The 114,004-nt window shown below is 67.3% G+C and carries 110 protein-coding genes, 3 tRNA genes and 2 pseudogenes (1 of these 115 cut by a window edge); 58 read left to right on the top strand and 57 right to left on the bottom strand.

What is annotated here, in order from left to right:
• The 3 genes in view from ACJH6H_RS06120 to ACJH6H_RS06110 are tightly spaced (at most 1 nt apart) and all read right to left on the bottom strand, a layout consistent with a single transcriptional unit that may run on beyond the window.
• A protein-coding gene (locus tag ACJH6H_RS06120; protein WP_318985792.1) for an LLM class flavin-dependent oxidoreductase crosses the window boundary here: on the bottom strand, positions 1–798 show its 5' portion. The gene continues 240 nt to the left of window position 1, outside the view; only the first 798 of its 1,038 coding nucleotides appear in the window; it begins with the start codon at positions 796–798; its stop codon lies off the left edge, out of view.
• Positions 795–2,132 (bottom strand): glutamine synthetase family protein, encoded by a 1,338-nt coding sequence (locus ACJH6H_RS06115; protein WP_406774446.1) that lies wholly within the window; start codon positions 2,130–2,132, stop codon positions 795–797. Before ACJH6H_RS06115 ends, ACJH6H_RS06120 begins: the two co-directional genes overlap by 4 nt.
• Before the next feature lies 1 nt (position 2,133).
• Positions 2,134–3,585, bottom strand: coding sequence for an APC family permease (locus ACJH6H_RS06110; protein WP_318985793.1), 1,452 nt, complete (start codon positions 3,583–3,585; stop codon positions 2,134–2,136).
• Between the two features lie 200 nt (positions 3,586–3,785).
• On the opposite strand from ACJH6H_RS06110, the gene ACJH6H_RS06105 reads away from it, so the two are divergent.
• Complete coding sequence (locus ACJH6H_RS06105; RefSeq protein WP_318985794.1) at positions 3,786–4,532, top strand: MetQ/NlpA family ABC transporter substrate-binding protein; 747 nt, start codon at positions 3,786–3,788, stop codon at positions 4,530–4,532.
• Positions 4,533–4,535: 3 nt separating this feature from the next.
• Here the strand turns inward: ACJH6H_RS06105 and ACJH6H_RS06100 are convergent, their stop codons facing one another.
• Positions 4,536–5,042, bottom strand: a complete 507-nt coding sequence (locus ACJH6H_RS06100) for a winged helix-turn-helix domain-containing protein (RefSeq protein WP_318985795.1) — start codon at positions 5,040–5,042, stop codon at positions 4,536–4,538.
• Positions 5,043–5,235: 193 nt separating this feature from the next.
• Between ACJH6H_RS06100 and ACJH6H_RS06095 the strand changes: the two genes are divergently transcribed.
• Both ACJH6H_RS06095 and ACJH6H_RS06090 read left to right on the top strand, forming a co-directional pair.
• Positions 5,236–6,033, top strand: coding sequence for a DUF1906 domain-containing protein (locus tag ACJH6H_RS06095; RefSeq protein WP_318985796.1), 798 nt, complete (start codon positions 5,236–5,238; stop codon positions 6,031–6,033).
• 10 nt (positions 6,034–6,043) lie between these two features.
• On the top strand, positions 6,044–6,634 hold the full coding sequence (locus tag ACJH6H_RS06090; RefSeq protein WP_212807730.1) for a hypothetical protein: 591 nt from the start codon (positions 6,044–6,046) through the stop codon (positions 6,632–6,634).
• A gap of 7 nt (positions 6,635–6,641) precedes the next feature.
• Here the strand turns inward: ACJH6H_RS06090 and abc-f are convergent, their stop codons facing one another.
• A complete protein-coding gene (gene abc-f, locus ACJH6H_RS06085; protein ID WP_318985797.1) occupies positions 6,642–8,288 on the bottom strand; it encodes a ribosomal protection-like ABC-F family protein in 1,647 nt (548 codons plus the stop codon).
• 48 nt (positions 8,289–8,336) lie between these two features.
• Complete coding sequence (locus ACJH6H_RS06080) at positions 8,337–8,774, bottom strand: hypothetical protein (RefSeq protein ID WP_318985798.1); 438 nt, start codon at positions 8,772–8,774, stop codon at positions 8,337–8,339.
• A gap of 184 nt (positions 8,775–8,958) precedes the next feature.
• Between ACJH6H_RS06080 and ACJH6H_RS06075 the strand changes: the two genes are divergently transcribed.
• Positions 8,959–9,462: a hypothetical protein gene (locus ACJH6H_RS06075; protein WP_318985901.1), complete on the top strand. Its 504-nt coding sequence runs from the start codon at positions 8,959–8,961 to the stop codon at positions 9,460–9,462.
• A 13-nt stretch (positions 9,463–9,475) separates the two neighbouring features.
• Here the strand turns inward: ACJH6H_RS06075 and ACJH6H_RS06070 are convergent, their stop codons facing one another.
• The 3 genes from ACJH6H_RS06070 to ACJH6H_RS06060 are packed head-to-tail and all read right to left on the bottom strand — an operon-like array spanning position 9,476 to position 10,895.
• On the bottom strand, positions 9,476–10,063 hold the full coding sequence (locus tag ACJH6H_RS06070; protein ID WP_406774445.1) for a TIGR03086 family metal-binding protein: 588 nt from the start codon (positions 10,061–10,063) through the stop codon (positions 9,476–9,478).
• A 5-nt stretch (positions 10,064–10,068) separates the two neighbouring features.
• Positions 10,069–10,542 (bottom strand): SRPBCC family protein, encoded by a 474-nt coding sequence (locus ACJH6H_RS06065; protein WP_406774444.1) that lies wholly within the window; start codon positions 10,540–10,542, stop codon positions 10,069–10,071.
• Complete coding sequence (locus ACJH6H_RS06060; protein WP_406774443.1) at positions 10,539–10,895, bottom strand: ArsR/SmtB family transcription factor; 357 nt, start codon at positions 10,893–10,895, stop codon at positions 10,539–10,541. The genes ACJH6H_RS06065 and ACJH6H_RS06060 overlap by 4 nt, the downstream gene beginning before the upstream one ends.
• A gap of 238 nt (positions 10,896–11,133) precedes the next feature.
• Between ACJH6H_RS06060 and ACJH6H_RS06055 the strand changes: the two genes are divergently transcribed.
• Both ACJH6H_RS06055 and ACJH6H_RS06050 read left to right on the top strand, forming a co-directional pair.
• The gene (locus ACJH6H_RS06055; RefSeq protein ID WP_212807736.1) at positions 11,134–12,486 is read left to right on the top strand and encodes a hypothetical protein; all 1,353 of its coding nucleotides are present in this window, start codon (positions 11,134–11,136) and stop codon (positions 12,484–12,486) included.
• Complete coding sequence (locus tag ACJH6H_RS06050; RefSeq protein WP_406774442.1) at positions 12,483–13,454, top strand: Abi-alpha family protein; 972 nt, start codon at positions 12,483–12,485, stop codon at positions 13,452–13,454. The genes ACJH6H_RS06055 and ACJH6H_RS06050 overlap by 4 nt, the downstream gene beginning before the upstream one ends.
• Positions 13,455–13,469: 15 nt before the next feature.
• On the opposite strand, the gene ACJH6H_RS06045 is transcribed toward ACJH6H_RS06050, so the two are convergent.
• The gene (locus ACJH6H_RS06045; protein WP_406774441.1) at positions 13,470–14,435 is read right to left on the bottom strand and encodes an MBL fold metallo-hydrolase; all 966 of its coding nucleotides are present in this window, start codon (positions 14,433–14,435) and stop codon (positions 13,470–13,472) included.
• Positions 14,432–15,004: a carboxymuconolactone decarboxylase family protein gene (locus ACJH6H_RS06040; RefSeq protein WP_406774440.1), complete on the bottom strand. Its 573-nt coding sequence runs from the start codon at positions 15,002–15,004 to the stop codon at positions 14,432–14,434. Before ACJH6H_RS06040 ends, ACJH6H_RS06045 begins: the two co-directional genes overlap by 4 nt.
• Positions 15,005–15,168: 164 nt before the next feature.
• On the opposite strand from ACJH6H_RS06040, the gene ACJH6H_RS06035 reads away from it, so the two are divergent.
• Both ACJH6H_RS06035 and ACJH6H_RS06030 read left to right on the top strand, forming a co-directional pair.
• Complete coding sequence (locus tag ACJH6H_RS06035) at positions 15,169–15,720, top strand: TetR/AcrR family transcriptional regulator (RefSeq protein WP_406774517.1); 552 nt, start codon at positions 15,169–15,171, stop codon at positions 15,718–15,720.
• Positions 15,721–15,755: 35 nt separating this feature from the next.
• Entirely contained in the window at positions 15,756–16,622 is an 867-nt protein-coding gene (locus ACJH6H_RS06030; RefSeq protein ID WP_212807740.1) for an arylamine N-acetyltransferase, read from the top strand.
• On the opposite strand, the gene ACJH6H_RS06025 is transcribed toward ACJH6H_RS06030, so the two are convergent.
• The gene (locus ACJH6H_RS06025; RefSeq protein ID WP_212807741.1) at positions 16,619–17,149 is read right to left on the bottom strand and encodes a TetR/AcrR family transcriptional regulator; all 531 of its coding nucleotides are present in this window, start codon (positions 17,147–17,149) and stop codon (positions 16,619–16,621) included. The two genes, ACJH6H_RS06030 and ACJH6H_RS06025, sit on opposite strands and share 4 nt — an antisense overlap.
• A gap of 85 nt (positions 17,150–17,234) precedes the next feature.
• On the opposite strand from ACJH6H_RS06025, the gene ACJH6H_RS06020 reads away from it, so the two are divergent.
• Together ACJH6H_RS06020 and ACJH6H_RS06015 are read left to right on the top strand one after the other, a co-directional pair.
• The gene (locus ACJH6H_RS06020) at positions 17,235–18,260 is read left to right on the top strand and encodes an aldo/keto reductase (RefSeq protein WP_212814484.1); all 1,026 of its coding nucleotides are present in this window, start codon (positions 17,235–17,237) and stop codon (positions 18,258–18,260) included.
• An 8-nt stretch (positions 18,261–18,268) separates the two neighbouring features.
• Complete coding sequence (locus ACJH6H_RS06015; protein WP_212807742.1) at positions 18,269–19,402, top strand: ABC transporter substrate-binding protein; 1,134 nt, start codon at positions 18,269–18,271, stop codon at positions 19,400–19,402.
• Positions 19,403–19,436: 34 nt separating this feature from the next.
• Here ACJH6H_RS06015 and ACJH6H_RS06010 read toward each other — a convergent pair.
• Positions 19,437–19,697, bottom strand: a pseudogene (locus tag ACJH6H_RS06010) (GyrI-like domain-containing protein); the annotation flags it as partial.
• A 258-nt stretch (positions 19,698–19,955) separates the two neighbouring features.
• A pseudogene (locus tag ACJH6H_RS06005) lies at positions 19,956–20,312 on the bottom strand (helix-turn-helix domain-containing protein); the annotation flags it as partial.
• Between the two features lie 81 nt (positions 20,313–20,393).
• Here ACJH6H_RS06005 and ACJH6H_RS06000 point away from each other — a divergent pair.
• Positions 20,394–20,732: a nuclear transport factor 2 family protein gene (locus ACJH6H_RS06000; protein WP_212807743.1), complete on the top strand. Its 339-nt coding sequence runs from the start codon at positions 20,394–20,396 to the stop codon at positions 20,730–20,732.
• Positions 20,729–21,568, top strand: a complete 840-nt coding sequence (locus ACJH6H_RS05995; RefSeq protein ID WP_212807744.1) for an SDR family NAD(P)-dependent oxidoreductase — start codon at positions 20,729–20,731, stop codon at positions 21,566–21,568. Before ACJH6H_RS06000 ends, ACJH6H_RS05995 begins: the two co-directional genes overlap by 4 nt.
• A gap of 30 nt (positions 21,569–21,598) precedes the next feature.
• Here ACJH6H_RS05995 and ACJH6H_RS05990 read toward each other — a convergent pair whose 3' ends face one another.
• Complete coding sequence (locus ACJH6H_RS05990) at positions 21,599–22,114, bottom strand: helix-turn-helix domain-containing protein (RefSeq protein ID WP_212807745.1); 516 nt, start codon at positions 22,112–22,114, stop codon at positions 21,599–21,601.
• A gap of 56 nt (positions 22,115–22,170) precedes the next feature.
• Here ACJH6H_RS05990 and ACJH6H_RS05985 point away from each other — a divergent pair, with 56 nt between their 5' ends.
• Complete coding sequence (locus ACJH6H_RS05985; protein ID WP_212807746.1) at positions 22,171–23,403, top strand: benzoate/H(+) symporter BenE family transporter; 1,233 nt, start codon at positions 22,171–22,173, stop codon at positions 23,401–23,403.
• Here ACJH6H_RS05985 and ACJH6H_RS05980 read toward each other — a convergent pair.
• From ACJH6H_RS05980 to rpsF, 8 genes are all read right to left on the bottom strand, one after another.
• Positions 23,378–23,851: a hypothetical protein gene (locus tag ACJH6H_RS05980; protein WP_212807747.1), complete on the bottom strand. Its 474-nt coding sequence runs from the start codon at positions 23,849–23,851 to the stop codon at positions 23,378–23,380. The genes ACJH6H_RS05985 and ACJH6H_RS05980 overlap by 26 nt on opposite strands.
• Before the next feature lie 198 nt (positions 23,852–24,049).
• Positions 24,050–25,027, bottom strand: a complete 978-nt coding sequence (locus ACJH6H_RS05975) for a glycoside hydrolase (protein ID WP_346416648.1) — start codon at positions 25,025–25,027, stop codon at positions 24,050–24,052.
• Positions 25,028–25,208: 181 nt separating this feature from the next.
• Positions 25,209–26,450, bottom strand: a complete 1,242-nt coding sequence (locus ACJH6H_RS05970) for an MCE family protein (RefSeq protein ID WP_305798840.1) — start codon at positions 26,448–26,450, stop codon at positions 25,209–25,211.
• Positions 26,451–27,062: 612 nt separating this feature from the next.
• Positions 27,063–28,853 (bottom strand): replicative DNA helicase, encoded by a 1,791-nt coding sequence (gene dnaB, locus ACJH6H_RS05965; protein ID WP_029120101.1) that lies wholly within the window; start codon positions 28,851–28,853, stop codon positions 27,063–27,065.
• Between the two features lie 507 nt (positions 28,854–29,360).
• Positions 29,361–29,816, bottom strand: a complete 456-nt coding sequence (rplI, locus tag ACJH6H_RS05960; RefSeq protein WP_212807767.1) for a 50S ribosomal protein L9 — start codon at positions 29,814–29,816, stop codon at positions 29,361–29,363.
• Positions 29,817–29,831: 15 nt separating this feature from the next.
• Positions 29,832–30,086: a 30S ribosomal protein S18 gene (gene rpsR / locus ACJH6H_RS05955; protein ID WP_020099841.1), complete on the bottom strand. Its 255-nt coding sequence runs from the start codon at positions 30,084–30,086 to the stop codon at positions 29,832–29,834.
• 47 nt (positions 30,087–30,133) lie between these two features.
• Positions 30,134–30,640, bottom strand: coding sequence for a single-stranded DNA-binding protein (locus ACJH6H_RS05950; protein WP_020099842.1), 507 nt, complete (start codon positions 30,638–30,640; stop codon positions 30,134–30,136).
• An 81-nt stretch (positions 30,641–30,721) separates the two neighbouring features.
• On the bottom strand, positions 30,722–31,012 hold the full coding sequence (gene rpsF / locus ACJH6H_RS05945) for a 30S ribosomal protein S6 (RefSeq protein ID WP_020099843.1): 291 nt from the start codon (positions 31,010–31,012) through the stop codon (positions 30,722–30,724).
• Positions 31,013–31,205: 193 nt separating this feature from the next.
• Between rpsF and ACJH6H_RS05940 the strand changes: the two genes are divergently transcribed.
• The 3 genes from ACJH6H_RS05940 to ACJH6H_RS05930 are packed head-to-tail and all read left to right on the top strand — an operon-like array spanning position 31,206 to position 33,122.
• Entirely contained in the window at positions 31,206–31,853 is a 648-nt protein-coding gene (locus tag ACJH6H_RS05940; RefSeq protein WP_346416647.1) for a hypothetical protein, read from the top strand.
• 13 nt (positions 31,854–31,866) lie between these two features.
• On the top strand, positions 31,867–32,502 hold the full coding sequence (locus ACJH6H_RS05935) for a hypothetical protein (protein WP_346416646.1): 636 nt from the start codon (positions 31,867–31,869) through the stop codon (positions 32,500–32,502).
• A gap of 29 nt (positions 32,503–32,531) precedes the next feature.
• Positions 32,532–33,122, top strand: a complete 591-nt coding sequence (locus tag ACJH6H_RS05930; RefSeq protein WP_346416645.1) for a hypothetical protein — start codon at positions 32,532–32,534, stop codon at positions 33,120–33,122.
• Between the two features lie 136 nt (positions 33,123–33,258).
• On the opposite strand, the gene ACJH6H_RS05925 is transcribed toward ACJH6H_RS05930, so the two are convergent.
• Genes ACJH6H_RS05925 through ACJH6H_RS05910 form a run of 4 tightly spaced genes read right to left on the bottom strand, consistent with a single transcriptional unit; the run spans position 33,259 to position 38,314 of the window.
• A complete protein-coding gene (locus ACJH6H_RS05925; RefSeq protein WP_346416644.1) occupies positions 33,259–33,723 on the bottom strand; it encodes an SRPBCC family protein in 465 nt (154 codons plus the stop codon).
• 40 nt (positions 33,724–33,763) lie between these two features.
• Entirely contained in the window at positions 33,764–35,413 is a 1,650-nt protein-coding gene (locus tag ACJH6H_RS05920) for a glycosyltransferase family 87 protein (RefSeq protein WP_406774439.1), read from the bottom strand.
• Positions 35,410–37,878: a transglycosylase domain-containing protein gene (locus tag ACJH6H_RS05915; protein WP_406774438.1), complete on the bottom strand. Its 2,469-nt coding sequence runs from the start codon at positions 37,876–37,878 to the stop codon at positions 35,410–35,412. Before ACJH6H_RS05915 ends, ACJH6H_RS05920 begins: the two co-directional genes overlap by 4 nt.
• A 4-nt stretch (positions 37,879–37,882) precedes the next feature.
• On the bottom strand, positions 37,883–38,314 hold the full coding sequence (locus ACJH6H_RS05910; RefSeq protein WP_061006186.1) for a DUF5318 domain-containing protein: 432 nt from the start codon (positions 38,312–38,314) through the stop codon (positions 37,883–37,885).
• A gap of 131 nt (positions 38,315–38,445) precedes the next feature.
• Here ACJH6H_RS05910 and ACJH6H_RS05905 point away from each other — a divergent pair, with 131 nt between their 5' ends.
• The 10 genes from ACJH6H_RS05905 to ACJH6H_RS05860 all read left to right on the top strand — a co-directional run bounded on the left by ACJH6H_RS05905 (position 38,446) and on the right by ACJH6H_RS05860 (position 48,438).
• The gene (locus ACJH6H_RS05905) at positions 38,446–39,300 is read left to right on the top strand and encodes a DUF1707 domain-containing protein (RefSeq protein ID WP_061006187.1); all 855 of its coding nucleotides are present in this window, start codon (positions 38,446–38,448) and stop codon (positions 39,298–39,300) included.
• A gap of 166 nt (positions 39,301–39,466) precedes the next feature.
• Positions 39,467–40,039 carry a PadR family transcriptional regulator gene (locus ACJH6H_RS05900; protein WP_061006188.1) on the top strand — a complete coding sequence of 191 codons (573 nt, stop codon included), beginning with the start codon at positions 39,467–39,469 and terminating at the stop codon, positions 40,037–40,039.
• A gap of 54 nt (positions 40,040–40,093) precedes the next feature.
• Positions 40,094–41,182 (top strand): inositol-3-phosphate synthase, encoded by a 1,089-nt coding sequence (locus ACJH6H_RS05895; protein ID WP_061006189.1) that lies wholly within the window; start codon positions 40,094–40,096, stop codon positions 41,180–41,182.
• A gap of 185 nt (positions 41,183–41,367) precedes the next feature.
• A complete protein-coding gene (gene ahpC, locus ACJH6H_RS05890; RefSeq protein WP_061006190.1) occupies positions 41,368–41,931 on the top strand; it encodes an alkyl hydroperoxide reductase subunit C in 564 nt (187 codons plus the stop codon).
• Between the two features lie 129 nt (positions 41,932–42,060).
• Positions 42,061–43,632 carry an alkyl hydroperoxide reductase subunit F gene (ahpF, locus tag ACJH6H_RS05885; protein WP_406774437.1) on the top strand — a complete coding sequence of 524 codons (1,572 nt, stop codon included), beginning with the start codon at positions 42,061–42,063 and terminating at the stop codon, positions 43,630–43,632.
• 21 nt (positions 43,633–43,653) lie between these two features.
• The gene (locus ACJH6H_RS05880; protein WP_406774436.1) at positions 43,654–44,568 is read left to right on the top strand and encodes an alpha/beta fold hydrolase; all 915 of its coding nucleotides are present in this window, start codon (positions 43,654–43,656) and stop codon (positions 44,566–44,568) included.
• Between the two features lie 9 nt (positions 44,569–44,577).
• A complete protein-coding gene (locus ACJH6H_RS05875) occupies positions 44,578–45,360 on the top strand; it encodes an LLM class F420-dependent oxidoreductase (protein WP_406774435.1) in 783 nt (260 codons plus the stop codon).
• A 90-nt stretch (positions 45,361–45,450) separates the two neighbouring features.
• A complete protein-coding gene (locus ACJH6H_RS05870) occupies positions 45,451–47,199 on the top strand; it encodes an ABC transporter substrate-binding protein/permease (RefSeq protein WP_406774516.1) in 1,749 nt (582 codons plus the stop codon).
• Positions 47,196–47,933 carry an amino acid ABC transporter ATP-binding protein gene (locus ACJH6H_RS05865; RefSeq protein WP_406774434.1) on the top strand — a complete coding sequence of 246 codons (738 nt, stop codon included), beginning with the start codon at positions 47,196–47,198 and terminating at the stop codon, positions 47,931–47,933. Before ACJH6H_RS05870 ends, ACJH6H_RS05865 begins: the two co-directional genes overlap by 4 nt.
• A gap of 40 nt (positions 47,934–47,973) precedes the next feature.
• Positions 47,974–48,438 (top strand): MarR family transcriptional regulator, encoded by a 465-nt coding sequence (locus ACJH6H_RS05860; protein WP_346416636.1) that lies wholly within the window; start codon positions 47,974–47,976, stop codon positions 48,436–48,438.
• Positions 48,439–48,448: 10 nt separating this feature from the next.
• Here the strand turns inward: ACJH6H_RS05860 and ACJH6H_RS05855 are convergent, their stop codons facing one another.
• Complete coding sequence (locus tag ACJH6H_RS05855; RefSeq protein WP_061006195.1) at positions 48,449–49,789, bottom strand: amylo-alpha-1,6-glucosidase; 1,341 nt, start codon at positions 49,787–49,789, stop codon at positions 48,449–48,451.
• A 54-nt stretch (positions 49,790–49,843) separates the two neighbouring features.
• Here ACJH6H_RS05855 and ACJH6H_RS05850 point away from each other — a divergent pair, with 54 nt between their 5' ends.
• Positions 49,844–50,509, top strand: a complete 666-nt coding sequence (locus tag ACJH6H_RS05850) for an SDR family oxidoreductase (RefSeq protein ID WP_133428085.1) — start codon at positions 49,844–49,846, stop codon at positions 50,507–50,509.
• Between the two features lie 63 nt (positions 50,510–50,572).
• Here the strand turns inward: ACJH6H_RS05850 and leuS are convergent, their stop codons facing one another.
• Positions 50,573–53,455 (bottom strand): leucine--tRNA ligase, encoded by a 2,883-nt coding sequence (gene leuS / locus ACJH6H_RS05845; RefSeq protein WP_406774433.1) that lies wholly within the window; start codon positions 53,453–53,455, stop codon positions 50,573–50,575.
• A gap of 195 nt (positions 53,456–53,650) precedes the next feature.
• On the opposite strand from leuS, the gene ACJH6H_RS05840 reads away from it, so the two are divergent.
• Together ACJH6H_RS05840 and ACJH6H_RS05835 are read left to right on the top strand one after the other, a co-directional pair.
• The gene (locus tag ACJH6H_RS05840; RefSeq protein WP_212807784.1) at positions 53,651–54,670 is read left to right on the top strand and encodes an LpqN/LpqT family lipoprotein; all 1,020 of its coding nucleotides are present in this window, start codon (positions 53,651–53,653) and stop codon (positions 54,668–54,670) included.
• A 49-nt stretch (positions 54,671–54,719) separates the two neighbouring features.
• Entirely contained in the window at positions 54,720–55,076 is a 357-nt protein-coding gene (locus ACJH6H_RS05835; RefSeq protein WP_212807785.1) for a hypothetical protein, read from the top strand.
• Between the two features lie 8 nt (positions 55,077–55,084).
• Here the strand turns inward: ACJH6H_RS05835 and ACJH6H_RS05830 are convergent, their stop codons facing one another.
• Complete coding sequence (locus ACJH6H_RS05830) at positions 55,085–55,705, bottom strand: YqgE/AlgH family protein (RefSeq protein ID WP_371824590.1); 621 nt, start codon at positions 55,703–55,705, stop codon at positions 55,085–55,087.
• Positions 55,706–55,824: 119 nt separating this feature from the next.
• Here ACJH6H_RS05830 and ACJH6H_RS05825 point away from each other — a divergent pair, with 119 nt between their 5' ends.
• Positions 55,825–57,096: an MFS transporter gene (locus ACJH6H_RS05825; protein WP_212807787.1), complete on the top strand. Its 1,272-nt coding sequence runs from the start codon at positions 55,825–55,827 to the stop codon at positions 57,094–57,096.
• On the opposite strand, the gene ACJH6H_RS05820 is transcribed toward ACJH6H_RS05825, so the two are convergent.
• The gene (locus tag ACJH6H_RS05820) at positions 57,093–57,671 is read right to left on the bottom strand and encodes a hypothetical protein (RefSeq protein ID WP_212807788.1); all 579 of its coding nucleotides are present in this window, start codon (positions 57,669–57,671) and stop codon (positions 57,093–57,095) included. The two genes, ACJH6H_RS05825 and ACJH6H_RS05820, sit on opposite strands and share 4 nt — an antisense overlap.
• 113 nt (positions 57,672–57,784) lie before the next feature.
• Positions 57,785–58,066 (bottom strand): hypothetical protein, encoded by a 282-nt coding sequence (locus tag ACJH6H_RS05815; RefSeq protein ID WP_212807789.1) that lies wholly within the window; start codon positions 58,064–58,066, stop codon positions 57,785–57,787.
• A 213-nt stretch (positions 58,067–58,279) separates the two neighbouring features.
• Between ACJH6H_RS05815 and ACJH6H_RS05810 the strand changes: the two genes are divergently transcribed.
• A complete protein-coding gene (locus tag ACJH6H_RS05810; RefSeq protein ID WP_212807790.1) occupies positions 58,280–59,062 on the top strand; it encodes a TIGR03084 family metal-binding protein in 783 nt (260 codons plus the stop codon).
• 33 nt (positions 59,063–59,095) lie between these two features.
• On the opposite strand, the gene ACJH6H_RS05805 is transcribed toward ACJH6H_RS05810, so the two are convergent.
• Entirely contained in the window at positions 59,096–59,578 is a 483-nt protein-coding gene (locus tag ACJH6H_RS05805; RefSeq protein ID WP_212807791.1) for a pullulanase, read from the bottom strand.
• 18 nt (positions 59,579–59,596) lie between these two features.
• Positions 59,597–61,057 (bottom strand): CCA tRNA nucleotidyltransferase, encoded by a 1,461-nt coding sequence (locus ACJH6H_RS05800; protein ID WP_212807792.1) that lies wholly within the window; start codon positions 61,055–61,057, stop codon positions 59,597–59,599.
• Positions 61,058–61,180: 123 nt separating this feature from the next.
• On the opposite strand from ACJH6H_RS05800, the gene ACJH6H_RS05795 reads away from it, so the two are divergent.
• The 9 genes from ACJH6H_RS05795 to ACJH6H_RS05755 all read left to right on the top strand — a co-directional run bounded on the left by ACJH6H_RS05795 (position 61,181) and on the right by ACJH6H_RS05755 (position 72,604).
• A complete protein-coding gene (locus ACJH6H_RS05795; RefSeq protein ID WP_212807793.1) occupies positions 61,181–61,966 on the top strand; it encodes an NUDIX hydrolase in 786 nt (261 codons plus the stop codon).
• Complete coding sequence (locus tag ACJH6H_RS05790) at positions 61,963–64,359, top strand: hypothetical protein (RefSeq protein WP_212807794.1); 2,397 nt, start codon at positions 61,963–61,965, stop codon at positions 64,357–64,359. Before ACJH6H_RS05795 ends, ACJH6H_RS05790 begins: the two co-directional genes overlap by 4 nt.
• On the top strand, positions 64,356–67,778 hold the full coding sequence (gene murJ / locus ACJH6H_RS05785) for a murein biosynthesis integral membrane protein MurJ (protein WP_406774432.1): 3,423 nt from the start codon (positions 64,356–64,358) through the stop codon (positions 67,776–67,778). The genes ACJH6H_RS05790 and murJ overlap by 4 nt, the downstream gene beginning before the upstream one ends.
• A gap of 95 nt (positions 67,779–67,873) precedes the next feature.
• A complete protein-coding gene (gene sigM / locus ACJH6H_RS05780; RefSeq protein ID WP_212807796.1) occupies positions 67,874–68,425 on the top strand; it encodes an RNA polymerase sigma factor SigM in 552 nt (183 codons plus the stop codon).
• Positions 68,426–68,512: 87 nt separating this feature from the next.
• A complete protein-coding gene (locus tag ACJH6H_RS05775) occupies positions 68,513–69,274 on the top strand; it encodes a hypothetical protein (RefSeq protein ID WP_406774431.1) in 762 nt (253 codons plus the stop codon).
• Positions 69,275–69,395: 121 nt separating this feature from the next.
• Entirely contained in the window at positions 69,396–70,334 is a 939-nt protein-coding gene (gene trxB, locus ACJH6H_RS05770; RefSeq protein WP_212807798.1) for a thioredoxin-disulfide reductase, read from the top strand.
• A gap of 40 nt (positions 70,335–70,374) precedes the next feature.
• On the top strand, positions 70,375–70,707 hold the full coding sequence (gene trxA, locus ACJH6H_RS05765; protein WP_020099879.1) for a thioredoxin: 333 nt from the start codon (positions 70,375–70,377) through the stop codon (positions 70,705–70,707).
• 157 nt (positions 70,708–70,864) lie between these two features.
• Positions 70,865–72,058 (top strand): N-acetylmuramoyl-L-alanine amidase, encoded by a 1,194-nt coding sequence (locus ACJH6H_RS05760; protein ID WP_212807799.1) that lies wholly within the window; start codon positions 70,865–70,867, stop codon positions 72,056–72,058.
• Between the two features lie 72 nt (positions 72,059–72,130).
• Positions 72,131–72,604 carry an AAA family ATPase gene (locus ACJH6H_RS05755; RefSeq protein ID WP_406774430.1) on the top strand — a complete coding sequence of 158 codons (474 nt, stop codon included), beginning with the start codon at positions 72,131–72,133 and terminating at the stop codon, positions 72,602–72,604.
• Between the two features lie 284 nt (positions 72,605–72,888).
• Here ACJH6H_RS05755 and ACJH6H_RS05750 read toward each other — a convergent pair whose 3' ends face one another.
• Together ACJH6H_RS05750 and ACJH6H_RS05745 are read right to left on the bottom strand one after the other, a co-directional pair.
• Positions 72,889–73,998 carry an MFS transporter gene (locus ACJH6H_RS05750; protein ID WP_406774429.1) on the bottom strand — a complete coding sequence of 370 codons (1,110 nt, stop codon included), beginning with the start codon at positions 73,996–73,998 and terminating at the stop codon, positions 72,889–72,891.
• Between the two features lie 20 nt (positions 73,999–74,018).
• A complete protein-coding gene (locus tag ACJH6H_RS05745) occupies positions 74,019–74,801 on the bottom strand; it encodes an alpha/beta fold hydrolase (protein WP_406774428.1) in 783 nt (260 codons plus the stop codon).
• A 54-nt stretch (positions 74,802–74,855) separates the two neighbouring features.
• Here ACJH6H_RS05745 and ACJH6H_RS05740 point away from each other — a divergent pair, with 54 nt between their 5' ends.
• A complete protein-coding gene (locus ACJH6H_RS05740; protein ID WP_406774427.1) occupies positions 74,856–75,194 on the top strand; it encodes a MerR family transcriptional regulator in 339 nt (112 codons plus the stop codon).
• A 798-nt stretch (positions 75,195–75,992) separates the two neighbouring features.
• On the opposite strand, the gene pip is transcribed toward ACJH6H_RS05740, so the two are convergent.
• From pip to rpmH, 10 genes are all read right to left on the bottom strand, one after another.
• Positions 75,993–76,952 carry a prolyl aminopeptidase gene (gene pip, locus ACJH6H_RS05735; protein ID WP_406774426.1) on the bottom strand — a complete coding sequence of 320 codons (960 nt, stop codon included), beginning with the start codon at positions 76,950–76,952 and terminating at the stop codon, positions 75,993–75,995.
• Between the two features lie 26 nt (positions 76,953–76,978).
• A complete protein-coding gene (locus ACJH6H_RS05730) occupies positions 76,979–77,737 on the bottom strand; it encodes an acetyltransferase (RefSeq protein WP_406774425.1) in 759 nt (252 codons plus the stop codon).
• A 232-nt stretch (positions 77,738–77,969) separates the two neighbouring features.
• Entirely contained in the window at positions 77,970–78,995 is a 1,026-nt protein-coding gene (locus ACJH6H_RS05725; RefSeq protein ID WP_406774424.1) for a ParB/RepB/Spo0J family partition protein, read from the bottom strand.
• 2 nt (positions 78,996–78,997) lie between these two features.
• Complete coding sequence (locus tag ACJH6H_RS05720; protein WP_020099888.1) at positions 78,998–79,867, bottom strand: ParA family protein; 870 nt, start codon at positions 79,865–79,867, stop codon at positions 78,998–79,000.
• A gap of 149 nt (positions 79,868–80,016) precedes the next feature.
• Positions 80,017–80,700, bottom strand: coding sequence for a 16S rRNA (guanine(527)-N(7))-methyltransferase RsmG (rsmG, locus tag ACJH6H_RS05715; protein ID WP_406774423.1), 684 nt, complete (start codon positions 80,698–80,700; stop codon positions 80,017–80,019).
• Positions 80,701–80,766: 66 nt separating this feature from the next.
• Entirely contained in the window at positions 80,767–81,309 is a 543-nt protein-coding gene (locus ACJH6H_RS05710; RefSeq protein WP_406774422.1) for a protein jag, read from the bottom strand.
• A gap of 58 nt (positions 81,310–81,367) precedes the next feature.
• On the bottom strand, positions 81,368–82,378 hold the full coding sequence (gene yidC / locus ACJH6H_RS05705) for a membrane protein insertase YidC (protein WP_406774515.1): 1,011 nt from the start codon (positions 82,376–82,378) through the stop codon (positions 81,368–81,370).
• A gap of 43 nt (positions 82,379–82,421) precedes the next feature.
• Entirely contained in the window at positions 82,422–82,697 is a 276-nt protein-coding gene (gene yidD / locus ACJH6H_RS05700; RefSeq protein ID WP_020099892.1) for a membrane protein insertion efficiency factor YidD, read from the bottom strand.
• Positions 82,694–83,071: a ribonuclease P protein component gene (gene rnpA, locus ACJH6H_RS05695; RefSeq protein ID WP_406774421.1), complete on the bottom strand. Its 378-nt coding sequence runs from the start codon at positions 83,069–83,071 to the stop codon at positions 82,694–82,696. Before rnpA ends, yidD begins: the two co-directional genes overlap by 4 nt.
• Positions 83,072–83,093: 22 nt before the next feature.
• A complete protein-coding gene (rpmH, locus tag ACJH6H_RS05690; RefSeq protein WP_073695092.1) occupies positions 83,094–83,237 on the bottom strand; it encodes a 50S ribosomal protein L34 in 144 nt (47 codons plus the stop codon).
• A gap of 606 nt (positions 83,238–83,843) precedes the next feature.
• Here rpmH and dnaA point away from each other — a divergent pair.
• The 11 genes from dnaA to ACJH6H_RS05635 all read left to right on the top strand — a co-directional run bounded on the left by dnaA (position 83,844) and on the right by ACJH6H_RS05635 (position 96,489).
• Positions 83,844–85,319 (top strand): chromosomal replication initiator protein DnaA, encoded by a 1,476-nt coding sequence (gene dnaA, locus ACJH6H_RS05685; protein WP_406774420.1) that lies wholly within the window; start codon positions 83,844–83,846, stop codon positions 85,317–85,319.
• A 644-nt stretch (positions 85,320–85,963) separates the two neighbouring features.
• The gene (gene dnaN / locus ACJH6H_RS05680; RefSeq protein ID WP_406774419.1) at positions 85,964–87,154 is read left to right on the top strand and encodes a DNA polymerase III subunit beta; all 1,191 of its coding nucleotides are present in this window, start codon (positions 85,964–85,966) and stop codon (positions 87,152–87,154) included.
• Positions 87,155–87,182: 28 nt separating this feature from the next.
• Entirely contained in the window at positions 87,183–88,076 is an 894-nt protein-coding gene (gene gnd, locus ACJH6H_RS05675) for a phosphogluconate dehydrogenase (NAD(+)-dependent, decarboxylating) (protein ID WP_406774418.1), read from the top strand.
• Complete coding sequence (recF, locus tag ACJH6H_RS05670) at positions 88,077–89,240, top strand: DNA replication/repair protein RecF (RefSeq protein ID WP_064857434.1); 1,164 nt, start codon at positions 88,077–88,079, stop codon at positions 89,238–89,240.
• On the top strand, positions 89,237–89,812 hold the full coding sequence (locus ACJH6H_RS05665) for a DUF721 family protein (RefSeq protein WP_406774417.1): 576 nt from the start codon (positions 89,237–89,239) through the stop codon (positions 89,810–89,812). The genes recF and ACJH6H_RS05665 overlap by 4 nt, the downstream gene beginning before the upstream one ends.
• 219 nt (positions 89,813–90,031) lie before the next feature.
• Entirely contained in the window at positions 90,032–92,059 is a 2,028-nt protein-coding gene (gyrB, locus tag ACJH6H_RS05660; protein ID WP_020099899.1) for a DNA topoisomerase (ATP-hydrolyzing) subunit B, read from the top strand.
• A gap of 90 nt (positions 92,060–92,149) precedes the next feature.
• Complete coding sequence (gyrA, locus tag ACJH6H_RS05655) at positions 92,150–94,666, top strand: DNA gyrase subunit A (RefSeq protein ID WP_406774416.1); 2,517 nt, start codon at positions 92,150–92,152, stop codon at positions 94,664–94,666.
• Between the two features lie 43 nt (positions 94,667–94,709).
• A complete protein-coding gene (locus tag ACJH6H_RS05650; protein WP_406774415.1) occupies positions 94,710–95,639 on the top strand; it encodes a DUF3566 domain-containing protein in 930 nt (309 codons plus the stop codon).
• A 90-nt stretch (positions 95,640–95,729) separates the two neighbouring features.
• A tRNA-Ile gene (locus ACJH6H_RS05645) sits at positions 95,730–95,803 on the top strand.
• A 155-nt stretch (positions 95,804–95,958) separates the two neighbouring features.
• Positions 95,959–96,031, top strand: a tRNA-Ala gene (locus tag ACJH6H_RS05640).
• A 92-nt stretch (positions 96,032–96,123) separates the two neighbouring features.
• Complete coding sequence (locus ACJH6H_RS05635) at positions 96,124–96,489, top strand: hypothetical protein (RefSeq protein ID WP_406774414.1); 366 nt, start codon at positions 96,124–96,126, stop codon at positions 96,487–96,489.
• A 72-nt stretch (positions 96,490–96,561) separates the two neighbouring features.
• On the opposite strand, the gene cwsA is transcribed toward ACJH6H_RS05635, so the two are convergent.
• The gene (gene cwsA, locus ACJH6H_RS05630) at positions 96,562–96,933 is read right to left on the bottom strand and encodes a cell wall synthesis protein CwsA (protein ID WP_212807817.1); all 372 of its coding nucleotides are present in this window, start codon (positions 96,931–96,933) and stop codon (positions 96,562–96,564) included.
• Between the two features lie 131 nt (positions 96,934–97,064).
• Here cwsA and ACJH6H_RS05625 point away from each other — a divergent pair, with 131 nt between their 5' ends.
• Positions 97,065–97,592 (top strand): peptidylprolyl isomerase, encoded by a 528-nt coding sequence (locus ACJH6H_RS05625; RefSeq protein ID WP_166555253.1) that lies wholly within the window; start codon positions 97,065–97,067, stop codon positions 97,590–97,592.
• A gap of 65 nt (positions 97,593–97,657) precedes the next feature.
• Here the strand turns inward: ACJH6H_RS05625 and ACJH6H_RS05620 are convergent, their stop codons facing one another.
• A complete protein-coding gene (locus ACJH6H_RS05620) occupies positions 97,658–98,071 on the bottom strand; it encodes a PH domain-containing protein (protein ID WP_406774413.1) in 414 nt (137 codons plus the stop codon).
• A gap of 148 nt (positions 98,072–98,219) precedes the next feature.
• A complete protein-coding gene (crgA, locus tag ACJH6H_RS05615; protein ID WP_020099906.1) occupies positions 98,220–98,504 on the bottom strand; it encodes a cell division protein CrgA in 285 nt (94 codons plus the stop codon).
• Positions 98,505–98,584: 80 nt separating this feature from the next.
• Here crgA and ACJH6H_RS05610 point away from each other — a divergent pair, with 80 nt between their 5' ends.
• Together ACJH6H_RS05610 and ACJH6H_RS05605 are read left to right on the top strand one after the other, a co-directional pair.
• The gene (locus ACJH6H_RS05610; protein ID WP_406774412.1) at positions 98,585–99,403 is read left to right on the top strand and encodes a DUF881 domain-containing protein; all 819 of its coding nucleotides are present in this window, start codon (positions 98,585–98,587) and stop codon (positions 99,401–99,403) included.
• A gap of 37 nt (positions 99,404–99,440) precedes the next feature.
• Positions 99,441–100,109, top strand: a complete 669-nt coding sequence (locus ACJH6H_RS05605; RefSeq protein WP_318985855.1) for an aminodeoxychorismate/anthranilate synthase component II — start codon at positions 99,441–99,443, stop codon at positions 100,107–100,109.
• Positions 100,110–100,120: 11 nt separating this feature from the next.
• On the opposite strand, the gene pknB is transcribed toward ACJH6H_RS05605, so the two are convergent.
• From pknB to ACJH6H_RS05570, 7 genes are all read right to left on the bottom strand, one after another.
• Entirely contained in the window at positions 100,121–102,004 is a 1,884-nt protein-coding gene (pknB, locus tag ACJH6H_RS05600; RefSeq protein WP_346416616.1) for a Stk1 family PASTA domain-containing Ser/Thr kinase, read from the bottom strand.
• Entirely contained in the window at positions 102,001–103,230 is a 1,230-nt protein-coding gene (locus ACJH6H_RS05595) for a protein kinase domain-containing protein (RefSeq protein ID WP_346416615.1), read from the bottom strand. Before ACJH6H_RS05595 ends, pknB begins: the two co-directional genes overlap by 4 nt.
• Positions 103,227–104,705, bottom strand: a complete 1,479-nt coding sequence (pbpA, locus tag ACJH6H_RS05590) for a D,D-transpeptidase PbpA (protein WP_406774411.1) — start codon at positions 104,703–104,705, stop codon at positions 103,227–103,229. The genes ACJH6H_RS05595 and pbpA overlap by 4 nt, the downstream gene beginning before the upstream one ends.
• Positions 104,702–106,177, bottom strand: coding sequence for an FtsW/RodA/SpoVE family cell cycle protein (locus ACJH6H_RS05585; RefSeq protein WP_346416613.1), 1,476 nt, complete (start codon positions 106,175–106,177; stop codon positions 104,702–104,704). The genes pbpA and ACJH6H_RS05585 overlap by 4 nt, the downstream gene beginning before the upstream one ends.
• A 28-nt stretch (positions 106,178–106,205) precedes the next feature.
• Positions 106,206–107,744 carry a PP2C family protein-serine/threonine phosphatase gene (locus ACJH6H_RS05580; RefSeq protein ID WP_406774410.1) on the bottom strand — a complete coding sequence of 513 codons (1,539 nt, stop codon included), beginning with the start codon at positions 107,742–107,744 and terminating at the stop codon, positions 106,206–106,208.
• Positions 107,741–108,208, bottom strand: a complete 468-nt coding sequence (locus ACJH6H_RS05575) for an FHA domain-containing protein (RefSeq protein WP_064859211.1) — start codon at positions 108,206–108,208, stop codon at positions 107,741–107,743. Before ACJH6H_RS05575 ends, ACJH6H_RS05580 begins: the two co-directional genes overlap by 4 nt.
• 124 nt (positions 108,209–108,332) lie before the next feature.
• Entirely contained in the window at positions 108,333–109,847 is a 1,515-nt protein-coding gene (locus ACJH6H_RS05570) for a DUF3662 and FHA domain-containing protein (RefSeq protein WP_406774409.1), read from the bottom strand.
• A 276-nt stretch (positions 109,848–110,123) separates the two neighbouring features.
• Here ACJH6H_RS05570 and ACJH6H_RS05565 point away from each other — a divergent pair.
• A tRNA-Leu gene (locus ACJH6H_RS05565) sits at positions 110,124–110,206 on the top strand.
• Between the two features lie 417 nt (positions 110,207–110,623).
• On the opposite strand, the gene ACJH6H_RS05560 is transcribed toward ACJH6H_RS05565, so the two are convergent.
• Positions 110,624–110,764 carry a hypothetical protein gene (locus ACJH6H_RS05560; RefSeq protein WP_406774408.1) on the bottom strand — a complete coding sequence of 47 codons (141 nt, stop codon included), beginning with the start codon at positions 110,762–110,764 and terminating at the stop codon, positions 110,624–110,626.
• A 166-nt stretch (positions 110,765–110,930) separates the two neighbouring features.
• Here ACJH6H_RS05560 and ACJH6H_RS05555 point away from each other — a divergent pair, with 166 nt between their 5' ends.
• A complete protein-coding gene (locus ACJH6H_RS05555) occupies positions 110,931–113,132 on the top strand; it encodes a Hint domain-containing protein (protein ID WP_406774407.1) in 2,202 nt (733 codons plus the stop codon).
• Positions 113,133–113,372: 240 nt separating this feature from the next.
• Positions 113,373–113,762: a hypothetical protein gene (locus tag ACJH6H_RS05550; RefSeq protein ID WP_406774406.1), complete on the top strand. Its 390-nt coding sequence runs from the start codon at positions 113,373–113,375 to the stop codon at positions 113,760–113,762.
• Positions 113,763–114,004: the final 242 nt, after the last annotated feature.

Below are 114,004 nucleotides of genomic sequence, written 5' to 3'. Positions count from 1 at the left end.
TCCCGAACCGTCAACCAGGCCCTGCAGGTATTCGAATTCGTGCTGCGCCTCTTCCTCCGACTCACGGGCGATGACGAACGCCGACAGCCCGAACTGCAAGGGCTCCGGCTTATTCCGCTCACGACGCCGCATGTCGTCGATGATCTCGGCGGCATCCTGTGGCGGCCGCCCGTTGAGGAAGAACACGTCGGCCTGCGCTGCCGCCAGGGCGCGCGCCGCTTCGGACTCCCCGCCGAGGTAGACGCGCGGGGTCCGCTCGAGGGCCGGCCGCAACTGCGCGCCGGCCGCGACGGCCCCGTCCAGCCCGGATTCGATGGCATCGCCGCGCCACAGCCGACCGACGATGTCGAGCCACTCCCGGGAGTACTCGTATCGGTCACCGTGCATGACGTCGCCGAGGCCGATTGCCTCCAGCTCAGGGAGGAACCAGCCGCTGACGAGGTTGATCGCCACCCGGTCGGAGGCGATCTGTTCGATATTGGCAACGGTTTTCGCGAAGACCAGCGGATTGAACAGCAGCGGCTTGATCGCGCCGATCAACTCGACGCGGCTGGTGGCCTCGGCCAGCCCGGCCAGCGTCGACCAGGTTTCCAGTACGTCGTGTTCGGCACCACCCGGATGCAGGACGTGCTGGGCGATCAGCGTCGAGTCGAAGCCCAGCTCTTCGGCGCGCACGATGAGATCGCGCGTCCGGTGGTAGCTGGCATCGGGCACCTCGACGGGATGTGTTCTGGCACCCCAGGTTCCGTAGACGGGTGCCCACACCCCGAAGCGCGGCGCGGTCAATGTCGTGGTCATGAATTCTCCAGGTAACGCCGGAATTCCCAGTCGGTGACAGCACTGGAGTACTCGTCCCACTCGCTCTGGGCGATCTCGGCGAAGTCATGCACGGAGTCCGCGCCCAGGATGTCGACGATGGCGTCATCGCTGCGCGCCAGCGCGATCGCGACGCTGAGCGATTCCGGTAGCCGCACCCCGACGTCGTAGAGATTGCCGGTCTGCGGCTCTGACGGATTGCGTCGGGCTTCCAGGCCGGCCACGACGGCGGCCAGGGCAGATGCGATGAGCCAGTAAGGGTTTGCGTCGGATGCCCCGGTGCGCAGTTCGATTCGCGTCGCCTCGGGCGTCGACTCCAGCAGCGACCGGACGGCGGACGTCCGGTTGTCCCGGCTCCACGTCAAGGTCGCCGGGGCGAACGATCCGGGGACGTACCTGCGGTACGCGTTGACCGAGTGCGCGCCGAACAGCGTGATCGACGGCAGGTGTTCGAGCAGGCCGGCGATGGCGTGCAGACCGACCTGGCTCTCGGTCCCGTCGGCGCCGGCCAGAACCGGCTCACCGTCACGCCACAGCGAAATATGCAGGTGCGCAGAACTTCCGGAGTGCTCCGAGAACGGCTTGGGCATGAACGTCGCCAACTTGCCGTTGCGCCGGGCGATCTCCTTGACGGCGTACTTCAACCGGGCGCTGTTGTCCGCGGCGTCGAGCGCGTCGCTGTAGACCAGATTGGCCTCGACCTGTCCCGGACCGTATTCGGTCAGCAGGCCCTCCAGGGAAGTGAACTCGCGCAACACCGAATAGAGCGCGCTGAGCACCGGTTCGAGCGTGTTGGCATTCTGCAGCGAGTAGGCGTGTACGTCGTCCTGGAAGATCGATCCGTCGGCATTGAGCAGGTAGAACTCGAACTCGGCGCCGACCTTCGCGGTGTACCCCAGGTTCTCCAGCCGCTGGATGACGCGCCGCAAGACCGCACGGGGATCGAGCGGTGACGGCGTGCGGTCGTGACCGACGATGTCGGAGATGACGTGCCCCACCCCGGATCGCCACGGCAACTCACGGAAGGTGCTCAGGTCGGGTACGGCGAAAGCGTCGGGGTAGCCCGTGTTCCAGTTGGTCGACCGAAGGCTCTCGATCACCCGCGCGTTGGAGTTCCACGCGAGCGCTCCGTCGCAGAAGCCGAACCCGGAAGTTCCAGCGCGAGAGCGGAATTGCTCGACAGGCACCCGCTTGCCCAAGGCGTGGCCGAACTGGTCACTCCACGCCACCTCGACCTCCGTGATGACGCCGGAGTCCAGCAGGTCGACAACGCTCCGGTGCCGCTCGTCAATTGCTGCGTCCGCGGTCAACGCCATCTCAGCCCTCCTCTCCCGCCGGGGCGACCGACTCGGTTCGCGCGCGGCGGTAGCCCAGCACGGCACCGCCCACGAAACCCACTACGAGCACCAGGATTACGGCCAACGCCAACCCTGACGACCCGCCGACCAGGTCCTTGAGGTTCACCAGAATCAGGACCAGGAACGCCACCAGCCCGGCCAGGCCCAGCGCCGGCGCGACCCGGACGCGCAACACCGAGTAGTGCCGCCGGTCCCGGGCGAAGAACGTGAGCACAGCCGCGCTCGTCAGCACCATCAGGGCGAGCACACCGACCGTGGTGATCCCGGACAGCCAGGTGTAGAACTCTGTGCTCGGGTCCAGCTTCGCCACGATGGCGACACCGATGATCGCGAGGATCAGTGCCGACAGCGCCAACGACGCGACGTGCGGCGAGCCGTGACGGGTGTGGGGCCGGCCGAAAGCCGCGGGCAATACACCCCGGCCGGACAGCGCGAACAGGTAGCGGGACACCACGTTGTGGAAAGACAAGATGCAGGCGAAGAGGCTCGTGACGAAGAGGACCTGAATGACGTCCGCTCCCACCACGCCCAGGTAGCGCTGGGCGGTGTCGACCAGCATGGTGCCGCCCGAATTCGTCGCACGCTCAAGGGCTTCGCGATCGCCCCACGCCGAGATCAGTGCCCAGCTCGAGACCGTGTAGAAGACGCCGATCACCGCGAGCGCGAGGTACGTCGCGTACGGAATGGTGCGGTCCGGATCGCGTGCCTCGTCACGGAAGATGGCCGTCGCCTCGAAGCCGAGGAACGAGATGATCGCGAAGAGCAGCCCGATACCCGGTGCGCCCGAAGTGATCTGCGCGGGGTCGAGCAGTCCCGTCGACAATCCGTGGTCACCACCGCGAGCGACGATGACCGCGTCGAGGACGACGACGATCGCGATCTCGGCGACCAGCAAAACCGCGAGCACTCGACTGGACAGCTCGATGTTGCGGTACCCGAGGTAGGTGATCACCGCGAGCCCGGCCAACGCCCATACCGGCCACGGCAACTGGGGTACGCCGACGAGGGCCAACAGACCGCCGAGCTGCGGACCTAGCAGGCCGTAGACCGCGGCCTCCATCGAGGCGTACGTCAGGACCGCCACGAACGCGGCGCCGATGGCCGGGCTGGACCCGAATCCTTGCTGCACATAGGAAAAGAACGCCCCGGCCTCACGCACGAAGGGCGTCATCGCGGTGAAGCCGACGGCGAACAGCAGCAGCACGAAGGTGGCGATGACGAACGTCGCGGGGAACCCTGACCCATTGCCGGTGGCGATGCCCAAGGGCACCGGCCCGCCGATGACGCCCAGCGGCGCCGCTGCGGCCAACACCATGAAGACGATGGCCGGGATCCCCAAGTTGCCGCGAAGACGCTGCGCGCCGGCCGGAGGCCCACCATCGGTGCGCACCGCCGTATGTTCGACTGTCATGACGCCCCTTGCTGGTCGATGAATGTTGTTGGAGACAAAAGCTATTGGTCGGGGTGGACGCGCTCCAGCGGGCAGGACACCGGCGCTGACAATGCGTCACATGCCGTAACATTCGGCGGACTTCAGGGCCGCAGATTCGGCATCCGGTCGGTAGTCTTCATGGCATGGCGCCGCGGGTGCGTCAGTCAAAGGGGTTGGCAGTGGGGACCATTCGATCGCTTCATGGCACCGGCCACGTCCTGCGCGTAGGGGCGACACCGGTCCCGCACGCCGAGATCCTCGATCACGTCCGCCCGGTGCTCGCGCGCGACGGCATCGACCTCCACGTCGAGGTGTTCGACACCTTCGACGAACCGAACCACCATCTGGTCACCGGGACGATCGACGCCAACTTCTTTCAGTACCTGCCATTCCTCGACGAGTTCAATGCCGCCTCGGCCCAGCGACTGGTCCCCGTCGCACCGGTGCACATCGAGCCGTTCGCGCTGTACTCGGAATCGATATCCACTGTCGGCGACGTGCCGCAGTACGCACAGGTGGCGCTGCCCGGTGATCCGGCGAACGTCGGGCGCGCCCTGCACATCCTTCGCGACCTGGGTCTGCTCACCCTGCGTGAGGGTGAGGTGGCTGCCCCCGGCGTCGACTCGATCATCGCGAACCCAAAGCAGTTGCTGTTCAAGGAAATCGCCAGCGCGCGCCTGGCTGATGTCCTCGCCGACTTCGATCTGGTGTTCCTGTTCGGCAACTACGCCATGGACCGCCAGATCGACCTGCAGTGGGCGCTCTATTGTGACCACGCCAACCGCGACTACGCCGAGTACCTCGTCGCGCGCCCGGACAACCACGACAGCGAACCAATCAGGCTGTTGGCCAACGCTTTACAGTCAGATTCGGCGCGTTCGTTCATCGCCCGCTCGTACGCCGGCCTGGTGGTACCGGCGTTCTGACGGTCACGCCGACCGGATCGGCCGCTGGTCCCGGAACCGTGTCGAGGACTGCGGGTCGAAGCGATAACCCTTGCCACGGACGGTCGTCAGCGTCAGGGCGTGTGCACCCAGCTTCACCCGGAGCCGGCGCACATGGGTGTCGACAGTCCGCATCGAGGCGAAGCCCGCGTCCCAGACGTTCTCGATCAGCTCTTGTCGCGAGATGATCCGTCGCGGGTGCTGCGCCAGATAGGCCAGCAGCTCGAATTCTTTGTAGGCCATGGCGATCTGGTGACCATCGACGCTGACCTGCCGGGTGGTCCGGTCGATCATGAGTCCATTCACCGGCTGCGGAGCGCGGACCGGAGCGGTACCGGCCACCAACTTCTCCACCCTGGCGCCGGGCACGCGATACGCGAGAAATGCGCTGAACTCGTCCATCAGAGTCGTCACCTGAGCCAGTGCATCGCGGGTGGGAAGCTCCACCGTCAGCACCACCTGCGGTGCCCGCACGCTGCGGCCCTGATACATGCACACTCCCTCATCGATCCGAACTCCAGTGTTCGCGAGGACGACGGCGCTGGACATCGTTACCGTCACCTTGAATCGAACGAGCCTCCGCACTGGCCGACAAACGACGGCCGATGAAACAGTCTGGTCACGATCTGGAATCAGCACGTCACGGCCACAACTTTCACATCTGTCGCATTGTTAACATCTCGAAATGCAGGACTTCCCGGAGACCACCGGCCTTCGGCGCCCGTTCTCGCGTCGTGATGCGCTGCGCTATGCCGGCGCCGCGTCGGCACTGGCTGGGCTGAGTGCGGCCGGTCTCGGCCTGCCGACGGCCGCGGCCGCCGCGCCCACGCTGATCGACTTCGCCATGAAGCAGATTCCGGCGCAAGACATTCGGGCCGCCGGGCACGCCGGCGTCGTCAACTATGTCTCGACATCGCGCCCCGGCTCATCGATGGGCGCCAAGCCGATCACGCTGCCGTATGCCCGGTCACTGGCCGCGGCCGGACTCGCGATCGTGAGCAACTACCAGTACGGCAAGCCCGGCGGCACCGCGCCGTCCGATTTCACGCGCGGTTACGCAGGCGGCGTCGCCGATGCGCGCACCGCCTGGCAACTGCACACCGCGGCGGGCGGCGGTCAGAGCGCACCGATCTTCTTCTCCGTCGACGACGACATCAGTCGCGAAACCTGGAACAACGTTGCACTGCCGTGGTTTCGCGGCATCAACTCGGTCCTCGGCCCGCAGCGCACCGGCGTCTACGGCGGCATCAACACCTGCCAGTGGGCCGCAGCCGACGGTGTCATCGGCCGCTCGACCACGCCCGGCAAGGTGTGGGCGTGGCAGACCCGATCCTGGTCGGGCGGCAAGGTCTATCCGGCGGCGGTGATGTACCAACGGATCGTCAGTACCGCGTCGAATCCGGGTCCGGTGGTCGGTGGTCTCGAGGTTGACGTCAGCGACGCCCTGGCCGCCGACGTCGGGCAGTGGAACCTGCATCCGTGAGGACACGGTCGTGACCACAGCCATGGAGATCCATGGCTGGCGCGACCTCGGCTGGATCGTCGGCATCGCGCTGGTGATCATGATCGGCTCGCTGGTGATCACGCCGGTGTTGGTCCGACGTGGGCTCAAGACACCGGCCGGGCTCCGGCTGATCAACCGGATCAGCGTGCGGGCGGTCCAACTGGTGAAGCGGCCGATCACCATCATGGTGCTCGATGAGGTCATCGACGTCATCAAGACCGGTCACTACACCCGCAACATCTCCAACGCCATCGAAGAGAACTACACCGAGCTGAAAGCCCTTGCGGCCGACAAGATCCGCACCGATTCGGGCATACCCGTCATCAGCCGAATCCCCGGGTACGACAAGGTCGTCGGCCAGGCGAGCGAATCGGTGATGCACGTCCTCATCGCGATGCTCGCCGACCCCCGGATGGACGAGTTCGTCTCCGACCTGCTCCGCAACAATCTCGAACAAATCCAGGACGCGGTCCGCCGCCGCGAGCACGAGCGCGCCGCGTCGTTCCGACAGGCCGGCGCGCCCGCGACGGCAGCAGTCGCTGATGCCGCCACGTCGCGACCTCCGTCTGGTGACGTCTGATCGCCGGCTACAACTCGGTGACCCGTCCACCCCCGACCAGCCACGAGCGATCCAACCGGACGTTCTGCAACATGCGGCGGTCGTGCGTCACCAGAAGCAGTGCGCCGTTGTAGGTTTCGAGCGCCTGCTCGAGCTGCTCGATGGCCGGCAGGTCGAGATGGTTGGTGGGCTCATCGAGCACCAGCACATTCGTCCCGCGTGCCTGCAGCAGCGCCAGGCCCGCCCGTGTTCGCTCTCCGGGGGACAGCTCGTCGACGGTGCGTTCCACATGATCGGCACGCAGGCCGAACTTTGCGAGCAGCGTGCGCACGTCCGCGGTCGGCCATGACGGAACGAATTGCTCGAAGCGATCGACGAGGCGGCTGTCGCCGGTGAAATCGGCACGGGCCTGGTCGATCTCGCCGATGGCGACATTGGCGCCCAGACTCGCGCGGCCCTCGTCAGGCTGTTGCCGACCGAGCAGGAGCCGCAGCAGCGTCGACTTTCCCGCGCCGTTGGGGCCGGTGATACCGATCCGCTCGCCGGCATCGACCTGCAGCGACACCGGACCGAGGACGAAGTCCCCCTGTCGCACAACGGCATCGTCGAGCGTCGCGACAACCGAACTCGACCGCGGTGCCGCACCGATGGTGAACTGGAGCGTCCACTCCTTGCGGGGCTCCTCGACTTCCTCGAGGCGGGCGATCCGGCTCTCCATCTGGCGGACCTTCTGCGCCTGCTTCTCGCTGGACTCGGTCTGTGCGGCGCGCCGGTTCTTGTCATTGTCGGGTGCCTTGCGCATCGCATTGCGCACACCTTGACTCGACCACTCCCGCTGCGTGCGTGCACGCGCCACGAGATCGGCCTTCTTCTCGGCGAACTCGTCGTACTGTTCGCGGCGGTGCCGCCGCGCGACCTCACGTTCTTCCAGATAGCTCTCGTAACCGCCGCCGTAGACGGTGGTCCGGTTCTGCGCCAGATCGAGCTCGACAACGCGGGTTACGGTGCGGGCCAGGAACTCTCGATCATGGCTGACCAGCACCACACCGCCGCGGAGATTCCCCACGATCTCTTCCAGGCGCGCCAGTCCGTCGAGGTCGAGATCGTTGGTCGGCTCATCGAGGAGGACGATGTCGAAACGCGACAGCATCAACGCCGCCAACCCCACGCGCGCCGCCTGCCCGCCCGACAACGCCGTCATCAGCGTCGACTCCGGCCGCACCGCGTCGGAATCGAGCCCCAGGTCGGCCAACACCGCCGGCAGTCGTTCCTCCAGATCTGCCGCACCTGTCGCCAGCCAGTGATCCAGAGCAGCGGAGTAGGCATCGGCGTCCGCAGTCGAATCGGCCAGCGCCTCGGCTGCGGCGTCCATCGCCTTGGTCGCGGCCGCACATCCGGTGCGACGCGCGACGTACGCGGCGACCGTCTCCCCCGGCACCCGCTCGTGCTCCTGCGGCAGCCAGCCCACGAAAGCGTCGGCCGGCGCCAGACTCACCACGCCGTCAAGCGGTGCGAGTTCGCCCGCCAGGATCCGCAACAGCGTGCTCTTGCCGGCACCGTTGGAGCCGACGACGCCGATCACATCGCCGGGCGCCACCGTCACGTCGAGCCGCTCGAAGAGCGTGCGGTGGGCGAATCCGCCGGCGAGGTTGGTCGTGACGAGCGTCGCGGTCATGGGCCAATCGTCGCATCACCGCGGCAGCCCGATCCTGCGCGGAGCCGCCTACGCCGTGATGCGCATTTCCTGGCCCGGATGCGAGCTCAGGGTGACGACGACCGTGCCGCTCCCGGTCGCGAAGTTCTTGTTCGCGTAGCCGATGAAGCCGTAGTGCCCGTCGATCGTCGAGACCGCGGAGATGTCGCCTTGCCCGGCGGCGCCGGTGTCCAGATTGCGCCACGCGGCCGTCACCGTCAGGGAGCAGGAGCCGTCGTAGATGCCGGCGTCGTAGCGGATCGACACCCCGATGCCGTGCCCGACGTCATTGCCGATCTGAACCGGCGTCTGCTGCGCGTCGGCGCTCACGGTGCCACCGCATGTCGGGGACGCGACCACGGGAACGGCAGCCAGTTGTCCGAACGCATCGGCATGGGCCGTCACCAGCGACAACCACGGCGCGGCGACCGCGGCGACGAGCGCTCCGGCCGCGCGCAATGGGGTCATGTCAGTGCTATCGGCGCGGGCGGCGGCAGTGTTAGCGCCCGGCGGTGGGCATATTTCCCGTACCCCAGGCGTTATCAACGTTTGTCTCAATTGTCACATGGGTACCGTTGATAACAGCACCCCAGTGTGGGTGCTCCGCTCGACAGAGAGTCCATACGTAGAAAGAGCCGAATGGGTTATCGCTATGAACACAGTTCTGTACTTCAGCACCAACGGCGCCGTTTATGAGACCCGCGCCTACACACCAGCGGACATTACCGATCTGATTCAAGGCCAACGGCTGCAATGCCTGACCAGCACAGACCGACAGTTCGACTTCTGGTTCAGCCCGACGGCACGCCGGTGCCAGCGCCGCATCAATCGCAAGGCAACCGAACTGTTGCTGGCGACAACGACTTTCACGGCGAAGACCGTCCCTCTGCTGCGTGGGTCCATTGTCCTGGCCAGCCATGACGCCGACGGCGATCTCGACGGGCTGAGCTGGCTGCAGCTGGATCAGCTGTCTGGACTGAATCGCACGCTCACCGCCCGCGATGAGCGAATCCTGAATCGCCGCATCATGCGCGAAGAGCGCCGCCTGCGTGGCGAGACGGCCACCAAACCACGCGTCGCCGCCGCCTCCACTCCGTCGACCGCGAAAGCTCAAACCGGCTTGCGCTGGACGGGTTTCGCGGCCCCGGCACAGTAACGGCCGGGTCCTCTCACACTGCTTGACGCGTACCGGCCGACCAGGCCGGATCCCGGCCGATGAACCCCATCAGCCGGGCCACCGGGCCCGCGTCGTCCGCAACCACGACGGGTGGCCCGTACTGCCCCGATGAGCGCAGCAGGTCCTCGATCCCCGTCATCCCGGCGAGCATCTGCTCAGCGAACTCGGGGTCCAGGCCGGAGTCGCGCCCGATCGCGGCGGCCAGATCCCAGGTGTGCATGTACACGTCGGCGGTGTAGAACCGGTCGATGGCGTCGGCAAGCCGGTGTGAGCCCGCCATCGGATGGCTGAAGTCGCCGTCGGCCGCGTCGCCGTCGAGCAGACCCTGCACCGCCGCGGTGTGTGCGACCCACGCCGTGAGCGGGTCGTCGGCGACGGGCGGACCGACGGGCAACACCACACCGCCCGCACCGAGGAATTCGGTGAACCAGCCGACGAGGTGCCCGACGATGTCGCCTGCGGTCCAGTCCGCCACCGGCGTCGGAGCCGACCAATCCCGCACGGCTGCAGCATGTTCGGTGAATCCGGCGGCGATGCGGCGGTGCCGTTCGGCGGCCGTGAGTGCGTGCAGCGCAGCCATGGCGCTCAGAGCTCACCGAGCAGTGCGTCGAGTTTCGCGTAGCCCTGATCGACGCCCGTCTCCATCCCGGAGGCCAGCCAGGCGTCGCGTCCCTCGAAGCTGTCCACCAACGACTGGCCGTGGAGCCGGGTGCGGCCGTCGCCGAGATCCTCGAACCACAAGGTCTCGAGCGAGACGGCGTCGGGCATGCCCTCGAAGGTGAACGTCTGGACGATCTTGTCAGCGGCGACGGTGTGGAAGCAACCGCGGAAGCCGAACTCCTGACCGTCCCGGACCGCGACGTAGCGCCAGCTGCCGCCGTCTCGGGCGTCCCACTCCACGATGCGAGTGTCCATACCGTCGGGCCCCACCCAGCGGGCGAACACCTCCGGATCGGTGTGCGCCTTCAGCAATTGCGCTGGGGTGGCCTGGAAATCACGGGTGATGCGGATGAGTGGCACGTCCTTGTCGGCTTCGATGACGGCCTGCGCGGTGTTCATGATGCTCTGCCCTTTCGTCGCGGTTTCGATTCGTTGTCATTCATCTCTGCCAGCACCGCATCCAGGCGCTGGTAACGCTGTTCGGCCTGCTGTTGGTAGCGCTCGATCCACTTGGTCATCAGGTCGAACACCTGCGCTTCCAAGTGCACCGGCCGGGTCTGTGCGGCCCGGCCCCGGCTGACCAACCCGGCATCCTCGAGCACTTTGAGGTGCTTGGACACCGCCTGCATGCTGACGTCGTACGGTTCGGCGAGTTCGCTCACCGTTGCGTCAGCCGTCGTCAGCCGGGCCACGATGTCCCGTCGGATCGGATCGCTCAGCGCCGCAAATACTTTCGACAGCTGGTCGGTCATCTTCTTCCTCAACTATTTGGTTGAGTACGAGTGTGCGCGCCGGCGCGTGCGTTGTCAACCCATTGGTTTAATACAACGTCACCAGGTCGTCCGGCGAGTGCCGCTACTGCGACCGATATCGGGCTGAGGCGAAAGCGTGGCCTCAGTCGAGCACCTTGGCGTGGCAGCAACCGCTAATGTGCACACGCACAGGTGGCAAACCACACGTGGTGCGGATCAGCGTGCGCAGCGAAAGGCGGTGAGGTCGACGTTCAACGAACTGTGGGGTTGGTTGCTCGATCGCGACTGGACGTTGAGCCAGATCCACACCCCGATGGAGTGGTTCGCGTTCCTCAGCATTCCGTTGTTCACCGCGGTGATCGGCTGGCTCATCAACTGGACCGGCCTGATCATGCTGTTCTATCCCGTCAACTTCCACGGGTTCAGAATCCCGGGAATGGCCGAGCTGGCACGGCTGTTGCCGCACAAACTTCAGGAGATCCCCGGCATCCTGCAGGGCGGGGTCGGCTGGCAGGGCATCGTGCCCGCCCGTGCGGCCAAGATGGGCTCGATCGCATCCGACAAGGCCATCGCCAAGCTCGGTACGCCCGCGGAGTTCTACCAGCAGCTCGAGCCGGACATGATCGCCGAGCACATCGTCAAGCTCTTCGAAGCCGAGATCCCGCAGCTCGTCGACGAGGTGATGATCGCCAACGACCCCCAGTTCTGGCGCGACCTGCCGACCGTCGGCAAACGCGCGATCGTCGCGCGGGTCCAGTCGCAACTACCGGACGTGGTGCGGTCGATCACCACCGAGATCGGCATCCACATCGACCAGCTGCTCGACCCCAAGATCATGGTCATCGAGCACTTCCGGAAAAACCCTGACCTCGTCATCCGCGTCTTCAAGGACATCGGCCAGCGCGAGCTGAACCTGATGGTCAACTTCGGCTTCATCTTCGGGTTCCTGCTGGGCATCCCCGTCGCGTTCATCGACCACTGGTTCCACACCTGGTGGATGCTGCCGATGCTCGGCGTCATCGTCGGCTGGATCACCAACGCGCTCGGCATGTGGCTCATCTTCGAACCGACCGAGCCGACCCGCTATTTCGGCATCAAGTTCCAGGGCCTGTTCCTGCGGCGGCAAGAGCAGGCCGCCGAGGTGTACGCCGGGATCATCGCCGACGACGTCATCACGCTGGAACGCATCGGCGACTTCCTGATCGACGGTCCGAGCGGCGACCGCACCCGCCAGATGATGGCGGCCGCGCTCGGCCCGGCCATCGACCGCGCAGCCGGACCCATCCGGGGTGCGGCGCGGGTGGCACTCGGCGCCCAGGCCTACGACTCGATCAAGGCCGGCTTCGCCGCCGAGGCCGTCGGCCGGACGCTGACGCCCTTCAAGGACGAAGAGTTCTCGAAAGCGCAATCAGGGAAAATCCGCACACTGATCGCCCAGCGCACCAAAGAACTTCCGCCGACCGACTTCGTGGAGATGCTGCGTTCGGCAATCAGGGAAGATGAGTGGATGCTCTACGCTCACGGCGCGATCATGGGCGCCGCCGGTGGCTTCCTCCACTACGGCATCTTCTTGGGACTTGGTGTGGCATGAGTGACAACCGACGCCAGCCGCCCAGACGACGCCACGCCCAGTGGGGACCAGTCAGCGCCACATTCTCTCCCTCATCGGAACCGTCCGCGGCGCTCCTACCCGCGAGCGAGATCGGCGAAGCACTGCCCGGCCTCGTCCGCCTGGCCGCGACGGCCTGGGTACGCACGGCGGAATGGACCCTCGTTGCCGGGCTCAAAACGGGCCGGCGCGCACTCGAGATAGTCGCCGACCCGGCATCGGCGGCCGACACCGCACGCGAGCTGATCTCCGGCGTCGCGCAGGCCGGCACCGTTTTCGGCGAGGTGGCCAAGGCCGTGTCGAACGGTGTCTCGGTGTCGCAGGCCGTCGTCCAGGTCAGCGCCTCGCTCACCGACACCGCGACGACGACGCACACGGTGTCACACCAGCAGGAAGACGAAGAGCGCCAACGCCAAATGGAGCAGTCGTTGCGTGCTCAGGGGCAGGCGCTGCTGACCCGCTCGCGCGACGTGTGGAACACCGAACGCGGCCACCCCGCCTACGCCCGCATCCTCGAGGAGATGGCGCCCGACGAGGCCCGCATCCTGCTGCTTCTCCTGCGCGGCGGCCCACAGCCGGCGGTCGACGTCCGCACCGGCGGCCCCATCGGCATGGTGTCCTCGCGGCTGGTGGCTCCGGGCCTCAACATGATCGGCCCGCGGGCGGGCCTGCGCTATCTGGACAACGTGCCCGCCTACCTCAACAACCTGTTCCGGCTGGGCCTGATCTGGTTCTCGCAGGAGCAACTACGCGACCCGCTCGAATACCAGGTGGTCGAGGCCCAACCGGACGTGCTGGCCGCGATGCACTCGGTGCGCGCGCACAAGGTCGTCCGCCGTTCAATCCACCTCACCCCGTTCGGCGTCGACTTCTGCCGCGCCTGCCTGGTATCCGAGGACGAAGACGTCGCCGCCCTGCCCGAGCATCAGGCGCCACACGACATCGAGTGAAGGGTCGGGGCGCTCCTAACCGTGCGCGTCCGCGAGCTGCGCGGCGATGGACTCGATGGCCTGCGTCAGATCCAAGTACGGGATGTCCGGATCGCGTTCGTGGTAGATCGCGGTGACGATGATCGGAAGCGTCGCAGCGGCTTCCGGGTAGTTCTGGATGTCCATGCGAGCGACCGCCTCGGCCACCGGCACACCGTGGTCGTACAGGCGGGTGGCGTCGGTGTGCAGGGTGGACCAGAACCGGATGCCGCGGTCGATGGCCGCGTTGATCTCGGGTCCGATCAGGACGGGACCGTGCCCGGCGACGACTGTCCGGGCTCCGAAGGCGCGGATGCGCTCGAGCGCCCTGATCCAATTCGGGATCGAGCCCGACCAGGTGACCGCAACCGGGTTGTGCGTCAACAGATCTCCGGCGTACAGCACACCCAGCTCGGGGAGGTAGGCGATGGCGTCGCCCACGGTGTGCGCCGGCCCCAGTTCGTGGAGTTCGACGTCGAGTTTGCCGACTCTCAAGGCCTTTTCACCGTTGAAGGTGGTGTCGGCGGCACGAACCCGTACTTCGGAGAAGTCGAACGGCCGTCCGAGTGGTGCGAGCGCCTGCAGTGGACCGCCCGGCTGGGTATCGGTGTTGAGCAGTTTCGTGGTGAGGTCGGCATGTTCCTGAGTCATCAGCGCACTGGCGGCTTCGGTGGTGATGATTTCGGTATCAGCGGCGAATACCTGATTGCCGAAGAAGTGGTCACCATCGGTGTGGGTATTGAAGACGTACCGCACCGGCGCTGACTCGGTCAGTACGTCCATCTGTGCGCACATCGCTCGTGCGTGTTGCACGTCGTAGAGGGTGTCGATGACGAGCGCTTCGCCGGCACTCACCACCAGGCCGGCATTGGCCAAGCCGAGGGCTTCATTGCCGGACAGGAAAACATGGGCTCCCCCACCGAGGTCGAATAGGCCTTCCTCGAAAGGGATTTCGTCGGTCATCGTTCGTCCTTTGCTCGTTCGTCGTGCAGCTTGGCGGTGGCGTCCACCAAAATGTTCGCCGCGTCAATGCCGCCCTTTTCGGGGACGATGCCGAGGGTCTTGATGAACATCGCAGTCATCACGTAGTGGCCGGCCAGCAGGGTGATCTCGGCAATTTCGTTGTCGGAGAAGAACTCCTGCATCGCTTCCGTGCTCGCCCCGCCGTCCTTGATCTGCGCCAGCAGGTCATCGACGAACGCGATGAGCACATCGACGCGCCGGTCTCCGAACTCTGTGGCTCCTGACGCGACACCGTCGATCATCGACTCTGATACTCCGGCGGCCCGCGCCTCGGGCACGTGGTGATGGAGCTCGTACGGGGCGTTCGTCACCGCGCCGACACGCACGATCACCAACTCCCGCGTGTCGGCCGCAAGCGCGCCCGTCCGGAACGAAAGCCCTAGTGACAGATACGGCTTCGCACTGGACCTGGTCATGACCAAACCTCGCGACAGGTTGGCCGGAAACAGGTCATAGACCTCGCGTTGCGCGGGATCGAGGTCCTCCAGGCTTGGCAGTCGAACAGCCATGAATCCTCGCCTTCGCTTCAAAAGGGTGTTTGCCGGCGGTGCCCATAAGATACGGAGCGTTTCCTACTTTCACGGTAGCGCGGGCCGTTAAGATACGCAACGTGCCTAATCGAGAAGCGGCCGTACCGCCCGGGCCGGTGTCACGACGCCGGGACGACGCGCTGATGTCCGCCATCCGAGACGCCACGTGGGCTGAGCTGACCGAACACGGATACGCCGGCGTCACCTTCGAAGGCGTCGCGCGCCGCGCAAAGACGGGCAAGCCAGTTCTTTACCGCCGCTATCGTTCTCGCGCACAGATGGTCACCGACGCGCTTCCGACGCTGCGCACCCCGTCGCTCGAGGTGGCGTCGTCGAAGAACCTTCGTGACGACATCCTCGCCATGGTCGAATCCCTGGTCGATCAGTGGCAACAGATCGGGCTCGACACCTACCGCAACCTCATCGCCGAAGCCGACGAAGCCACCCTGGAGACTTTCCAAGCGAAGGTGGCCGCACACACCGACCACACGATTCGCCGCGCACTGGACGCCGCGCGCGATCGAGGCGAGATCGGACCGGCCAGGATTCCCGACCGCGTAGCCACCAGCATTCTGGCACTCATGCGCAACGAATTGTTGCTCGCACACAACACCATTGAGCGCAGCGCCCTTGCCGAGCTGGTGGACCTCATCTACCTGCCTGCGGTCGAGGCCGCCTCACGTAGACCCAGGTAAGCATGGGTCTGCAGACCGCTGACTATCGTGGGTTTGTGACCACGTGGCATGGCGACGAACTCGATCTTGACGCTTATTTCGCGCGCATCGGCTTCGAGGGCGAGCGACTCCCGTCCGCCGCGACCCTGGCCGCTCTGCACCGCGCCCACACCACCTCGATTCCGTTCGAGAATCTCGAGATCATGCTCGGCCGGCCGATCCTCCTCGATCTGAACACCCTGCAGCACAAGATGATTCAGTACCGCCGCGGCGGCTACTGCTACGAGCACGTGACGGTGTTCGCAGCGGCCCTGGAGCGGCTCGGTTTCCGGTTCACCGCGCTCGGCGGGCGCGTCACCCTGGGCGCGGAGGGGACCGCGCGCCCGCGCACCCACGCGCTGATCGTTGTCGAGTTCGACGACGGTCGGCGCCGGCTGTGTGATGTCGGATTCGGCCGCGGGCCACTCGAACCCATCGAGCTGATCGCGGGTAACGAGGTCGATCAAGACGGCTGGCAGTTACGCCTGTCCTCGGCTCCCCTCGGCGCCGACACCGAGGTGTTCCATCCCGACGAGTGGACGCTGTGGCAGCGGTCGAGCGTCGATGGCACGGTCGGATGGCTCGACCGGCACGTCTTCACGCTCGACCCGCAGTATCCGATCGACTACGCCGTCGGCAACCACTTCGTGTCGACCTCACCGCGCTCACCGTTCACCACCCGGCCGTTCGTTCAGCGATTCGCTGCCGACGTCCAGCACGTGCTCGACGGAACTACGTGGACCACAACGAATCCCGACGGAACCTGCTCCACACGCGACGTCGAGATCTCTGACGTACCAACCTTGTTGGCCGACACCTTCGGCGTCGAGTTGTCCGGTGAGGACGCTGCGGCTCTGGTCGACTGGATGCGGGTGCGCCTCTAGCTGGCCGGATGGAACCCGCGCAGGACGGTGTCGAGGTGTCGCCGCCAAATGTCGTCGCCACCGCCGGCCGCGGCGATGCCGCGGAGCGCCCAGATGGTTGCGGTCACGTCTGCGGTCGTCACGTCCCGCCGGATCGCGCCGGATCGCTGCCCGCGCGACAGCAAGGCTGCTGACTGCTGCCGGAGTTCCTCCACGAGGTGCTGTGGCGCGAGGTCGCCCCACAGAAAGGCGGACAACCCGCTCTTGCGGACGAGCTCGGCACCCACGGTGTGGAGGAAGACGCTCAGGCATTGCTCGTCGGGTGCCGCGTGCGCTTCCTCAGCAGCTGTCAGTAGGCGCCCGAAGAACTCGCTCAACACTTCGCGGACCAGCGCCTCCTTGTTGGGGAACCGTCGATAGAGCGTTGCCGGACCGATCCCGGCGGCCTGGGCGACGTCCTCCAAAGTCGCCTGCGGGCCGTGCTGCGCAAACACGTCCTCGGCAGCGACGACCAATCGGCTGCGGTTGGCTGCCGCATCTCGTCTCATCGTCGGCTCCATTTCCAGGCGTACTATCTGATAGTGAAACTATCACTTATTGCGAAGGGGTTCGACAGTGACGGCTGTTGATGGCATGGCACGGGTGCAGATCGGCCATTCGGACCTCCGTGTTCGGCCGGTCGGTCTCGGCTGCATGGGGATGTCGCAGAGCTATGGAGACGCCGACGATTCGACGTCGATGCGAACCATCCGTGCAGCGCTCGACTTGGGCGTGGACCACCTCGACACTTCGGACGTTTACGGCGCTTCCGATATCACCTGGGGCGTCCCGATCCGCGGGTTCGGCCACAACGAGGAGCTGATTGGCAAGGCCATTTCCGGACGTCGCGACGAGGTGGTGCTGGCCACCAAGTTCGCCGCCCGGATCAACGACACCAACGACGGGATCGCCATCGACGGGCGGCCCGAGTATGCGACCGCCGCTTGTGAAGCGAGTCTCCGGCGTCTCGGTACCGACGTGATCGACCTGTATTACTGTCACCGCCTCGATCCGCGCGTCCCTATCGAGGAAACGGTCGGGGCCATGGCCGAGTTGGTCGGTGCGGGCAAGGTCCGCGCGATCGGTCTCAGCGAGGTGGGGCCCGAGACCTTGCGCCGAGCACGGACGGTGCATCCGATAGCGGCGTTGCAGAGCGAGTATTCCCTGTGGGAACGCGGCGTCGAGGGCGGTATCGCGGAGACGTGTGCTGCGTTGGGGATAACGCTGGTCGCCTACAGCCCGCTGGGCCGCTCCGCACTCACCGGAGCGTTGGCTGCCGACGCAACCTTTGCGAAGGGCGATCTGCGCGCCACCAACCCGCGCTTCACCGCGGAGAACCTGGAGACGAACCTGGCTCCCGTGGCTGCACTGAACGAGCTGGCCGATCAAAAAGGTTGCCGCCCGGGCCAATTGGCGTTGGCCTGGCTGCTTTCGCGCCCCTTCCCGGTGGTGACGATTCCCGGGACCAAGCGCGCCGAGTATGTGGCCGAGAATCTTGCCGCCACCAACGTCGCCCTCAGCGCCGACGAATCTGCCTATCTCTCAGCGGCTTTCGCACCGGGAACCATCGTCGGCGACCGCTACGCGCCGGCGCACGCCCGCACTGTGGCGCCACGCTGAGCGCGCAGATGACGCCCACCCCTGCCGCCCGCCCCCTTGTGCTCGGTCAGATCGCATCACTGACCGGCTCCAATTACATGGGGTTGGAGAACTTGGCCGGCGCCGAGCTGGCGGTGCAACAACTGAACGACTCTGGCGGCGTGCTCGGACGCCGTATCGAGTTGCGCGTCGAAGACGACGGCAGCCTCCCGCAGGGCGCAGTCGATGCTTACGGTCGGCTCGCCGGTCTGCGAACAGTCGCGGTTATCGGCACTTCGTTCTCGAATGCCAGTCTCGCCGTCCTGCCACACACCGACGGACACCAATTGCTTTATGTCTCAACTGGTGCCGCGCACACGCAGGTCGATCCCGTGCGGCCGTACGCCTTCATGACGCCGCCGCCCGGGCATCTGGTGGCCGAGCAACTGCTGCGGTTCCTTCACGGCGCCGGCATCACCGAGATCGCGGTCGTCATCGATGCCGACAGCGCGTTCAACCGGGATGCCTGGGCGGCCCAGAAAGCCATGCTCAGTCGTCACGGCATCGCGGCCGTCGCCGTCGTGTCCGTCAACGTGGACACCGACGATTTCGGTCCGGTAGTCCGCCGGCTCGCCGAGAGCTCGGCACAGGCGTTGATGGCTTGGGTGACCGGCCCACCGGCAACGGGTTTGGCACTGGCTTTTCGAGCCGCCGGGCTCAGCATGCCGATGGTGATGGGGATCGGGGCAGCAAGCCCGGGATTTGTGGACTCGGTCGGACCCGCCGCCGAGGGCATCATCGTCGGAACGTCCTTGGCGAGCATCGGTTCAGACGTACCAGAGCCGACGATGCGACTCACGATCGAAGCCCTGACCGCACCCTTCGAACAGCGCCATGGCGCGCTCCCATCGCAGTTCGCCGTCGACGGTTACGTCGCCGCCAAACTCATCGCGGCGTCGATCGAAGCCGCGGGCACCGACGACCGTGGCGCCGTCCGGGACGCGATGGAAACGCTGACGTACGTAACGGCTGCCGGCCGATACGCCTTCTCGCCCACCGACCATTCGGGCTTGGACGTCGATGACGTCGCCGTCGCCGTCATTCGGGACGGCCGGTTCCGTCTCACGCCGTGGTCCGCAGGCAGGCTACGAGAGCACTTGTGCCGCACGGACACGAACCGCTGACGATCGACGGTGTCGGTCTGGTCGCGGGCTGCTGTCAGTCCGGCGGCGGCGTGGTGCTGAAGACCGGCCAGCAGATCTCCGTAGCGGTGAATGTTGTTGGAGCTGCGGGTGTTCCGCCGAGGTAGTGTTCACGGATCGGACCCTGGCCGCTGATCAGGTGCTCGTTCGCGTATTTGCCCAGTGCCCCGTAGCTGCGGTCGATGCTTTCGTCGTGACCACCGGAGTGGGTGAGCACCGCGTATTCGGCCTTGGGTAACACCTCCGCGCGGACACCGTCCGGAGGCTCCGCCGATTGCGGCGCGGGAACGAACAGGGTTGCGTGGCCGCGTGATTCGAGAAAGAGCGCCCGGTCGTAGAGGCCGCCAGGCACGACGAGGGACGGTGCGCCTACTGCGGCAACTGCGTCTCGCAGTGTCCTCAGCGTCGCCGCGAACCAGCTGTCGATCTCGGATACCTCGATGGTGGCGCCGATGGACCACACGGCCAGTGCCGGCTCATGGCGCACTGCCACGAAGGCGGGAGTCTGCACGGGCGAAAGCAACTCGCGCAGCGCGCCAACGGTGTCACGCGTCTGTTGCAGCTGGACCTCCATCTGTTCGAGATGAGCCGTGATGATCTGGGTGCGCGTCGCGGCGTCGTCTGTGGTCAGCAGCGCTTTGATGTCGGGAATGGACATGCCGAGGGATCGAAACCGGCGAATGATGTGTGCATGGTCGACCTGGCTGGTGTCATAGAAGCGGTAGCCGGTGTACGCGTCGACGTGTGCCGGTTCGAGGATCCCGATGTCGTGGTAGTGCCGTAGCGCTTTCCTACTCAGGCTGGTCATCACGGCGAAGTCACCGATCGAAACCTGTGCGCCCACGCCGTCCTCCTCATGCGATCCGCCGCCCGCGTTATCGGCTGAGGCCATCCTGCAGTCTCCCCCTAGGGCAAGGTCAACATCGCGGCCCCGACTTGACCCTCCCCCTACAGGAAGCTCCACCGTGAGGTCATGACCACAGATTGGGATGGCCTCCCGGACAACATAAAGACGTTCATGACCGCGCTCAGCACCCCGCAGGACGGCCGCGCGGTTGCCACCTTCACCGCCGATGCGGTCGTGACCGATGAGGGGCGCGACTACACAGGCCGTCACGAGATTGGAGCCTGGCTGACCGCCTCAGCCGGCGAGTACACCTATACCTCCGAGTTCACCGGGGCGACCACCACCGACACGACCATCGACGTCGGTCAGCATCTGGAGGGCGACTTCCCCGGCGGGGTCGTCGACCTCCGTTTCCGCTTCACCCTCGACGGCGAGTCGATCAGCCGGTTGGTGATCGAGCCATGAGCCGGAGATGGTTCATCACCGGCGGTACGCCCGGCGGCTTCGGGGTGGCCTTCGCCGAAGCGGCGCTCGAGACGGGAGACCGTGTGGTGCTGACGTCCCGGCGCCCGCAGGAGCTGGCGACCTGGGCCGAACAGTACGGTGACGCCGTTCTCGTCGTGCCGCTGGAACTCACCGATGCAGCGCAGGTACAGCGCGCGGTGCGCGCGGCCGAGGAGCACTTCGGCGGTATCGATGTGCTGGTCAACAATGCGGGTCGCGGTTGGTACGGATCGATCGAGGGAATGGACGAGACCTCGTTGCGGGCGATGTTCGAACTGAACTTCTTTGCGGTGCTGGCCGTGACGCGCGCCGTGCTGCCAGGCATGCGCGCCCGCGGAAGCGGGTGGATCGTCAACGTGTCCTCGGTGGCCGGGCTCGTGTCGGCCGTCGGATTCGGCTACTACAGCGCGACGAAGTTCGCCATCGAAGCCATCACCGATGCGCTACGCGACGAGGTCGCCGCACAGGGCATCTCCGTCTTGACGGTCGAACCCGGAGCGTTCCGCACGAATGCCTACGCCGGCTTCGCCAATGAGCCTGTCGCTGAGGCAATTCCGGAATATCACGACATGCTGGAGCAGGTCCGTGCCACCTTCGTCGGGATGGACGGTGCGCAGCCCGGCGACCCTCGCCGCGGAGCTCGTGCGGTACTCGCGGCGATGGCCCAGGACCCGCCGCCCCGCCGGCTGGTCCTGGGCAACAGCGGATACGACGCCGTGATCGATGCGCTGGAGCAGAACCTGGCCGACATCCGGGCGAACGAAAGACTCTCTCGCAGCGCGGATTTCCCTTCCTAGCCGGGCGGCCCGGCTTCCTTCCGCCGGCCCTCACCGCGGGGTGGTGATCACCACTACCGCTTCAGCAGCACCATCGGGAGCGGCGAACCGGTGGCGGCGATCGCTCAGCCAACTCAGCGTCGCCCCCTCCTCGACCAGACTCTCCTCACCGACCGGCCCGGCCAGCACCTTGCCATCGACAACCGTGAGGTGCTCGCGAACGCCGACCCCGTGCGACGGCGAGATGTGCTCGGCGCCATCGGGGAACTCCAGGCGGAACACCTCAACGGTCACCCGGGGCAGGTGCCGCACCGAAAGCAGCACCGTGCGCATCCCGCCGTCGGCGGCTGGGTGCACGCCCGGGGTCTCGCCGACCAGCGCGGTCAGCGGCACATCCAGGGGTTCACACAGGGCATAGAGGGTCTCGACCGTGGGATTGCGGCCGCCCGACTCGATCTCGGACAACGACCCCTTGCCCACCCCGGCTCGGCGGGCGAGCTCGGACAGGCTCAGACCCCGCTCCACCCGCAGCTCTCGCAACCGGCGACCGACCTCTCCCGCATACATCTCTTCATGGTACGTTCTGTTTACAGAACGTTCCGTATTCAGAACGGAGGGTGCGGATGGAACAGGACGTCTCGAAGGCAGTCCCGATCAGTGCCGGCGTGGTGTGCGCCCTGGTCGGCTTCACGTCGTCGTTCGCGGTGGTACTCGCGGGGCTGCGGGCAGCGGGCGCAAATCCGCAACAGGCGGCCTCGGGTCTGGTGGCGGTGAGTTTGGCGATGGGCGCGTCATCGATGCTGCTGTCGTGGCGGTTCCGGATGCCGATCACCAGTGCGTGGTCGACGCCCGGCGCGGCGCTGCTGGTCACGACCGGTGCGGTGGCCGGCGGGTGGCCCGCGGCCGTCGGCGCGTTCGCGCTCACGGCGGTGCTGCTGCTGGCGACGGGCCTCTGGCCGGCGCTCGCGCGCCTGGTCACCCGCATCCCCAATCCCGTCGCTCAGGCGATGCTCGCGGGGGTCCTCCTCCCGCTGTGCGTCGCTCCAGTTACCGCCTTGGCCCACGATCCGGGTGCGATCGCACCGGTGCTGGTGGTGTGGCTGATCATGATCGCGCTCCGGCCCCGCTGGGCCGTACCGGCCGCGTTCGGCGCCGCCCTGGTGGTGATCACGGTGACACTGGTCCGCAACCACGCCCTGCCCGCAGCCACTGCATGGATCCCCCACCTGCAGGTCACGGCTCCCACCTTCACCATGCAAGCGCTCACCGGCATCGCTGTGCCGCTGTACATCGTGACCATGGCAGCGCAGAACATCCCCGGCGTCGCTGTCATGTCGGGCTTCGGTTACCGCGTTCCCTGGCGTCCGGCGCTGACGGTGACCGGGATCGGTTCCTTGCTGGCGACTCCGTTCGGCGGACACGCCGTCAACTTGGCCGCGATCAGCGCCGCGTTGGCGGCCGCACCGGACGCCGATCCGAACCCCCGGCGCCGCTGGATCGCCGGGTTCACGACGGGGGCGGTGTACTGCGGGCTCGGCCTGGTCTCCACCGGACTGACAGCGGCTGTTCTCGCGGCCCCGGCGGGTGTCGTGCAGGCCGTTGCCGGTGTGGCACTACTCAGTGCTTTTGCCGGCGCCTGCGCGGGAGCAATGGCCGACGAATCGGCGCGACTCCCCGCAGCGGTGACGCTGATCGTTGCCGCCTCGGGAACGACGGTGGCCGGTGTCGGTGCGGCGTTCTGGGCGCTGGTGATCGGCGTGATCGCACACCGACTGCTCAGGCCTGCGGCCGCCGCCGCTCCAGAACCGTCGCGCCGAAGTGCGCCTGCTGCTACGACAACGCAGCCTCTCGGCTGAACGGCGGCGTCAGCACAGGCGCCATGGCAGGTTCCTCGCCCGCCTGCGGACGGCGGTGACTCCACAGGACCACGGCCGCGATGAGGGCCACCACTCCACCGGCGCCAACCGGCAGCGTCGTCGACTGACGGTCAGCCAGTATCGACTGGCACTGCTCGACATAGTTGCTCGGCGCGAACATGGGCCCGCGGTTGGTGTGCAGATCCAAATTGATCTGGTCTTGTACTCGGGCGACTTCGAAGTCCGGGCGAAAGCCGGTCCCGCAGGGAATCGGCGTTCCAAACCGGTCCACAGCTCCCAGCTGCACAGGGATTGCTGTAGATAGCAGCGCGCCGAGAACCGCAGCGGCACCGGCAAGGGCTAGTACACGGCTAAACATGTTGCTCCAGTTCCCCCTTCGAGATTGGTGAACGACTGCGCTGGCGGCAATCGTCGACTTGGCGTTCATCTCGTGAGCGGTTGCGGCCAGCAACCGCCGTATATGGGTTAGTCGTGACCGGTGGCTCAAGCCGAACGTGCGAATTACGTGATCCCGAGCACATAGCGGCAGCGCTACTCAAGCCGGCAGTTGAAGGCCTCCGGCCAGGCGGCCCGGCCCGATGTCACGGCCGACCAGTCCGAGGGGACCTTGCGAAATAACGGATCTTCAGGAGACGGTCACGTGGACGTGGTCGAAGTGGGCAGCCACCCGCCACATTGTGTAGGAGATGCCGAAGCGTCCCGCCTGACTCTCGAGATCGGCCTTTATCTCGTCCCCGAGACCCATGTCCGAGCCGATCATGATGTCCACCGCATGCCCGCTCGGGTGGTCGGGAAGCCGATCTGCGCGCACGCCACCAATCGACTTCACGCCGGGGTAGGTGGCCATGATGTAGTCCACGATCGCCCTCGCGTTGGGGACCAAACCGCTCATCCCGACCGTGGGGATCGGCGCGATCGGGCCCAACGCTGCCGTGACGGCTGCCGTCGGGAGGACCACTCCCGCCTGCTGGGCCGGGGGCAACGCGGCATAGCTCGCGCTGACAGCGGCCATCTGCTTACGCAGCCGAGCCCGCATGTTCTGCAAGTCCGCTCGGACCGCAGCAGCCGCGTCGACGGCCGCCTTCGCGTCAGCCGCGGACTTTGCCGAGGCCTCCTCGCTGGCCTGCGCGTCCTGGTAGGCCTGACGGAAGCCCCGCATCTGCGCGGAGATCTCGGTAGCCACCACCCGCTGGACGGCCAGGGCGGCGATCAGGTTCGCGGGCGACGACGCGGTCAGAATGGCGCTGACGCCGTCGGTTCGCCCACCCATGTAGGCCGCAGCGGCATATTGGTCCACGTCCTGCTGGTAGGCGTTCAGTTGGGCTTTGGTCGCCTCGAGGCCGGCGAGATCGTCGGAGTGCTTCTTGTCCGCCTGACTCAGCGACTGCAGCTTCGCGTCGAGATCCGGCTGCGCATTGCGGATGGTGTCGGACAGCTGTTCGACCTGGCGGGACAGCTCGTTGAGCTGTGCCAACCCATCCTGGGGCGGGTCGGCCTGCGCCACGCCAGCCCACACCACGCTCAGTGCGACCAGTCCCGCGATGGCACCGACCACCGGCTTGCGGGCGGCGTCATTCGCCACAAGCGGTGAGTGAACCTTCAAGACTGCGCATCCTTCGACGCTGTCGACGTCTGCTCCGTCGAGCCGACTGCCCATGTGCCTTAGTTGTCCAGGAGGCTACAAAAGTGGCGCCTGCGCTGTCCAACCATGGCCGTCAACCACGCGCGTGGTCATCAGCTAGCGGAAGAGCCGCGCCTACGGGAGCCGTCGGGCGACGCTTGGGTCAGGGGTTGATGGTGCTCGACCCGTCTTGACGTCCCCAGATGTACTCGGACGCGAACGGCGAGCCCAAGCCGAAGTGGTTGTACGGCGCGATCGACGCGCCGGTGTCCATCACCATGTAGGGCATCGGCCAGATGTCCTTGGTGACCGTCCAACAACCCGGGCGACCCATCGGACCGCCGGAGGCGTTGATCCGAGGCAGGTTGTCTGGGTAGACATAGGCGTTGGCGGTGCCGACCAGTTCCATGTGCATGGCCAGCGAGTAACCGTTACCGCCGAGGCCCTTGGCCGCGGCCGGCGCACCGGAGGCGAAGCCGCGGAACAGACAGTCCAACTCGGGGCTGTACTTGTCCAGCAACCGGGTCGTCGGCAGCAAGTCCTCGGCGCCCCGGGTCAGGTACGGACCACCTCGCTCCAAGATGTCGCCACCGGTGTTGCCGAACCCGACCGCAGCGACCAACGTCTGGTCCAGATTGCCGCGCTGATCATTGAGGGTGCGGGCCGTCGTGACCGCGTTCGCCAGGCCGTCCCACAGATCCGGGGATGCGTCGGCGTACAACTGCGATAGGTCGGCCAAGGCCTTGATGTCATGCCGCAATACGGGCATCCGCGCGTTGATGTCACCCAAGATGTCGTTGCCGTTGACCAAGGACTGTCCGAACTTGTCCCCCAGCCCGTCGAGAGCCTGAGCCGCGGCGGTCAGAATTTGGTTGAGCTTGACTGGGTCCACCTGCCCGGAGATCGCGGTGATGGTCTCGAACAGCGTATTGAACTCCGTGGTGACGCCACTGGCGTTGATCACGTCACCACTTTTGAGGCGCTGTGGCGACGGGTTGGCCGGCGAGGTGAACGCGATGTACTTGTTGCCGAACGCGGTGGTGGCCAACAGCTTGACGTCCACGTTGCTCGGCAACAGGTCCAAGTACTGCGGATCGACGCTGAGAACAAGTTTGGCTTGAGCCCGGCCATCATTCCCAGACTGGGCCTCAGCGGCCTGCAACCGGCCGATCGGCACCCCGTTGAAGGTGACCTTGGAACCAGGATCCATCGACAACCCGGACCGGTTGTACACCACGAACAGCTGGGCCTTGGTGTCGAAATAGCCTCGGAACTGGGACCAAGTCAGCGCCAGCACCAGCACGAAGAACAGCACCAGCCCAACCGCTGCCGCCTGGTACGGCGGGCTACGGTCGGGGTTCAACGGGGCATGGACCTGCCCCTCGGCGATTGGCGGCGGCGGCAATCCATCGAGGTCGCTCCCCGAGTCGGGACCCGCCACTGCACCACCCCCCTTTGCCGGCCCGCTAGGCCAAACGCCCTGTCATTAAACGCGGTATCGACGGCTTGTCGAAACCTGTTGGCCTGCATGGTGTTCGGGCTCACATGGGCGATCCGACGTGTCCGCCGTCACGCAGGCCATGGTCGGCAGGAACCGCAAGAACTGCACGAGAGCTGCCTGAGCCCCCCAACGATCGCCGCCGCCATGCGGAATCAATTTCCCGCACGACCATTTCCGTATCGGGACTCGGTTCAATCTCCGTCGAGACTTCGCGGGCGGGTTCACGCCACCCGTGGTAGTGGTCTGCCACGATTTGCCGAACGGTGTCCGATGCGCGGTTTCCCCGAAATGACCAGTCGGGCAAGACCTTTCCCTCACCGAAATCACCGGCTAGCGCCGGTGGGCGACCTGTTGGCTATCAATCCGCAACGGCCACCGCGCTTCCACCCCGAATTTGGGCGGGGTCATGATGGACTTGTCGAGAAGCGCCGAGGAAATGAGCCGACCTCGGCGATATCCCGCGAGGAAGCTGACGTTCCTCGACACTCCGGCATCACTGGTGAGAGCTGCCGAGAACTACCTCGCCATATTCGTGAACCGCGAGAAGTGAAGCTGGTGTGCCACAGTGATATTCGCGGTCGGGCCGTTACGGTGCTTGCCCAGGATGATGTCGGCTTCACCACCGCGCGGGTCGTCGCGGTCGATGGAGTCCGGGCGGTGCAGCAGCATGACCATGTCGGCGTCCTGCTCCAGCGATCCCGACTCACGAAGGTCCGACACCTGCGGGCGCTTGTCGGTGCGCTGTTCGGGACCACGGTTCAGCTGGCTGATGGCGACCACGGGAACCTCGAGTTCCTTGGCCATCAGCTTCAGCGACCGCGAGAACTCCGAGACTTCCTGCTGCCGGGACTCGAACTTCTTACCCGAGGTCATCAGCTGCATGTAGTCCACGACGATGAGCCGCAGGTTGGCTTTCTGGTGCAGACGGCGGGCCTTGGCCCGGATCTCCATCATGGTCAGGTTCGGCGAGTCGTCGATGTAGAGCGGCGCCTCGGAGATCTCGCTCATGCGGCGGGCCAGCTTGGTCCAGTCGTCGTCACTCATGCGACCCGAGCGCATGTCACCGAGCTTGATCTTGGCTTCGGCCGAGAGCAGTCGCATGACGATCTCGGTCTTGCTCATTTCCAGCGAGAAGATGACGCTGGCCTGCTGGTGCTTGATCGAGCAGGACCGCATGAAGTCCAGCCCGATCGTCGAATTGTGCGTCGGCACCATCGACCGCCCGGCCAGGTACAGGTGGGCCGGGTTGTCGACCTCGACACAGCGCACCGGCACCGATTCCACCCGGCGCACATCGGTGATCGTCACGGGCCGCGTGAGCACCGCCAGCCCGCCGGCGGTCAGTGCCGGCTCGAGGCGGTCAGCGCCGGGCCGCAGGGTCGCGGTGGTGACGATGCCGCGGCCGGTCGGCCACTGGTGCGACGCGTCGGCCACGATGGTGGTGCCGTCGGACAGGTCGATCTCGTAGCACGGGCGCTCCTCCATGACGGGAGTCGCGGCGACCACGCGGGTGGGTTGACCGTTGGCGTCGATCAGCTCGTCGCCCACCGAGACATCACCCATGGTGGTCCAGCCACCGGGCGTGGGCAGCGGGGTGTCGAGCGCCAGCGCCTTACCGACACCGGGGCGCGCGGCCACGATGATCATCTGGCCCGGGTGGAGACCGTTGGTGATCTCGTCGAGCTCGGTGAAACCGGTCGGGATACCGCGCGAGATACCGCCCTGGGACGCGATGGCGTCGATCTCGTCCATGGTGGGCTGCAGCAGCTCCTCCAGGACGGTGAAGTCCTCACTGCTGCGGGTCTGGGTGACGTCGTAGATCTCGGCCTGCGCGCGGTCCACGAGGTCGGCCACATCGGCACCCTCAGTGCCCGCGTAGCCGTACTGCACGACGCGCGTGCCGGCCTCGACGAGGCGGCGCAGCGTGGCCTTCTCCGCCACGATGCCGGCGTAGAAGCCGGCGTTGGCCGCGGTGGGCACCGTGGAGATCAGGGTGTGCAGATACGGCGCGCCGCCGATGCGCTTGAGCAGTCCGCGACGGTCGAGTTCGGCGGCGACCGTGACGGCGTCAGCGGGCTCACCCCGGCCGTACAGATCGAGGATGGCGTCGTAGATGTTCTGGTGCGCGGGGCGGTAGAAGTCGCCGGGACGCAGGCGCTCCAGGACGTCGGCGACCGCGTCCTTGGACAGCAACATGCCACCGAGGACCGACTGCTCGGCAGCCATGTCCTGCGGCGGTTGACGGCCGAAATCCTCGCTGGGCGGCTCCTCCATGTCGGAACGACCCAGGTCGTCAGCGACAGCCACGAAGCGCTCCTCCTCCCCGAAAATCGATGTCAAACAAACGTTCGAACGAGCTACCTGTGACCGTACTTCACCGCCCCGACAAGTCGGACCCGCAAGCCACTCACCTGTCGCGCGACGCATCACGCTAGACGTTGCTGGAGCCTCCCGAAACCACCCCTGTTGATAACCCTGGGGATGAAATGTGGAAAGACGTGGACAACGATGTTGACGGGTTGGGGAGAACTTGTGGAATACCAGCGGGTAAATTCCCAACCCTGCAGGTCAACAGCCTATATATCGCCTGTGAGCCTGTGTATGAGAATTGGTGCGGCGTGTCGTGCCGGGTAGCCATCTCGGGCGTGTTGTGTTGCGTACGCGTGGCAGAAAAGGGCCGCGTAGGTTAACAGCCGGCGTAGATCACTGTTTGCAGATTGGCGTAAAAAATTCGCCCACTGTCAACAGAAAACGCCCGGGCGAAGCCAAAGATTGACTCCACCCGGGCGTTCTGCTGTTTGAGCTACCGGGTGCCTATCCGGCGACGACAGCCAGCGACACCGGCACGTTGACCGACGGGTGCAGACGCACCGCGATCTTGTGGGTGCCGACCGACTTGATGTGCGCCTTGGGCAGCTCTACGGTGCGCTTGTCGAGGTTCGGGCCACCGGCCTTCTTGATCGCGGCGACGACGTCGCCCGCGGTCACCGAACCGAACAGCTTGCCGCTGTCGGCACCGGCCTTGACGGCCAGCGACACGGGGCCGAGGGCCTCGATCGCCTGCTTCAGCTCGTTGGCGTGGTCCAGGTCGCGAACCGTCTTGGCGTCACGCGCGCGACGGATCTCGTTGGCCTGACGCTCGGCACCGCGGGTGGCCACGATGGCCAGGCCGCGGGGCAGCAGGTAGTTACGGCCGTAGCCGTCGCGAACCTCAACGGTGTCGCCGGCCGAACCCAGGTGGTCGACCTCAGTGGTCAGAATGAGCTTCATTTTTCTCAGTCCTCCCTATCGAGTCGACGAGCTGAACGGGAGCAACGCAACCTCGCGGGCGTTCTTCACGGCAATGGCGATGTCGCGCTGGTGCTGCACGCAGTTACCGGTGACGCGACGCGCACGGATCTTGCCGCGCTCGCTGATGTAGGTCCGGAGCAGTCCGGTGTCCTTGTAATCGATGGTCTGCGCCTTCTTGGAGCAGAACACGCACTTGCGGGTCTTGACCGGCTTTTCCGGCGCCGGACGCCGCTTGGTGGCCTTGGCCATGTCTTTCTCTTTCTGGGTCTAGCTGGTTGCCCAGCCAATTACGTGGATCAGAAGGGCGGCTCGTCGTCGGCGCCGCCGAACGAACCCGAAGCCGGGGCGCTGCCCCACGGGTCGTCGGCCGGAGCGCCGCCACCAGCGGACTGACGGGAACCCCCGCCGCCGCCGAAGCCGCCACCGCCACCGCCACTGCGGTTGGCCTTGTTCACCTTCGCCGTCGCGTACCGCAGGGACGGGCCGATCTCGTCGACCTCGACCTCCATCACGGTGCGCTTCTCACCCTCGCGGGTCTCGAACGAGCGCTGCTTCAGCCGGCCGGTCACGATGACACGCGACCCCCGGGTCAGGCTCTCGGCGACGTTCTCGGCCGCCTCGCGCCAGATGTTGCAGCGGAGGAACAGCGCCTCCCCGTCCTTCCACTCGTTGCTCTGCCGGTCGAACATCCGCGGCGTCGAGGCCACGGTGAAGTTCGCAACAGCAGCTCCGGACGGCGTGAAACGCAGCTCCGGGTCAGCGGTCAGGTTTCCGATAACGGTGATGGTGGTGTCACCAGCCACGAGATCCTCCTGGGACGGATTGGGTGAATTAGGCGCGAGCCTACGCAAGGCCCGCGACAAATCCGCAGAGCTTCGGTGCTTCTAGTGCTTGTCGGTCCGCAGGACCTTGGTACGCAACACCGACTCGTTCAGGTTCAGCTGACGGTCGAGCTCGTTGACCGTGGCCGGTTCGGCCTTCAGGTCGACAACCGCGTAGATGCCTTCACCGTGCTTGGCGATCTCGTAAGCCAGCCGGCGACGGCCCCAGATGTCCACCTTTTCGACGCTGCCGCCGTCTTTGCGGACGACGTTCAGGAACGTCTCCAGCGACGGAGCTACGGTGCGCTCGTCAAGTGTGGGGTCGAGAATGACCATGATTTCGTATGGACGCATGTGGAACCCATCACCTCCTATGGTCGTATCGGCCACGGCGTGTTCCGTGGCAGGAGGGTCGCCTGCGTCGGCAACCGGGTTAGGTTACCCGAAGAGCCCCTGAGCTGCGAAATCGGCGCTCGGAAGAGCTGTCCTGACGGAGGCGTCAAGCTCGCTAGGCTGGGTGGACGATCATTGTCGGCGAGGGGGACGCATGACGTATCCGCAGGGGCCGTATGGCCAGGGGTATCCGGGGCAACCCGGCCACCCGCCGCAGCCGGGTTATCCGCAGGGTTATCCGCCCCAGCCCGTCTACCAGCAGGGATACCCGCAGGCGGGCGGGTATCCGGGGGCGTATCCGGGCGGTTTTCCGCCTGCTCCCGTGCCGCCCGCGTCGACTGGCGGGATCGGTGGAGTCATCGCGGGCGTGCTGGCGATCATGGGCGGACTGCTGCATGGGGGCCTCGGTGCCATGGCTTTGGTGGAGTCCCTCACGAAGGAACCGGGCCCGTTCGCCACCCGCTCTCCGGCACACGTCGGCCACCTGTTCCTTGGGATCTCGGTCGTCGGCGGTCTGCTCGTCCTGGCTGGGGGCTTCATGCTGCTGTCGCGCAAGCCGGCCGGTCGCTGGCTCATCGGCGTCGGATGCGTGCCGATCTTCGCGTTCGGACTGGGAGCCTTCCTGGGCGCAAATGCGGACGGGGATAGCACCGTCGGGGCGGTGATCACCCTCCCGATCATGATCTTCTCGGTGGCGACCGTCGTATTCACTTTCCTGCCCTCGACCGGCCGATGGATACGGGCGAAGCGGAATCCCATTGCGCCGCAGCCGTATCCGTACTATCCGCCGCCTCAGGGCTGAGCGAGGGGGAAGCATGACGTATCCACAGGGGCCGTACGGCCAGGGATTTCCGGGGCAGCCCGGCCACCCGCAGCAGCCGGGGTATCCACAGGGCTATCCGCCGCAGCCCGTCTACCAGCAGGGATACCCGCAGCCAGTTGGTTATCCGGGCGGGTATCCGCCCATGCCACCGGCTCCGCCAAGTGGCGGCACAGCGATCGGTGCGGCAGTCCTGTCGATCCTGGGTGCGCTGGCGAATGGCGGCATGGCTCTAGCTGGTTTCTCCTCGATCGCCCGGATCAGAAGTGAGTCCGCCGCTTCCTTCCCTGGCGGGACGTACGCACTCGCAATCGTCTTCGTCGCGTCGGGCTTGGTCGCCGCCTTGTTGCTCATCGTGGGCGCGACGATGTTGTTCATGCGGAAGATGCCCAGCCGCTGGCTCATCACCGCCGGATGCGCACTGGTCATCGGCGGGACAGTGATCAGCTACGGGTTGCATAACGCCATCTCGGAATACGAAGGCGGTCCCCGACTTGGCTTCCTAGGCCTACTCTTTCCGATCCTGACGATGGTGTTGGCACTGCGACCCTCGACGGTGGCCTGGATTCAGGCCAAGCGCACTCCCGTTGCGCCGCAATACTTTCCGCAGTACCCGCCGTACCAGGGCTGAGTGGACCAACCCGGCGCCAGAGGGAAAACATGACGTACCCGCAGTACCCGCAGCCGGGCGCCTACCCCGCCCTGCCGGCGGTGCCGGCCCAACCGAGCGGTGGCACCGCGATCACCGCCGGCGTGCTGGCGGCACTCGGCGGATTGCTCAGCCTCGGCATCACCGCCGTCTCGCTGTTCTTCCTGATCGTCATCGCGTCGATCGGCAGTAATTTCGACCGCTCTGATCTCGAGTTCCTCGACAGCATCTTCGGCATCCTCGCCATCGGAATGGTCGCCATGGTGATCATCGGGCTCGTACTCGGCACGGTGCTGAGCGTGTTGCTCATCGCCGGCGCAGTGCTGCTCTTTCGCCGCAAGATGCTCGGCCGGTGGCTCGTGGTGAGTGGATGTGCGGTGGCCATCGTGAGCAACCTGATGACCGCCGTGTTCACCACCGCGGTGACGGCGGATGACTGGTACTCGCCCGAAGGTGTCGTCAGCGCCGTTGTCGGCCTGGCATTTCCGATCACCACGATGGTCCTGGCGTTGCTGCCGTCAACCACCGCGTGGATACAGGCGCCCCGCAATCCGGTTGCGCCACAGTGCTTTCCGCAGTATCTGCCGCCGTATCAGGGCTGAGTCCGAGGGAGAGCGCGCGGACGCCGCGAGCGTGCAGCCAGCGCGCCGCGCCGGCGACTTGCGTGATCTGTGTGCACGCTCGCGGCGGCAGCCCCGGTGTGCACGCTCGCGGCGGCAGCCCCGGCGGCCGCGAAACCTAGGCCTCGGCCGTCTTCTTGATCGCCGCGAGTGTCACCGGGATGCCTTCCTTCGCATACTTCGAGCGGAGTGCGATCTGGGCTTCGGCATCGTCGCCCCAGCGCCCGTGGAAGCCCTCGATACCGGCCGGCAGGAACTCCCACGACTGCGTCAGTCGGGTGCCACCGTCGACGGGATCGAGGGTGAAGCCCCAGCGCACCCAGCCGCCGTTGACCTCCCAGAAGAACTCGCGGCCGGGCTCGGCGACGACCACCTGGCTACGGGTCTCCCAGGTCCGATCGGCGGTTTCGTTGCGGCCATTGAACCAGGCGCCGGCCACCGGGCCGCCGTCTTCGTCCTCCCACCAGCACTCTTTGCACTGCGGGCTCCACTTACCCATGTTGGTCACATCGGAGACCAGGGCGTAGAGCGTCTCGGGATCGGTGTCGACGACGACGGAGTCAGAAAAGGTCAGATCGGTCACGTCTCGACCCTGCCACCGCGCGCGACGGAACGCAGCCCATTTATGCCGTCGGCGCCAGCTCCGGTTCGGGGTCCGGATCGGGCTCGTCGACGGCGATCGGACGGGGCCGCAACCGGGCGGGCAACCAGCGCGGCGAATTGTCGCCGGCCTCGTCGAACACGCCGCCCGACGGATCGTCCACGCGTCCGCCCCAGCGGACCAGATCCATCTCGGGTCGGTAGATGGCGCGAACAACCAATGCGCACAGGCCGATCACCGCGATGTCGCGCAGCAACACCGTCGTGGTGAAGAACTGTTCGGGCAGTCCGAGTTTGGGATCGCCATAGAGGTACAGCATCCGCGGAATCCAGATCAGCGCGTCGATGGTCATCCACGCCAACAGGATTCGACGATGCGGCAGCGCCAGCGCGGCCAACGGCACCAGCCACAGCGAGTACTGCGGGCTCCACACCTTGTTGGTCAGCAGGAACGCCGCGACGACGAGGAACGCCAGCTGCGCCAGTCGCGGCCGCTGCGGCGCCGTCCACGCGACGTAAGCGATTGCCGCACAACACAAGACGAACAGCACCGCCGTGACGGTGTTGAGTACCGTCGGCGGTTCCCAGAATCCGAGGTTGGTGTCGAAACCGCCCCAGCCGGTGAAGGACTTCACGACGTTGTAGAGCGAATCCATGTCGTCACCGCGGCGGGTGTTGAGCCGGAAGAACTCCGACCAGCCGCGCGGGAACATCACCATGATCGGCAGGTTCACCGCGATCCACGTGACCAACGCGGTGATCGCGGTCTTGGCCACCGGCCGCCACTTGCCGGTCCGCACCGCCAGCATCGCCAGCGGGATCAGCAGCAGCAACGGATACAGCTTCAGCGCCACCCCGACGCCGATGAGCAGGCCGGTCACCACCGGTTTTCGGCGGGACCAGGCCAGCATGGCGCCGGCCGCGCATGCGGTCGCGAGGGCGTCGAAGTTGGTGAACGCCTGGAAGATCAGGATCGGCGACCCGGCGACCACCGCGGCGTCCCACGGGCGCCGGCCGGACATGAGCATGGTCGCCCAGACGGTGGCCATCCACGCCAGCGCGAGCCCGAACGCCGAGACGTTGAAGAACATGATCACCTCGGCGACCACCGGCATCCGGACCAGCTTGGACAGCGCCGTGTAGGTCTTGGCCACCGACATCGCCGCGTACTGGTACATGCCGGTCAGCACCGGATACTCCATGTAGCGGATCGCGCGGGTGCCGTCGTACTGAACGCGCGGCTTCTGGGTGCTGTCGGTCTCGATCCAGCTGGACTTGTACGGGAACTTGCCCAGGTTCAGCAGCTCCGCGGTGTACAGCGGCACGGTGTCCGAGTAGCAGAACTCGTAATAAGCGCGTTGGTTCTGCCAGTTGGCAACCCGCTGATCGGCGGTGCCGGTGCCGGTTGTCACCAGGCACGGCGCCTTGGTGGTGTAGCCCAGCCCGAGGAAGACCAGCGCGATGATCAGCATCACCCGGAACGGCGTGAGGAACAGCGCTCGGCCGATCATGGCGTGCCGGCCCACCGGCCCGCCGACGACCCCGGACAGCGCCGCACCCATGACGTCGGTCCGGCTGGGCAGGTCGCGATCGTCGGCGCTGCGCAGGTCCCGGGCCAAGCGGGCCGGCGAGACCGTCGGGACGCCGGACTCGTCTGGTTCGTCGACCGTCACGGCGGCGGCGGGGGGCCAGGCTGGTTCGGGTCACCACCGGCCGGAGGCGGGGGCGCATCCTGGTGCGGGGCAACCTGCATCGTGGTCGGCGGCCCGAACGGGATCGTGATGCCCGGCGCGATGACGAGCGTCGGCTGGACCACGGTCTCCGACGGCGCGCCCGGCATGGGCGCCTGCGGGTCATCGGGCGCCGGGGGCTTGATCACCGGTGCCTGCGGCACACCCGCGTAGCCGCCGATGGCCGTCGGCTTCGGGAACGACTCGTTGTCGGTGCCCTTCAGCGCGCCGTCCATCGTGGATTTCCAGATGTCCGACGGCAGCCCCGAGCCGTACACCGGCCCGCCGCCCTTGTTCACCAGCGGCTGCGTCCCGGCCGTCGTACCGACCCACACCGCGGTGGACAGCGACGGCGTGTAGCCGACCATCCACGCGTCGCGGTTGGCGCCCGTGTCACCGAGCTGCACGGTGCCCGTCTTCGACGCGGACGGACGACCGCCGGCCAGGTTGTGGCCGCGCGAGTAGCCGGCGATGGGCTGCATCGCCGAGGTCACGTTGTCGGCGACGGCCTTCGGGATCCGCTGCTCACCCGAGTTGTCCTGGGATGTCGCGTCGAACAGCACCTGCCCGTCGCCGTTGACGACCTTCTGCACGAAGTGCGGCTTGTGGTACTCGCCGGACGCCGCCAGCGTCGCGTACGCGGACGCCATGTCCAGCGCACGGCTCTGGTACTGACCCAGCACGACGCCGTTGTTGGGCGGGCCGCCCTTGCCGTCCTCGGACAGCGTGTGCTCGACGCCCGGGAAGCTGTCGGCGACACCGGCCTTGTGCGCGGCGTCGGCGACATCCTGCGCGCCGTGCTTGAGCTTGAGCATCAACCGGTAATAGCTGGTGTTGAGCGACCGCTTGAGCGCCTCGGCGATGCTGCAGGTGCCGCAGCCCTCGCCCTCGACGTTGGTGATGTTGATGCCGTTGACCGTCACCGGCGAACTGTCGATCTGGTAACCCAGCCCGATGCCCTGCTCGAGGGCCGCCACCAACGCGAAGACCTTGAACGACGAACCTGTCGGCAGACCGGCCTGCGCGAAGTCGAAGCCGTTGGCGTCGGAGCCGCCGTAGTAGGCCTTGATGCCACCGGTGTGCGGGTCGACCGACACCACCGCCGCGCGCATGTCATCGGCCTGGCCGTCCAGGTACTTCGATACCGCGTCCTCGGCCGCCGATTGCGCCTTCGGGTCGATGGTCGTGGTGACCTGCAGCCCCTCGGTGTTCAGCGCCTGCTCGTTGATGTTGAAGATGCTCTGCAGCTCCTTCATCACCTGCCGCTGGATCAGTCCGTTGGGGCCTTCGGTCTGGTTCGCCTGCCGCGCCTGCTCCGGCGGCACCGTGGCCGGGAACTTCTGCTGGGCGCGGTCCTCCTTCGACAACGCGCCCATGGTCACCATGCCGTCGAGCACCCAGTTCCAGCGCTCGGCGGCGCCCTCCGGGTCGACGGCCGGGTCCAGGGTCGACGGCCGCTGGATCAGTGCCGCGAGCAGTGCGCCCTCGGCCACGTCGAGCTGCTCGACCGGTTTGCCGAAGTACGCCTTCGACGCCGCGCCGATGCCATAGGTGCCACGGCCGAAATAGATGATGTTGAGGTACGCCTGCAGCACTTCGTCTTTCGACCACTGCCGCGACATCTTGGTGGCGATCACCAGTTCCTTGGCCTTGCGGACCAGGCCGCCCATACCGGAGCGGGCGTCACCGACCAACGCGTTCTTCACGTACTGCTGCGTGATGGTCGACCCGCCCTGCAGGTCACCACCGAAGATGTTGTTCTTGAACGCCCGCGCGAAGCCGGAGAACGAGAAGCCCGGGTTGGTGTAGAAGTCCCGGTCCTCGGCAGCCATCACCGCGTTGCGGACGTGCACCGGGATCTGGTCGATGTTGACGTCGACCCGATTGCCTTCCGGCGGCACGAACTTCGCGAGCTCGCTGCCGTCACTAGCCAGGATGGTCGACACCTGGTTGGTCCGGATGTCGCCCGGCTTGGGGATGTCGACGATGAGGTACGCCATCGCGAACGTGACGATCGGCAGCACCAGCAGCACCACGGCGCCCGCGTAGCAGAGCCGGCGGAACACCTTCCAGTTCCACTTGAACTGCGGCAGCTGCGGCCCGCCGGACTTGCCACCACTGCCACCGCCGGTCCGCGGGGGTGGCGGCGGGGGCGACTTCGGCGGCGGGTTCATCCCCGCGCCGGCGCCGACCGGGGGCTGGCCCGGGCGCTTGGTGCCGTCGAGCGCGGCCTTCACGACGTCGATCGGATCCCGCAGCCGCGCATCGTCGGCCTTGCCGACGGGCGGCAGGATCATGGTGCGCCGGTCGTCCGGCGGCACGGGTCCGGGGCGTCCTTGCGGTGCGCCGGCGCCCGCTCCTCTGGTCGCGTCGTTGTCCGATCGGCTGTGGCGCCCAGCCCCGCTCATTCCGTCACTCACTGGCGGTGCGCGCTTTCGAGCGCGCCGCCCGGGTGCCGCGAGGCTTCGCCGCCTTCGGGGGACTCGGCGTTCCCAATACATATGACTTGACCAAATGATTCCAACTGCAAGTGCGGCATACCTCCACCACGTGAACCGCGAATTCGTCGAATTTGGCCGCCAGCAGGGCGAGCTCTTCGGTGCTGCGGGCCGAACCCGACACCGCTCCGAGATGATCACCGAAGACCCACGACACCAATGTCAGCGGTTCTTTCCGGCAGATCGGGCACATCACCGAACTGGTACGACCATGAAATTTTGCTGCGCGCAGCAGGTAGGGGTTGGCGTCACACACCTCGGTGACACCGGTCCGGCCCGAGTAGACCTCGGCCAGCAGCGACCTGCGCCGGAGCGCATAGTCGACCACCTGCCGCTGCAATCGCACGTTGACCAGAGTACGTCGGGCACCTGAAGGCCGATGCGTGATGGCGCGCATGTAGCCGGGTTGTAGCCACACTGGTGACCGCCTTGTGGCCACGGTCACCACGGCATGCCTCTGACCTTTACTCTTTCCCCGTGGCCACCGCAGCGACCCGGGCGAAAGACAGCGACCGCAACGACACCTGCCAGATTCTCGACACGGCACTGGCCGACGGCCAGCTGTCCGCCGAGGAGCACCGGCAGCGCGTCGCGGCAGCGACCCGGGCCGTCACTCTCGGCGAACTGCGGTCGCTGGTAAGCGATCTGCAGACCGCGAACTCGTCGGTGAAGCTGCCGCCGTTGAAGACCGGCGCGGGCCGCGCGGTGCGGTCGACCGGCTGGGGCATCCTGGCCGCCGGCGCCGCGGTGATGCTCGTGGTCGGTATCGCCATCGGCTGGGGCTTCTACGCCGCGCCCGGCCAGTCCCCACTGACCGCCGCCGAAGACCCGGGCGCCAAGCCCGACGGCGTCACTCCCGTGGTGCTCACCCCGCCGCGCCAGCTGCAGTCGCTCGGCGGGCTGACCGGGCTGTTCACCCAGATGAAGAAGAAGTTCGGCGACACCACCGGCTATGAGCTGACCATCTACCCGGACTACGCCATCCTCGAGCGCCCCGACCCGGGCGAACCCCGCAGCGTGCTGCGGTACGACTACCGCGGCGGCTGGGACGACCCCGACACCACGTCGGTGAGCAGTGACGAACGCGTCGTCGACCTCGGCAAGTTCAACTTCGAGAAGATCACCGGAATCCTGCACGGCGCGCCGGAGACGCTCGGTATCAAGCGCAACGAGATCAACACCGTCTACCTGATCTTCAAGGCCAGCAAGGACACCACCGCCCCGCCGGACACCGTCGCGATCTCGATCTATGTGTCCGGGAAGTTCAACAACAGCGGCTACATCGAACTGGATCCCGAAGGCAATACGAAGCGCATCAACTACCCCGGCTGATTCGCCCCGTGTTCGGCCGATGTTGACGGCCGCATCGAGCACCGTTCATCTCCGTATGCGACGTCGATTGGCCGCGTATATATCGGCGCGATACTATGGCGCGAGGTGTTGAAGCGTCCTAGCGCTCAATATGCGATGCCGTCAATTCAGGTCGGGAGGTGACACTGTGCTGGAGCTGGCCATCCTGGGGCTTCTGCTGGAGTCCCCCATGCACGGCTATGAGCTGCGCAAACGGCTTACCGGACTGCTCGGTGCGTTCCGGGCCTTCTCGTACGGCTCGTTGTACCCGGCGCTGCGTCGCATGCAGGCCGACGGCCTGATCGTCGAAGACGCGGCACCGCTCGGTTCGACGAAGGTGCGTCGCGCGCGTCGCGTCTACCAACTCACCGACACCGGTAAGCAACGGTTCACCGAACTCGTCGCCGACACCGGCCCCCAGAACTACACCGATGACGGATTCGGTGTGCACTTGGCGTTCTTCAACCGGACTCCCGCCGAGGCCAGGATGCGAATCCTGGAAGGTCGGCGCCGTCAGGTCGAGGAACGTCGCGAAGGTCTGCGCGAGGCGATCGCACGGGCCAGCAGTTCACTCGACCGCTACACCCGGCAGCTGCATCAGCTCGGGCTCGAGTCCAGTGAGCGCGAAGTGAAATGGCTCAACGAGCTGATTGCTGCCGAGCGCGTGGCAACTGCCGGACCGACGGTGCCGCCGTCACAAGGCCACGCCGACCAAACCTGAGCGCACGCGCCCCCGGGTGAATGCACTGAAAGAGTAGGAAAAGGAGACCGTCACATGTCTGAGTCGAACGAGGTTCGCGTCGCAATCGTCGGCGTAGGCAACTGCGCGGCGTCGCTCGTCCAGGGCGTGCAGTACTACCAGGACGCCGACGAGAGTTCGACCGTCCCGGGCCTGATGCACGTCAAGTTCGGGCAGTACCACGTGCGCGACGTGAAGTTCGTCGCCGCGTTCGACGTGGACGCCAAGAAGGTCGGCTTCGACCTGTCCGAGGCCATCGGCGCCTCCGAGAACAACACCATCAAGATCGCCGACGTGCCGCCGACCGACGTCATCGTGCAGCGCGGCCCGACCCTGGACGGCATCGGCAAGTACTACGCCGACACCATCGAGGTTTCCGACGCCGAGCCCGTCGACGTGGTCAAGGCCCTCAAGGACGCGAAGGTCGACGTCCTGGTCTCCTACCTGCCCGTCGGTTCCGAAGAGGCCGACAAGTTCTACGCCCAGTGCGCCATCGACGCCAAGGTCGCGTTCGTCAACGCCCTGCCGGTGTTCATCGCGTCGGACCCGGTGTGGGCCAAGAAGTTCGAGGACGCCGGTGTGCCGATCGTCGGTGACGACATCAAGAGCCAGGTCGGCGCCACCATCACCCACCGCGTGATGGCCAAGCTGTTCGAGGACCGCGGCGTCACGCTGGACCGCACCTACCAGCTGAACGTCGGCGGCAACATGGACTTCAAGAACATGCTCGAGCGCGAGCGCCTGGAGTCCAAGAAGGTCTCGAAGACGCAGGCCGTCACCTCGAACCTGACCGGCTCGCTGGCCGACAAGGTCTACGACAAGAACGTGCACATCGGCCCGTCGGACTACGTCGCGTGGCTCGACGACCGCAAGTGGGCGTACGTGCGCCTCGAGGGCCGCGCCTTCGGTGACGTGCCGCTGAACCTGGAGTACAAGCTCGAGGTGTGGGACTCCCCCAACTCGGCCGGCATCATCATCGACGCCGTGCGCGCCGCCAAGATCGCCAAGGACCGTGGCCTCGGTGGCCCGATCCTGCCGGCCTCGGCCTACCTGATGAAGAGCCCGCCGGTGCAGGTCGCCGACGACCTCGCCCGCCAGCAGCTGGAAACCTTCATCGAGGGGTAAATATCGACGTCAGAGTGGGCGGCCAGGTGAAACCTGGTCGCCCACTTGGCGTTTGGGGCATCGGAACCGCCGGCCCGGGTTTGTGAGACTGACCACAACTCGCCTTCAAACTGGATCGAGTCCAGAAAAAGCGACTAGTGTGGGGACTCGTAACAGACATCCGATAAACCCGAAGAGAGGTTCTCGTGGCCCTGATCAACAAGCAGATCAAGCCCTTCACCGCGACCGCATACAAGAACGGCACCTTCATCCCCGTGTCGGACGCCGACATCAAGGGCAAGTGGGCCATCTTCTTCTTCTACCCGGCCGACTTCACCTTCGTGTGCCCGACCGAGCTCGGCGACCTCGCCGACCACTACGAGGAGCTGCAGCGCCTCGGTGTCGAGGTGTTCTCGGTGTCCACCGACACCCACTTCACCCACAAGGCGTGGCACGACTCGTCCGACACCATCGGCAAGATCCAGTACGCCATGATCGGCGACCCGACCCTGCAGATCAGCACCAACTTCGAGGTGCTGCGTGAGGACCAGGGCCTGGCCGACCGCGGCACGTTCCTGGTCGACCCCGACGGCGTCGTCCAGTTCACCGAGGTCACCGCCGAGGGCATCGGCCGCAACGCCGCCGAACTGGTCCGCAAGGTCAAGGCCGCCCAGTACGTGCGCAACCACCCGGGCGAGGTCTGCCCGGCCAAGTGGGAAGAGGGCGAAGAGACCCTGGCCCCGTCGCTGGAACTCGTCGGCAAGATCTAGTTCCGCACTGCTGATGACGGTACGGGCCTGGTCCACCCGGGCCCGTACCGCTCACCAGAACTGCTTCACCCCAACATCTTTCGGGCCGCAACGGCCCAGCCATTCCTATCCTCGATGGAGTTGATCCGCATGCTCGACACCTCACTCGCCGGCCAATTGAAGTCCCTGCTGGAGCGGCTGACCGTGCCGATCGAGCTGGTGTCCTCCCTCGATGACGGTCCCAAGTCCGCCGAGCTCGCCGAACTGCTCACCGAGATCGCGGCGATGTCGGACAAGATCACCTACACGCGCACCGACGACGACGCCCGCCGGCCGTCGTTCGCCATCCGCCGCACCGGCACCGACGTCGAGGTGCGGTTCGCCGGCATCCCCCTCGGCCACGAGTTCTCCTCGCTGGCCCTGGCGCTGCTGCAGGTCGGTGGCTACCCCTCGAAGGAAGCCCCCGAGCTGCTCGAGCAGGTGCAGGGCCTCGATGCCGACCTGCACTTCGAGACCTACTTCTCGCTGTCCTGCCAGAACTGCCCCGACGTGGTGCAGGCCCTGAACCTGATGGCGATCCTCAACCCGCGCATCAGCCACGTCGCCATCGACGGTGCGCTGTTCAAGGACGAGGTCGAACAGCGCAAGGTGCTCGCCGTTCCCACCGTCTTCCTGGGCGGTGAGGTGTTCGACTCGGGCCGCATGACGCTCGAGCAGATCATCGGCAAGGTCGACACCGGCGCAGCGCAGCGCACCGCCGAGGCCATCGCCGAGAAGGACCCCTTCGACGTGCTGGTGGTCGGCGGCGGTCCTGCCGGCGCCGCGGCCGCGATCTACGCCGCCCGCAAGGGAATTCGCACCGGTGTGGTCGCCGAGCGCTTCGGCGGTCAGGTGCTCGACACCATGGCCATCGAGAACTACATCTCCGTCCCGCACACCGAGGGACCGAAGTACGCCGCGGCGCTGGAAGCCCATGTCGGTGAGTACGACGTCGACGTCATGAAGACGCAGCGCGGCGCCAAGCTGCTGCCCGCGCTCGACGAGGGCGGCCTCGTCGAGATCGCGCTGGAGAGCGGCGCCTCGCTGACCGCGCGCACCGTCATCCTCGCGACCGGCGCCCGCTGGCGCGCGATGGACGTGCCGGGTGAGGCCGAGTACCGCAACAAGGGCGTCACCTACTGCCCGCACTGCGACGGACCGCTGTTCAAGGGCAAGCGTGTCGCAGTCGTCGGCGGCGGCAACTCCGGCGTGGAGGCCGCGATCGACCTCGCCGGCGTCGTCTCCCACGTGACGCTCATCGAGTTCGACTCGGTGCTGCGCGCCGACGAGGTGCTGCAGCGCAAGCTGCGCAGCCTGCCGAACGTCGACATCCTGCTGAGCACGCTGACCACCGAGGTCCTCGGCGACGGGGACCAGGTCACCGGCCTGACCTACCAGGACCGGACCACCGGCGAGTCGCACAACCTCGACCTGCAGGGCGTCTTCGTCCAGATCGGGCTGCTGCCCAACACCGAGTGGCTCGAGGGCAGCGTCGAGCTGTCCAAGCGCGGCGAGATCGTGATCGACGAGCGCGGCCAGACGTCCGTCCCCGGCGTGTTCGCCGCCGGCGACTGCACGACGGTGCCGTTCAAGCAGATCGTCATCGCCGCCGGAGCCGGTGCCACCGCGGCACTCTCGGCGTTCGATCACCTGATCCGGACCACCGCCCCGGTCGGCAGCTGAGCGCTCCACGGCTCGGGCGTAGTGTCCGAAGACGTGGCCCAGGAGATTTCTGACGACGACCTGCTGACGTTCGACGAGTTCGGGCTGCTGCACGAGAACGCCGAGCAGATCGGCGCCGACGGTCCGCTGCCGACGGTGGCGCGGATCGACGACGGCCCGATCAGCATGCTGAAGTGGGGCGTCGCGGCACCCGAGGTGGTGTTCCTGCACGGCGGTGGGCAGAACGCCCACACCTGGGACACCGTGATCCTCGGCCTCGGCGTGCCGGCGCTGGCCATCGACCTGCCCGGGCACGGGCGGTCGGCGTGGCGCGAGGACGGGGACTACGGCCCGAAGCTCAACGCCGCGACAGTGGCGCCGGTGATTCGGGCGCACGCCCCCGAAGCCCGGCTGGTCGTCGGCATGTCCCTGGGCGGGCTGACGGCGCTGCGGATCGCGGCGACAGAACCCGCCCTGGTGCCCGAGCTGGTGCTGGTCGACGTCACGCCGTCGGCACCGGAGCGGCATGAGCAGATGACGCAGGCGCAGCTGGGCGCGGTGGCCCTGGTCAAGGGTGAGCGGAGCTTCCCGAGTTTCCAGGCGATGCTCGACGTCACCGTGGCGGCGTCACCGCACCGCAGCCGGAACTCGTTGCGACGCGGCGTGTTTCACAACGCCACGCAACTCGACGACGGCACCTGGACCTGGCGGTACGACGCGCTCCGCGTCGGCGACGGCTTTGTCGGGCTGTGGGACGACGTCCCGTCGATCACCATGCCGACGACGCTGGTGCGCGGTGCCAAGTCGTACTTCGTCCACGACGACGATGCCGCCGCCTTCGCCGCCGGTGCGCCAGGTTTCCAGCGGACCCACGTGGTCCCGGATTCCGGGCATTCCGTGCAGGGCGACCAGCCCGCCGCGCTCGTCGATATCCTGCGGGGCGTGCTCGGCGGTTAGCGTGGGGGCATGACCCTTCCCATTCGCATCGGGGTTCAGCTGCAGCCCCAACACTCCCCCACCTACGGCCTGATGCGCGACGCCGTCCGCCGCGCCGAGGACCTCGGCGTCGACGTCGCCTTCAACTGGGACCACTTCTTCCCGCTGTACGGCGACCCCGACGGCGCGCACTACGAATGCTGGACCATGCTGGGCGCCTGGGCCGAGCAGACGTCGCGCATCGAGATCGGCGCGCTGGTCACCTGTAACTCGTACCGCAATCCGGAACTGCTGGCGGACATGGCCCGGACGGTCGACAACATCTCCGACGGGCGGCTGATCCTGGGCATCGGTTCGGGCTGGAAAGAGAAGGACTACGACGAGTACGGCTACGAATTCGGCACGGCCGGAAGCCGACTCGACGACCTGGCGGCGGCCATGCCGCGCATCATCGCGCGGCTGGGCAAGCTGAACCCTCAGCCCGTGCGCGACATCCCGATCCTGATCGGCGGGCAGGGCGAGCGCAAGACGCTCAAGCTCGTCGCGCAGTACGCGCAGATGTGGCACAGCTTCACCACGGCGTCGACCTACCCGGAGAAGGCCGCCGTCCTGGACCGGCATTGCGCCGACGTCGGCCGCGACCCGAGCACCATCGTCCGGTCGGCCGGCGTCGACAACAGCGGCGACGGCCTCATCGCCAACGCCGAAGCGCTTACCGCGCTGGGTGTTTCGTTGCTGACGGTGGGCGTCAACGGGCCCGACTACGACCTGGGCGACGCCGAGAAGCTGTGCCGGTGGCGCGACAGCCAGTAGCGGTGACTGTCCGGCCGGATGAATTCCCGGCGAGCTGAAGCCGGGGCATTCGGCCGGGTACCGGCTAGGTTGACCTGCGTGACCTCTTTCCTGCGTGCGACGGTAGCGATACTGGTGGCACTCCTGGTCGGCTCGCTGAGCGTGGGCGTACCGGCCCGCGCCACCACGGATCAGTGCGCGCCACCCGGCGAGCAGAGCGCCAGCGCCCTGCCCACCAACCTGTCCACCGCCGCCAAAGGCGACGGCACCGACAAGTACACGACACCTGGTACCCAACCACTTTCGACGGTGCGCCCGGAGTCCTTGGGGCTGGGCACGCCGGGTGTGCTGACTGTCGGCACGCTGTCGGACGCCCCGCCGAGCATCTGTATCAACTCCAGCGGCCAGTTCACCGGGTTCGACAACGAGCTGCTGCGGGCGATCGCCGCGAAGATCGGCCTACGCGTCAACTTCGTCGGCACCGATTTCGCGGGCCTGCTGGCCCAGGTCGCCTCCCGGCGCTTCGACGTCGGGTCGTCATCGATCACCACCACCGACGCCCGGCGGCGCACCGTCGGGTTCACCAACGGCTATGACTTCGGCTACTTTTCGCTCGTCGTGCCGACCGGATCGGCCATCAACGGATTCGGTGCACTGAAGGCCGGGCAGCGCATCGGCGTCGTGCAGGGCACCGTGCAGGAGGCCTACGTCGTCGACACCCTGCACCTGGAACCGGTGAAGTTCCCGGACTACGCCACGGTGTACGCCAACATCAAGACCCGGCAGATCGACGCCTGGGTGGCGCCGTCGCAGCAGGCCTCCGGCACCGTGCAACCGGGCGATCCGGCACGCATCGTCGAAAACACCTTCAGTCTGGACAACTTCGTGGCCTACGCGGTCGCCAAGGAGAACAAGCCGCTGATCGACGCGCTCAACGCCGGGCTGGACGCGGTGATCGCCGACGGCACCTGGGCGCGGCTCTATGCCGACTGGGTCCCCCGGGCGCTGCCGCCGGGCTGGAAGCCCGGATCCAAGGCCGCACCGGCGCCGCAGCTGCCCGACTTCAACGCCATCGCCGCATCGCACGCGTCGGCGGCCCCGTCAGCCGGTCCCGCACCCAAATCGACGCTGTCCCAACTGAAAGACGCGTTCCTGGACTGGCATCTGTACCGGCAGGCCATCCCCGACCTGTTCAAGACCGGCCTGCCGAACACGCTGATCCTGACCGTCAGCGCCAGCGTCATCGGTCTGATCATCGGCATGGCGCTGGCCATCGCCGGTATCTCCCGGTCCCGCTGGCTGCGCTGGCCGGCCCGGGTGTACACCGACATCTTCCGCGGCCTGCCCGAAGTGGTGATCATCCTGGTCATCGGGTTGGGTATCGGGCCGGTCGTCGGCTCGCTGACGGGAAACAACCCGTACCCCTTGGGAATTGCCGCGCTGGGCCTGATGGCGGGCGCCTACATCGGTGAGATTCTGCGCTCCGGTATCCAGAGTGTCGACGCCGGCCAACTCGAGGCCTCACGCGCGCTGGGCTTCGGCTATCCGGCGTCGATGCGCCTGGTGGTGGTGCCGCAGGGCGTACGACGGGTGCTGCCGGCGCTGATGAACCAGTTCATCTCGCTGCTGAAGGCGTCGTCGCTGGTGTACTTCCTCGGGTTGATCGCCAGCCAACGCGAGCTGTTCCAGGTCGGCCGCGACCTCAACGCGCAGACGGGGAACCTGTCTCCCCTGGTCGCCGCCGGGCTGTTCTATCTGGCCCTGACCGTTCCGCTGACCCATCTGGTCAACTACATCGACCGGCGACTCAGCAAGGGCAAGCCCGTCGCAGCCGAGATCGCGACCCAGGAGATCATATGACCACGCCGCAGGCAGTTTCCTTGGCCGCCAACGATATTCACCTGTCGTTCGATGCCAACACGGTGTTGCGCGGCGTCGACCTGGACGTCCCGGCCGGCACCACGACAGCGGTCATCGGGCCGTCGGGCTCGGGCAAGTCGACGCTGCTGCGCACCCTGAACCGGTTGTACGAGCCGGATCGTGGCGACATCCTGCTCGACGGGCGGTCGGTGCTGAAGGACAACCCAGATCAGCTGCGTCAGCGGATCGGGATGGTCTTCCAGCATTTCAACCTCTTCCCGCACCGCACGGTACTGGAGAACGTCACGCTGGGACCGCGGAAACTGAAGGGACTGGACGGCGCCGCGGCCCGCGAACTCGGGCTGCAACTGCTGGACCGCGTCGGGCTCAAACACAAGGCCGACGTGCGCCCGGCAACCCTGTCCGGCGGGCAACAGCAACGTGTCGCGATCGCCCGCGCGCTGGCCATGAGCCCGCAGGTGATGTTCTTCGACGAGGCCACGTCGGCGCTGGATCCCGAATTGGTCAAGGGCATCCTGGCCCTCATCAGCGAACTCGGGGCAGACGGCATGACCATGGTGGTCGTCACCCATGAGATGGGTTTTGCCCGGTCAGCGGCAGATTCGGTGGTCTTCATGGATGACGGCCGGGTGATCGAGACCGGAACCCCCGAGCAGATCTTCGAATCCGCCGAAACTCAACGTTTACGTCAATTTCTGGCGCAGGTTGTCTAATGCCGACCAGCATCCGGCATACACGTTAGACTATCGAACTATGTCGTCGACGGAGCCGCAGGTCGCGGACCTTGCAGGAGACCTGCAACAGGTCCTCTCCAAGCTGTTCAACGTGATGCGCCGACGCGTCGAGATCCCGAAGGACGCCGAAGCCGGCGCCGATCTGACCCTGGCGCAGCTGTCCATCCTGCTGACGCTGCTGGATCGCGGCCCCATCCGGATGACGGAGTTGGCCGCGCACGAACGGGTCCGCACGCCCACCACCACGGTGGCGATCCGCCGGTTGGAGAAGCTGGGACTGGTCAAGCGGTCGCGCGACCCTTCCGATCTGCGCGCCGTCCTGGTGAACGTCACGCCGCGCGGACTGGTGCAGCACCGCGAAGCCCTCGAGGCCCGTCGTCAGGTGCTCATCGCGATGATGGCCAACCTGACCCCCGAGGACATCGACAACATCTCCAAGGCCCTTGCGCCGCTGGAGAAGCTGGCCACCAGCAACGACGACTAGGTCTGTCGGGTCAGCCCAGCCAGTCGAGTACGGCAGCGGCGGTCCACGACTGCTGCATGCTGCCGAGCGGTTCCCCGGTGAAGGGTTCGTAGTATTCGGCGAATGTGCCGTCGCTGGCCTGCCGCAAGCCTTCCCGGCGCAGAATCGACGCGCGCTCGGACCAGCCGCGGCGGGCGAAACACCACGAGAACAGCCACGTCATCACCGGCCACACCGGGCCGCGCCAGTATTCGCGCGGCCGGAAGTCACGGGACACCGGTGACGTCGACGGGATCAGCGGGTACTTGAGGTCCGGGTGGGCGCAGAACCGCGGTCCCTCCAGCAGGCGCAGCAGCGCCCGTTCGCGGTCGTGCGGCAGACCGCCGCAGAGCAGCGGCGCGAACTGCGCCACGGTCTCACTCGGAATCCACTTGCCGGCCCGCAGATCGAAGTCCCGCGCCGCGCCGGTGCGCTCGTCGGTGGTCGCCACCACGCCTTGCCGGAACCGCTCGGCCCACGAATAGAGTTCGCGCACATCGGAATTCGGCCGCTTGTAGTCCTCGCCGATCTCGGCCAGCACCGTGCACGCCACCGACAGGATGGCCGAGACGAACACGTCCTCGACCTGGAAGCTCAGCACCTTCGGCAGCAGCGCGTCGTCGTACCGGACGGACTTCATCTCCTCCAGCAGCCACAGGTAGCGGTCGTACTCGACATCGGACGGCCGCTGGCTGGTGTCGGTGATGATCGCGTTGTCCTCGCGCTGGTACTCGGGCACCGCACCCGGAACCACGTTGGCGTACGCGCTGTCCCAGCGCGGTGAGTTGTCCATGCCGGACTCCCAGCCGTGGTACAGCGTCACCCGGCCGTGCTCCTGCGGGTCGCGGGCCTCGGCCAGCCAGCGGTGCCAGCGCACCAGGTCGTCCCACCGGCGATCCAGGAAGGCCTCGGCGACCACCCGGGTCGAGCGCCCGCGGGTACGGGCGTGGTCCAGAATCCGTTGCACCGCAATGGCATGCACTGGCGGCTGGGTGATACCGGAGGTGTCCCGGTTGCGCGGCGCGTTGACGGCCAGGCTCGACGTCTCCCACCGGGCCGGCCCCGGGAAATAGCCGTCGACGCCGTTGGCGAACACGATGTGCGGGATCATGCCGTTGGCCCACTGCGCCGACAGGAGCGTATCCAGCTCGACCACGGCACGCTCGACCGTCAGCGACGCCAGGCCGATCGATACGAACGCGGCATCCCAGCTCCACATGTGCGGATACAGCAACGGCGCGGCCGTCGTCATGACGCCCAGGTCATTACCGCGCAGCAGGTAGGCGGCGCGGGCCGAGAGCTGGGTGGGCGCGAAGCTGTGGTCGGGTGGCATCGCTGTCTATTGTGCGTCGCCGCCCGGGGATTCGCTGATCGGTAGGCTCACGCCATGCCGACCGCAATGATCACCGGCGCTTCCCGGGGCCTCGGAATGGCCATCGCCGAGGCCCTCGCGCCGACCCACACGCTGTTCCTGGCGGGCCGGCCGACGGCCGAACTCGACGCCGTGGCCGAGCGACTGGGCGCGACGACGTGGCCCATGGACCTCACCGACTACGACGGCGTCGCGGCGACGATCGAGCCGATCGTGGAACTCGACGTACTGATCCACAATGCCGGCGTGGCATACCCGGGCCGGGTCGGCGAATCCTCCATCGAGGAGTGGCGGGCCACCATGGAAGTCAATGTGCTTGGCGCCGTGGGGCTTACCCTGCCGCTGCTGCCGGCCCTGCGGGCGGCCCGGGGTCAGGTGATCTTCGTCAACTCCGGTGCCGGCCGCAGCCCGTCCCCCGGGCTGGCGTCGTACACGGCCAGCAAGTTCGCGCTGCGGGGCTTCGCCGATGCCCTTCGCGCCGACGAACCGGCACTGCGGGTGACGACGGTCTACCCCGGCCGGATCGACACCGACATGCAGTGGAACCTGGTGGCCTATGAAGGCGGCGAATACAAGCCGGAGCGCTTCCTCAAGCCCTCGACCGTCGCCCAGGTGATCGCCCAGGTCGTGGCGACCCCCGACGACGCCCACCAGCACGAGGTGATCATCCGCCCCCGCTGATTCCCGAGGGATTTGTGCACGATTTTCCGCGGTCGGCGCGGAAAATCGTGCACAAATCCCAGGTCAGGCGACGATGTTGACCAGTCGGCCGGGGACGACGATGACCTTCTTGGGTGTGGCCCCGGCCAGGAAGGCCTGCACCTTCTCGTCGGCGAGGGCCGCGGCTTCCAGCGTGGCCTTGTCGGCATCGGCAGCGACGACGATCTTGCCGCGCACCTTGCCGTTGACCTGGACCGGGTACTCGACGGTGTCGTCGACCAGGTAGCGCTCGTCGGCGACCGGGAACGGGCCGTGCGCCAGCGACTTCGCGCTGCCGAGACGGCGCCACAGTTCCTCGGCCAGGTGCGGCGCCAGCGGCGCGACCATCAGCACCAGCGGCTCGACCGCGGCGCGCGCGGTCACGCCCTCCTTGGTGAGGTGGTTGGTGTACTCGATGAGCTTGGCGGCCGCGGTGTTGTTGCGCAGCGCGGCGTAGTCCTCGTTCACGCCGGCGATGGTCTTGTGCAGCTGCTTGAGCGTCTCCTCGGACACCGCATCGTCGGAAACCCTTGGCTCACCCGTGGTTTCGTCGACGACGACGCGCCACACGCGCTGCAGGAACCGGTGCGCGCCGACGACGTCCTTGGTCGCCCACGGCCGCGACGCCTCCAGCGGGCCCATCGACATCTCGTAGACGCGCAGGGTGTCGGCGCCGTATTCCTCGCAGATCTCGTCGGGCGAGACGGAGTTCTTCAGGCTCTTGCCGATCTTGCCGAACTCCTGGTTGACCTCGATCTCGCCGTCCGGGCCGGTCCAGAAGAACTTGCCTTCGCGTTCAACGACTTCCGCCGCCGGCACGTAGCTACCGCGGGCGTCGGTGTAGGCGAACGCCTGGATGTAGCCCTGGTTCACCAGGCGGCGGTACGGCTCGCGCGACGACACGTGGCCGAGGTCGAACAGCACCTTGTGCCAGAACCGCGAGTACAGCAGGTGCAGCACCGCATGCTCGACGCCGCCGACGTAGAGGTCGACGCCACCCGGATCGCCGGCGCCGTGGATCTCGGGCCGCGGGCCCATCCAGTAGGCCTCGTTCTCCTTGGCGCAGAACGCTTCCGGGTTGTGCGGGTCGGCGTAGCGCAGCTCGTACCAGGAGCTGCCGGCCCACTGCGGCATGACGTTGGTGTCGCGGGTGTAGGACTTGAGCCCGTCACCGAGATCGAGGTCGACGTGCACCCACTCGGTGGCCTTGTTCAGCGGCGGCGACGGCTCGCTGTCGGCGTTGTCCGGGTCGAACAGCACCGGCGAGTAGTCGGGCACGTCCGGAAGTTCCACGGGCAGCGCTGAATCCGGCAGCGGGTGGGCCTGGCCGTCGGCGTCGTAGACGATCGGGAACGGCTCGCCCCAGTACCGCTGGCGTGCGAAAAGCCAATCGCGCAGCTTGAATTCGACGCGGGCCTGGCCGCGGCCGTCCGCGATCAGCTTCTCGGTGACGGCGGCCTTGGCGTCGGCGACGTTGAGGCCGTCGAGGTAGTCGGAATTGACCACTGCGCCGTCGCCCGTGTACGCGGACTCCGAAAGATCGCCACCGGCAATGACTTCCACGATGGGCAGACCGAACGCAGTCGCGAACTCCCAGTCGCGCTGGTCGTGGCCGGGCACCGCCATGATGGCGCCGGTGCCGTAGCCGGCCAGCACGTAGTCGGCAATGAAGATCGGAACCTGCTGTCCGTTCACCGGATTGGTGGCGTAGGCGCCGGTGAAGACACCGGTCTTGGTCTTGTTCTCCTGGCGCTCCAGGTCGGACTTCGCGGCGATGGCGGCGCGGTAGGCGGCGACCGCCTCGGCCGGCGTGGCCGCACCGTAGGTCCACCGCTCGTCGACGCCGGCGGGCCACGAACCGGTCAGCAGCGAATCCACCAGGTCATGCTCGGGGGCCAGCACCAGATAGGTGGCTCCGAACAGAGTGTCGGGGCGGGTGGTGAAGACCTCGATGTCGGCGTCCCCGGCGGAGAACAGCACCTCGGCACCGACGGACCGGCCGATCCAGTTGCGCTGCATGGCCTTGACCTTGTCGGGCCAGTCCAGCACGTCCAGGTCCTCGAGCAGCCGGTCGGAGTACGCGGTGATGCGCATCATCCACTGCCGCAACCGCTTCCGGAACACCGGGAAGTTGCCGCGTTCGCTGCGGCCGTCGGAGGTGACCTCCTCGTTGGCCAGCACGGTGCCCAGACCCGGGCACCAGTTGACCATCGAGTCTGAGCGGTAGACCAGGCGATGCGCGTCGACGACCTCGGCCCGTTCGGCGGCCGTCAGCGCGGACCAGTCCCGTCCGTCGTCGAGAGTCCGTGCCCCGGAATCGAATTCGGCGATCAGTTCGGCGATGGGCCGGGCCTTCTGCTGCGCTACGTCGAACCAGGCGTTGTAGATCTGCAGGAAGATCCACTGCGTCCACTTGTAGAAGTCGGTGTCGGTGGTGGCGAAACTGCGGCGCGAGTCGTGGCCCAGTCCCAGCCGGCCCAGCTGCCGCCGGAAGTTGACGATGTTGGCCTCGGTCCGGGTGCGCGGGTGCGTGCCCGTCTGGACCGCGTACTGCTCGGCGGGCAGACCGAAGGCGTCGAAGCCCAGGGCGTGCAGGACGTTGCGGCCTGTCATGCGGAAGTAGCGGGCGTATACATCGGTCGCGATGTAGCCGAGCGGGTGCCCGACGTGCAGGCCGTCGCCCGAGGGGTACGGGAACATGTCCTGCACGAACATCTTGTCGGCCGGCACCGGCGAGCCGTCGGTGGGCGCGAGCGAGCCGACGGGGTTCGGCACGTTGAAGGTGCCGCGGTCCGTCCACACCTGCTGCCAGTCGGCCTCGATGCGGCCGGCCAGTTCGGCCGTGTAACGGTGCTGCGGGCTGTCGGCGTCAACGGCCACGGCCGCCTCGGGACGCACGCCTGCCTGCGCATTCGGGGAATCGCTCACGTGCACAGGGTAGTCAACACCCCCGGCGCGACCTGCATCACGCCAGCCGATAGGCGTTGGTCTCGGTTCCGTTGCAGTGCGGTCAGAGCACGGTTGCAGGTGCGCGCCGGATCTGGTGGGCACTGCGCCCACCTACCTACAGTCGGCTCCAGTGCAACGCGTGAGACAGAAGTGAAGCGGAAGGACCGGCGCCACATGTTCGAGAACGCCCGCCACTGGCGGCTTCTGGCAGGAGGTGTCGCCGCGGGCCTGGCGGGCGTCGTCGGCTTCGCAGGCAACACCGCATCCGCCGATCCCCTGCCGCCCCAACCCGTCGTCCCGGCACCGGCGACGGTGACCCAGACGGTCACGGTGCAGGCCGCCCCGGCGCCGGTGGCTGCCGCCCAGCCGGCCGGACCCGCGTTCATCCCCGCAGGTCAGCCCGCGGGCGTACCCCAGCCGGCGACGCTTCCCCAGCCGGCCACGCTTCCCCAGCCCGCAGTGGCGCAGCCGGTCGTCGCCCCGGCGCCGGCGCCCGCACCCGCCATCGCCCCGGCTGCCTCGGGCACCATCGCCGAGTTCTTCCGCGCCCACAACGTCGCCATGCAGCGGCAGACCGCCGCCGGCTTCACCGCACTGAACATCGTCCTGCCGGTGCCGCCGGGCTGGGCCGCGGTGCCCGACCCGAACGTGCCCGACGCGTTCGCCGTGATCGCCGACCGCGTCGGCGGCGACGGCCTCTACACCTCGAACGCCGCGCTGCAGGTCTACAAGCTGGTCGGCGACTTCGACCCGCGCGAAGCCATCAGCCACGGCTTCATCGACAGCCAGCAGCAGGTCGCGTGGCGGTCCACCGACGGTTCGATGGCCGATTTCTATGGCATGCCGTCGTCGATCATCGAGGGCACCTACCGCGAGAACAACCTGACGCTGAACACCTCGCGGCGGCACGTCATCGCGACGTCGGGCACAGACCGCTACCTGGTGACGCTGTCGGTGACCACGAGTGCGCAGGTGACCGTCGCGTCCGGCAATGCCACCGACGCCATCGTCAACGGGTTCAAGGTCAGCGCGCCGGGTGCGCCCGCCGCGGCACCCGCACCCGCTGCCGTGCCCGTCGCACCGGCACCCGTCCCGGCTCCGGCCGCGCCGATGGTTCCCGCACCGGCCGCCGTCCCGGCGCACACCGCCGGAGCCGTACCGCTCACCGCGTCGATCCCCGGGCTGGGCCGCTGACCGGTCGCCGGTTTGGAGCGGCCGCCCGGCCGCCCCTATCCTGAGACGCATGCTGATCGCCGCCGTGCTGTGCCTGTGCGCGGCCGTGGTGACCGCGGGCGTCGGCGCCTGGTCGCTGAGCCGGCCCCCCTCGACCGACACTGTGCCGCGCGTGCTGCGCTCGGTGGCACCGATCCAACTCGCGACGGCCGCGATGCTCGCCGCCGGTGGTGTCGTCGCGCTCGTCGCGCCGCGCAGCACCGGGGTGATGGTCCTGATGGTGTGCGTCATCGGCGCCGTCGGCACCTTCGCGGCCGGTTGCTACCAGGGCGCCAAGGCCGGGGCCGCCATGATGGCCCGGGACAACGCGCCCGCCGGTGACGGCTGCGCCGGCAGCTGCGCCAGCTGCACGCTGTCCTGCAGCTGAATTCGCCGCTAGTTCCGGCTCACGTCGATCGGGTGCGTCGCCAACATCGCCATGGGCATCGGCTGACGTCGTAGCACCCGCGACCACAGATCCACCCGCGGTCCCACGAGGACGTCCGACGGCAACGCCGACAGTACGATCCAGTCGTCGCGCTCGATCTCACCGTCGAGCTGACCGACCGACCACCCCGAGTAGCCGGCGTAGATCCGGACGCCCTCGACGGCACTTTCGATCTCGTCGGGATCGGCGTCCAGGTCGACCATCGCGATACGGCCCTGCACATGCCGCAGGCCGGGCACCGACGACACATCGACGCCGACCTTCAGGGTCGCCAGGCACAGCGCGGAATCGCGCTTCACCGGACCGCCGATGAACATCGACTTGGGCTTCTTCGCGAGCTTCGCCCACTGCGGCAGCACGTTGTAGACGGCCGTCTCGCTGGGCCGGTTCAGGACGACGCCGAGCGTGCCACCGGAGTTGTGCTCGACGATGTAGATGACGCTGCGCCGGAACGTCGGCTCCAACAGGTCGGTGTTGGCGAGCAGCAGTGTCCCCGCCCGAATCCCATGCGAGGCGGGAGCGAAATCGCGGTAATCCTCCGGTTCCTCTGACTGCGCCACGCCCTCCATCATGGCACTTGAGAGCCGTCGCCGTGACCAACGCACACGGCCCGCCGGGATATTTGTACTGTGGAGCGGGTCGCTTCAACCACGCCCGGCACTCCCAAATTCAGGACACGAACATCCCAGTGACCGCCAGCCGTCCCCACCACGTCGTCCTGCATGCGGTGCAGGCCCTACCGGACTTCCGCCGGCTGCTGGAACTGCGCGCGGTCAGCCAATTCGGTGACGGACTCTTCCAGGCCGGCCTGGTGGGCGGCCTGCTGTTCAGTCCGGAACGCCAGGCCACCCCGTTGGCCATCGCCGGCGCCTTCGCCGCGCTGTACCTGCCGTACTCGCTGCTGGGTCCGTTTGCCGGCGCGCTGCTCGACCGCTGGGACCGCCGGCAGGTGCTCATCGCCGCCAACCTCGGCCGGCTGCTGGTGATGATCTGCGTCGGCGCGCTGCTGGCCAACGCCGCGACCGACCAGTGGATCCTGTTCGGCGCGTTGATCGTCAACGGCTTCACCCGCTTCGTCTCGTCCGGGCTGTCGGCCGCACTGCCGCACGTGGTGCCCACCGAACACGTCGTGTCGATGAACTCGGTGGCGACCGCGTGCGGCGCCGTCTCGGCGTTCGTCGGCGCCAACGTGATGCTGCTGCCCCGATGGCTGCTGGGTGCGGGCGACACCAGCTCGGCCGTGGTGATCTGGTTGGCGGCGCTGGCCGTCGCGGTGGCGCTGTGGCTGTCGGTGCGCTTCCACCGGCATCTCCTCGGACCTGACGACAGCGCCCGCGCGGTCCACGGCTCGGTCGCCTACGCCGTCATCACCGGCTGGGTCTACGGCCTGCGGTCGGTGGCGAACGTGCCGACCGTGACCGCGACCCTGACCGGTCTGGCGGCGCACCGGATGGTGTTCGGCATCAACACCCTGATGGTGCTGGTGATCGTCCGGCACGGCGGCGGCGAACACGTCGCCGGGTTCGCGGTGACCGTTGTGTTCGTCGCCGCCGCGGGCCTCGGGTCGTTCCTCGGCAATGTCGTCATGCCGACCGCGGTGCGCCGCTGGGGTCGCTACGCGACCGCCAACGGCGCCCTCGCCATTGCGGCCGTGGTTCAACTCGCCGGCGTCGGCCTCCAGATACCGGTCCTGATCGCCTGCAGTCTGGTGCTGGGCACGGCCGGGCAGGTGGTCAAGTTGTGCGCCGACTCGGCGATGCAGCTCGACGTCGACGACGCCCTGCGCGGCCACGTGTTCGCGGTCCAGGACGCGCTGTTCTGGATGGCGTTCATCGTCGCGATCACGGCATCGGCGGCGGTGATCCCGGACGACGGCAAGTCCTCGGCCCTGATGGCCGCCGGCGCCGTCGTCTACCTTGTGGGCCTGGCCCTGCACGCGACGCTGGGCAAGCGCTCCTAGCAGCTGCCCTGTGCGCTGATCGACGTCGCGCCAACGGCTTTGCCGCACTTGCTCGATGTCACGGTCGCCGCCGCGGTGTGCCCCGACACCGACACCGCGTGCGTGTGGTGCTCCGACGCCGGAGCGCCACTCAGGCGGCGCAGGGCCGAAGCGTCCAGGTCCGCCTCATCGGGCAGGTCCGCCCCGTGTGCCTGCGCGAAGTCGTACATCTTGCCGGGCGCGCCGCCGAGCACCTTGTTGCTGTTCAGGAGGGTTTGGTAGTCGCCATTGCTGCCATGGGTCGGCGTCTCGTAGTTCGGTGTCCCGACCCGGTCGTGGTAGTACGCGCCGACGGCCGAGTTGTCCAGCGCCCGGTTCGCCGGGGTGCTCTGGTTGAAGACGCGGTCACCGACGGCCTGCACCACCCGTAACTCCGGCGCCGGGTTCTTCAAACCCGGACGGCCCACCGCGTCACCGGATTCGGTGCTGTAGCCGTGGGCACTTGCCACGCCGGCACCGGGTGAGCCGATCACCACCAACGCGCCGACCACGGCGGCGCCGGCAAGATTCGGTATGCAGCGGTTGATTGCGGACATTTTTGCCTCTCTCTAGTCCATCCGGGCATGACGAAGCCCGGTGAAATCACTTGAAGACGCGCAGGTTTGCCGTCTCGAAGATGGCGCCGATCGCGGCGGCGCCGGAACGCCGCTCAGCGACCCGAGGCCGCACCCGCCGATCCGCAGACGTTGGCTGCCTGCCGGAGCTCGCCGCCCGGGCACGACGACTTGGCACGCTTGTTCTTGCCGGCGCCACCTGCCGCGGACCCGCCGCGGCTGGCACCACCGCTGTCCGACGAACCTCCGCCGTCGCTGGAACCGCCGTGGTCGTGCCCGGGATGTGCCCCGACGAGGGCGGTCGGCGTGACAGCAAACAGACACGCAGCCACCAGCCAGCCGCCGATCGCTGCTCTCGCCAGTCGGGTCGATTGCATGATTCCTATCTCCTCCAAGTCGATTCGTGCGCACGGTGACGCGGTTCGCAACCGGTTCCGCGCTGGCACCTTCCGGCTCGGATAGTCGCGGCAAACGTCCGCGGAGTTCCCGAAACTGACAAGTTCCTGTTGATTGCCTGGTTGAGACCTGTTTGAACGCTGCGAGAAGCGGCCCGGCGAAGTCGGACCAGCGGTACCGTCTAGGGTGCTGCCATGGCCCCCAATGCTGCTGCCGGTGTCATCGCCGATCTGCGTGCCGAAAGTGACGACCTGGACCGCCTGGTCGCCGACCTGCCACCCGCCGAGTGGGCCACTGCGACCCCGGCCGAGGGCTGGACCATCGCCCACCAGATCGCGCATCTGTGGTGGACCGACAAGGTGTCGGTGCTGGCGGTGACCGACGAGGAGGCCTTCGCCGCGACGCTCACCGAGGCGTGGAAGAACCCGCTCGGCTTCGTCGACGTGGCGGCCGAAGAACTCGCGCAGACCCCGCCGGCGGAGATGCTGGCGCAGTGGCGCGCCACCCGGAACACGTTGCACGACGAGCTCGAAGGTGTCGCCGACGGCCGCAAGCTGCCGTGGTTCGGCCCGCCGATGAGCGCCGCGTCCATGGCAAGCGCACGGCTGATGGAGACCTGGGCGCACGGCGCCGACGTCGCCGACACGCTCGGCGTCCGGCGTGAGCCGACGGTCCGGCTCAAGTCGATCGCGCACATCGGCGTTCGGACAAGGGATTTCGCGTTCACGCTCCACGAGCTGACCCCGCCGGCCGAGGTGTTTCACGTGGAACTTTCCGCGCCCGACGGCTCGGTGTGGACCTGGGGTCCGGACGACGCCGCGCAGCGGGTCACGGGCTCGGCCGAGGACTTCTGCCTGCTGGTCACTCAGCGGCGGCCGCTACGCGAACTCGACGTCAAGGCCGTCGGCGACGACGCCCAGAAGTGGCTGACCATCGCCCAGGCCTTCGCCGGCCCGCCGGGAGCGGGCCGGGGCTGAGTTCGCGCCGTTGACCCGGCGCCGCTGACAGGGTCAACGCTGGATCGCGCCGGCCGAGTCGGCCGCGCCATCGCCGTCGGAATCGGACAGCTGGACATCCCACCGCCCGTCGCCGTCGGTGTCCGCGTACGCCACCGGCCCGGCCAGCACGCGGTCCGCGAGTCCGTTGCCGTCGGCGTCGATCAGCCGGTCGTCGACCGCACCGTCACCGTCGAAGTCGACGACCGCTCCCCCGCTCTGCTCGGTGCCGTCCAGGCCGAACCACCGCAGCCCCGACCCCACCGCCCAGGTACCCGATCCGTCGTCGGTGAACGACCTGCGCGCGCCGTCGACATCGATCACGGCATGGTCGGCCCGGCCGTCCCCGTCGAAGTCGGCCAGCGCGTCGTCGAACAATCCGTCGCCGTCCACGTCCAGCCGCACACCGTCCAGCGTGCCGTCGCCGTCGGCGTCCACCGCCGGCTCCCCCGGCCACCACGACGCCGACCCGTCCCCGTCACTCAGGCAATAGTCCATACCTGAATAGACGGCTGATCAGCCTCTGGCGTTCCACCATTTCTGCAATTCGGCGACGGCCTCGTCGTGCGACAGCGGGCCGCGGTCCAGCCGGAGCTCCTTGAGGAACCGCCACGCCTCGCCGACCTGCGGCCCGGCCGGGATGCCGAGCAGCGTCATGATCTCGTTGCCGTCGAGGTCCGGCCGCACCCGAGCCAGATCCTCCTTCGCGGCCAGCTCCTCGATGCGCCGCTCGAGACCGTCGTAGTTGGCCTGCAACCGCGCCGCCCGGCGACGGTTGCGGGTGGTGCAGTCCGCGCGCACCAGCTTGTGCAGCCGGCTCAGCAGCGGCCCGGCGTCGGTGACGTACCGCCGCACCGCCGAGTCCGTCCACTTGCCGGTGCCCTTGTCGTCGGCGTAGCCGTGGAACCTCAGGTGCAGATACACCAGCTGCGAGACGTCGTCGACCATCTGCTTGGAGTACTTCAGCGCGCGCATGCGCTTGCGCGTCATCTTCGCGCCGACCACCTCGTGGTGGTGGAAGCTGACGCCACCGTCGGGCTCGTGCCGGCGGGTGTCGGGCTTGCCGATGTCGTGCAGCAGCGCAGCCCAGCGCAGCACCAGGTCGGGTCCCTCGTCCTCGAGGTCGATCGCCTGCCGCAGCACCGTCAGCGAGTGGTGGTAGACGTCCTTGTGCTGATGGTGCTCGTCGATCGCCATTCGCATGGCACCGACCTCGGGCAGCACGACGTCGCCCAGTCCGGTCTGCACCATCAGATCCACACCGGCCATCGGATCGGCGCCGAGCATCAGCTTGTCGAGCTCCGCGGCCACCCGCTCGGCGGTGATCCGGCCCAGCTGCGGCGCCATCTCGATCAGGGCCTCCAGAACGCGTGGCGCCACCGAGAACCCCAGCTGTGAGACGAAGCGGGCGGCCCGCAACATCCGCAGCGGATCGTCACCGAAGGACACCTGCGGCGCCGACGGGGTGTCGAGCACCTTGTCCGCCAACGCGGCGAGCCCGCCCAGCGGATCGTGGAATTCACCGATGCCGCCGGGCAGGTCGGGGTTGATCCGGACGGCCATCGCGTTCACGGTGAAGTCCCGGCGCACCAGGTCGTCCTCGAGCCGGTCGCCGAACACCACCTCGGGATTGCGGGACACCTGGTCGTAGCTGTCGGCGCGGAAGGTGGTGATCTCGATGCGCTGCCCGTACTTGGCCGCCCCGATGGTCCCGAACTCGATCCCGGTGTCCCACAACGCTTCTGCCCAGCCGCGCAGCATCTTCTGCAACTCGGCCGGACGGGCGTCGGTGGTGAAGTCCAGGTCGTTCAGGTCACGGCCGAGCAGCGCGTCGCGCACACTGCCGCCCACCAGGTACAGGTCGTGACCGGCCGCGGCGAACACGCGCCCGAGGTCTACGAGCAAACCCGCATGCTTGTTCAGTGCGACCGCGGCAGCGGTCAGCAACGCGGCATCGGTACTTGCTTCGTTCGGCACGTCCGATGAGCCTAATGCGCCCACCCCACGGTTTGGTACCGACCATCGCGGCACGGTCACAACTGGGCCACTGACCGGCGAGTGGGGACAGAGCGCCCAACCTGAGCAGCTACTATCGCTTGGGTGTCGGAAGGCGAGCGTGCCAAACCACGACGACGCCGCGGGCGACGTCGCGGTCGACGCTCGGCAGGTCCGCCCAGCGACAACACCCAGGGCACCGACACCGATTCGGCCGCTGCGCCCCGCAACGGCACCGCACAAGCGGCCCCGGCGGCGGCTCCCGCCACTCCCGCCGCCCGCAAGTCGAACAACGACCGGCTGCGCACCGTCCACGAGACATCGGCCGGCGGGCTGGTGATCGACGGCCTCGACGGCCCCAAAGACACCCAGAAGGCGGCACTCATCGGCCGCATCGACCGCCGCGGCCGCATGCTGTGGTCACTGCCCAAGGGGCACATCGAACTCGGCGAGACGGCCGAACAGACCGCCATCCGTGAGGTCGCCGAGGAGACCGGACTGCAGGGCAGCGTGCTGGCCGCGCTCGGCAGCATCGACTACTGGTTCGTGACCGAGGGCCGGCGCGTGCACAAGACAGTGCACCATTACCTGATGCGATTCCTGGGCGGTGAACTCTCCGACGACGACGTCGAGGTCACCGAAGTGGCGTGGGTGCCGCTTCGGGAACTGCCGTCCCGCCTGGCCTACGCCGACGAGCGCAAGCTCGCCGAGGTGGCCGGCGAACTGATCGACAAACTGCACACCGATGGACCGGGCGCCCTGCCGCCGCTGCCGCGCACCGCGCCGCGCCGCCGCCCACAGACCCATTCCCGCACGCGGAACCATCGCACCGACGACTCCGCCCATACCCAACCCGGCCGCCGCGCGAACGGCTGCGGACCCGGGTCGTGAAGGTCAGGTTGGCGGCCTCGACAGTTCTCCTGCGCGTCCTGGCAGTCACCGCCCTGTTGCTGTTGCTCACCGCCCCGATCACGCCGCATTCGTCGGCAGGCGAACCGGGCGGGACGACGTTCCTGCAACTGCGCATCGACCACGTCACCCCCGACGTGGTCACCACCACGAGCGAGCCGGTGGTGACGGTCAGCGGCACCGTCACCAATGTCGGTGACCGCCCGGTGCACGACGTCATGGTGCGCCTCGAGCACGCGGCAGCGGTGACGTCGTCATCCGGGCTGCGGACGACGCTGTCCGGGGAGCCGACAGACTTCTCCGCCGTCGGCGACTTCACCACGGTGTCGCAGGATCTCGCGCGCGGGCAGAGCGTGCCGTTCCGGCTCGCGTACCCGGTGCGCTCGGCCGACCATCCCGCCCTCGGCATCGACCGTCCGGGTGTGTATCCGCTGCTCGTCAACGTCAACGGGACACCCGACTACGGGTCGGCCGCCCGGCTCGACGACGCCCGCTTCCTGCTGCCGGTGCTCGGCGTACCCGCCACTCCGCCCGCTGCGGGCAGCGGTAGTGGCACCGGCCAGCAGCCGATCGACGCCGTCGTGCCACCCGACACCGCACATCCCGTCGCACTGACTCTGCTCTGGCCGCTCGCCGACCGTCCGCACCTGGCGGCCGGCGTCCCCGGACGCACCGAACCGGCCCGCCTCGCCGACGACGACCTCGCCGCCTCCCTGGCCAACGGCGGCCGCCTCGACACCCTGCTCGCCGCGGCGGACTTCGCCACCAACGACCAGGTGGATCCCGGCGGCCTCATGCGCGGCGCGATGTGCCTGGCCGTCGACCCCGACCTGCTGATCACCGTCAACGCGATGAGCGGCGGCTACGTCGTGACCGACGACCCGGAGGCCGGCCTCAACTCACCCACCCACCCGGGCACCGGCCAGCAGGCCGCGACCGAATGGCTCAACCGGCTGCGGCAGCTCGCCCAACGGGTGTGCGTCACCCCAACGGTGTACGCCCAGGCCGACCTACGCGCGCTGCAGCGCGTCGGCGACGCCGCCCTGAACACCACCGCCACCACCGATGCCGGGCCCATCGTCAACCAGCTGCTCGGCATCCAGTCCCTGCGCGGCGCGACGGTCGTCGGCGACGGCCCGCTCACCGGCCCGGCGGTGCGGCTGCTGTCGGCGCAGCCCGATCCGACCGTCGCGATCGCCGCGGCGCCCATCACCGCCGACGACGCCGCGAATCCCGCCGACACCGCGCCCCGCCGCTACAGCGACAAAGTGACCGTGGCGCCGTTCGACCCGTGCGTCGCCGCGGCCCTGGCCGGCGCGGGCCGGACCCCGATCTCGCCGGGATACCTGGACACCTCACTGCGGGTACCGCTCAACCACGACTCGCAGGTGGCACGGCGCCAGGACGCCATCGCCTCGGTGCTGTGGCGTGGGCTGCAACCCGACGCCCAACCGCGAAACCAGATCCTGATGCCGCCGCTGGCGTGGGACGTGACGCCCGACGACGCCCAGGCGATCCTGACGTCGGTCGCCACGGCGATCCACTCCGGCCTCGCCGTCGCCCGCCCGATGCCCGCGGTGATCGCCGAAGCACAAGAGCTGCCGCCGACGCAGACGGCCACCCCGCCGGACAACGGCACCGGCAACCCCAAGGCCCGCTACGGCGACGGCATCACCAGCCAGATCTCGACCACCATGGAACGAATCTGGGGCCTGACCGCCGCGCTGACCGTCAACACCCAGACGGGTCTGACGGGCGACCAGTACACGGCGCCGCTGCGGGAGGACATGCTGCGGGCGCTGACGCAGTCGGTGCCGCCGACCGTCCGCGAAGCCATGGCCCAGGAGCGCGTCAGCACCACGCAGCGCACGATGGACGACCTGTTCCACGGCGTCACCGTCGTCAACCCCGGCGGCTCGTACACGCTGGCGACCGAACGCAGTCCCCTCCCCCTGGCCCTGCGCAACGACCTGCCCGTGCCGATCCGCGTGCGGCTGGTCATCGACGCGCCACCGGGCATGACCGTCACCGACATGGGTGAGATCGAACTGCCGCCGGGCTACCTGCCGCTGCGGGTACCGATCGAGGTGCATTTCACCCAGCGCGTCGCGGTCGACGTCTCCTTGCGCACGGTCAACGGGCTGACGCTCGGCGAACCGGTCCGGCTGTCGGTGCATTCCAACGCCTACGGCAAGGTGCTGTTCTTCATCACCCTGTCCGCCGGCGCCGTGCTGTTCCTGCTGGCCGGCCGGCGGCTGTGGCACCGGTTCCGCGGGCAGCCCGACCGCGCCGACCTGGACCGGCCGCACCACAGCCGGCCCATCCGGCCCGATCCGCTCGACACCGCCATCGCCCACGCCCCGGAGGACTCATGAGCGAGGCTCGCCGAGCGAATCAACGGCCGCTGGGCGCGCCACCCCGCCCGAACGCCGCGGCCAACACTGCCGCCGCCCCACCGCCCCGGCGGGCCGAGCTGTCCGACGCCGCCGTCGTCTCCCGGTCCTGGGGCATGGCCTTCGCCACGCTGGTCAGCCGCATCACCGGGTTCCTGCGCATCGTGCTGCTCGCCGCGATCCTCGGTGCGGCCCTGTCCAGTTCGTTCACCGTCGCCAACCAGCTGCCGAACATGGTGGCCGCCCTGGTGCTGGAGGCGACCTTCACCGCGATCTTCGTGCCGGTGCTGGCCCGCGCCGAACGCGACGACGCCGACGGGGGCGCCGCGTTCGTGCGGCGGCTGGTCACGCTCGCCACCGCGCTGCTGCTGCTGACGACGGTGCTGTCGGTCGCGGCGGCACCGCTGCTGGTGCGGCTGATGCTGGGCAGCGACCCACAGGTCAACGAGCCGCTCACCACCGCCTTCGCGTATCTGCTGCTGCCGCAGATCATCTTCTACGGGTTGACCTCGGTCTACATGGCAATCCTGAACAACCGCAACGTGTTCGGGCCGCCGGCGTGGGCGCCGGTGCTCAACAACGTGGTCGCGATCATCACGCTGTGCGTGTATGTGCTTGTCCCGGGCGAACTCTCGATCGACCCCGTCGAGATGGGCAACGCCAAGCTGCTCGTGCTCGGCATCGGCACCACGCTCGGCGTCGTGGCCCAGGCCGGGATCCTGCTGTACTCCCTGCGCCAGCATCGCGTCGACCTGCGGCCGCTGTGGGGTATCGACGACCGGCTCAAGAAGTTCGGCACCATGGCCATCGCGATGATGCTGTACGTCCTGATCAGCCAGATCGGGCTGATCGTCGGCAACGAGATCGCCAGCCACGCAGCCGCATCCGGCCCGGCGATCTACAACTACGCCTGGCTGCTGCTGCAGTTGCCGTTCGGCATGATCGGCGTGACGGTACTGACCGTGGTGATGCCCCGGCTGTCGCGCAACGCCGCCGCGAACGACAACCCTGCGGTACTCGCCGACTTCTCGCTCGCCACCCGGCTGACCATGGTGACGCTGATCCCGATCGTCGCCTTCATGACCGTCGGCGGCCCCGCCATCGGCAGCGCCCTGTTCGCGTACGGCAACTTCGGTGCCACCGACGCGGGTTATCTCGGCATGGCCATCACGCTGTCGGCGTTCACCCTGATCCCGTATTCCATGCTGTTGCTGGAACTTCGGGTGTTCTATGCCCGCGAGCAACCCTGGATCCCGATCGTCCTGATCGTCGTGATCACCGTGGTGAAGATCGTCGGCTCGCTGATCGCGCCGCACCTGACCGACGATCGGGAGCTCGTGGCCGGCTACCTGGGCCTGGCCAACGGCCTGGGCTTCCTGGCCGGTGCGACCGTGGGCTACGTGTTGCTGCGGTCGGCACTGCGGCCGCCGCGCGGCCGGATGATCGAGCTGCCGGTGATCCGGACCATCCTGGTGACCGTCTGCGCCTCCCTGGGATCGGGCCTGCTCGCTTATCTCGCCGACAAACTGCTGGGATTCGACCGGCTCACCGAGCACGGCGGCGCCGCCGGATCGTTGCTGCGCCTGGTTCTGCTCGGCGTGATCATGCTCCCGGTGATCGTGACGGTGCTGGTAGCAGCCAAGGTGCCCGACGCCCTGGCCGCAGTGGCTTTCGTGAAACGCCGGCTGGGCCGCGGCGCCCCGACACCGACCCCCGCAGTCCAGGTCAGCTCGGCTGTACCGGACTCCCGGCGGACCTCGGTCCCGTACCCTGGACACGGCATTTCATCACCGGTACCACCGCGGCCCGGCGCGTCCGCCACTGGCGGGGCAAACCGGGGCACTGGTACCACGGGCGGGCTTCGGAAAGGATTTGCGGTGACCGACGCACCCGCGGACCAGGGATCCGCCCCCATCTCGGATACGTCAGGCGGCGGCAGCGACGATGTCGCCCTGCGGGCCGGCGCCGTCGTCGCCGACGGTCGCTACCGCCTGCTCGTCTTCCACGGCGGTCCCCCGGATCTGCAATTCTGGCACGCGCTCGACATCGCGCTCGACCGCCAGGTCGCGCTGACGTTCGTCGACCACGACGGCGCGCTCCCGCAATCGATGGTCCAGGAAATCCTCACCCGGACAAGCAAACTGAGCCACATCGAGGGGCCGGGGCTGGCCCGGATCCTGGACGTCACCCGACTCGGCCACGGTGGCCTGGTGGTCAGCGAATGGATCCGCGGCGGTTCGCTCGCCGAGGTGGCCGCGACGGATCCGTCGCCGATGGGCGGGGCCCGCGCCATCCAGTCCCTGGCGTCGACGGCCGAATCCGCACACCGGGCCGGCGTCGCGTTGTCGATCGATCATCCCGGCCGGATCCGGGTCAGCATCGAGGGCGACGTGGTGCTCGCCTTCCCCGGCACGCTGCCGTCGGCCACACCCGAGGACGACATCCGCGGCATCGGCGCCACGCTGTACGCGCTGCTGATCAACCGGTGGCCGCTGCCCGAGGCCGGCGCGCTCAGCGGCATGCTGCCCGCGACACAGAACAGCGCGGGCCAGCCCATCGAGCCCCGCGCGGTCGACGGGACCATCCCCTTCCAGATCTCCGCCGCGGCCGCCCGGGCCGTGCAGGAGGGTGGCGGAATCCGTTCGGCCCCAACGCTGTTGAATCTGCTCCAGCAGGCCACCACCGTCGCCGACACCACCGAGCTGCTCGAGCCCGTCGACAGCTCGCAGGGCCCCGAGTCCGAGGACGCGGCGGAACTCGAAGCGGCCGCCAAGCGGCGCAAGGCACTGCTCATCGGGGTGGGTGTCGGTGGAGCCATCCTGCTCGTGGCACTGCTGGTGCTGGCGTCGGTGCTCAAGGGCATCTTCGGCGACGTCGGCGGCGGCCTGGACAAGCAGCAGCTCGGCCTCAACAGCCAGCGCCCCACCACGAGCGGTGCCCCGACCCCCGGCAATGTGGTGAAACCCGTTGGTGTGACGGTCTTTTCGCCCGGCGGCGGCGCGGACTCCCCCGAAACCGCCGGCAAGGCCATCACCGGCGCGCCCGGTGACGCATGGTCGACGGACGTCTACACCGATCCCACGCCGTTCCCCGGGTTCAAGAGCGGCGTCGGCCTCATGCTGAACCTGCCCCAGGCGACCACGGTCGCGTCGGTCAGCCTGAACCTGACCAGCACCGGCACCGCGATCCAGATCCGGTCGGCGCAAACCGCCAACCCGTCCTCACTGGACGCCACGACCGTGCTGACGCAACCGGCGACCATGAAGACCGGCTCCAACACGATCACGATCAGCAACGCGCAGCCGACGCAGCATCTGCTGATCTGGATCTCCACGCTGGGGACCGTCGACGGCAAGAGCAAGACCGACATCTCCAACGTGGTCGTGAAGGCTGCCGCGTAAGTTATCCACAGGGTCCACGGGCCATCTGTGCAGGTCGGGACGGTTCCGGTCAATTCGCGTCGGGTGCGTTCCCGGACCCGATTTATGGTTCGGAAGTGGGGAGTTTCGGGGCGCCACAGTCGGACGCATCAGACGCAGAGTTGCTCGCGGCGCACATCGCCGGTGAGCGGTACGCGTTCGAGGAACTGTTCTACCGACACCGGCACCAGCTGTACCGGCTCGCCCGCCTGACGAGCCACGACCCGCAGGATGCGCTGGACGCCCTGCAGGACGCGCTGTTCAAGGCCCACCGGCACGCGCCGCGGTTCCGGCACGACAGTTCGGTGCGCAGCTGGCTGTGCCGCATTGTCGTGAACTCGTGCCTGGACCGGTTGCGGCACAACAAGTTTCACCGTGCCGAAGAGCTCAGCGACGCCACCTGCCGAACCGCGGACCCCGCGCACCGGATCGAGACCACCATCGTCATCGAACGGGCGCTGCTGCGGCTGCCGGTCGAACAGCGGGCGGCCGTGGTCGCCGTCGACATGCAGGGCTACTCGGTCGCCGAGACCGCGGCGATGCTGGGTATCGCGGAGGGCACCGTGAAGAGCCGCTGCTCGCGGGCGCGCGCGAAACTCGCGCAGTCGCTCGCCCACCTCGCCGACTGACGGGTGCCGGTCACGTGACGTTTTCGCCCCGATCACCGGCGACGGTGTACCGCGGGTCTCTGCGGCGACCGGATTAGGCTTCGGCAGGTGGACGACGAACAGGCCGATCAGTCCGTCTCCCTCGAGCTCCTGGCCGACCTGCAGGCCGGACTGCTCGACGACGCCACCGCGGCCCGACTGCGCCGCCGCATCCGCGACGATCCGGCGCTCGCCCGTCGGTACGCCGCACTCGAACAGGTCCGGCGCGACGTCCACGACCTGGCGGACGACCCCACCGCCACCGACCTGCCCGCAGACGCGACCGCCCGCATCGGCTCGGCCCTGCGCGACCCCGGCTCGAAGCCGCGCCACACCGTCGTCCCCGGTCGGCCCGCCGGCCACGGCGCGCGCACGGCACGTCCCGCCGTCGTCGCCGCGGCCGTCGCTGGGCTGCTCGCCGTCGGCATCGGCGCCGTCGTGGTGTTCGGCGGACCCGACGAGCCGGCCCGCGTCTCCGCCGGTCCCAGGGCGGCGTCACTGACGGTGCAGCGCCAGGCCGGGATGCCGTGGCCGGACCGGCAGATCCTGGACCTGCGGAGCCGGCCACCCGAGTTGGGCGCGCTCGCCGCACCGGATCGCCTGCGGTCCTGCCTGACGGGGCTCGGCTACTCGCCCACCACCGCGGTCCTCGGCGCGGCCACCCTGACGATGCACGACCGTGCCCAAGTGCTCCTGCTGCTCCCGAAAGCCGACGACGGCGCTCTGATGGCCCTGGTGGTGTCTCCGGGCTGCAATTCGAGCGACGCCGGCCTGGCCGCCGACGCCGTCATTCCCGACGCTCCGGGCCCGCCGGCGCAATCGCGCCGCTGACCGCCCCGGAGCCCGCCAAACGGCCGGGAACACCGGCACTTACCCTGGTGTTATAGGCGTACCGACTCTGGCAGCAGGCCGACCAGGTATGAGCCTGACCAGAGCCAGATGAAAGGCGGCCATGACCACCCAAGACACCGTGCACGACGTGATCATCATCGGCTCCGGGCCGGCCGGCTACACCGCTGCGGTGTACACGGCCCGCGCCCAGCTCAAGCCGCTGGTTTTCGAAGGTGTCCAGTTCGGTGGTGCGTTGATGACCACCACTGAGGTGGAGAACTACCCGGGCTTCAAGGAGGGCATCACCGGCCCCGAGCTCATGGAGGAGATGCGCGAGCAGGCGCTGCGGTTCGGCGCCGACCTGCGCATGGAGGACGTCGAGGCGGTGTCCCTCGACGGACCCGTCAAGACCGTCACGGTCGACGGCGAGACCCATCAGGCCCGCGCCGTCATCCTCGCGATGGGCGCCGCCGCCCGCCACCTCGGCGTGCCGGGCGAGCAGGAGCTGATCGGCCAGGGTGTCAGCACGTGCGCCACCTGTGACGGTTTCTTCTTCCGCGATCAGGACATCGCCGTCATCGGCGGCGGCGACTCCGCCATGGAGGAGGCGACGTTCCTGACGCGCTTCGCCCGCTCGGTGACGCTGATTCACCGCCGCGACGAGTTCCGCGCCTCGCGGATCATGCTGGAGCGCGCGCAGGCCAACGAGAAGATCACCTTCGTCACCAACACCGAAGTTGTTGCGGTGGAAGGTGATTCGAAGGTCAGCGGGCTGCTGCTGCGCAACACCGTCACCGGCGAGGAGAGCAAGCTCCCGGTCACCGGCGTGTTCGTCGCTATCGGCCACGACCCGCGGTCGGAGCTGGTGCGCGGCCTCGTCGACCTCGACGACGAGGGCTACGTTCAGGTCAAGGGCCGCACCACCAGCACGTCGCTGGACGGCGTGTTCGCCGCGGGCGATCTGGTCGACCACACCTACCGGCAGGCCATCACCGCGGCCGGCAGCGGCTGCGCGGCGGCCATCGACGCCGAGCGCTGGCTCGCCGAGCACCACGGCTGATCGTCCTTCCCCCACAGAGTTCACCCGAGAGGAGCAGTACATGAGCGAGGGCAGCGCAACGCTGACCGTCACCGACGGTTCGTTCGACAGCGACGTCATCAAGAGCGGCACCCCGGTGCTGGTCGACTTCTGGGCGACCTGGTGCGGACCGTGCAAGATGATCGCCCCGGTGCTCGAGGAACTGGCCGGCGAGAAGGCCGGGGAGCTGACGATCGCCAAGCTCGACGTCGACGCCAACCCCGAGACCGCCCGTAGCTTCAACGTCGTCTCGATCCCGACCCTGATCCTGTTCAAGGACGGCGAGCCGGTGAAGCGCATCGTCGGCGCCAAGGGCAAGGCCGCCCTGCTGCGCGAAATCGCCGACGAACTCTGATCCCATCAGCGGCTGCGCACCCGCCGGTTTCGGCGGGGCGCACCGCTGCTGCCTGTGAAGTTGCGGAATCCTGAGGAGCGTCTGCGACAATGGGTCCAGGCGTCCCGCCAGTGCGCAGCTGTCCGCCCGCCTGGCGTCCGTGATTGAAAGGCCAGGAATGTCGATACTGCGTCGCGGTGACCGGGGAGGTTCGGTCACCGAGATTCGGGCCGCACTGGCCGCCCTGGGGCTGCTGGACAGTCCCGACGCGGATCTCACCACCGGCAAGCACGTCGCGCTCGACCTCTTCGACGAGGAACTCGACCAGGCCGTGCGTGCCTTCCAGCAGCAGCGTGGCCTGCTCGTCGACGGCATGGTCGGCGAAGCGACGTACCGCGCGCTGAAAGAGGCCTCGTACCGCCTGGGGGCGCGCACGCTCTCGCACCAGTTCGGTGCCCCGATGTACGGCGACGACGTCGCCACCCTGCAGGCCCGGCTGCAGGATCTCGGCTTCTACACCGGTCTCGTCGATGGTCATTTCGGCTTGCAGACCCACAACGGCCTGATGTCGTACCAGCGCGAGTACGGCATGTTCCCCGACGGCATCTGCGGTCCGGAGACGTTGCGCTCGCTGTACTTCCTGGGTTCGCGGGTCACCGGCGGTTCGCCGCACGCCATCCGCGAAGAGGAACTCGTCCGGCGCAGTGGCCCCCGTCTGACCGGAAAGCGGATCATCATCGATCCGGGCCGCGGCGGCGACGACCGCGGGCTCATCATGACCAGCCCGTCCGGCCCGGTCAGTGAAGCCGACGTCCTGTGGGACCTCGCCAGCCGGCTGGAAGGCCGCATGACGGCCATCGGCATGGACACGTTCCTGTCGCGCCCTGTCAGCGGCAGCCCGGCCGACGCCGAGCGGGCCGCAACGGCCAACGCGGTCGGTGCCGATCTGATGATCAGCCTGCGGTGCGCCAGCCTGCCCAGCCCGGCAGCCAACGGCGTCGCCTCGTTCTACTTCGGCAACTCGCACGGTTCGGTGTCCACCATCGGCCGCAACCTCGCCGACTTCATACAGCGGGAAGTCGTGGCGCGCAGCGGTTTACGTGACTGCCGCACCCACGGCCGCACCTGGGACCTGCTGCGGCTCACCCGGATGCCCACGGTGCAGGTCGACATCGGCTACGTGAGCAACCCGCACGACCGGGAGCTGCTCACCTCCCCCGGCCACCGCGACTCCATCGCCGAAGGCATCCTGGCCGCCGTGAAGCGGCTGTACCTGCTGGGTAAGAACGACCGTCCCACAGGCACTTTCACGTTCGCCGAGCTGCTGGCTCACGAGATGTCGGTCGAGCAGGCCGGCCAGGCCGGCGCCTAGCCCTGCTGCCCTCAGGGTTTTCGTCATGCACGCCACCGCATTTCGGTGCGCGGGCTGGTTGAATCGGTCGGTATGAGTGGCCACGCCACGGTTCTCGTGACCGGCATGTCCGGAGTCGGCAAGTCGACGACGCTGGCCGGCCTCGCCGAACGGGGTTACGCCACAGTCGATACCGACGACGGGGAGTGGATCGACGTCGTCGACGGCGAGCCGCTCTGGCGCGAACCTCTCATCGACGAGCTGCTGCAGCAACCGCGCGACGGGCCCTTGTTCGTGCAGGGCACCGTGGCCAACCAGTGGCGCTTCTACGGCCGGTTCGATGCGGTCGTACTCCTCACCGCCCCAACCGATGTCGTGTTGGATCGGCTGCGACGCCGGACCAACAATCCGTACGGCAAGAGTGCCGACGAGCGCGCCCGGATCCTGGCCGACATCGCAGAGATCGAACCGCTGCTGCGGCAGTCGGCCACCCACGAGATCGACACGACCCGCCCGCTGCCGGAGGTGGTCGACGCTCTGGTCGCCATCGCCGCGAAGGCGGTCTAGCGGGCTCCGGTCACTCGTGCCGGCCCGAACCCCGTCTCCCCCAGCGTCGTCCCGCAGGGGCCGCCACTGAGGCCTCATGGCCCGCCTGGCGGACCGGGAAGCGCCGGACGCCCAGACGTCCCCGGATCGCCGGCCGCGCCCCCGATTTCGACCGCGAGGCGGTTGCGACATGAGCGTCACGTGACGCTTGTTCCGGTTGGTCCTGGGTCATCGTGATTCAGGCCCCATCGGCGGGTGTTCCGGCTTGGAGTCCCCATGTCGCTGACCGGATTGGGTTCTCCCGATCACAACCACCGTCGGGCCAACAGCGCCACCGGTGACGCGCACCCGACACCGATGAGCGCGAGCACCGTCAGCGATGCTGCCGCATCTGAGGCCACGAGCTGCGACCCCGCCCAGGCGCCGGAGAAGATCCCGACTTGAAACGCCAGCACGTACAGATAGGACGCGAAGGCAGCGTTGGGGCAACGCTTGATGAGGATCGTCTGCATGGTCGGCGCCCAACACGCAAAGGCCGCTCCCCACAACAGAACTGCCGCGACGAACAACCCGCGCGAGCCAACCAGGCTCAGCGTCGCGAACGCAATCAGCAGACCCGTCAGGGCCGCGACCACGACGGCGTAACGGTGACGATCGAGCACCCGTCCGGCGACGACGACCGCCGCCAGCGCGGCGCCGCCATAGCCCAGGAGCAGAACCGGGAGCCCGGCGGCCGGGATCCCGATGTCGCCGGCCAACACCGTGATGAACGAATACGGGGCATAGGCGGCGGTCACCACCAGTAGCGTCAGTACGCAGACCGCCGCGACGGTGTGCGGCTCACCGGCTCGGCCTGCGGTCGGCGCCGTCACGGTACGACCGATATGGCGGGGAATCAGCACGGCAATGGCCGCCGCCAAGATCAGGGCAAGCACCGCCAGCACCAGCGACGCGGCTCTCCACCCGATGAGTAGGGAAAGCTGCGTCGTCAGTGGGGATCCCCCGGCCAACCCCAGTGCCGCCCCGACGAACACCAGCGCGGTCGCCTGCCCCGCACGGCCGGCGGGTGCGAGAGCACTGGCCAGCACCGGAGCCAGGGACCACACCGAACCATGCAAGATCGCGCCGACGACCCGGGCGAAGACTGCCCACCCGGGCGTCGGTGCGACGGCCAGCAGCAGTTGCGACAACGACAGTGAAGCCAAGGCGGCAGTCAGCATGACGCGATGCTCGACGCGACGAGTCGCCAGAGCCACCGGGATGATTGCCACACCAGCAGCCACCGCGTACACGCCCACCAACAGCCCCGCAGCGGGCACTGTCGTGTGCAGTCCGTCGGCCATCTGCGGGACGACGCCGACCGGAAACATCTCCGCGGCGAGATAAACGAAGGCGGCGGCAGACAGCACGGCCACCCGCCAGTGCCACCTGTCGGTCACAGCTGGTGCGCCAGCAGAAACTTCCGGATATCGGAGATCCATGTCCGCCCCTCGTCCGGTGTGAAGATGTGACCGGCGTCTGGATATTCCATCAGGACTGCGCCAGGTATGCCCGCTGCCAGAGCGCGCGTCGAGGACGGCTGCACGATGCGGTCCACACCCGCCGCCACGACCAACGTCGGGATCGCGACTTCCGCGAGGCGGTCGCGGAGGTCGATTTCGGCGGCCAGGGCAGCCTGCTGCGGACTGCCGGGCGGGATGCTCGCGCGGACGTCCGCCACAATCTCGTCGAGATTGCCGGCCTCGTCGAACGCCGACGGCGACGACACTGCTGTCAGGAACCGCGCCAGGACGTCACGGTCGTGCGCGGCCAGATAGCGCCAGACATCGACAACCAACCGCAACTGCGGATCGGCGTGCGCGAAGCCCACCGTCAGGACCAAGGCGCTGACGGCCTCGGGATGACGGAGTGCCGCGGTGATGGCAACCGCCGATCCCAGCGATAGGCCGACGATGGGGAATCGCTCGAAGCCGGCCGCTCGCCCGGCGTCGACGATCGCGTCAGCCAGATCGTCGACGCGGTAGGAACTCGCGGTCAACGGACTGGCTCCCGAGCCCGGATAGTCCACGCCGATCAGCGTTCGCTCGCCGGCCATCTCGTCCATGAGTTGGCCGAAATTCAGTGCGACACCGCCACCTGCTCCGTGCGCGAGAAGCAGGGCGGGACCGGAGCCGACGCGGGTGACCGTCGACGTGGAAAGTAGGGAATCGTTGGGCATGCGGCGAAGTTAAACCCTGACATCAGCGTCATGGTCAACCCGAGAGGAGTTCGCGTGCGCATCGGTGAAGTAGCGGCGGCAACCGGCAGTTCGGTCAGGTCGCTGCGCTACTACGAGGCGCAGGGTCTGATCGCACCGCGACGCCGGTCCAACGGCTACCGCGACTACCCCGCCGACACCGTGGAAGATGTGCGCCGCATCCGGATGCTGATCGACACCGGTTTCGGCGTACGCACCATTCGACAACTACTGCCCTGCATCGACGGCAGCGCGGTCGACATGTGCCCAGCCATCGCCGCCGCCATCAGACAGACACTGGCCGAGATGGACGCCCGCATCGACGACCTGAATCTCCGCCGCGCACGCATCGTCCAACTGCTGGACGGTCAGTAGCCGACTCGCTGGGGTGTGAAGGCGTCGGGTGCTGCATTCGGCTTCCCCTCCTCCCCTGCCCGCACTGGCGCGCCGTTCCGATCCCAGGCCGGGCAGCGCCCGCCAACGGTGCTCTTGGCAACACCGCTTCGCCGCGCACGCAACGGCGCCCCCCAATCCCGCACCGCGCAATTGCGGCGCCGAGGTCGCTCGCGCCGAGGACGTGCGGACTGCCTACGCGTACCCGACCAGACGTGGGTCTCGTGTCGCGGATCAATCGCAGCCGGGTATCGGTTGGGGAACGGCCTAGTGGTTCGGTCAGTCGGGCCGGCGCTCGGGAGCTTCACCGGCGGCGCCGGAATGGACAGCCGATGTGCGACCGACGTACCCACCCACCGACCATCGCGACAGCCACGTGGACCGCTGGCCGTGTCTTGCCCACGCCGCCGATTCCGATCAGAGACAAGCCGGCGCGGCGTCAGGGCGCCGCGCACTTCCGGCGTCCCGACTCGGTCGAGCGATGACGTTCGGCCGGCGGGACACAGGAGCCGCGCAGTGCTGCTCGGTTGGTCTGGCCGATACCGGTTCCGCGTCGGGCAGCCGTAACGCGCCGGTGTGGATTCCGGGCGATACCTACATGGCCGCCCCGCCGCACCGGCGCGATTCCAGCGCGCCACCGCGACCCACGTGTGACCGCAAGGACTCCGGTGTGGATGCCAGAGGGCGCGGCCGACGGCTGCCTGTCTGGCGGCCGGTACCGGTGTCGGAGCCCCGCGGACTCTGGTCGGTGTGGCCGATGTTTCACGTGGAACGGCCGCGCTATCTTCGCCGTGGAGTGAACCGTTCGACAGCGTCTGCAATCGCCGCCGCCATCGCCGGGCTGCCCGTGTGGCCCGAGTCCTCGATGATCCGGAGCTCGGCGCCCGGCCATGCCTGCGCGAGTTCCCACGCCGTCCGGACGGGCGCGGAGAGGTCGAGACGACCGTGGATCAGCACGCCGGGGATGCCGGCCAATCGGTGCGCATCCCGCAGCAGTTCACCCTCCTCCAACCATGCCGCGTGGGCGAAGTAGTGCGTGCAGATCCGAACGAAGGCCAGTCGGCCGGCATCGATCTTCGCCGAGTACTGACCCGGCTTCCCCAACGCCTCATGGGCTATCGCGGCGTCTTCCCACGCACACCAATCCTGCGCCGCCCGCTCACGCACAGCGGCGTCCGGGTGCTCCATCAACCGGCGGTAAGCCTCGACCAGATTGCCGTCCCGGTCACCCTCGGGCACACCGTCACGGAACCGCTGCCACTCGGCAGGACGGAAGCGCCGCAGTCCGCGGTACAGCCAGTCGACCTCCTGCGGCCGCGTCATCGTCACGCCGATCAGCACGATGCCGAGCACGCGATCCGGGTGCCGTTGCGCATAGGCGAGGATCAACGTGGACGCCCACGAGCCGCCGTACAGCAGCCAGCGATCGATGCCGAGATGACGGCGCAGCGCCTCCATATCGGCGAGCAGATGCGCGGTGGTATTGCACGACATGTCGGTCGACGGGTCCGCCGCGCTCGGCACGCTGTCACCGCATCCACGTTGATCGAACGCCACGATGCGGAAGCGCTCCGGGTCGAACTGTTTGTGTGCGTTGCGGGACCGGCCGGCGCCCGGGCCGCCGTGGACGATCAGAACCGGCTCCCCGACGGGATTGCCGCGGGTCTCCCAGTACATCCGGTTGCCGTCGCCAACGTCGAGCAGTCCGCAGTCGTCGGGCTTCGACGAGGCGTCAGGCACGCGTGTTCACCGTGGAACCCGCTCCCCTATCGACCGGTGTGCGGCGTCCACAGCGCGGGGCTGGTGACCGCCCCGACGGGCTGTTGCAAGGCGCTGCTCTCCAGCAGTCGCTCCAGCGCCGCCTCGACGTCCGCCTTCCAGCCGAGCCCCTGTTCGAGTTCCAGCCGCAGTCGCGGGAAGTAGGGGTGCGGCGCCACGATCTCGAAGCCGTTGTCCTGAAGGAAGTCCGCTTCGATCACGCACTGATCGACGGCGCACTCGCCGAACGCTTCGATCGTCGCCGCCAGCTCCTCCGGACAGGCCTGTGTCCCACCGAGGCGGGCCACCTCGGTGGTCCGGCCGAACGCCTCCAACGCGCGTACACCACGACGAACCAGATCGGCGACGACGGCGGCGATCAGGTGGCGCGACAGTCCGTCACCGTCGTCGGGGCAGTCGACACCGATCGTCGTCAGCAGGACGGCGTCGGGACTGACCGGCCCGGTGGGAAAGCGCCCGGCCCGCGGCACGGCGCGCGGCGGCGCATAGAACGCATAGCCCAGACAGGGCGCGTCATCGTTGGGGTCCTCGGCACGGTCCGGGTCGCACGCGACCGCCAGCTGTCCGCACGATCCCCACTCGAGCATGACCATCGACAGCCATGCTTCCTTCTCGAACTCCGGGTCGCTGAGGTGGTCGCTGTCCCCGAGTGCCGACGGATCGACTTCCCAGAAGACACAACGCCGCGCATGCTTCGGCAGCCGCTCGAACGATTCGAGGCGCAGCGGCGTGATTCGTGAACTCACCAGACTCCCGTCGTCCACCCGATCGGATCAGGCTGCTCTACCAGGATAAGAGACGCCGGCACCGTCGACTCGATTTGTTCAGTCGGGATCGACGTCGACCGGACGCTGAACTGTTCCACGTGAAACATCGCGCATCCCCTCCCCGTCCGACACTCCCCCGAACATCACCGTCACAGTGACGTAACGGGGCCTTGTCCCTGGTCGGGTTGTCGCAGACCCAAAATTGGGTCGGTTAGCCCTGTTCCGTCTTCATCAGTTCGACGATGCGCTGGAGGTCGTCAACCGAGCCGAACTCGACGACGATTTTGCCCTTGCGCTTGCCCAGGCTCACCGTGACCTTGGTGTCGAACGCGGTCGACAGCTGCTCGGCCACGTCCTGCAGACCGGGCATCTGGATCGGCTTGCGCTTGGGCGCCGGCGCCGGCTTGTCACCGTCGCGGTTGGCCAGCGTGACCGCTTCCTCGGTGGCACGCACGGACAGCCCCTCGGCCACGATGCGGGCCGCGAGCTCCTCCTGCTTCTCCGGCCCCCCTTCGAGCGCGAGCAGCGCCCGGGCGTGGCCGGCCGACAACACGCCCGCGGCAACGCGACGCTGCACCGCGATGGGCAGCTTCAGCAGCCGGATCATGTTGGTGATCACCGGACGCGAGCGGCCGATGCGCGTTGCGAGTTCCTCGTGGGTGACGTCGAACTCCTCCAGCAACTGCTGATAGGCCGACGCCTCTTCGAGCGGGTTCAGCTGGACCCGGTGGATGTTCTCGAGCAGCGCATCGCGCAGCATGTTGTCGTCGGCGGTCTCGCGGACGATCGCCGGGATGGCCGTCAGGCCGGCTTCCTGCGAGGCGCGCCACCGGCGCTCACCCATGATCAGCTGGTAGCGATGCGGCCCGGACGGCTGGCTCAGCTCGCGAACCACGATGGGCTGCATGAGCCCGAACTCACGGATGGAATGCACCAGTTCCGCGAGCGCGTCAGCGTCGAAGACGCTGCGGGGCTGGCGCGGGTTCGGCTGGATGGCCGACGGCTCGATCTCGCGGTACACCGCGCCGATCGCCTCGGCTTCGGCCCTGGCGGCCGCGGCCGACTCTGCCGCGGCGGCACCGTTGACCGGTGCGACCGGACCGCCGCCGATCAACACGTCGGCAGCCGCAGACCCCATTCGCAGCGAGGTGTCCTGCTGCCCCTCCTCGGGTGCACCGGTCGGGATGAGCGCCGCCAGCCCCCGACCGAGTCCGCTGCGCTTCTTCGGCTGCGACATCGTTACTTCCTCACTCCCGACTCGCCGCGTTGGGCGAGTTCACGGCTGGCGTCCAAATAGCTCATTGCTCCACGTGATCCCGGGTCGTAATCCAGGATCGTCATGCCGTACCCCGGTGCCTCGGAAACCTTGACGCTGCGTGGGATGACGGTCCGCAAAACCTTATCGCCAAAGTGGTCCCGAACGTCCATCGCGACCTGGTCGGCGAGTTTGGTGCGGCCGTCGTACATCGTGAGGACGACGGTCGTGACGTCCAGCTGGGGATTGAGGTGCGCCTTGACCATTTCGATGTTGCGCAGCAGCTGGCCCACGCCCTCCAGTGCGTAGTACTCACACTGGATGGGGATCAGCACCTCCGGCGCCGCCACGAGCGCGTTGATGGTCAGCAGACCCAACGACGGCGGGCAGTCGATGAAGACGTAGTCGAAGTTGTGGTCCTTGAGCGTCGCGAGCGCGTTCCGCAGCCGGGTTTCACGTGCCACCATGCTGACCAACTCGATCTCGGCGCCGGCCAGGTCGATGGTCGCCGGGACGCAGTACAGCCGCTCGTTGTGCGGACTGCGCTGCAGCGCGCTCTCGAGGGTGATCTCACCGATCAGCACCTCGTACGACGACGCGGTGCCCGGTCGGTGCTCGATGCCCAGCGCGGTGCTCGCGTTGCCCTGAGGATCGAGATCGATGACCAGAACATTGAGTCCCTGCAGGGCCAGAGCCGCGGCCATGTTGACCGCGGTGGTGGTCTTGCCGACGCCGCCCTTCTGGTTGGCGATGGTGAACACCCGCTGGTGCGTCGGGCGCGGCAGCTGCTGTCCCTTGGCGCCGTGAAGGATCTGGACCGCGCGTTCGGCTTCCGCCCCGATCGGCGTATCCATCGTCACGCTCGACCACGTTTCACGTGAAACATCAGTCTTCCCGTCGCTGTGCTCGCCCCTGGCATCGCTCACTGCCTTTCCTGATGTGGCGGCCGGGTCGACCGCTTTCAAAACCTCGGCGGACTTGTCGCTCCCCCGGGCCGACGATGTCATCGCCGGTTCTTGGCCGGCCGGCCGGGGGCCGCGCGCTTGGCTCCGCGCTTCGCCACGACCACGGTTGCGGGCGGAGTCAAATAGTTCACGCCACATTTCACCACCCTTACGTCCACAGCACCGAGTGAGTTGAGTGCCCGACGATGTTCGACGATCTCATCGGCCGCTCGCTCCCCCTTGAGAGCCAGCATCCGTCCGTCGACTTTGAGAAGCGGCAGGCTCCACTTCGCCAGTTTGTCGAGGGCGGCCACCGCTCGCGAGGTGACGACGTCGAGCTCTCCTGCCTCCGCCCGGACCGCGCGCTCCTCGGCGCGGCCCCGAATCACGGTGACGTCGATGCCGAGCTCGGTGACAACCTCCCGGAGGAAGTCTGCGCGGCGCAGCAGCGGCTCGATCAGGACCACGTGAACATCGGGCCGCGCCAACGCCAATGGGATGCCCGGGAGCCCGGCTCCACTGCCGATATCGCCGATTCGTTCGCCGCTGGAGACCAACTCACCTATAGCGGCGCAATTCATCACGTGACGGTCCCACAACCGGCCCACTTCCGACGGGCCGATCAGTCCGCGCTCGATTCCGTCGCCGGCGAGGATCTCGGCGTAACGGTGCGCAAGCTCGGCCCGGTCACCGAAAACGTCGACGGCGGCGGCCGGTGGGGATGGGGCTTCACCATGTTTCACGTGAAACGGCCTCCACTTTCCCCGCCAGCTCGCCGCCGACGAACAACATCGATGTAATTAAGGTGCTCAATCGAGCAGAACAACCACCCGGCGCGACGGCTCAACGCCCTCGCTCTCGCTGTGGACGCCGTCCACGGCCGCCACGGCGTCGTGCACGATCTTGCGCTCGAACGGCGTCATCGGCGACAGCTCTTCGCGCTCACCCGACGCCAGCACCCGCTCGGCCACCTTCTTGCCCAGCGCGGCCAGTTCATCACGACGCTGGCGACGCCACCGGGCGATGTCCAGCATCAACCGGCTGCGTTCGCCGGTCTTCTGGTGCACTGCCAGCCGGGTCAGCTCCTGAAGCGCGTCCAGCACCTCGCCCTTGCGTCCCACGAGCTTGCTCAGATCGTTGCCGCCGTCGATGCTGACGACCGCACGGTCGCCTTCGACGTCCAGATCGATGTCACCATCGAAGTCCAGCAGATCGAGGAGCTCCTCGAGGTAGTCACCGGCGATCTCGCCCTCGGCGACCAGTCGCTCTTCGAGATCGTCGTTCTTGCTTACAGGAGCGGCCTCGGCCGTCGTCGGGGCCGGGGCCTCCGCCTGCGTTTCTGTGTCTGTCATATCCCTGCCTTCTCCCTCTTGCACCGGCCGTCGCTCAGGGTCTTTACCCTCTGACCGGTCAACGCTTCTTCTTGTTGGGCTTGGCGCCCGGGGCCGGCTTCGAGCCGGCCGAATCGGGTTCGGTGCCGTCGAGCTCCGTACCAGTCTGTTCGACGTCGGTGCCGGCGCCGGCCGCAGCGGCCGGCGTATTGCCCTTCTTGTTCCGGTTCGGCTTCACACCGGGTGCCGGGGCATTGGCGGAACGGCGTGCGATCGCCTGCTCCTTCTCCTCCGCCTCACGCTTCTCGATCCGGTTGAACACCACGTGCTGCTGGCCGTAGGTCCAGATGTTGTTGGCCACCCAGTACATGAGGATGGCGATCGGCAGGAACGGGCCGGACACCACGACACCCAAGGGGAACACGTACAGCGCCAGCTTGTTCATCAGCTGGGTCTGCGGGTTCTGCTGGGCTTCCAGACTCTGCCGGGCCACCGAGGCGCGGCTGTTCATGTGGGTCGCGATACCCGAGATGATCATCAGCGGAATGCCGACGAGGATCACCGACATGCGGTCGAAGTGCGCGAACGCCTTGAGGCTCTCACCGGTCTGAATCATGGTGGCGCCCAACGGCGCACCGAACAGGTCAGTGTTCAGGAAGTGCGCGACGTCGGTGGCGCTGAAGAAGTAGTTGCCCGTCGTCCGGTTCTGCTCGAGGGACAGCGCCTGCGCGCCGATACCCATGCCGGCGCCCTCAGTGCGGTTGAACGAGCGCAGCACGTGGAACAGGCCCAGGAACACCGGAATCTGCGCCAGCATCGGCAGACAGCCGAGGAGCGGGTTGAAACCGTGCTCGCTCTGCAGCTTCTGCATCTCGAGTGCGAGCCGCTGGCGATCCTTGCCGTACTTTTTCTGCAGCTCCTTGATCTGGGGCTGCAGTTCCTGCATCTGCCGCGTGGTCTCGATCTGGCGAACGAACGGCTTGTACAGGAGCGCACGCAGGCTGAACACCAGGAACATCACCGACAGGCCCCAGGCGAAGAAGTTCTCCGCACCCAGGATCGCGCCGAAGAGCTTGTACCAGAGCCACATGATCCCCGATACCGGGTAATAGATGTAGTCCAGACTGAACCAGTTAAAAGACAAGCGAATCGCTCCTTGACTGCGCGGCGGTTGCCGCGGACCGTCTTTCGGGAATGGGGTCCCATCCCCCGTGATGCCACGGGCCACACTTGGCCAGCCGGACTGTCGTCAGCCAACAACCACGGAACAATCCGTGCTCGGTGAGTGCCTCGACGGCGTACTGGCTACAGGTGGGGCTGAACCGGCAACTGGGCAGACGCATCGGCGACACCATGTTGCGGTACAGCTCGATGAGAAAGATCAGCCCGCGGGCCAGCCGCTGACTCATGGCCGGGATCCGGACTTCGCATGAGCGCGCTGCACTGCGACTCGCAATTCGTCCTGCAGCGTGGCGGTGGCGGCCTCGCGGCTGCCGGGCAGGGCCCGGATCACCAGCAGCTCGCCGGACTGCAACTCGGGCAACAGATCCCGGCTGGCATGACGGAGCTGACGGGACACCCGGTGTCGCTGGACGGCATTGCCGACCGATTTACCTACGACGAGACCGACTTTCGGCGCGTCCTCGGTGTTTGATCCGGCATCAGCAAGAACTCGTGGTGCCAATGAATGCACCACGAGATCCCGTTGCGCCGAGCGCACACCGCGGCTCACGGTGACTCGAAAGTCTGTCGAGCGCGTCATCCGGTTACGAGCCGGAAGCACGGTGCTTCGATCCTGCGTCAGGTCACGCAGTGAGAGAGCGACGGCCCTTGCCGCGACGTGCCGACACGATGGCGCGGCCGGCACGCGTCCGCATGCGCAGACGGAAACCGTGCACACGGGCCCGACGGCGGTTGTTCGGCTGGAAAGTCCGCTTGCCCTTGGCCACGGCTGTATCTCCTCAACTATGTGACGCCCGCACTCGCCACCGACATGAACGAGTCATGCCGGTGGGCACGGTCGTCGCTGGTAAGCGCACGCATCTTGCTTGCTAGCCGGCGCGGTACCGATAAAGTTCGAGAACTTCCCCGGTCGCAGCCGTATCGCCACGTGTGGGCGACTGTTCGAGGGTACTGATCTGAATTCTCCGGGTCAAACCTCGCCGTCGCACGTCAGCAACCGTTACCGCTTCGTAGTGAGAAGCGTGGCGGATCACACATGAGTTCGTCACAGTTGTCCCACTCGCAACGTGGCAAGCCGACACGCCCAAGAACGTCGCACCAATGTTGCCGAACGGTTGGCGGACGAACAGAAAACTTGTTAGCTTCTGCCAATGCCGTTGCACGACGGCGCAAGACAACGAGCCAGAGAGGTCCCGACGCTACGAGCCCACAGACGTTCCTGTGACGAGCCTCAGCGCGCGGGCTTCCTGCATGCAAAACACGAGCACGACGGCACTCTCCTACTTTGTCCACAGTCTGTGGATAACTATGTGGACAGATTGTCGTCGTTTTATTGAGCCGCCGGTCAGGCGGTTGCGAGGGGGTAGTAGTCGTTGACCGCTAACCCCAGTGCATCGTTCACCGACATCTGGAAAAGCGTGGTCGCCGAACTCAACGGTGACCTCGGCGGCACCACGACGCTGACCGCCCAACAACGGGCCTGGTTGCGCATGGTTCAGCCGCTGGTGCTGACCGAGGGTTTCGCGTTGCTGTCGGTCCCCACCCAGTTCGTGCAGAACGAGATCGAACGACACCTGCGTGAACCGATCATCGCCGCACTGAGCCGGCACCTCGGACAGCGCGTCGACCTGGGTGTCCGCATCGCGGTCCCGGAGACCGACGACCGTCCGGTGGCCACCGAAACCCCCGAGACCGAGGCGCCCGAGGCCGAACCGGTCACTGCGGCCGACGAACTGGACGACGACGCCGAAGAGCTGTCGAGCGCCGAAGAGACCTGGCCCCGGTACTTCAACCGGCCGCCCGCCGACGAATCGGCCGATCTGAGCCTCAACCGGCGCTACACCTTCGACACCTTCGTCATCGGCGCGTCGAACCGGTTCGCGCATGCTGCGACACTGGCCATCGCCGAGGCGCCGGCCCGGGCCTACAACCCGCTGTTCATCTGGGGTGAATCGGGCCTCGGCAAGACGCACCTGCTGCACGCGGCCGGTAATTACGCGCAGAAGCTCTTCCCCGGCATGCGGGTCAAGTACGTCTCGACCGAGCAGTTCACCAACGACTTCATCAACTCGTTGCGTGACGACCGGACCGCGTCGTTCAAACGCAGCTTCCGCGACATCGACGTCCTGCTGGTCGACGACATCCAGTTCATCGAAGGCAAGGAAAGCACTCAGGAAGAGTTCTTCCACACCTTCAATACGCTGCACAACGCGAACAAGCAGATCGTCATCTCGTCGGACCGGCCGCCGAAACAGCTTGCAACGCTGGAAGACCGGCTGCGGACCCGGTTCGAATGGGGTCTGATCACCGACGTTCAGCCGCCCGAGCTGGAGACCCGCATCGCGATCCTGCGCAAGAAGGCGCAGATGGATCGCCTTGACGTGCCTGACGACGTGCTCGAGCTCATCGCCAGCCGCATCGATCGCAACATTCGCGAGCTCGAGGGTGCGCTGATCCGCGTGACGGCGTTCGCGTCGCTGAACAAGACGATGATCGACAAGTCGCTTGCCGAGATCGTCCTGCGAGATCTCATCGCCGACGCCGGCACCACCCAGATCAGTATTGCCACGATCATGGCGGCGACGGCCGAGTACTTCGAGACCACCGTGGAGGAACTCCGCGGCCCCGGTAAGACCCGCGCCGTCGCCCTGTCCCGGCAGATCGCCATGTATCTGTGCCGGGAACTCACGGACCTGTCCTTGCCGCGGATCGGGCAGGCCTTCGGCCGCGACCACACCACGGTGATGTACGCCGAGCGCAAGATCAAGAAGGAAATGGCCTCGCGGCGTGAGGTTTTCGATCACGTCAAGGAACTCACCACCCGGATCCGGCAGCGTTCCAAGCACTGAATCTGTCCTCATGACAGCGGCCCGTAGGCACTCACGCCTGCGGGCCGCTGTTGTTTTGCCGTGCCGCGAGTGGGGTACCCGAGCCCTGGATCACCCGGATCCAGCGCAATTTGTGCCCCTACGACCCGAATCTCAAAAAAAGATTTTTGGCATCACGAGCACCTCCAGTCACACCAAGGGGTGTGCACAGCGCTGTGTACTACATGGGGTAAACCCTGGGATTCTGCCCAGAACAATCCACATGGCCGGATCGCTCCACAAATACACAGATTGGATTAACGGCGCGTGCACAGTCTGCGCACAGGCCGGGATCCCGCTGGTGAGCCTCCGACCAGCAACTCCGTGGATCCATCCACAGCGTGCACAACCCCTATTACTAATACCTTTAGATCTCTCTAGATCTTCTTCTAAAAGCAGTCCGCTGGGGAAACTGCCGGTGGACAACCGGATCCCGATGGGATTCCGGGGGTCGTCACAGGCTGCGCGGGCTGATCGTTTAGCTTTCAACTTCACGCAGAACGCTCTACGGTGTTCTTCGATAGCCGGAACCGACGCCGATGCACGTGTACGGGCTCAGCGCCCATGCGACCTGCGTCCACTGGATCCGGCAGGCAAGCGTGGTGGGGTTACAGCGAAGGGACGCTATGGACGTGGCGACGACAGCCGGTCTGACCGATTTGAAGTTCCGTCTCGTTCGGGAAGACTTCGCCGACGCCGTGGCATGGGTCGCCCGGATCCTGCCGTCCCGGCCCCTGAACCCGGTTCTGGCCGGTGTGCTGCTGACCGGCTCCGACGACGGTCTGACCATCTCCGGTTACGACTACGAGGTGTCGGCCGAGGTCCGTGTTGCGGCTGAAATCGCTTCTCCCGGAAGCGTTTTGGTGTCTGGCAAGCTGCTCTCGGACATCACCCGCGCGCTGCCGGCCAAGCCGGTGGAGCTCAGCGTCGAAGGCACCCGCGTGGCGCTGAGCTGCGGTAGCGCCCGCTTCTCGCTGCCCACCATGGCGGTCGAGGACTACCCGGCGCTGCCTGCGCTGCCGGATGAGACCGGCATCGTGCCCGCCAGCGTCTTCGCCGAGGCCATCGGTCAGGTGGCCGTCGCCGCCGGCCGCGACGACACGCTGCCGATGCTCACCGGTGTGCGCGTCGAGATCTCGGGCGAGAAGGTCGTGCTGGCCGCCACCGACCGATTCCGGCTCGCGGTCCGCGAACTCACCTGGAATTCGGCGGTGCCGGATCTCGAAGCCGCCGTGCTGGTTCCGGCCAAGACGTTGGCCGAGTCGGCCAAGTCCGGCGCCGACGGCACCGAGGTGCACCTGTCGCTGGGTGCCGGTCAGGCCGTCGGCAAGGACGGCATGCTGGGTATCCGGAGCAACGGCAAGCGCACCACCACGCGCCTGCTCGACGCCGAGTTCCCGAAATTCCGGCAGCTGCTGCCGGCCGAGCACACCGCGGTCGCCACCATCGGTGTCGCCGAGCTCGCCGAGGCCATCAAGCGTGTCGCGCTGGTCGCCGATCGCGGCGCCCAGGTCCGGATGGAGTTCGCCGACGACATCCTGCGCCTGTCGGCCGGCGCCGACGACGTCGGCCGCGCCGAGGAAGACCTGCCGGTGGAGTTCTACGGTGAGCCGCTGACCATCGCGTTCAACCCCACCTACTTGACCGACGGTCTGGGCTCGTTGCATGCCGATCGCGTGACATTCGGGTTTACGACACCCAGCAAGCCTGCAGTGTTGCGGCCTGCCGGGGAGAATCAGTACTCGGGATCCGGTCCGTTCCCCGCCGGGGACACCGACTACGTGTACTTGCTGATGCCGGTGCGCCTGCCGGGCTGACCGGAACAGAACAGCGGAGGACGCACTGATGCAACTGGGGTTGATCGGCCTCGGAAAAATGGGCTTCAACATGCGCGAGCGTCTGCGCGGTGGGGGCCACGAGGTCGTCGGGTACGACCCGAGACCGGAAGTCAGCGACGTGCCGTCGCTCGCCGCGCTCGCCGAGCAACTCGAGGCCCCGCGCGTGGTGTGGGTCATGGTGCCCTCGGGTGAGATCACCCGCGAGACCATCGAGGATCTCGCAGAGGTGCTCAGCTCCGGCGATCTGGTGATCGACGGTGGCAACTCCCGCTACACCGAAGACGCTGTACACGCAAAGCTGTTGGCAGACAAGGGAATCGGCTTCATCGATGCCGGCGTGTCCGGTGGCGTCTGGGGCCTGACCGAGGGCTACGGCCTGATGGTCGGCGGCAGCGACGACGACGTCGCGCGCGTCATGCCGATCTTCGACACGTTGCGGCCCGAGGGAGATATCGCCGACGGTTTCGTCCACGCGGGCCCGGTCGGTGCCGGCCATTTCGCCAAGATGGTGCACAACGGTGTGGAGTACGCGTTGATGACCGCCTACGGCGAGGGCTACGAGATGCTGGCCGCCGAGCCGCTGATCAAGAGCCCGCAAGCGGTCTATCAAGCCTGGACCAACGGCACCGTCGTGCGGTCCTGGTTGCAGCAGCTGCTGGCCAAGGCGCTGAAGGAAGACCCCGAGCTGGCCGATATCAGCGGGTACACCGAGGATTCCGGTGAGGGCCGGTGGACGGTCGAGGAAGCGATCCGGCTGCGGGTCCCGGTGCCCGGTATCGCGGCCTCGCTGTTCGCCCGGTTCCTGTCCCGGCAGGAGGACTCGCCGACCATGAAAGCCGTTGCAGCACTTCGTAATCAGTTCGGTGGGCACGCCGTGCAGAGGGTCAGTAAGTCGGGTTAGGTGTTTGTTCGACAGCTCAGTCTGACCGACTTCCGGTCGTGGCCGCGGCTCGACCTGGAATTGGCGCCGGGTCGGACCGTGTTCGTCGGCCAGAACGGTTTCGGCAAGACCAATATCGTCGAGGCGCTGTGGTACACCGCCACGCTCGGCTCCCACCGGGTCGCCTCGGACGCCCCGCTGATCCGGTCCGGGTGCGACCGGGCCGTCGTCTCCACCATCGTGGTCAACGACGGCCGCGAGCTGGCGGTGGATCTCGACATCACCGCGGGCCGGGCCAACAAGGCCCGGCTGAACCGCTCACCCGTCCGGTCCGCCCGCGAAATTCTCGGCGCCCTGCGGGCGGTGTTGTTCGCACCGGAAGATTTGTCGTTGGTCCGTGGCGATCCCGGCGAACGCCGGCGGTACCTCGATGAACTGGCGAGCACCAGGCGGCCCCGGCTGGGCGGCGTGCGTGCGGATTACGAAAAAGTGGTGCGGCAGCGCACCGCGCTGCTGAAGTCCGCGGGCGCCAGTCGTTTTCGTGGGGCGGATTCGGGTGCGCTCGAGACCCTCGACGTCTGGGACGGTCACCTGGCCAGCCACGGCGCGGAGCTGATCGCGGCCCGCGTGAACCTGATCAACGAATTGCACCCGGAGATCACGAAGGCCTACCACCTGCTGGCGCCCGCGTCGCGGCCCGCATCGGTGCGCTACCGGAGTTCTGTGGAGGCTGTCGAGGAGCAGGCCGGCACCGGATCGGTCGACGTCGCCGCCTACCAGAGCGCACTGCTCGATGAACTCTCCCGCCGCCGCTCCGCGGAACTCGAGCGCGGCGTGTGCCTCGTCGGGCCGCACCGCGACGACCTCGAACTGCGCCTCGGCGACCAGCTCGCGAAAGGTTTTGCCAGCCACGGAGAATCGTGGTCGATGGCGCTCGCGCTGCGCCTGGGTGCGTACGAACTACTGCGGACCGACGGCACCGACCCGGTGCTGCTCCTCGATGATGTGTTCGCCGAACTCGATTCGGCACGCCGGCGGGCGCTGGCCGACGTGGCACAATCGGCGGAGCAGGTTTTGGTCACCGCGGCGGTGCCCGACGACATCCCCCAGGACTGGGACGGCACCCGGGTCAATGTGGTGATGCGTGACGACGACGGCGGGCGGATTTCGGTGGTGGACGCATGACAGACAACCCCGAGCAGCCTGACGTACCCGAAAGTGCTTTTCCGCCAGCATATCTCGCGCACCTCAAGGGCATGGACCTGGTGCGGCGCACGCTGGAGGAAGCCCGCGGCGCGGCCCGTAGCCAAGGAAAAGACGTCGGCCGGGGCCGTAACGCACCCGTGGCGAAGGTCAAGCGCGGCGGTGGCCGCCGGGCCTGGTCCGGACCGGGGCCCGACCGCCGGGATCCCCAGTTGCTGGGTTCGGCCACCATGGACCTGGCCCGTAACCGCGGGTGGTCCGGCCGGATGGCAGAAGGATCGGTGTTCGGTCAGTGGCCGACGGTGGTCGGCGAGCAAATCGCCGAGCACGCCTCTCCCACGTCCCTGCGCGACGGCGTCCTGACGGTGACCGCCGAGTCGACGGCCTGGGCGACGCAACTGCGCATGGTGCAGTCGCAGATCTTGGCGAAGATCGCCGCGTCGGTCGGTGACGGGGTCGTCACGTCGCTCAAGATCCTGGGTCCCTCGGGTCCGACGTGGCAGAAAGGCCCGCGGAATTTCGGCGCCCGCGGACCGCGCGACACCTTCGGCTGAGGGCGTTTGCGGGCGCCGCTCAGCGCGCCGATGAGTCTCAGATGACGGCCCTGGAGCGTCCGGACGCGACATCACCCGAGAAATTCCCCGCACGGCGCGAACAGACGTGTCAAAACGCTGTCAGAAAGTCAGTGCCGCCGGGCCCTACCGGTAGACTGTCGACAGATCTGAGAGCGGTGTCCTCACCGCCCCCGCGAACCCCAAGGAGACGCATCCGACGTGGCTGCCCAAAAGAAGGATGCGCCGGCTGAGTACGGTGCCGATTCGATCAAGGTCCTCGAAGGTCTGGAAGCGGTCCGCAAGCGTCCCGGTATGTACATCGGTTCCACCGGCGAGCGCGGTCTGCACCACCTGATCTGGGAAGTTGTGGACAACGCGGTCGACGAGGCGATGGCCGGTTTCGCGACCAAGGTCGACGTCCGCATCCTCGAGGACGGCGGCGTCCAGGTCACCGACGACGGCCGCGGCATCCCCGTCGCGATGCACGCCACCGGTATCCCGACCGTCGACGTCGTCATGACGGTGCTGCACGCCGGCGGCAAGTTCGAGGAAGGCGCCTACCAGGTCTCCGGTGGTCTGCACGGCGTCGGTGTCTCCGTGGTCAACGCCCTGTCGACGCGGCTCGAGGCCGACATCCACAAGGACGGCTTCGAGTGGCACCAGACCTATGACAAGTCCGTCCCCGGCACGCTGCGCAAGGGCGAGCCGTCCAAGAAGACCGGTACCACCATCCGCTTCTGGGCCGACCCGGACATCTTCGAGACCACGGTCTACGACTTCGAGACCATCGCCCGCCGCCTGCAAGAGATGGCGTTCCTGAACAAGGGTCTCACCATCGAGCTGACCGACGAGCGCGTCGCCGCCGCTGCGGTCGTCGATGAGGTCGTCAGCGATCACGCCGAAGCGCCCAAGTCCGCCGAGGAGCAGGCCGCTGAAGCCGCCGCGCCGCAAAAGGTCAAGCACCGGACCTTCCACTACCCCGACGGTCTGGTCGACTTCGTCAAGCACATCAACCGCACCAAGAGCGCCATCCAGCAGAGCATCATCGACTTCGGTGGCAAGGGTGACGGCCACGAGGTCGAGATCGCGATGCAGTGGAACGCCGGCTACTCGGAGTCGGTACACACCTTCGCCAACACCATCAACACCCACGAGGGTGGTACGCACGAAGAAGGCTTCCGCGCCGCGCTGACCACGGTGGTCAACAAGTACGCGCGCGACAAGAAGCTGCTGAAGGAGAAGGAAGCCAACCTCACCGGTGACGACATCCGTGAAGGTCTGGCGGCCGTCGTTTCGGTGAAGGTCCGTCAGCCCCAGTTCGAGGGCCAGACCAAGACCAAGCTGGGCAACACCGAGGTCAAGTCGTTCGTGCAGAAAATCTGTAACGAGCAGCTGACCCATTGGTTCGAGGCCAACCCGGCCGAGGCCAAAACGGTTGTGAACAAAGCGGTTTCGTCGGCGCAGGCCCGCGTCGCCGCGCGGAAGGCGCGGGAGCTCGTGCGGCGCAAGAGCGCGACCGACATCGGCGGCCTGCCCGGCAAGCTGGCCGACTGCCGCTCCACCGACCCGACGAAGTCGGAACTGTATGTGGTGGAGGGTGATTCGGCCGGTGGTTCGGCCAAGAGTGGCCGGGACTCGATGTTCCAGGCGATCCTGCCGCTGCGCGGCAAGATCATCAACGTCGAGAAGGCGCGCATCGACCGCGTGCTGAAGAACAACGAGGTCCAGGCCATCATCACGGCCCTGGGCACCGGTATCCACGACGAGTTCGACATCTCCAAGCTGCGGTATCACAAGATCGTGCTGATGGCCGACGCCGACGTCGACGGCCAGCACATCTCGACGCTGCTGCTGACGCTGCTGTTCCGGTTCATGAAGCCGCTGGTGGAGAACGGTCACATCTTCCTGGCCCAGCCGCCGCTGTACAAGCTGAAATGGCAACGCAGCGAACCGGAATTCGCCTACTCGGACCGCGAGCGCGACGGCCTGCTCGAGGCCGGCAAGAAGGCCGGCAAGCGCATCAACACCGACGACGGCATCCAGCGCTACAAGGGTCTGGGTGAGATGGACGCCAAGGAGCTGTGGGAGACCACGATGGATCCGTCCATCCGGGTGCTGCGCCAGGTCACCCTCGACGACGCCGCGGCCGCCGACGAACTGTTCTCGATCCTCATGGGCGAGGACGTCGAGGCGCGCCGCAGCTTCATCACCCGGAACGCGAAAGATGTTCGCTTCCTTGATGTTTAGCAATCCGCCCACGCGAAACGCGGCGAATCCGGCCCAGCTCGGCCGTCAAAAATCGATGTTTAACGTGAAACAATCCGCAGAAGGAATTCGATGACCGACACCCTGCCTCCCGAAGGCGATCGGATCGAACCGGTCGACATCCAGCAGGAGATGCAGCGCAGCTACATCGATTACGCCATGAGCGTCATCGTGGGCCGCGCCCTCCCCGAGGTCCGCGACGGCCTCAAGCCCGTGCACCGCCGCGTGCTTTACGCCATGTACGACTCCGGGTTCCGGCCGGACCGCTCGCACGCCAAGTCGGCGCGTTCGGTCGCCGAGACCATGGGTAACTACCACCCGCACGGTGACGCCTCGATCTACGACACCCTGGTCCGCATGGCCCAGCCGTGGTCGCTGCGCTATCCGTTGGTCGACGGTCAGGGCAACTTCGGCTCGCCGGGTAACGACCCCGCGGCCGCCATGCGTTACACCGAGGCCCGGCTCACCCCGCTGGCCATGGAGATGCTGCGTGAAATCGACGAGGAGACAGTCGATTTCATCCCCAACTACGACGGCCGCGTGCAAGAGCCGACCGTCCTCCCCAGCCGGTTCCCCAACCTGCTGGCCAACGGCTCCGGCGGTATCGCCGTCGGTATGGCCACCAACATCCCGCCGCACAACCTCCGCGAACTCGCCGAGGCCGTGTACTGGTGCCTGGAGAACCACGAGGCCGACGAGGAGACCACCCTCGAAGCGGTGATGGAGCGGGTCAAGGGCCCGGACTTCCCGACTCACGGCCTGATCGTCGGATCCCAGGGCATCTCCGACACCTACAAGACCGGTCGCGGCTCCATCCGCATGCGCGGCGTCGTCGAGATCGAGGAAGACGCCAAGGGCCGCACCTCACTCGTCATCACCGAGCTGCCGTACCAGGTCAACCACGACAACTTCATCACCTCGATCGCCGAGCAGGTGCGCGACGGCAAGATCGGCGGCATCTCGAACATCGAGGACCAGTCCAGTGACCGTGTGGGTCTGCGGATCGTCGTCGACCTCAAGCGCGACGCCGTCGCCAAGGTGGTGCTGAACAACCTCTACAAGCACACCCAGCTGCAGACCAGCTTCGGTGCCAACATGCTGTCGATCGTCGACGGCGTGCCGCGCACCCTGCGGCTGGACCAGATGATCCGGTACTACGTCGCCCATCAGCTCGACGTCATCATCCGCCGCACGCGGTACCGGTTGCGCAAGGCCAACGAGCGCGCCCACATCTTGCGCGGTTTGGTGAAAGCCCTTGACGCACTTGATGAAGTCATCGCGCTGATCCGCGCGTCGGCCAATGCCGACGCCGCCCGGGCCGGCTTGATGGAGCTGCTCGACGTCGACGAGATCCAGGCCCAGGCCATCCTCGACATGCAGCTGCGTCGTCTGGCCGCCCTGGAACGTCAGCGCATCATCGACGACCTCGCCAAGATCGAGGCCGAGATCGCCGACCTCGAGGACATCCTGGCCAAGCCCGAGCGGCAGCGCGCCATCGTCCGCGACGAGCTCAAGGAGCTCGCCGACAAGTACGGCGACGACCGTCGTACCCGGATCATCGCGGCCGACGGCGACGTCACCGACGAGGACCTGATCCAGCGCGAGGACGTCGTCGTCACCATCACCGAGACCGGCTACGCCAAGCGCACCAAGACCGACCTCTACCGCAGCCAGAAGCGTGGCGGTAAGGGCGTGCAGGGCGCCGGGCTCAAGCAGGACGACATCGTCAACCACTTCTTCGTGTGCTCCACGCACGACTGGATCCTGTTCTTCACGACGCAGGGCCGGGTGTACCGGGCCAAGGCGTACGACCTGCCCGAGGCCTCGCGGACCGCGCGCGGCCAGCACGTGGCGAACCTGCTGGCCTTCCAGCCGGAGGAGCGCATCGCCCAGGTCATCCAGATCAAGAGCTACGAGGACGCGCCCTACCTGGTGCTCGCCACCCGCAACGGTCTGGTGAAGAAGTCCAAGCTGGCCGACTTCGACTCGAACCGCTCCGGCGGCATCGTCGCGATCAACCTGCGCGACGGCGACGAACTCGTCGGTGCCGTGCTGTGCTCCGCCGAGGAGGACCTGCTGCTGGTGTCCGCCAAGGGCCAGTCCATCCGGTTCTCCGCGACCGACGAGGCACTGCGGCCGATGGGCCGCGCCACCTCGGGTGTGCAGGGCATGCGGTTCAACGAGGACGACCGTTTGCTGTCGCTCAATGTCGTGGTGCCGGACACCTACCTGTTGGTCGCGACGTCGGGCGGTTACGCCAAGCGGACGGCCATCGACGAGTACACGGCGCAAGGCCGCGGCGGCAAGGGCATCCTCACGATCCAGTACGACCCCAAGCGTGGCAGTCTGGTCGGTGCGTTGATCGTCGATGACGACACCGAGCTGTACGCCATCACTTCCGGCGGTGGTGTCATCCGGACCGCGGCACGTCAGGTGCGCAAGGCCGGACGGCAGACCAAGGGTGTGCGGTTGATGAACCTGGGTGAGGGCGACACACTGATTGCCGTCGCGCGCAACGCCGAAGAGGCCGAAGGTGGCGACGAGACCGACACCGAGGTCGACACCGCGACCGAGACCGACGAGACGTAGTGCTGCGACTGTCCCCAGCCGCCCTGATTGAAGGAGCCGCCAGGTGAGTTCCCCGAACGAGCCGGGATACACCCGTACCGGTGACGGACCCGCGAGCAACAACGGGCCGGCCACCGGATCGGGTGGCGGTGCCCATGCGGCCGACCCGGGCGGCGACACCCCGCCCTGGCAGCGGACGCGCAGCGGGGCTCAGGCGGACGCCCCTGCGGCCGGTGGGCAGAGCCTGGACGAGCGGCTGAACCGGTTCGTCAGCGGCAGTGGATCGGCATCGTCGTTGGGTGGCGGTTCGCCGTCCGATGCGGAGACGACCATCACGCCGGCCGTCACTCCTGACACCCCGCCGGTACCCCCGGTGCCGGCGGCGGCACCGTCATCGTCGCCGGCGGTGACCCCGCAGGGCAATGTGCCGCCGAAGCCGGTCCGCACGGCCGAGACGGTCCGGACGGAAACCCGGCCCGACGCCGCGTACGCCAGCGAGATCCCGGATCTGTCCCGTCAGCCGCAGCGCCGCGCGGGCGAACCGCGGGAGCCGCGCAGCACCGTCGCGACGGTCTCGCCGGCCCCGGCACGTTCGGGAGCGCCGCGCAGCCGCGCGGGTGCCCGGCAGGACGGTCCGGTGCGGGCCAGCATGCAGGTGCGCCGCGTCGACCCGTGGAGTGTGCTGAAGGTCTCGCTGGTGCTGTCGGTGGCGTTGTTCTTCGTCTGGATGATCGCCGTCGCGTTCCTATACCTCGTCCTCGGTGGCATGGGTGTGTGGAGCAAGCTCAACAGCAACGTCGGCGATCTGCTCACCAGCGGTGGCGGCAGCGGTGGTGAATTGGTTTCTGCCAGTACGATTTTCGGCGGCGCCACCCTCATCGGGTTGGTCAACATCGTGCTGCTGACGGCCATGGCCACGGCTGCGGCGTTCGTCTACAACCTGACCACGGATCTGGTCGGCGGCGTCGAGGTGACGCTGGCGGACCGGGACTAGTCGGCAGGCCTGCGGCCGCGGCTGACGTCGCGTTTTGGGCGCAGAGGTACCCATACGGTAATCTCATCGCTCGGCCGCAAGGCCACTTTCGGGCCTATAGCTCAGGCGGTTAGAGCGCTTCGCTGATAACGAAGAGGTCGGAGGTTCGAGTCCTCCTAGGCCCACGGAAGTCGGTATCACCGACTCCCCCACCGGAAGGGTGCACCGTGAGATTGGTTCTGCTGGTGCTGGGTGCCTTGCTTGGAGTGGCCGCGGTAACCGTATGGCGGACCCAGCATGGCGCAGAGGTCTGGCATTCACTTCAATCGGACACCATCGAGGGGCCTTAGCTCAGTTGGTAGAGCGCTGCCTTTGCAAGGCAGATGTCAGGAGTTCGAATCTCCTAGGCTCCACAAAAAATCCACAGCAGTACGCAAAGCGGTTCCGAGTCATCGGGGCCGCTTTTTCGTGCCGGCGTTCAGCAGCGCCGTCATACGCTGGGCTCGTGACGACAGAGATCAGCTACGCGAAGTGGATGGTGCCGCTGTCGGTGCCGTTCCGGGTCGGGCCCAAACACAGCAAGGTGGAGGTGCGTGACGGCGCGCTGCATGTGGCCATGGGTTGGGGTTTCTCCGCCGAGATCCCGGTGGCATCGATCAAGGAGGCCCGTCGCTGGGAGGGTCGCGTCACCTCGTGGGGCGTGCACGGTTTCCGCGGCCGCTGGCTCGTCAACGGTTCGTCGGACGGCGTCGTGGCCATCACGATCGACCCGCCCGTCAAGGCGAAAGTCGTCGGGTTCCCGGTGACACTGCGTGAGCTGCGCGTCAGCGTGACGGATCCCGATGCGCTGATCGCGGCGGTGAATCACTGAGTCGACGAACATGAGCTTGTGTGCCAAATCCAGCCCGGATCTGACACACAAGCTCAGTGTCGGCGCAGAAGATTAGGGCTGCGGCGTCACATCCACGCTCGGGGGCAGCGGGGAGGGCTCCGGCTGCATCGAGCGCCGCACGATCGAGAACGTGATGCCGCCGAGGGCCAGGACTGCGACGGTCGCCCCGGCGATCAGCAGGGGCCGGCGCCGCTTGGATCCGGACGACTCCACCACAAGCGCGAGATCGCCCGCGGTGTCCTCGCTGCGGTGGCACCGACGCCCCACCCAACGGGCAGTCCCCAGGGTCGAACCGACGCCCAGGCCGAGGACCCCGCGCAGGATCAGCAGCGGCCCGACGATGGTGTACTTGAGCCCGCGACCCAGGCGGGCACCGGAGCTGGGGCGGCTGACCTCGGGGACGTTCTCGGTGACAGTGCTCATCAACCAACCTCTCTACCGGACACGATTTCTGCAGACCTCCCGAGCGGAGGCCGGGCTCTACGCCAGGGCTTCCACGTTATTCGGTGGGGGCGACTTCGGGGTCTTAAATGTGAGTGGCAGACTGACTTTCCGTGACGAGCCCCATTCAGACTGCGACCGCGACGCTGCACACCAACCGCGGCGACATCAAGATTGCTTTGTTCGGTAACCACGCGCCCAAGACCGTCGCCAACTTCGTTGGTCTGGCCCAGGGCACCAAGGATTACTCCACCGAGAACGCCTCGGGCGGCACCTCCGGCCCGTTCTACGACGGCGCCATCTTCCACCGCGTCATCGACGGCTTCATGATCCAGGGCGGCGACCCGACCGGCACCGGCCGCGGCGGCCCGGGCTACCAGTTCGCCGACGAGTTCCACCCTGAACTGCAGTTCGACAAGCCCTACCTGCTGGCCATGGCCAACGCCGGCCCGGGCACCAACGGCTCGCAGTTCTTCATCACCGTCGGCCCGACGCCGCACCTGAACCGTCGCCACACCATCTTCGGTGAGGTCGTCGACGAGGCGTCGCAGAAGGTTGTCGACGCCATCGCGACCACCGCCACCGACCGCGGTGACCGCCCGACCGAGCCGGTCGTCATCGACTCGATCACCGTTTCCTGAATTCCAGCCTGACGCGCGGCGCGGCAGTCCCCTACCGGGGCTGTCGCGCCGTTTGCGTTGGAGAGCTAGGGAATCAGCCCGGCGTCGGTGAGGGCGTCGAGGACGTTGATGGGATCGGTGCCGACGTCCCATCGGGTGAAGACCAGGAGCCGGTCGTCGACGGTGTCGAGCTCCAGCAGCCGCACCTTGCGGGTCAGTCGGCGGAACTCGGTGATACGCACACTCTTGAGGTCGGCCTGTGTATAAGTCTGGGTACTGAACCACCCGCGCACCACCAGCCCGGCCGGCGTGATCGCGAGCTTCGGCCGCGCGCGCCAGGACATCACGGCGAACACCAGCAGTCCGATGGCAGCGATGCCGCCGAGAACGCGTCCGGGCAGGTCAATGACCGAAGTCAGGGCCAGGGCGACGAGTATGACGCCGAATGCGCCACAGGCCGCGATGCCGGCTGTCGGCGGGCTCCATTGAGTCTGTTCCACGAGATGTCCACACCCTTGGGGGCAAGTTATCCACAGGCACTATCCCCAATGGGGATGAATCACATCGATGTGATTGGGTGTCCGTCAGGTTGCCAGCTGGGTTACGTCACGAGACCTGGATGTAACGAACCGGGTCTGTTGACGCTGCTCAGCGCCACCGCATGGTCAGCAGCAGGCCGGTGATCATGAAGGCGAAGGCGATGGCGTAATTCCACTGGGCGAGATCGGCCATCCACTGCAGCAGGTGTGGAGTACCGGCCGGGTTCAGTGCGGCGAGCTGGAACACCGCCAGCCAGATCAGACCGATCAGCATGAGCGAGCAGAAGAACACCACGAACCACACGCTCGACGGTCCGGCCTTGACCTTCACCGGCGTCCGACTCACCGGGTTGATGGTGAAGTCGTTCTTCTTGCGAACCTTGGACTTGGGCATTGGTACCTTCGCGGACAGTCGGTGCCGCACTCCCGCGCCGGCGGAGAGAAACCGGCAATTCGGTGCGACGATGGAGCGGTATGCACTCAGAGCCTAACGCAGAAGATGTGTCGCCTCGCAGGCTCCGGACGGCGGGGACCTCGGAAGCCGACCAGCCGGCCCGTCACTCGGCCTGGCGATTCGGTGTGCCGGTGGTCTGTGTGCTCGCCGGCCTCCTGCTCGCCACCACGCACAGCGTGTCCGGGGGCAGCGAGATCCGGCGCAGCGACGCGCCCCGCCTCGTCGACATGGTGAAAGAAGCCCAGCGGACCGTCGCGACCCGCGCCGCCGAGCGCGACGACCTGCAGCATCAGCTCGAGAACCACCACGGCGGCACACCCGGCGCCGATGCCGCGCTCGGCGCCATCACCAGTCGAGCGAACGAACTGGGCCTGGAGTTGGGCCTGGATCCCATGCGAGGACCGGGCCTGGTGATCACCCTCAACGACGCCCAGCGCAATGCGCAGGGCCAGTACCCGCACGACGCCACCCCCGACGACCTCGTCGTACACCAGCAGGACGTCCAGGCGGTCCTCAACGCGCTGTGGCTGGGCGGCGCCGAGGCCGTCCAGATGCAGGACCAGCGGATTCTGGCCACCTCGGCCCCGCGCTGCGTCGGCAACACCCTGCTGCTCAACGGCCGGACCTACAGCCCGCCGTACGTCATCACCGTGATCGGCAACGTCGAGGGCATGCGCGCCGCGCTCGCCGCCGCGCCGCTGGTGACGCTCTACAAGCAGTACGTCGTGCGGTTCGGGCTCGGTTACACCGAAGAGCCGCGGGTATCGGTGGACGTCGTCGGTCACCGAATGCCGCTGAAGCTCCGGTACGCCCAACCGGCCGGACCGGTCACATATTGATTGATCGCGTCGACGGGTGACCCAGTAGCCTGACGGCATGCAGGTTCTCGTCCTCGACAACTACGACAGCTTCGTGTTCAACCTGGTCCAGTACCTGGGTCAGCTCGGGGTGCACGCGCAGGTCTGGCGTAGCGACGACGAGCGTGTCTCCACTCCCGACGGCGTCGCTGCCGTGGCGAAGGAGTTCGACGGGATCCTGGTGAGCCCGGGCCCGGGCACCCCTGAGCGGGCCGGTGCGTCCATTCCCTTGGTCCGGGCGTGCGCGGAGACCGGCACTCCCCTGCTCGGTGTGTGCCTGGGACATCAGGCCATCGGCGTGGCTTTCGGTGGCACTGTCGACCGCGCGCCCGAACTGCTGCACGGCAAGACCAGCCAGGTACACCATGCGAACAGCGGTGTGCTGCAAGGACTTCCGGACCCGTTCACCGCGACCCGCTACCACTCGCTGACCATTCTGCCGGAGACGCTGCCGGCTGAGCTGGAGGCCATCGGGCAGACCGACAGCGGCGTGATCATGGCCGTCCGGCACCGCGAACTCCCGATCCACGGGGTGCAGTTCCACCCGGAGAGCATCCTGACGCAGGGCGGCCACCGGATGCTGGCCAACTGGCTGGCAGTCTGCGGCCAGGCGCCCGACGAGGCACTGGTCAGTCGGCTCGAGCAGGAAGTCGCCGACGCGGTCTCGGCCGCAACCCGCACGGCCTGACCGAGCAACGCTTACGAGGCGAAGCTCAGCGTGATCGACGCGTTGAAGTTGACGCCACTTCCGGCCGCGGGCACCTGGCTCACCACGGCATTGCTGCGCTGACCGCTGTTCTGCACGTCCGCGCCCTTGATCAGCACGCCGGTCCAGCCCAGGGCGCGCAGGTTCGGTTCGGCGTCGGTCCAGAACTGACCGGTCAGGTTCGGCATGACGAACTGGTTGCCCTGCGAGACCTTCAGCGTGATCGGGGCGTCCTTGGCCGTCGGCGTGCCCGCCGCCGGGTCGGTGCCGATGATCTCGCCGGCCGGTTTCGGGCTGTCGATCGGGGCTGTCAGGATCGTCGTGAAGCCGACGGTGTTGAGGTTCTTGGTCGCGATGTCGACGGTCTGCCCGTTGACGTCGGGGATCGGGACCAGGCCCGGTCCGGAGCCGACGATGATCGTGATGACGTTGGTGATCGCCGAGGTCTGGTGGGCCGGCGGGTTGGTCGCGATGACCCGGTCCTTCTGCTCCGGCAGCGACTGCGACACCGTCTGCTGGATGTTCCGGAAGCCGGCGGACTGCAGCTTGGCCATGGCGTCTGCGGGCGACAGCTTCGACACGTCCGGGACCTCGCGCTGCTCCGGTCCGGTGGAGATGTTGATGGTGATCTCGTCACCGGCGGCGACGGAGGTGTTGGCCGCCGGTTCGGTGCTGATGACGTGGTCCGGCGCCACTGTCGAGTCGGGCCGTTGTTGGGTGCGGGTTTTGAAGCCGCGGTTCTGCAGGTTGGCGACGGCGTCGGCCTGAGCCAGCCCACGGACGTCGGGAATCTGCTGGTCGTGCGGCTTGCCACCGATCAGGTTGATGGCCACAGTGACGACGACGGTCAGCACCGCCAGGATGGCCGCGGCGATGAGCCAGCGACCGATCGGCGTCGAGGCGCGGTCCGTCGAGCGGTACGGCTGCGGGTTGACGCTGATGGGCTCGGGCATCATGCTGCGCGGTCCACCGAACCCGCCGGCGCCCATCATCGCGGTGCGCTCGGCGTCGGTGAGCACCTTGGGGGCGTCGGGAGCCTCGCCGGCGTGCACACGGATCAGGTCGTTCCGCATGTCCGCGGCGCTCTGGTAGCGATTGTCCGGGTTCTTCGCCAGGGCCTTGAGGATGACGGCGTCGAGTCCTGGCGTGATGCCGGAGTGCCGCTGCGACGGCGGCACCGGGTCCTCACGGACGTGCTGGTAGGCGACCGCGACCGGGGAATCGCCCACGAAGGGCGGCTCACCGGTGACCAGTTCGTACAGCACGCAGCCCAGCGAGTAGACGTCCGAGCGGGCGTCTACGTTCTGCCCGCTGGCCTGCTCGGGTGACAGGTATTGCGCGGTGCCGATGACCGCGGCGGTCTGCGTCATCCGGTTGCTGCTGTCGGCGATGGCGCGGGCGATGCCGAAGTCCATGACCTTGACCGCATTGGACTTGCTGATCATGATGTTCGCCGGCTTGATGTCCCGGTGCACGATGCCGTGCTGGTGGCTGAAGTTCAGGGCCTGGCAGGCGTCGGCGATGATCTCGATCGCGCGCTGCTGCGGCAGCGGCCCCTCGGTGTGCACGATGTCGCGCAGCGTCACGCCGTCGACGTACTCCATGACGATGTACGGCAGCGGCCCGTTGGGCGTCTCGGCCTCGCCGGTGTCGTAGACGGCGACGATCGCCGGGTGGTTCAGCGCCGCGGCGTTCTGCGCCTCGCGGCGGAACCGCAGGTAGAAGCTGGGGTCCCGAGCCAGGTCGGCGCGCAGCACCTTGACCGCCACATCGCGGTGCAGGCGCAGGTCGCGCCCGAGGTGAACCTCGGACATGCCACCGAAGCCGAGGATGTCGCCCAGCTCGTAGCGGTCGGAGAGGTGCTGGGGCGTGGTCATGAGATGGCCGGTCCTGACAGATCAGGGAGCGAATACGACTGACCCGTCGGTGCGCCCGGCGTCTTCGTGGTCTCGGTGATGGTGTTGGTGACAGTGGACTGCTGCTGGTTCTTCTGGTCCTGCCGGTCCTGCGCGTTGAGCACGATCAGGATGGCGATGACGATGGCCAGCGCACCCAGGACACCCGCAGCCCACAGCAGCGCGCGCTGGCCGGGTGAGAACGTCCGCCGCGCCGGCGGGGCCGGGCGGTGGCTGCCGCTGGCGGGCCGGGGCCGCGGGGTGGCCGGTGCCGGGCGGGCCGGCTCGATGGCCGCGCGGGCCTGCGTGCTCGACGGGATCGCCGCCGGAGCGGCGCGTCCGATGGTCGGGGCCTGGTTGGGCCGCGGGGGGCGGCGTCCGGCGCGGACGGCGGCGACGGCGTCGGCGAACGGGCCGCCGCTGCGGTAGCGGTGGATGGCGTCCTTGGCGAGCGCGATCTCGATCAGCTCGCGGACGTTCGGGGGCAGGTCGGCCGGCAGCGGTGGCGGCGCTTCCTTGATGTGCTTCATTGCGACGGTCAGGGCGCCGTCGCCGGTGAATGGCCGGCGTCCGGACACGGACTCGTAGCCGACGACACCGAGCGAGTAGACGTCACTGGCCGCGGTGGCGTCGTGACCCAGCGCCTGCTCGGGCGCGATGTACTGGGCCGTGCCCATGACCATGCCGGTCTGGGTGACGGGTGCGGCGTCGACCGCCTTGGCGATACCGAAGTCGGTGAGCTTCACCTGGCCGGTCGGGGTGATCATGATGTTGCCGGGCTTGACGTCGCGGTGCACCAGGCCCGCGCTGTGCGCGACCTGCAGGGCCCGGCCCGTCTGCTCCAGCATGTCGAGGGAGTGCCGCAGTGACAGCCGGCCGGTGCGCTTGATCACCGAGTTCAGCGGTTCGCCGTTGACGAGCTCCATGACCAGGTACGCGGTGCGGCCGGAGTCTTCGAGCTCGGTCTCGCCGTAGTCGTAGACGCTGGCGATGCCGGGGTGGTTCAGCATCGCGACAGTGCGCGCCTCGGCGCGGAACCGCTCGACGAATTCGGGGTCGGTCGAATATTCGGCCTTGAGTACCTTGATGGCGACCTGTCGGCCGAGCCTGCTGTCGACGCCTTCCCAGACCTGACCCATGCCGCCAGTGGCGATGAGTCGCTGAAGTCGATAGCGGCCGGAAAGTGTGACTCCGACCCGCGCGCTCATGATCCCTCCCGTAGCGCCGCGGCGATGGTGGCCCGCCCGATGGGTGCGGCCAGCGCACCGCCGGTTGCGGACAAACGGTCTCCACCATTCTCCACTAGGACGGCGACGGCGACCTTCGGGGATTTCGCCGGGGCAAAAGCGATGTACCACGCATGTGGTGGGGTGTGACGTGGATCGGTGCCGTGTTCGGCGGTGCCCGTCTTGGATGCGATCTGCACGCCGGCTATGGCTCCCTTCTGCTGCGTCACCTGCTCGGCGCCGACCATCAGATCCGTAAGTGTAGCCGCGACCTGGGATGAGATGGCCCGCCGCTGTTGGTGCGGTGAGGTAGCCGCGATGTTGGAAAGGTCGGGTCCCTTGAGGTCGTCGATCAGGTACGGGGCCATGCTGACGCCGCCGTTGGCGATGGTCGCGGCAATCATCGCGTTCTGCAGCGGGGTCAGGGCGACGTCCTTCTGGCCGATGCTGGAGATACCCAGGGCCGGGGCGTCGGAGATCGGGCCGACGGTCGACTCCGCGACCTGCAGCGGGATCGACGGCGGCGGGGTGTCCAGGCCGAACTGCCGGGCCATGGTCCGCATCGCGTCGGCCCCGTTGTGCAGGCCGAGTTCGACGAAGGCGGTGTTGCAGGACTTGGCGAACGCCTCACGCAGGGACACCGTCGCGCCCCCGCCGCAGGCCGCGCCGCCGTAGTTCTCGAGTGTTGCGGTGCTGTCCGGCAACGTGATTCGCGCCGCCGACGTCAGCTGGGTGTCCGGGGTGGCACCGGCCTGCAGCGCGGCGGCCGTGGTCAGCACCTTGAACGTCGACCCCGGCGGGTAGGTCTCGGAGATCGCCCGGTTCTGCAGCGGCGACTCGGGGTTGTCGCGCAACTCCTGCCAGGCGGCGGACTGTCGGTCGCCTTCATGCGAGGCGAGCAGATTGGGGTCGTACGACGGGGACGACACCATGGCGAGAATCTTGCCGGTGGACGGATCGAGCGCCACCACCGAGCCCTTGCAGGGGTTGCCGCCGCAGCCCAGTTGCATCGCGTCCCACGCGGCTTGCTGCACGCGCGGCACGATCGTGGTGTCGACGTTGCCGCCACGGGGGTCGCGGCCGGTGAAGAAGTCAGCGATGCGATTGCCGAACAGCCGCTCGTCGGACCCGTTGAGGATGCTGTCCTCGGCGCGCTCGAGGCCGGCGCTGGAGTACTGCAGCGAGTAGAAACCGGTGACCGGCGCGTAGACCAGCGGGTTGGGGTAGATGCGCAGGTAGCGGAACCGGCCGTTGGTCGGCATCGAGTAGGCCAGCAGCTGGCCGCCCGCGGTGATCTGGCCGCGCTGGCGTGAGTACTCGTCGAGCAGCACCCGCTGGTTCCGCGGGTCGGCGCGCAGGCCGTCGGCGGCGAACACCTGGGTGGTGGTGGCGTTGAGCAGCAACAGCACGATCAGTGCCATCACCAGTCCGGAGACGCGACGGAGCGAGGTGTTCATTGCTTCTCGATCACCTCGGTGTTGGCTGCCGCGATCGGCGCTTGGTTGGGGCCCCGGGTCGACAGTGGCCGCCGCGCGACGTGCGAGACCCGCAGCAGCAGGGCCAGCAGCACGTAATTGGACAGCAGCGACGAGCCGCCGTAGGACATCCACGGTGTCGTGAGGCCGGTCTGCGGGATGAGCTTGGTGACGCCGCCGACGACGATGAAGAGCTGCAGCGCCAACGCGGCGGACAGGCCCGCGGCGAGCAGCTTGCCGAAGCTGTCGCGCACGGCGATGGCGGTGCGCAGCCCCCGGATGATGACGATCGTGTAGAGCATCAGGACCGCGGCCAGGCCGACGAGCCCGAGCTCCTCGCCGACCGCGGCGATGATGAAGTCGGTGGACGCGTCGGGCACCGTGCCGGGCTGTCCGTTACCCAGGCCGGTGCCGAAGATGCCGCCGGTGGCGAAGCTGAACAGGGACTGCACCATCTGGTATCCGGCGCCGTCGGGGTCGGCGAACGGGTCCAGCCAGTTCTGCACGCGGACCCGCACGTGGTCGAAAAGCTGGTATGCGACAAGGCTTCCCACGCTGAACAGGCTCAGCCCGATGATCACCCAGCTGAGCTTTTCGGTGGCCACGTACAGCAGCACCAGGAACGTCGCGTAGAGCAGCAACGAGGCGCCGAGGTCCTTCTCGAACACCATGACGCCGATCGAGCCGATCCAGGCCACGAGCAGCGGTGCCAGGTCGCGCGGCCGCGGCAGGTCCATTCCGAACACGTGCTTGCCGGCACTGGTGAACAGGCTGCGCTTGGTGACGAGCACGCTGGCGAAGAAGATCAGTAACAGGATTTTCGAGAACTCGGCGGGCTGAATGGAGAAGCCCGGCAACCGGATCCAGATCTTGGCGCCGTACTGCTCGGCCACGGAATCCGGCAACACGGCGGGGATGGCCAGCAGCACCAGGCCGGCCAGGCCGCAGATGTAGCCGTAACGGGCGAGCATCCGGTGGTCGTGCACGAACATCAGCACCGCGGTGAACACCAGGATGCCCAGCAGTGTCCACAGCAACTGCTGGTTGGCGTTGCCGCCGGGCAGGATCCCGGCGGGCCGGGTGTGCGCCGAGAGATCCAGCCGGTAGATGAGCACCAGGCCCAGGCCGTTCAGCAGCGCCACCACGGGCAGCAGCAGCGGGTCGGCATATGGCGCGTACCGGCGCACCGCCAAGTGGGCGCCACCGAACAACACCACGAAGCCGACGGTGAACTGCACGAGGTCCATCTGCAGGCCGCGCTCCTGATTGGCCTCGACGATGAGCAGCGCCACCGTCGTGATCACGGCGGCGAACCCCAGCAGCACCAACTCGGAATTACGCCGATTGGGCAGTGGAGGGGCGACCGCGACCGGAGACTGCGGCTGGGTGTCTTCCCGTCGCTGCGCCCGCCCCGGGGCGTCTTCCCGCCCCTTTTCTTGCCCCGGCGTCGTCATGCCGGTGCTCCCGCTCGCTCTCGGGGCGTCATGACGCGTTCCGGCAGTTGGTGCCCGGCTCCTGAGGTGGCGGAGGGAGTGCCGTGGCCGTCGGGGACGGAGCCGCGGGCGAGGTCGGGGCAGGCGCGGGGCTGGATGGGTTGGGAGCCGGCGCCGGGCCGGGTGCCGGTGCGGGTGCCGGAGCGGCCGTCGTCGATGCGGGGGCCTCGGGACCGGGGGCCGGCCCGCGCGGCGGCTGCGGCACCACCGACAGCGACGGTGCCGGCGTAGGTGCGGGAGGCGGCGGGGTGGCGACGGGCGGCGCGCACACCGGCAGCAGCGAGGCGCGGCTGAGTTCCTTGAGCTGACGGATCGCGTCGTCGACGGTGCCGGTCGGCAGGCCGGCGGTGACCTGGGCGCGGCCGGACTCGCGCAGGTCGGCCACCTTCATGGGCTGGCAGCCCGCGTGGGTGTCGTCGACGCCGATGATCGTCATGTCGGAGTGGGAGTCCAGACACGCCAGCAGGTAGGGCTCCTGCAGCGGCAGCCCGAGCAGCGAGCCCGGCACGCCCCGCATGATGTAGACGGAGCCGTTGTAGCCGGAGACGTAGTAGTTGCTGCGGATCAGGTAGCGCCCGATGGCCAGTCCGCTGACGAGCAGCAGGATCAGCACGATCGCGCCGATGATCAGATTGCGCCGGGTGTGCTTCTTTCGCTGCGGTGGATCAAGCTGTGCCGCAGGCTTTTTCGCAGCGGCTGCCACGCGCTTGGGGTTGAAGGCGGAGGCGCGTCCGGCGGCGGTGTTGGGCGGCAGGGTGTCGTCGTCCTGACCTGACACCGCGCCGGCCAGGATGGGTGCGGTCTGGCCGTATTCGTAGTCGACGACGTCGGCCACCACGACCGTGACGTTGTCGGGGCCGCCGCCGCGCAGGGCCAGCTCGATGAGCCGGTCGGCACAGTCCACGACGTCCGGGATCTGCATGGCGGTCTGGATGGTCTCGTGGCTGACCGGGTCGGACAGGCCGTCCGAGCACAGCAGGTAGCGGTCACCGGCGCGGACCTCGCGCATCGTCAGCGTCGGCTCGACCTCGTGACCGGTCAGCGCCTTCATGATCAGCGAGCGCTGCGGGTGGCTGTGGGCCTCTTCGGCCGTGATGCGGCCGTCGTCGACCAGGGTCTGGACGAAGGTGTCGTCCTTGGTGATCTGGGTCAGCTCGCCGTCGCGCATCAGGTAGCCGCGGGAGTCCCCGATGTGCACCATGCCCAGTCGCGTTCCCGCGAACAGAATGGCGCTGAGCGTGGTGCCCATGCCTTCGAGTTCGGGATCGGCCTCGACGTGCGCCGCGATGGCGGCATTGCCGTCGTGGACGGCGTCGTTCAGCTTGGCCAGCAGGTCGCCGCCGGGTTCGTCGTCATCGAGGTGGGCCAGCGCCGCGATGACCAGCTGCGAGGCGACCTCACCCGCGGCGTGGCCGCCCATGCCGTCCGCCAACGCGAGGAGGCGGGCCCCGGCGTAGACGGAGTCCTCATTGTTGGCACGGACCAGGCCGCGGTCGCTGCGCGCGGCATATCGGAGTACGAGTGTCACGGGCGCAGCTCAATTACCGTCTTGCCGATTCGAACCGGCGTTCCCATTGGAACCCTTACCGCCGTCGTCACTTTCGCCCTGTCCAGGTATGTACCGTTGGTCGATCCTAGGTCTTCGACGTACCACTCGGAGCCTCTCGGCGACAGCCGGGCGTGCCGTGTCGAGGCGTAGTCGTCGGTGAGCACCAGGGTGGAGTCGTCGGCCCGGCCGATCAGAACCGGCTGGCTGGTCAGGGTGATCCGGGTGCCCGCGAGGGCGCCTTCGGTCACCACCAACTGGCGCGCGTACCGGCGTCGGTCCCGGTTGGGCAGCAGGGTGCCACGGAACGCCAGACCGCGCCGCACCATGACGGCTCCGGTGGGTGCGTAGATGTCGGTGCGCAGCACGCGCAGAACCGACCAGATGAAAAGCCAGAGCAACAGGAGGAAACCGACCCGCGTCAGCTGCAGAACTAACCCCTGCATCCGACGTCCTCTCCGTTGCCGCATCGAGGCTGGGCCCGGTGCCCGGTAGCCGTCGGCATCGTCACGATACTTTGGCGGTCACCGGCCGGTGTGAACATCATCCGGCCGGTGACTGAAACCGAGCTCAGTGAACGCGGACCACGATCTCGGAGTGACCCACCCGGATGACGTCGCCGTCGGCCAGCTGCCACTCCTGCACCGGGGCGTTGTTGACGGTGGTGCCGTTGGTCGAGTTCAGATCCGAGAGCAGCGCGGTGTGGCCGTCCCAGCGGATCTCGAGGTGCCGGCGCGAAACGCCGGTGTCGGGCAGCCGGAACTGCGCGTCCTGGCCGCGGCCGATGACGTTGGCTCCTTCGCGCAGCTGGTAGGTGCGGCCACTGCCGTCGTCGAGCTGGAGAGTGACGTTGGCGCCGGCGGCACCGTAGCCACCGCCGTAGCCCGCCGGCTGACCGTAGTCGGGCTCGGCGTAGCCGGCGCCTGCGCCGCCGCCGTAACCCTGGTCGCCGTAGCCGGCCTGGGCCGGAGCCTGACCGTAGCCCTGATCAGCGGGGGCGTGACCGTAACCCTGGTCGGCGGGCGGCTGACCGTAGGACGGCTGCTGCGGCTGGCCGTAGTTCTGCTCGCCGTAGCCGCCCTGGCCGTAGCCGCCCTGCTGGGGCTGGCCGTAGCCACCCTGCTGGCCGTAACCCTGGTCGGGCGCTCCGTAGCCGCCCTGCTGGGGCTGGCCGTAACCGCCCTGCTGGCCGTAACCCTGGTCGGGCGCTCCGTAGCCGCCCTGCTGGGGCTGGCCGTAGCCACCCTGCTGGCCGCCGTAACCCTGGTCGGGCTGCTGACCGTAGCTCTGCTGGCCGTAGCCCTGGTCGGGCTGGCCGTAACCATGCTGAGGACCGACGGGTGGCGGTCCGGGAGGACCACCCTGCGGACCGCCGAAGGCGCCCTGGCCGTAGCCGGACGGGCCCGCGCCGTAACCGGCCTGCTCGGGCTGGCCGTAACCGCCCTGCTGACCGTAACCGGGGCCACCTTGCGGCGCGCCGTAGCCGCCCTGCTGTCCGTAACCCTGCGGAGGCTGGCCGTAGCCCTGGCTCGGGTCCTGCGGGTACTGCTGACCGCGCTGCTCGTCGGGCTGCCGTCCGTAGTCGTACTCGTCGCCTGGCTGGCCCTGTCCCTGGCCGGGACGGTGGGTCGGGTTGTCAGTCATCGTTGGTACTCCTGGTTCTGCGGTGTGCACGCGGTCGCTGGGTGCCGGCCGCGGTGGCCCGGCGGTTGAGTCGGGGTTGACCGCGCCGTGGGCGCGGAATTGGCCGGTATGAAGGCCAGGTGACGGCTCAAACCTGACGACCACCTCACCATACGTTTGCCATCCCCGCTCATGGACGAATCCCTCAAGGTGTTTGGCAAAAGCACTGGGTGTGAGGTCAGGATCGGCGTTCACCTTCTCGAAATCGGTGTAACTGAGCGTAATGACGTAATCGTTCGGTGCCAAAATACGGCCGCCACCGACGTCACGGGCACCGGATTCGGCTTCCCGCTGGAGGGCGGCCTCGACTTCCGGGGGTGCGATCGACCCCCCGAAGACGCGGGCAAAAGCGTCTCCGACCGTGGTCTCGAGCTTGCGCTCGATCCGGTCGACCAGACCCATGTCCCCCTGCCTCGCTTCGTCTCGGTGGTCCAGATGTGATGTGCGCGATACCCGCCGACAGCACTGTTACGCATGGTATCGGCCTGACCTTGTAATACGTGACCAACAGAATCGTGAGAATTCGAAACCCGCTGGTCAGGGGATGATGAGGCGGCACGCAGGTGGCCCGACCGCGTCATTTCGCGGTGTCAGTGGATGCTGATGCGGAGAATCCCGTGGTCAGGCGCGGATTTGGAGCCGGGGGTGGGGGTGGTGATACTCTCTCCCAGTTGTTTGGGGCGAGTGGCGGAATGGCAGACGCGCTGGCTTCAGGTGCCAGTGTCCTTCGGGACGTGGGGGTTCAAGTCCCCCTTCGCCCACTCAACAAAAGCCGCGAATCCGGTTCGGATTCGCGGCTTTTGCGTTTGGTCGAGCGTGACTGTGAGGGCTGTGCAGGCGAAGCGGCCCTGATCTCTGCACAGTGCTCACACTCGTGGGCCGTTAGGTCAGCAAGAAGCCGCCGATACCAGGGTGCAGAAAGCCGAGGCAGCTGCGGGTAAAGCCGACAAGGCCTCGAATCCGACACAGTGGCGAAATAGAAGAAACGGAACACCGACCGTCGCCGATCACCCCGCGCTAGGTGCCTCGTTCCAGGGAAACGAGAAGGATCATTTCCCGTCTCGGTTTCGCATGGCCGTTGGCAGAACGCACCCCAATGTTTGCTGTGTTCTAGATCACTGGCGGACGACGTTCGTTCTGCAGGCGGGTTTGCGACTACACCTTCCATAACGTGTCCGTCACTGCTGACGGATATCAAAGCGGGCGTATTCAGGGGGAATCGTCGTGGGGGACTTCTTGCCGGCTGACCGGCCGTGGTGGCGTATCACTCGGTGGTGGCCGGTGGTGGTGGCTTTGGTGGCCACGATCGCGCTGGCCATCAGCGGACAATATTGGTTTGCCAGTTCTGGCCGGTCAGGGTCCGTAAGCGGGGGTGCTGCATCACCTGCTCAGCGGTTCGCCGACGCGGCAATGGCGGCGTTCAGCGGGTCGAGCACGATCGCGGTCCCGAATCCGGCGTGGACACCCGCGCAGCAGGGGGCCGGCTTGCCTGCCGATCCGGTGGCCGGTCTGACCTCGGCCACACCGGCCGGTCCGGTGCAGCAGGTCTTGCCCGCCGGTTTGGGTGCGGCTCAACACACCAGCAGCGGATCGGTGGTTTACCCCGATCGTGGTGCGGGCTTTGATTTCCTGGCCGAGAACACCGGCACCGGGACCCGGACGGTGGCCCGCATCAACAGCCCCACCGGGGTGCGGATGGTCACCACCTTCGTGCGCACCCCCGCCGACACGGTGATGCTGGCCCACACCAACGGATATCTCACGATCAATCGGGCCACCCCGGCCGCGGAAACTGTCGGGATGTTCGCTCCGGCCGAAACCCGTGATGCGGCAGGGAAACTCGTCCCCTCGTCGTATGTGGCGCGGCAGTTGCGCCCGGGCTTGTACCAGCTTTCCGAGGTGTTTGATCCGCGCCCGGACACCCAGTGGCCGGTGTATGTGGATCCGCCGCTGCACGTCGGCGGCTTGGGCGGCGGACCGCTGCCGGCGGGATTGTTCGATTCGATCACCAGCACCGTCTCTAGCGCAGCCAACGCCGTCAGCAGCGCGGTGTCCAGCGCGGCCTCGGCGACGGTGTCCGGGGCGAAAGCCGTCGGAACGTTTGTGAAAAACAACCCCATGGAAACGGCGATCATCGTGGCGGGTGCCGCGGTCGCCGTGACCGGGGTCGGCGGGCCAGCCGGTGCCGCCGCGATAGCTGCTGCCGTGGCCAATGTGAGTGCCGCCGGGTTGCAGATCGCCTCAGAAGCCATGCCGGACAACCGAACCCTCGGGGTGATGTCGACGGTGGCCAACGCGGCGACCATGTTCACGCCCACCGGCGCGGCCAAGAAGATTGCCGAAGAAGGCGCCGAACTGGTCGCCAAACAAGCGCTCACGCACACCGACGACGTCATTGACGCCGCCAAGGTTGTGCCCAACCCAGCGCAGGTACGCGAGGAGATCGCCGCCGCCGGCGCCGCGGGGAAACCGCCACTGCCTGGCGTGGACACACCCAAGACACCGAACGCGCCACCGGCAGCGACGAAGGCTCCCGAACTACCGTCAACCCCACTGGCGCAGCGGGTCCCGTGCGCAGGGCAGTCCTTCAGCCCGGACACGCTGGTGCTGCTGGCCGACGGAACCAGGCGCCCCATCGCCCAGCTCAAGCCCGGGGACCGGGTGTGGTCCACCGACCTCGAAACCGGGCGCGCCAGTGGACAATTGGTGCAGGCGGTGCTCGTCGACCACGACACCGACCTGCTCGACCTGACGATCACCAACCCGGCCGATGTCGCTTCGGTGGTGCACACCACCGCCAAGCACCCCTTCTACAGCACGTCCCACGCCCATACGTCGTCGCCTGAGGTTGTCGGGTTGGCTGCCACCGCGGGCACTGGGACTCGCTCCGTCGCCGAATGGGTTGATGCCAAAGACCTGCGCACCGGTGATGGTTTGGCCACGCCGTTCTCTGACACCGTTGCGTATGTCGCGGCCAGCACCCCGGTTTCCGGGACTGCCGACATGTGGGACCTCACCGTCGAGAACACCCACAACTTCTACATCGCCACCCGCACCGCGGCTGTGCTGGTCCACAACTGCCCTGCTGCGGCCGAGCCGCCCCACTTCTCCGAGGGCGGTGTACCGGCGGCCGGATCAGCCAAATCGTCATTGCCCGAGGTGCGCGCTCAGAAAGGGGAGCCGAAGGCGCCCAAAGAGTTCATCCCTCCGACGAATCCTCCTCAGCATCCGCCAAGCGAACTACCGCCGGGTTTCAGGCTGAGAGAAATGCCGCGGCCTACATCGAACTACCCCCACGGCTACTGGAAAATCGAAACAGAAGAACAAGGGCAGCCGGTTGATCCCTCAACGATGAAGCCCCCTTCAAACGTGACAAGAGCGCAGATGCGGTCTAGGACTCATGTTGAATACCCGGCGCCATCCTCGATGTCAGAATCGTCACCCACTGAGTCCGGTCAGGGGACACGACCTTCCAATCCGGCTGAACAGCGCGAGGACCAAGCTGCGCGCATGCAATCGGCGACCGACAAGCAGCGCAGCCGGGCCAGCACGGATGCTGAGTCGGCATCGCAAAGATCTGACTCCAGCGCTGGACGCAACTCGGAACATCACAGCTCACACGACCGCGGAGGCAAGAAGAGTAAGAACCAAAAGACAAGTAAGAAACGTCGTAAAGGGCAGAAATAAGCCAACCCCTTCACGACAGCCGCTGTGGCCCGAAGAAGTAAGCTAGTCGACTGACCAACCGGTAAAACCACCGCAGTCGTTCGAAGCCGAACTAAACAGTCGACGAAAGACGGAGGTCACCGCGATTCCCGGTACTCGACTCGTCGCTCAAGCCGCCCCGCTCTGGTATTCAAGGTAGGTGCGAATTGGACCAAGTATGGCATGCCGTAGTGGCATATTCCCACGCGGAGGAGAGGCATCATGTTCGGTATTTCCCCTGACGAGAACTTTGATTTCCTCACCGGAAAGCTACTGCAGCAAATGTGTTTCGGTGAAAACGAAATAGTTCTTCATTTCGACGACCCTGAGGTCGATCTTGTTGAATTCCCGAACACCCCGAAGATCATGTGTATCGTCGAGGCCGACATCGAGATCGTCACCCGTTTGCGCGGGAGAAGGCGGGCAGAAGACGCCCGTTCGCTCGCTGGTGACCTGGTGGATCTTCTCGGCAAACGCATCATTGGAACCAGTTTTACCCACCGCTCCCTATCGCTGGTGTTCGATAACGAATACACCTTGGTCCTCCACGATTCAGAAGAACACTATGAGTCTTTCAATATTCGATACGGCGACCGCGTCATTGTAGTCTGAGACGGTAGACCCGCAGCCGGCAAAAATAACTCAAGCAAAAGCAAGAAACCCCCGAAGAAAAAGCAACGCAACTCCCATGAGAAGCGCAAGGGTCAGAAATGAGTCGGCGCCATCTGTGATTGCGCGCAGTGCACGTACGCTGACTGAGGCAATGGTTCGATTTCTGGCTCTTCGCACTTGACGGTGTAGGGACGATCAGCTGCTTTCGGTTGGTCCTGTGATCGGGTGTCTGGTTGGCTGGG

Source organism: Mycobacterium sp. SMC-21 (assembly GCF_045310825.1).
In the GTDB taxonomy this organism is placed as follows: domain Bacteria; phylum Actinomycetota; class Actinomycetes; order Mycobacteriales; family Mycobacteriaceae; genus Mycobacterium.
Note: the sequence above shows the minus strand (reverse complement) of the source record. Positions and strands in the feature narration are given on the sequence as shown.

Bases quoted from the DNA above. Each gene is read 5' to 3' on its own strand.
- ACJH6H_RS05930 (WP_346416645.1), top strand. From the start codon at position 32,532: ATGACGTACCCGCAGTACCCGCAGCCGGGCGCCTACCCCGCCCTGCCG.
- ACJH6H_RS05725 (WP_406774424.1), bottom strand. From the start codon at position 78,995: ATGTCGCAGCCGAAGAAGCGCAGCGGACTCGGTCGGGGGCTGGCGGCG.
- ACJH6H_RS06095 (WP_318985796.1), top strand. From the start codon at position 5,236: ATGCAGGACTTCCCGGAGACCACCGGCCTTCGGCGCCCGTTCTCGCGT.
- ACJH6H_RS05915 (WP_406774438.1), bottom strand. From the start codon at position 37,878: ATGAGCGGGGCTGGGCGCCACAGCCGATCGGACAACGACGCGACCAGA.
- ACJH6H_RS05805 (WP_212807791.1), bottom strand. From the start codon at position 59,578: ATGGACTATTGCCTGAGTGACGGGGACGGGTCGGCGTCGTGGTGGCCG.
- ACJH6H_RS06075 (WP_318985901.1), top strand. From the start codon at position 8,959: ATGAACACAGTTCTGTACTTCAGCACCAACGGCGCCGTTTATGAGACC.
- crgA (WP_020099906.1), bottom strand. From the start codon at position 98,504: ATGCCCAAGTCCAAGGTTCGCAAGAAGAACGACTTCACCATCAACCCG.
- murJ (WP_406774432.1), top strand. From the start codon at position 64,356: ATGAGCGAGGCTCGCCGAGCGAATCAACGGCCGCTGGGCGCGCCACCC.
- ACJH6H_RS06040 (WP_406774440.1), bottom strand. From the start codon at position 15,004: ATGGCTGTTCGACTGCCAAGCCTGGAGGACCTCGATCCCGCGCAACGC.
- ACJH6H_RS05595 (WP_346416615.1), bottom strand. From the start codon at position 103,230: ATGAGCGCGCGGGTCGGAGTCACACTTTCCGGCCGCTATCGACTTCAG.
- gnd (WP_406774418.1), top strand. From the start codon at position 87,183: ATGCAACTGGGGTTGATCGGCCTCGGAAAAATGGGCTTCAACATGCGC.
- gyrA (WP_406774416.1), top strand. From the start codon at position 92,150: ATGACCGACACCCTGCCTCCCGAAGGCGATCGGATCGAACCGGTCGAC.
- ACJH6H_RS05605 (WP_318985855.1), top strand. From the start codon at position 99,441: ATGCAGGTTCTCGTCCTCGACAACTACGACAGCTTCGTGTTCAACCTG.
- ACJH6H_RS05585 (WP_346416613.1), bottom strand. From the start codon at position 106,177: ATGACGACGCCGGGGCAAGAAAAGGGGCGGGAAGACGCCCCGGGGCGG.
- ACJH6H_RS06100 (WP_318985795.1), bottom strand. From the start codon at position 5,042: ATGTATCAGGGCCGCAGCGTGCGGGCACCGCAGGTGGTGCTGACGGTG.
- ahpF (WP_406774437.1), top strand. From the start codon at position 42,061: ATGCTCGACACCTCACTCGCCGGCCAATTGAAGTCCCTGCTGGAGCGG.
- ACJH6H_RS05995 (WP_212807744.1), top strand. From the start codon at position 20,729: ATGAGCCGGAGATGGTTCATCACCGGCGGTACGCCCGGCGGCTTCGGG.
- ACJH6H_RS06020 (WP_212814484.1), top strand. From the start codon at position 17,235: ATGGCACGGGTGCAGATCGGCCATTCGGACCTCCGTGTTCGGCCGGTC.
- rpsF (WP_020099843.1), bottom strand. From the start codon at position 31,012: ATGCGTCCATACGAAATCATGGTCATTCTCGACCCCACACTTGACGAG.
- ACJH6H_RS05575 (WP_064859211.1), bottom strand. From the start codon at position 108,208: ATGCAGGGGTTAGTTCTGCAGCTGACGCGGGTCGGTTTCCTCCTGTTG.
- ACJH6H_RS05665 (WP_406774417.1), top strand. From the start codon at position 89,237: ATGACAGACAACCCCGAGCAGCCTGACGTACCCGAAAGTGCTTTTCCG.
- ACJH6H_RS06110 (WP_318985793.1), bottom strand. From the start codon at position 3,585: ATGACAGTCGAACATACGGCGGTGCGCACCGATGGTGGGCCTCCGGCC.
- yidD (WP_020099892.1), bottom strand. From the start codon at position 82,697: ATGAGTCAGCGGCTGGCCCGCGGGCTGATCTTTCTCATCGAGCTGTAC.
- dnaN (WP_406774419.1), top strand. From the start codon at position 85,964: ATGGACGTGGCGACGACAGCCGGTCTGACCGATTTGAAGTTCCGTCTC.
- ACJH6H_RS06025 (WP_212807741.1), bottom strand. From the start codon at position 17,149: ATGAGACGAGATGCGGCAGCCAACCGCAGCCGATTGGTCGTCGCTGCC.
- trxA (WP_020099879.1), top strand. From the start codon at position 70,375: ATGAGCGAGGGCAGCGCAACGCTGACCGTCACCGACGGTTCGTTCGAC.
- ACJH6H_RS05745 (WP_406774428.1), bottom strand. From the start codon at position 74,801: ATGCCCAACGATTCCCTACTTTCCACGTCGACGGTCACCCGCGTCGGC.
- ACJH6H_RS05835 (WP_212807785.1), top strand. From the start codon at position 54,720: ATGCTGATCGCCGCCGTGCTGTGCCTGTGCGCGGCCGTGGTGACCGCG.
- ACJH6H_RS05985 (WP_212807746.1), top strand. From the start codon at position 22,171: ATGGAACAGGACGTCTCGAAGGCAGTCCCGATCAGTGCCGGCGTGGTG.
- ACJH6H_RS05720 (WP_020099888.1), bottom strand. From the start codon at position 79,867: ATGGATACGCCGATCGGGGCGGAAGCCGAACGCGCGGTCCAGATCCTT.
- ACJH6H_RS05875 (WP_406774435.1), top strand. From the start codon at position 44,578: ATGACCCTTCCCATTCGCATCGGGGTTCAGCTGCAGCCCCAACACTCC.
- ACJH6H_RS05820 (WP_212807788.1), bottom strand. From the start codon at position 57,671: ATGTCCGCAATCAACCGCTGCATACCGAATCTTGCCGGCGCCGCCGTG.
- pknB (WP_346416616.1), bottom strand. From the start codon at position 102,004: ATGACCACGCCCCAGCACCTCTCCGACCGCTACGAGCTGGGCGACATC.
- cwsA (WP_212807817.1), bottom strand. From the start codon at position 96,933: ATGAGCACTGTCACCGAGAACGTCCCCGAGGTCAGCCGCCCCAGCTCC.
- ACJH6H_RS05815 (WP_212807789.1), bottom strand. From the start codon at position 58,066: ATGCAATCGACCCGACTGGCGAGAGCAGCGATCGGCGGCTGGCTGGTG.
- ACJH6H_RS05980 (WP_212807747.1), bottom strand. From the start codon at position 23,851: ATGAACGCCAAGTCGACGATTGCCGCCAGCGCAGTCGTTCACCAATCT.
- ACJH6H_RS06035 (WP_406774517.1), top strand. From the start codon at position 15,169: ATGTCCGCCATCCGAGACGCCACGTGGGCTGAGCTGACCGAACACGGA.
- ACJH6H_RS05865 (WP_406774434.1), top strand. From the start codon at position 47,196: ATGACCACGCCGCAGGCAGTTTCCTTGGCCGCCAACGATATTCACCTG.
- ACJH6H_RS06065 (WP_406774444.1), bottom strand. From the start codon at position 10,542: ATGAACACCGCGCAGGCCGTCATCGAAGCCGACAAGGACGTGCCACTC.
- ACJH6H_RS05760 (WP_212807799.1), top strand. From the start codon at position 70,865: ATGTCGATACTGCGTCGCGGTGACCGGGGAGGTTCGGTCACCGAGATT.
- ACJH6H_RS06080 (WP_318985798.1), bottom strand. From the start codon at position 8,774: ATGACCCCATTGCGCGCGGCCGGAGCGCTCGTCGCCGCGGTCGCCGCG.
- ACJH6H_RS05855 (WP_061006195.1), bottom strand. From the start codon at position 49,789: ATGCCACCCGACCACAGCTTCGCGCCCACCCAGCTCTCGGCCCGCGCC.
- ACJH6H_RS05710 (WP_406774422.1), bottom strand. From the start codon at position 81,309: ATGACAGACACAGAAACGCAGGCGGAGGCCCCGGCCCCGACGACGGCC.
- ACJH6H_RS06015 (WP_212807742.1), top strand. From the start codon at position 18,269: ATGACGCCCACCCCTGCCGCCCGCCCCCTTGTGCTCGGTCAGATCGCA.
- ACJH6H_RS06000 (WP_212807743.1), top strand. From the start codon at position 20,394: ATGACCACAGATTGGGATGGCCTCCCGGACAACATAAAGACGTTCATG.
- rplI (WP_212807767.1), bottom strand. From the start codon at position 29,816: ATGAAGCTCATTCTGACCACTGAGGTCGACCACCTGGGTTCGGCCGGC.
- ACJH6H_RS05850 (WP_133428085.1), top strand. From the start codon at position 49,844: ATGCCGACCGCAATGATCACCGGCGCTTCCCGGGGCCTCGGAATGGCC.
- ACJH6H_RS05940 (WP_346416647.1), top strand. From the start codon at position 31,206: ATGACGTATCCGCAGGGGCCGTATGGCCAGGGGTATCCGGGGCAACCC.
- ACJH6H_RS05570 (WP_406774409.1), bottom strand. From the start codon at position 109,847: ATGGGTCTGGTCGACCGGATCGAGCGCAAGCTCGAGACCACGGTCGGA.
- ACJH6H_RS05810 (WP_212807790.1), top strand. From the start codon at position 58,280: ATGGCCCCCAATGCTGCTGCCGGTGTCATCGCCGATCTGCGTGCCGAA.
- rpsR (WP_020099841.1), bottom strand. From the start codon at position 30,086: ATGGCCAAGGCCACCAAGCGGCGTCCGGCGCCGGAAAAGCCGGTCAAG.
- ACJH6H_RS05840 (WP_212807784.1), top strand. From the start codon at position 53,651: ATGTTCGAGAACGCCCGCCACTGGCGGCTTCTGGCAGGAGGTGTCGCC.
- ACJH6H_RS05860 (WP_346416636.1), top strand. From the start codon at position 47,974: ATGTCGTCGACGGAGCCGCAGGTCGCGGACCTTGCAGGAGACCTGCAA.
- ACJH6H_RS05935 (WP_346416646.1), top strand. From the start codon at position 31,867: ATGACGTATCCACAGGGGCCGTACGGCCAGGGATTTCCGGGGCAGCCC.
- ACJH6H_RS05755 (WP_406774430.1), top strand. From the start codon at position 72,131: ATGAGTGGCCACGCCACGGTTCTCGTGACCGGCATGTCCGGAGTCGGC.
- ACJH6H_RS05990 (WP_212807745.1), bottom strand. From the start codon at position 22,114: ATGTATGCGGGAGAGGTCGGTCGCCGGTTGCGAGAGCTGCGGGTGGAG.
- ACJH6H_RS05560 (WP_406774408.1), bottom strand. From the start codon at position 110,764: ATGGCCAGCGCGATCGTGGCCACCAAAGCCACCACCACCGGCCACCAC.
- ACJH6H_RS05610 (WP_406774412.1), top strand. From the start codon at position 98,585: ATGCACTCAGAGCCTAACGCAGAAGATGTGTCGCCTCGCAGGCTCCGG.
- ACJH6H_RS06060 (WP_406774443.1), bottom strand. From the start codon at position 10,895: ATGACCGACCAGCTGTCGAAAGTATTTGCGGCGCTGAGCGATCCGATC.
- trxB (WP_212807798.1), top strand. From the start codon at position 69,396: ATGACCACCCAAGACACCGTGCACGACGTGATCATCATCGGCTCCGGG.
- ACJH6H_RS06050 (WP_406774442.1), top strand. From the start codon at position 12,483: ATGAGTGACAACCGACGCCAGCCGCCCAGACGACGCCACGCCCAGTGG.
- yidC (WP_406774515.1), bottom strand. From the start codon at position 82,378: ATGTGGCTCTGGTACAAGCTCTTCGGCGCGATCCTGGGTGCGGAGAAC.
- abc-f (WP_318985797.1), bottom strand. From the start codon at position 8,288: ATGACCGCGACGCTCGTCACGACCAACCTCGCCGGCGGATTCGCCCAC.
- pbpA (WP_406774411.1), bottom strand. From the start codon at position 104,705: ATGAACACCTCGCTCCGTCGCGTCTCCGGACTGGTGATGGCACTGATC.
- ACJH6H_RS05895 (WP_061006189.1), top strand. From the start codon at position 40,094: ATGTCTGAGTCGAACGAGGTTCGCGTCGCAATCGTCGGCGTAGGCAAC.
- ACJH6H_RS06045 (WP_406774441.1), bottom strand. From the start codon at position 14,435: ATGACCGACGAAATCCCTTTCGAGGAAGGCCTATTCGACCTCGGTGGG.
- ACJH6H_RS06115 (WP_406774446.1), bottom strand. From the start codon at position 2,132: ATGGCGTTGACCGCGGACGCAGCAATTGACGAGCGGCACCGGAGCGTT.
- ACJH6H_RS06070 (WP_406774445.1), bottom strand. From the start codon at position 10,063: ATGGCTGCGCTGCACGCACTCACGGCCGCCGAACGGCACCGCCGCATC.
- ACJH6H_RS05550 (WP_406774406.1), top strand. From the start codon at position 113,373: ATGTTCGGTATTTCCCCTGACGAGAACTTTGATTTCCTCACCGGAAAG.
- ACJH6H_RS05830 (WP_371824590.1), bottom strand. From the start codon at position 55,705: ATGGAGGGCGTGGCGCAGTCAGAGGAACCGGAGGATTACCGCGATTTC.